This window comes from Yokenella regensburgei ATCC 49455, assembly GCF_000735455.1.
In the GTDB taxonomy this organism is placed as follows: domain Bacteria; phylum Pseudomonadota; class Gammaproteobacteria; order Enterobacterales; family Enterobacteriaceae; genus Yokenella; species Yokenella regensburgei.
On sequence record NZ_JMPS01000020.1, the window covers coordinates 226,543 to 318,549 of the forward strand.

At 56.4% G+C, this 92,007-nt stretch carries 76 protein-coding genes (1 of these 76 only partly in view); 47 read left to right on the forward strand and 29 right to left on the reverse strand.

Going from position 1 to position 92,007, the window contains the following annotated elements:
• Both dppF and GYRE_RS05740 read left to right on the forward strand, forming a co-directional pair.
• Positions 1-26 carry the final stretch of a dipeptide ABC transporter ATP-binding subunit DppF gene (gene dppF / locus GYRE_RS05735; RefSeq protein WP_006817683.1) on the forward strand. It extends 973 nt beyond the left edge of the window, so the window shows 26 of its 999 coding nt (coding positions 974-999); the start codon falls outside the window, past its left edge; the stop codon is at positions 24-26.
• Positions 27-218: 192 nt separating this feature from the next.
• Complete coding sequence (locus GYRE_RS05740) at positions 219-1,409, forward strand: sigma-54 interaction domain-containing protein (RefSeq protein ID WP_038253720.1); 1,191 nt, start codon at positions 219-221, stop codon at positions 1,407-1,409.
• A gap of 36 nt (positions 1,410-1,445) precedes the next feature.
• Here GYRE_RS05740 and GYRE_RS05745 read toward each other — a convergent pair whose 3' ends face one another.
• From GYRE_RS05745 to bcsE, 5 genes are all read right to left on the reverse strand, one after another.
• Positions 1,446-2,744: an aromatic amino acid transport family protein gene (locus tag GYRE_RS05745; RefSeq protein WP_006817681.1), complete on the reverse strand. Its 1,299-nt coding sequence runs from the start codon at positions 2,742-2,744 to the stop codon at positions 1,446-1,448.
• 122 nt (positions 2,745-2,866) lie between these two features.
• On the reverse strand, positions 2,867-4,063 hold the full coding sequence (megL, locus tag GYRE_RS05750; RefSeq protein ID WP_006817680.1) for a methionine gamma-lyase: 1,197 nt from the start codon (positions 4,061-4,063) through the stop codon (positions 2,867-2,869).
• 151 nt (positions 4,064-4,214) lie between these two features.
• Positions 4,215-5,891 carry a cellulose biosynthesis protein BcsG gene (gene bcsG / locus GYRE_RS05755; protein ID WP_038253722.1) on the reverse strand — a complete coding sequence of 559 codons (1,677 nt, stop codon included), beginning with the start codon at positions 5,889-5,891 and terminating at the stop codon, positions 4,215-4,217.
• A complete protein-coding gene (gene bcsF, locus GYRE_RS05760) occupies positions 5,884-6,081 on the reverse strand; it encodes a cellulose biosynthesis protein BcsF (protein WP_006817678.1) in 198 nt (65 codons plus the stop codon). The genes bcsG and bcsF overlap by 8 nt, the downstream gene beginning before the upstream one ends.
• Positions 6,078-7,631, reverse strand: coding sequence for a cellulose biosynthesis c-di-GMP-binding protein BcsE (gene bcsE / locus GYRE_RS05765; RefSeq protein WP_006817677.1), 1,554 nt, complete (start codon positions 7,629-7,631; stop codon positions 6,078-6,080). Before bcsE ends, bcsF begins: the two co-directional genes overlap by 4 nt.
• Before the next feature lie 171 nt (positions 7,632-7,802).
• Here bcsE and bcsR point away from each other — a divergent pair, with 171 nt between their 5' ends.
• The 9 genes from bcsR to GYRE_RS05810 all read left to right on the forward strand — a co-directional run bounded on the left by bcsR (position 7,803) and on the right by GYRE_RS05810 (position 23,443).
• On the forward strand, positions 7,803-7,991 hold the full coding sequence (gene bcsR, locus GYRE_RS05770; RefSeq protein WP_006817676.1) for a cellulose biosynthesis protein BcsR: 189 nt from the start codon (positions 7,803-7,805) through the stop codon (positions 7,989-7,991).
• A gap of 14 nt (positions 7,992-8,005) precedes the next feature.
• Complete coding sequence (gene bcsQ, locus GYRE_RS05775; RefSeq protein ID WP_006817675.1) at positions 8,006-8,758, forward strand: cellulose biosynthesis protein BcsQ; 753 nt, start codon at positions 8,006-8,008, stop codon at positions 8,756-8,758.
• Positions 8,755-11,376: a UDP-forming cellulose synthase catalytic subunit gene (gene bcsA, locus GYRE_RS05780; RefSeq protein ID WP_038253724.1), complete on the forward strand. Its 2,622-nt coding sequence runs from the start codon at positions 8,755-8,757 to the stop codon at positions 11,374-11,376. Before bcsQ ends, bcsA begins: the two co-directional genes overlap by 4 nt.
• Positions 11,377-11,386: 10 nt before the next feature.
• A complete protein-coding gene (gene bcsB, locus GYRE_RS05785; protein WP_006817673.1) occupies positions 11,387-13,705 on the forward strand; it encodes a cellulose biosynthesis cyclic di-GMP-binding regulatory protein BcsB in 2,319 nt (772 codons plus the stop codon).
• A 6-nt stretch (positions 13,706-13,711) separates the two neighbouring features.
• Positions 13,712-14,818 carry a cellulose synthase complex periplasmic endoglucanase BcsZ gene (bcsZ, locus tag GYRE_RS05790; protein ID WP_038253727.1) on the forward strand — a complete coding sequence of 369 codons (1,107 nt, stop codon included), beginning with the start codon at positions 13,712-13,714 and terminating at the stop codon, positions 14,816-14,818.
• Complete coding sequence (gene bcsC / locus GYRE_RS05795) at positions 14,800-18,117, forward strand: cellulose synthase complex outer membrane protein BcsC (protein WP_038253730.1); 3,318 nt, start codon at positions 14,800-14,802, stop codon at positions 18,115-18,117. Before bcsZ ends, bcsC begins: the two co-directional genes overlap by 19 nt.
• Before the next feature lie 160 nt (positions 18,118-18,277).
• On the forward strand, positions 18,278-20,281 hold the full coding sequence (hmsP, locus tag GYRE_RS05800) for a biofilm formation regulator HmsP (RefSeq protein WP_038253733.1): 2,004 nt from the start codon (positions 18,278-18,280) through the stop codon (positions 20,279-20,281).
• A 160-nt stretch (positions 20,282-20,441) separates the two neighbouring features.
• Positions 20,442-21,728 (forward strand): dicarboxylate/amino acid:cation symporter, encoded by a 1,287-nt coding sequence (locus tag GYRE_RS05805; RefSeq protein WP_006817669.1) that lies wholly within the window; start codon positions 20,442-20,444, stop codon positions 21,726-21,728.
• A gap of 221 nt (positions 21,729-21,949) precedes the next feature.
• Positions 21,950-23,443, forward strand: coding sequence for a M16 family metallopeptidase (locus tag GYRE_RS05810; RefSeq protein WP_038253735.1), 1,494 nt, complete (start codon positions 21,950-21,952; stop codon positions 23,441-23,443).
• A gap of 41 nt (positions 23,444-23,484) precedes the next feature.
• Here the strand turns inward: GYRE_RS05810 and kdgK are convergent, their stop codons facing one another.
• On the reverse strand, positions 23,485-24,414 hold the full coding sequence (kdgK, locus tag GYRE_RS05815) for a 2-dehydro-3-deoxygluconokinase (RefSeq protein ID WP_038253737.1): 930 nt from the start codon (positions 24,412-24,414) through the stop codon (positions 23,485-23,487).
• A 232-nt stretch (positions 24,415-24,646) separates the two neighbouring features.
• On the opposite strand from kdgK, the gene pdeH reads away from it, so the two are divergent.
• Together pdeH and GYRE_RS05825 are read left to right on the forward strand one after the other, a co-directional pair.
• Entirely contained in the window at positions 24,647-25,420 is a 774-nt protein-coding gene (gene pdeH, locus GYRE_RS05820; protein WP_006817666.1) for a cyclic-guanylate-specific phosphodiesterase, read from the forward strand.
• A gap of 68 nt (positions 25,421-25,488) precedes the next feature.
• Positions 25,489-27,531, forward strand: a complete 2,043-nt coding sequence (locus GYRE_RS05825) for an AsmA family protein (RefSeq protein ID WP_038253740.1) — start codon at positions 25,489-25,491, stop codon at positions 27,529-27,531.
• Positions 27,532-27,584: 53 nt separating this feature from the next.
• Here GYRE_RS05825 and GYRE_RS05830 read toward each other — a convergent pair whose 3' ends face one another.
• The 3 genes from GYRE_RS05830 to GYRE_RS05840 form a co-directional block, all read right to left on the reverse strand.
• A complete protein-coding gene (locus tag GYRE_RS05830) occupies positions 27,585-28,907 on the reverse strand; it encodes an MFS transporter (protein ID WP_006817664.1) in 1,323 nt (440 codons plus the stop codon).
• A gap of 272 nt (positions 28,908-29,179) precedes the next feature.
• Positions 29,180-30,124: an inner membrane protein YhjD gene (gene yhjD, locus GYRE_RS05835; protein WP_006817662.1), complete on the reverse strand. Its 945-nt coding sequence runs from the start codon at positions 30,122-30,124 to the stop codon at positions 29,180-29,182.
• Positions 30,125-30,150: 26 nt separating this feature from the next.
• Positions 30,151-31,056 (reverse strand): LysR family transcriptional regulator, encoded by a 906-nt coding sequence (locus GYRE_RS05840; protein WP_006817661.1) that lies wholly within the window; start codon positions 31,054-31,056, stop codon positions 30,151-30,153.
• A gap of 119 nt (positions 31,057-31,175) precedes the next feature.
• Between GYRE_RS05840 and GYRE_RS05845 the strand changes: the two genes are divergently transcribed.
• Both GYRE_RS05845 and GYRE_RS05850 read left to right on the forward strand, forming a co-directional pair.
• Positions 31,176-31,934 carry an SDR family NAD(P)-dependent oxidoreductase gene (locus GYRE_RS05845; protein WP_006817660.1) on the forward strand — a complete coding sequence of 253 codons (759 nt, stop codon included), beginning with the start codon at positions 31,176-31,178 and terminating at the stop codon, positions 31,932-31,934.
• 180 nt (positions 31,935-32,114) lie between these two features.
• Entirely contained in the window at positions 32,115-33,686 is a 1,572-nt protein-coding gene (locus tag GYRE_RS05850) for an STY4199 family HEPN domain-containing protein (protein WP_038253743.1), read from the forward strand.
• Here GYRE_RS05850 and GYRE_RS05855 read toward each other — a convergent pair.
• The gene (locus GYRE_RS05855) at positions 33,683-35,344 is read right to left on the reverse strand and encodes an alpha,alpha-trehalase (protein ID WP_038253744.1); all 1,662 of its coding nucleotides are present in this window, start codon (positions 35,342-35,344) and stop codon (positions 33,683-33,685) included. The two genes, GYRE_RS05850 and GYRE_RS05855, sit on opposite strands and share 4 nt — an antisense overlap.
• Positions 35,345-35,660: 316 nt before the next feature.
• On the opposite strand from GYRE_RS05855, the gene GYRE_RS05860 reads away from it, so the two are divergent.
• On the forward strand, positions 35,661-37,751 hold the full coding sequence (locus GYRE_RS05860) for a hypothetical protein (protein ID WP_038253747.1): 2,091 nt from the start codon (positions 35,661-35,663) through the stop codon (positions 37,749-37,751).
• A 4-nt stretch (positions 37,752-37,755) separates the two neighbouring features.
• On the opposite strand, the gene GYRE_RS05865 is transcribed toward GYRE_RS05860, so the two are convergent.
• The 3 genes from GYRE_RS05865 to GYRE_RS05875 all read right to left on the reverse strand — a co-directional run bounded on the left by GYRE_RS05865 (position 37,756) and on the right by GYRE_RS05875 (position 40,200).
• A complete protein-coding gene (locus tag GYRE_RS05865; RefSeq protein WP_038253750.1) occupies positions 37,756-37,980 on the reverse strand; it encodes a hypothetical protein in 225 nt (74 codons plus the stop codon).
• Between the two features lie 95 nt (positions 37,981-38,075).
• Entirely contained in the window at positions 38,076-39,527 is a 1,452-nt protein-coding gene (locus GYRE_RS05870) for a Cu(+)/Ag(+) sensor histidine kinase (protein ID WP_038253753.1), read from the reverse strand.
• Positions 39,517-40,200 (reverse strand): copper/silver response regulator transcription factor, encoded by a 684-nt coding sequence (locus GYRE_RS05875; RefSeq protein ID WP_006817652.1) that lies wholly within the window; start codon positions 40,198-40,200, stop codon positions 39,517-39,519. Before GYRE_RS05875 ends, GYRE_RS05870 begins: the two co-directional genes overlap by 11 nt.
• 173 nt (positions 40,201-40,373) lie before the next feature.
• Here GYRE_RS05875 and GYRE_RS05880 point away from each other — a divergent pair, with 173 nt between their 5' ends.
• From GYRE_RS05880 to GYRE_RS05895, 4 genes are read left to right on the forward strand one after another with little or no spacing between them, the layout of a single operon-like run.
• Positions 40,374-41,759, forward strand: a complete 1,386-nt coding sequence (locus GYRE_RS05880) for an efflux transporter outer membrane subunit (RefSeq protein WP_038253756.1) — start codon at positions 40,374-40,376, stop codon at positions 41,757-41,759.
• A gap of 27 nt (positions 41,760-41,786) precedes the next feature.
• On the forward strand, positions 41,787-42,131 hold the full coding sequence (cusF, locus tag GYRE_RS05885; RefSeq protein WP_038253833.1) for a cation efflux system protein CusF: 345 nt from the start codon (positions 41,787-41,789) through the stop codon (positions 42,129-42,131).
• Between the two features lie 15 nt (positions 42,132-42,146).
• Positions 42,147-43,415, forward strand: coding sequence for an efflux RND transporter periplasmic adaptor subunit (locus GYRE_RS05890; protein WP_006817649.1), 1,269 nt, complete (start codon positions 42,147-42,149; stop codon positions 43,413-43,415).
• A 10-nt stretch (positions 43,416-43,425) separates the two neighbouring features.
• Positions 43,426-46,593: a CusA/CzcA family heavy metal efflux RND transporter gene (locus GYRE_RS05895; RefSeq protein WP_038253759.1), complete on the forward strand. Its 3,168-nt coding sequence runs from the start codon at positions 43,426-43,428 to the stop codon at positions 46,591-46,593.
• On the opposite strand, the gene rclR is transcribed toward GYRE_RS05895, so the two are convergent.
• Complete coding sequence (gene rclR / locus GYRE_RS05900; protein WP_038253762.1) at positions 46,574-47,425, reverse strand: reactive chlorine-specific transcriptional regulator RclR; 852 nt, start codon at positions 47,423-47,425, stop codon at positions 46,574-46,576. The two genes, GYRE_RS05895 and rclR, sit on opposite strands and share 20 nt — an antisense overlap.
• 195 nt (positions 47,426-47,620) lie before the next feature.
• Between rclR and rclA the strand changes: the two genes are divergently transcribed.
• Positions 47,621-48,946 carry a reactive chlorine resistance oxidoreductase RclA gene (rclA, locus tag GYRE_RS05905; RefSeq protein WP_038253764.1) on the forward strand — a complete coding sequence of 442 codons (1,326 nt, stop codon included), beginning with the start codon at positions 47,621-47,623 and terminating at the stop codon, positions 48,944-48,946.
• Positions 48,947-49,000: 54 nt separating this feature from the next.
• Here rclA and GYRE_RS05910 read toward each other — a convergent pair whose 3' ends face one another.
• The 3 genes from GYRE_RS05910 to GYRE_RS05920 form a co-directional block, all read right to left on the reverse strand.
• Positions 49,001-49,609: a helix-turn-helix domain-containing protein gene (locus GYRE_RS05910; protein WP_038253767.1), complete on the reverse strand. Its 609-nt coding sequence runs from the start codon at positions 49,607-49,609 to the stop codon at positions 49,001-49,003.
• Positions 49,610-49,707: 98 nt separating this feature from the next.
• Positions 49,708-51,060, reverse strand: coding sequence for a glutathione-disulfide reductase (gene gorA / locus GYRE_RS05915; protein WP_006817644.1), 1,353 nt, complete (start codon positions 51,058-51,060; stop codon positions 49,708-49,710).
• A 71-nt stretch (positions 51,061-51,131) separates the two neighbouring features.
• Complete coding sequence (locus GYRE_RS05920; protein ID WP_038253770.1) at positions 51,132-51,974, reverse strand: 23S rRNA (adenine(2030)-N(6))-methyltransferase RlmJ; 843 nt, start codon at positions 51,972-51,974, stop codon at positions 51,132-51,134.
• A gap of 179 nt (positions 51,975-52,153) precedes the next feature.
• Here GYRE_RS05920 and prlC point away from each other — a divergent pair, with 179 nt between their 5' ends.
• Both prlC and rsmJ read left to right on the forward strand, forming a co-directional pair.
• Positions 52,154-54,196 (forward strand): oligopeptidase A, encoded by a 2,043-nt coding sequence (gene prlC / locus GYRE_RS05925; protein ID WP_038253772.1) that lies wholly within the window; start codon positions 52,154-52,156, stop codon positions 54,194-54,196.
• 7 nt (positions 54,197-54,203) lie between these two features.
• Positions 54,204-54,959, forward strand: a complete 756-nt coding sequence (rsmJ, locus tag GYRE_RS05930) for a 16S rRNA (guanine(1516)-N(2))-methyltransferase RsmJ (protein WP_038253774.1) — start codon at positions 54,204-54,206, stop codon at positions 54,957-54,959.
• 61 nt (positions 54,960-55,020) lie between these two features.
• Here rsmJ and dtpB read toward each other — a convergent pair whose 3' ends face one another.
• Together dtpB and uspA are read right to left on the reverse strand one after the other, a co-directional pair.
• Complete coding sequence (gene dtpB, locus GYRE_RS05935; protein ID WP_038253776.1) at positions 55,021-56,493, reverse strand: dipeptide/tripeptide permease DtpB; 1,473 nt, start codon at positions 56,491-56,493, stop codon at positions 55,021-55,023.
• A 255-nt stretch (positions 56,494-56,748) separates the two neighbouring features.
• Positions 56,749-57,186, reverse strand: a complete 438-nt coding sequence (gene uspA, locus GYRE_RS05940) for a universal stress protein UspA (RefSeq protein ID WP_003861223.1) — start codon at positions 57,184-57,186, stop codon at positions 56,749-56,751.
• A 319-nt stretch (positions 57,187-57,505) separates the two neighbouring features.
• On the opposite strand from uspA, the gene uspB reads away from it, so the two are divergent.
• Positions 57,506-57,841 carry a universal stress protein UspB gene (gene uspB, locus GYRE_RS05945; protein ID WP_038253780.1) on the forward strand — a complete coding sequence of 112 codons (336 nt, stop codon included), beginning with the start codon at positions 57,506-57,508 and terminating at the stop codon, positions 57,839-57,841.
• Between the two features lie 48 nt (positions 57,842-57,889).
• Here the strand turns inward: uspB and pitA are convergent, their stop codons facing one another.
• The gene (gene pitA / locus GYRE_RS05950; protein WP_006817638.1) at positions 57,890-59,389 is read right to left on the reverse strand and encodes an inorganic phosphate transporter PitA; all 1,500 of its coding nucleotides are present in this window, start codon (positions 59,387-59,389) and stop codon (positions 57,890-57,892) included.
• Positions 59,390-59,618: 229 nt separating this feature from the next.
• Here pitA and GYRE_RS05955 point away from each other — a divergent pair, with 229 nt between their 5' ends.
• Positions 59,619-60,803: a BaiN/RdsA family NAD(P)/FAD-dependent oxidoreductase gene (locus GYRE_RS05955; RefSeq protein WP_072009049.1), complete on the forward strand. Its 1,185-nt coding sequence runs from the start codon at positions 59,619-59,621 to the stop codon at positions 60,801-60,803.
• A 317-nt stretch (positions 60,804-61,120) separates the two neighbouring features.
• The gene (locus tag GYRE_RS05960; protein WP_006817635.1) at positions 61,121-61,582 is read left to right on the forward strand and encodes a hypothetical protein; all 462 of its coding nucleotides are present in this window, start codon (positions 61,121-61,123) and stop codon (positions 61,580-61,582) included.
• 66 nt (positions 61,583-61,648) lie between these two features.
• Here GYRE_RS05960 and GYRE_RS05965 read toward each other — a convergent pair whose 3' ends face one another.
• Positions 61,649-61,981 carry a hypothetical protein gene (locus tag GYRE_RS05965; RefSeq protein ID WP_006817634.1) on the reverse strand — a complete coding sequence of 111 codons (333 nt, stop codon included), beginning with the start codon at positions 61,979-61,981 and terminating at the stop codon, positions 61,649-61,651.
• Positions 61,982-62,339: 358 nt separating this feature from the next.
• Between GYRE_RS05965 and arnB the strand changes: the two genes are divergently transcribed.
• Genes arnB through arnF form a run of 7 tightly spaced genes read left to right on the forward strand, consistent with a single transcriptional unit; the run spans position 62,340 to position 69,730 of the window.
• On the forward strand, positions 62,340-63,479 hold the full coding sequence (arnB, locus tag GYRE_RS05970) for a UDP-4-amino-4-deoxy-L-arabinose aminotransferase (RefSeq protein ID WP_038253786.1): 1,140 nt from the start codon (positions 62,340-62,342) through the stop codon (positions 63,477-63,479).
• Between the two features lies 1 nt (position 63,480).
• Complete coding sequence (gene arnC / locus GYRE_RS05975; RefSeq protein ID WP_006817632.1) at positions 63,481-64,464, forward strand: undecaprenyl-phosphate 4-deoxy-4-formamido-L-arabinose transferase; 984 nt, start codon at positions 63,481-63,483, stop codon at positions 64,462-64,464.
• Positions 64,461-66,446: a bifunctional UDP-4-amino-4-deoxy-L-arabinose formyltransferase/UDP-glucuronic acid oxidase ArnA gene (arnA, locus tag GYRE_RS05980; protein ID WP_038253788.1), complete on the forward strand. Its 1,986-nt coding sequence runs from the start codon at positions 64,461-64,463 to the stop codon at positions 66,444-66,446. The genes arnC and arnA overlap by 4 nt, the downstream gene beginning before the upstream one ends.
• Positions 66,443-67,345 (forward strand): 4-deoxy-4-formamido-L-arabinose-phosphoundecaprenol deformylase, encoded by a 903-nt coding sequence (arnD, locus tag GYRE_RS05985; protein ID WP_006817630.1) that lies wholly within the window; start codon positions 66,443-66,445, stop codon positions 67,343-67,345. The genes arnA and arnD overlap by 4 nt, the downstream gene beginning before the upstream one ends.
• Entirely contained in the window at positions 67,342-68,997 is a 1,656-nt protein-coding gene (gene arnT / locus GYRE_RS05990) for a lipid IV(A) 4-amino-4-deoxy-L-arabinosyltransferase (protein ID WP_006817629.1), read from the forward strand. Before arnD ends, arnT begins: the two co-directional genes overlap by 4 nt.
• Positions 68,994-69,332, forward strand: a complete 339-nt coding sequence (arnE, locus tag GYRE_RS05995) for a 4-amino-4-deoxy-L-arabinose-phosphoundecaprenol flippase subunit ArnE (protein WP_006817628.1) — start codon at positions 68,994-68,996, stop codon at positions 69,330-69,332. Before arnT ends, arnE begins: the two co-directional genes overlap by 4 nt.
• Positions 69,332-69,730: a 4-amino-4-deoxy-L-arabinose-phosphoundecaprenol flippase subunit ArnF gene (arnF, locus tag GYRE_RS06000; protein WP_006817627.1), complete on the forward strand. Its 399-nt coding sequence runs from the start codon at positions 69,332-69,334 to the stop codon at positions 69,728-69,730. The genes arnE and arnF overlap by 1 nt, the downstream gene beginning before the upstream one ends.
• A gap of 51 nt (positions 69,731-69,781) precedes the next feature.
• Here the strand turns inward: arnF and GYRE_RS06005 are convergent, their stop codons facing one another.
• Together GYRE_RS06005 and GYRE_RS06010 are read right to left on the reverse strand one after the other, a co-directional pair.
• On the reverse strand, positions 69,782-70,339 hold the full coding sequence (locus GYRE_RS06005; protein WP_006817626.1) for a DcrB family lipoprotein: 558 nt from the start codon (positions 70,337-70,339) through the stop codon (positions 69,782-69,784).
• A 73-nt stretch (positions 70,340-70,412) separates the two neighbouring features.
• Positions 70,413-71,078 carry a 7-cyano-7-deazaguanine/7-aminomethyl-7-deazaguanine transporter gene (locus tag GYRE_RS06010; RefSeq protein WP_006817625.1) on the reverse strand — a complete coding sequence of 222 codons (666 nt, stop codon included), beginning with the start codon at positions 71,076-71,078 and terminating at the stop codon, positions 70,413-70,415.
• 199 nt (positions 71,079-71,277) lie between these two features.
• Here GYRE_RS06010 and tusA point away from each other — a divergent pair, with 199 nt between their 5' ends.
• Positions 71,278-71,523, forward strand: coding sequence for a sulfurtransferase TusA (gene tusA, locus GYRE_RS06015; protein WP_038253791.1), 246 nt, complete (start codon positions 71,278-71,280; stop codon positions 71,521-71,523).
• Between the two features lie 34 nt (positions 71,524-71,557).
• Here the strand turns inward: tusA and zntA are convergent, their stop codons facing one another.
• Together zntA and GYRE_RS06025 are read right to left on the reverse strand one after the other, a co-directional pair.
• Positions 71,558-73,756, reverse strand: a complete 2,199-nt coding sequence (gene zntA, locus GYRE_RS06020) for a Zn(II)/Cd(II)/Pb(II) translocating P-type ATPase ZntA (RefSeq protein WP_038253793.1) — start codon at positions 73,754-73,756, stop codon at positions 71,558-71,560.
• Positions 73,757-73,834: 78 nt separating this feature from the next.
• Positions 73,835-74,461, reverse strand: a complete 627-nt coding sequence (locus tag GYRE_RS06025; protein ID WP_038253795.1) for a lysoplasmalogenase — start codon at positions 74,459-74,461, stop codon at positions 73,835-73,837.
• A gap of 140 nt (positions 74,462-74,601) precedes the next feature.
• On the opposite strand from GYRE_RS06025, the gene GYRE_RS06030 reads away from it, so the two are divergent.
• Positions 74,602-74,961 (forward strand): DUF2500 domain-containing protein, encoded by a 360-nt coding sequence (locus GYRE_RS06030; RefSeq protein ID WP_006817621.1) that lies wholly within the window; start codon positions 74,602-74,604, stop codon positions 74,959-74,961.
• A gap of 35 nt (positions 74,962-74,996) precedes the next feature.
• Here the strand turns inward: GYRE_RS06030 and GYRE_RS06035 are convergent, their stop codons facing one another.
• Positions 74,997-75,266, reverse strand: coding sequence for a DUF1145 family protein (locus GYRE_RS06035; RefSeq protein ID WP_006817620.1), 270 nt, complete (start codon positions 75,264-75,266; stop codon positions 74,997-74,999).
• Positions 75,256-75,852 carry a 16S rRNA (guanine(966)-N(2))-methyltransferase gene (gene rsmD / locus GYRE_RS06040; protein WP_006817619.1) on the reverse strand — a complete coding sequence of 199 codons (597 nt, stop codon included), beginning with the start codon at positions 75,850-75,852 and terminating at the stop codon, positions 75,256-75,258. Before rsmD ends, GYRE_RS06035 begins: the two co-directional genes overlap by 11 nt.
• A 189-nt stretch (positions 75,853-76,041) precedes the next feature.
• Between rsmD and ftsY the strand changes: the two genes are divergently transcribed.
• The 4 genes from ftsY to rpoH all read left to right on the forward strand — a co-directional run bounded on the left by ftsY (position 76,042) and on the right by rpoH (position 80,374).
• Positions 76,042-77,520, forward strand: coding sequence for a signal recognition particle-docking protein FtsY (gene ftsY, locus GYRE_RS06045; RefSeq protein WP_038253797.1), 1,479 nt, complete (start codon positions 76,042-76,044; stop codon positions 77,518-77,520).
• 2 nt (positions 77,521-77,522) lie between these two features.
• Entirely contained in the window at positions 77,523-78,188 is a 666-nt protein-coding gene (gene ftsE / locus GYRE_RS06050) for a cell division ATP-binding protein FtsE (RefSeq protein WP_006817617.1), read from the forward strand.
• The gene (gene ftsX, locus GYRE_RS06055; protein WP_038253800.1) at positions 78,181-79,239 is read left to right on the forward strand and encodes a permease-like cell division protein FtsX; all 1,059 of its coding nucleotides are present in this window, start codon (positions 78,181-78,183) and stop codon (positions 79,237-79,239) included. Before ftsE ends, ftsX begins: the two co-directional genes overlap by 8 nt.
• Before the next feature lie 280 nt (positions 79,240-79,519).
• A complete protein-coding gene (rpoH, locus tag GYRE_RS06060) occupies positions 79,520-80,374 on the forward strand; it encodes an RNA polymerase sigma factor RpoH (protein ID WP_006817615.1) in 855 nt (284 codons plus the stop codon).
• A 44-nt stretch (positions 80,375-80,418) separates the two neighbouring features.
• Here rpoH and pdxR read toward each other — a convergent pair whose 3' ends face one another.
• Positions 80,419-81,900 carry a MocR-like pyridoxine biosynthesis transcription factor PdxR gene (pdxR, locus tag GYRE_RS06065; protein WP_038253802.1) on the reverse strand — a complete coding sequence of 494 codons (1,482 nt, stop codon included), beginning with the start codon at positions 81,898-81,900 and terminating at the stop codon, positions 80,419-80,421.
• Positions 81,901-82,016: 116 nt separating this feature from the next.
• Between pdxR and GYRE_RS06070 the strand changes: the two genes are divergently transcribed.
• Together GYRE_RS06070 and livJ are read left to right on the forward strand one after the other, a co-directional pair.
• Entirely contained in the window at positions 82,017-83,282 is a 1,266-nt protein-coding gene (locus tag GYRE_RS06070) for a 4-aminobutyrate--2-oxoglutarate transaminase (RefSeq protein WP_006817613.1), read from the forward strand.
• A gap of 208 nt (positions 83,283-83,490) precedes the next feature.
• Positions 83,491-84,594 (forward strand): branched chain amino acid ABC transporter substrate-binding protein LivJ, encoded by a 1,104-nt coding sequence (livJ, locus tag GYRE_RS06075; protein ID WP_146748703.1) that lies wholly within the window; start codon positions 83,491-83,493, stop codon positions 84,592-84,594.
• Between the two features lie 177 nt (positions 84,595-84,771).
• Here livJ and panM read toward each other — a convergent pair whose 3' ends face one another.
• Entirely contained in the window at positions 84,772-85,155 is a 384-nt protein-coding gene (gene panM, locus GYRE_RS06080) for an aspartate 1-decarboxylase autocleavage activator PanM (RefSeq protein ID WP_006817611.1), read from the reverse strand.
• 419 nt (positions 85,156-85,574) lie between these two features.
• Between panM and livK the strand changes: the two genes are divergently transcribed.
• The 6 genes from livK to ugpB all read left to right on the forward strand — a co-directional run bounded on the left by livK (position 85,575) and on the right by ugpB (position 91,940).
• Positions 85,575-86,684 (forward strand): high-affinity branched-chain amino acid ABC transporter substrate-binding protein LivK, encoded by a 1,110-nt coding sequence (gene livK, locus GYRE_RS06085; protein WP_038253835.1) that lies wholly within the window; start codon positions 85,575-85,577, stop codon positions 86,682-86,684.
• 46 nt (positions 86,685-86,730) lie between these two features.
• Positions 86,731-87,657, forward strand: a complete 927-nt coding sequence (gene livH / locus GYRE_RS06090) for a high-affinity branched-chain amino acid ABC transporter permease LivH (protein WP_006817606.1) — start codon at positions 86,731-86,733, stop codon at positions 87,655-87,657.
• The gene (gene livM, locus GYRE_RS06095) at positions 87,654-88,931 is read left to right on the forward strand and encodes a branched chain amino acid ABC transporter permease LivM (protein WP_006817605.1); all 1,278 of its coding nucleotides are present in this window, start codon (positions 87,654-87,656) and stop codon (positions 88,929-88,931) included. Before livH ends, livM begins: the two co-directional genes overlap by 4 nt.
• The gene (gene livG, locus GYRE_RS06100) at positions 88,928-89,695 is read left to right on the forward strand and encodes a high-affinity branched-chain amino acid ABC transporter ATP-binding protein LivG (protein WP_006817604.1); all 768 of its coding nucleotides are present in this window, start codon (positions 88,928-88,930) and stop codon (positions 89,693-89,695) included. The genes livM and livG overlap by 4 nt, the downstream gene beginning before the upstream one ends.
• Position 89,696: 1 nt before the next feature.
• A complete protein-coding gene (livF, locus tag GYRE_RS06105; RefSeq protein ID WP_006817603.1) occupies positions 89,697-90,410 on the forward strand; it encodes a high-affinity branched-chain amino acid ABC transporter ATP-binding protein LivF in 714 nt (237 codons plus the stop codon).
• A 213-nt stretch (positions 90,411-90,623) separates the two neighbouring features.
• On the forward strand, positions 90,624-91,940 hold the full coding sequence (ugpB, locus tag GYRE_RS06110; protein WP_038253807.1) for a sn-glycerol-3-phosphate ABC transporter substrate-binding protein UgpB: 1,317 nt from the start codon (positions 90,624-90,626) through the stop codon (positions 91,938-91,940).
• Positions 91,941-92,007 lie beyond the last annotated feature (67 nt).

The following is a 92,007-nucleotide window of genomic DNA, read 5'->3' on the forward strand; positions in this document are numbered from 1 at the left end:
ACCAGGATGAAAATCCGCAGCAGTAAAGGTGCTAAACCGTAAAAACCGGAGCCAGGAGCTCCGGTTTTTTTTCTCCAAAATGTTTAACCACACAATGTGAGGTTATTAGCAGAACATTAAGGGGTAAACGGTAGAATGCAGTGGCCCACTTTTTGCCGGGTAACTTAACGTCACAGAAAATCGCTTACCTTTCATTTGCCGGGTGCAATGGAGAAAACGTGGTCACGATACGCTGGGATATAACAACAATCGATCGCCTGTCTATGGTTGAGGATGTCCTCAAGGACTTTTCCTGCTGCGATATTAATATTATTTCGATGAAAGTCGCGCCAGGAAGGATCCTGATAAAATCATGGCTACGCGAACGGCAGGATATTTTTCGCGTGTTGACGCGTTTAAATCAGCACTGCGATATCATTAACATTGCTTATTATTCAGAAGATTTTGTTCATTTCTCATCGCCAGAATCCACTCGCCCGCGCGATTTCTCGGACATTGTCAGCTGTAGCCCAGAGATGCAACTCGTCATCTCCCAGGCGGTGAAAGTTGCTGACAGCAAATATACGGTGCTGATTCGCGGTGAAACCGGAACCGGCAAAGAACTTCTGGCCCGCGCGATTCATAATGCCGGGAAACGACGCTATTCGCCTTTTATTCCTCTTAACTGTTCAGCATTACCGGAAACGTTGATGGAAAGTGAGCTTTTTGGTTATGAAAAAGGCGCTTTCAGCGGTGCCGATAGTCATGGCAAAAAAGGGCTTTTCGAGACGGCGGATCAGGGCACGCTATTTCTCGATGAGTTTGGTGAAATGCCGCTAAATTTACAGGCGAAACTCCTGCGAGTGCTGCAGGATGGCGGTATTCGCCGGGTGGGGGGGACGAAAATTATTCCAGTTAATACCCGTATTATTGTGGCGACAAACGCCTGCCTTGAAGAGATGGTCGAGAATCGCCAGCTTCGCGCCGACCTCTATTACCGGGTTAACGTACTGTCGCTGACGATTCCACCTCTGCGTGAACGACCGCAGGATATCACGCTGCTGATGCGCTACTTTGTGCAGAAATATTCAAAGGAGTTTCAGCGGAGATTTATTCTGGATAAAGCCTGTTTTGAATCTTTGCACGCCCATCCGTGGCCGGGAAATGTCAGAGAACTGGAGAACACCATTATTCGCCTGATGCTGATGGCTGAGTCAGAAGTTGTGATGCTTGAGGATTTGGGAATGGCGCCTGCGGGAGAACTCGCGGCCGATCGACCATTTAAAGCGCAGGTTGAACATGAGGAGCGCAGGCTGATTGAACAGATGGTTGAAGAGAATGCTTCTTCACGACGCATCGCCAGGGCACTGGGGGTATCGCATACGACGGTACTGAATAAAATCCGGAGTTATCAACTGGAAAGCGTCTGAATGCCGCCAGCACGCGAGCGCTGACGGCATTGGCATTTACTCAATCAGCTTCAGCAATGGTGACAGGCATAACAGAATACCGTATAGCAGGATAAGCCAGGTTTTCACCCCGCGCAGGTTCTCAAGCTGTGTGACTTTATAGATAAGAAAGAACGGAATAATACAGGCCACAATACCGTACAGCGGGCTACCCAACTGGAAAAATACCAACACAGAAACCCGGAACGACACCCAGATCACCAGGGTAATCACGATAAACACACAAATACCCAGTGCCAGCACCAATGGGTTAATTTTATCGGCGTCTACCACGCGTCCCAGCAGGTTCAGGACAATGCCTTTAATCGCTTCATGGAAACCCAGATAAATACCGAAGAATGCGGTCAGGACGGCAAAGATATTCAGCACCGTAGAGGTGATGTGGATAATCTGCCCAGGAATGACCTGCGCTGCCAGCGCCAGCGCCGAGATGTTTTGCTCAAATGCCGACACCGCTTCTTCATGGCTAATGGAGAACGTGAACGAGAACGAGAAAAACAAAATGATCGCAATTAACGTGATGTAGCTAATACGGTGGGTGCGAATCGCCATACGGGTAGCGGTGACCTGGTCTGCTTCTCGCTTGCGATACGCAATATTCATCGGGTTCAGCACCTGAATAAAGACCGCTGAGAAGAAGCAGAACGGGATAGTGAGCAGAACATCGCGGAAGAAAGCGGGAGCTGCCGGAAACGCGGTGATGTTGCTGAAATTCCAGTGGGGGATCATCGCAAAGCCAAATACCAGAATGATGGCCACTTTCACTACCACCATCGGGCCGGAGATTTTGAACAGCAGTTTCTCTCCGCCAGAGGCGATAGCCACCAGTACTGAAAAAATAGCGATTTTATAAATAACCGACTGCGACAAATCCATGTCCGTCAGGCCGAATGTTTTGATATAAGAGGCGCTGTCGAAAACCACTGATAATGAATATATAAATATTCCGTGAATAATCATCAGGAAATAAATAACGCCAAGGAATACTCCCCAGTTTTTTCCTAAATAATGGCTGATTATATCGGTGTAATCGTTGCAGGTTTCGCTTTTTGATAATGTTTTTAAATAAATGTCCTGCACAATATAGGTCGCGGGATAGGCGATAATAAAGGCAGTTATAAATACCCAAATCCCTTTCAGACCGATTTGTACTGGCATCAGCACCGTGCCGGCACCAATCGCCATGCCAATACACAGCAGCACCCAGCCAAAGTCATAGCGGGTAAAAGGTAATTTTGTTGAAAATGCGGCGGCGGTTACTTCATTGTTGCGTAATTGTAATGTGTTGTCCTGCATAAAGCCCCCTGCCCAAAATACGCGCCATCCTGCGAATGTCGCAGGATGAGGCGTATAGCCAGGCCGTTGTGCCTTGATAATTCACATCGTGAACCCACAGTCGTCAGTTCACGATGGCGTGGTCAGAATGTCGCCTTTTTGATGGCGTTCTCAAGGTCGTTAATAATATCTTCGGGATCTTCAAGACCCACTGAAAGGCGGATAAGTCCATCGGTAATACCTGCTTTTAGCCGCTCCTCTGGCGCAACAGGCGAATGCGTCATTGACGCAGGATGCTGAATGAGGGTTTCGGTATCACCGAGACTGACCGCGAGGAGGCACAATTCTACAGAATTGATCATCCGTCTGCCAGCCTCCATCCCACCGGCAATTTCGAAGCTGATTATCCCACCCGGCAGGCTCATCTGGCGGCGTCCCAGCTCATACTGCGGGTGCGACGGCAGCCCTGGATAATAGACCCGGGTAATTGCCGGATGCTGCTCAAGAAAACGGGCAATTTTGAGCGCGTTTTCGCAGTGGCGTTCCATCCTCACGCCCAGCGTTTTCACTCCGCGCAGCGTCAGCCAGGCGTTGAATGGGCTCATGCAGCCGCCGGTAATGTCCTTGAGTCCGACGAAGCGTGCCTGATTGATAAATTCCTGCTTGCCAACAATCACGCCGCCAATGACATCGCCATGCCCGTTGATGTATTTGGTGACGCTGTGTACCACGATGTCTGCTCCCTGACGCAACGGCTGCTGGCAGTAAGGCGACATAAAGGTGTTATCCACCACGAGCAGCGCGCCGCGTTGATGGGCTATCCCGGCGGCGGTTTCAATATCAACCAGCGAAAGCGTCGGGTTTGCCGGGGTTTCGATGTACACCACCCTGGTTTCCGGGCGAATAGCTTCCCTTATCTGTTCAGGATCTGAGGCATCAACGAAGCTCACGTTAATACCAAATTTCGGCATGCTGTGTGACAAAAAGGCGTGAGTGCAGCCATAGATGGCGCTGGCAGAGACGATGTGATCTCCCTGCTGGCATAGCGTCAGCAGGGTAGTGGTGATGGCCGAGATCCCCGACGCTGTCGCGAGCGCCGCTTCACCGCACTCAAGCGTGGCGAGTTTCTTTTCCAGCGCGTCGGTGGTGGGGTTGCCAAGGCGCGTGTAAATATAGCCCTCTTCTTCGAGTGCGAAGCGAGCAGCACCCTGTTCAGCGCTGTCAAAGACGAAGGTAGAGGTCTGGAAAATCGGCGTGCTGAGCGCGCCCGTGGAAGGGTCCGGTTGCTGGCCTGCGTGAACGATCTGGGTGTTAAATCCGTAACGACGACAATCAGTCATGATATCTCCTTAGATTCGAAACAAAACAGCTCAGGCTGTAATAGCAAGCGCTGTGCCAGAAAAGGAGATGTTTAATATCAATATGTTAGTGTGAAGAGGCTGGAAAGAAAGTTGCCAGCTGGCAACTTTCTTTCCAGGACAGGACGTGGAATTATTGCGGGTACGGTACCCAGTCGCCGCCGTTCAGTCGAACGTAGGGTTTGCCCTGGTACTCAATAACAATCGCGTTTGAGTTCTCGGACACCGGTGCCGTTTGTGGCAGATTGCTGGTGTACTGCTGCCAGTTGACGCTGTCCTCGGTAAACATTTTGCCGTCTACCGCGCGGGCAACCAGCTCGGAAATCGCCAGGTAGCTGCTTGGCTTGGTGATTTCAATCGCCGGACCCTGATGCGGTGCTTTCATACCGAAGAATTTCACCGCCGCCGGGACGTTGGTAATCGCCGGGCTTGGGATGTCACGCAGACCAGAGACCTGCATTTTGTCGCCCTTCAGCGCGCCGCCGTGCTCAGGTACGACCACCACCATCACTTTACGACCTGACTTCTCAAGCTCGGTAAAGAACTGATCCAGCTCGTCAAACATCTTCTGCGCACGCGCTTTGTAATCCGCGGTTTTACTCTGACCCGGGAAGTGGTTGCCGTCGTGCAGCGGGAGAGTGTTAAAGAAGGTCGCGGTGCGTCCGTTTTCCTGTTTCTCTTTATCCAGCCAGCGGTTGAGGTTGGCCAGATCGTCATACACCGGCGAGCCGTCGAAGCCCAGCAGGCTGACCGGCAGCCCTTTCTGATCCATCAGCGGTGCCTGCATGCCGCCCTGATTACGCACTTCTTTCAGGAAGTCACCAAACTTGCCGTCATGACCCAGCATCAGCTGTTCGGTAAAGCCCAGCTTCGCCAGGTTATCGAACAGGTAGCACTGGTTCCCGCCCGGCTGATACAGATTGACGTGCGACTGCTGACCGCAGCTGGCGCGTAGCAGACGAATAGCTGCCGGGCCGCTGTAGGAGGTCGCGGAGTTGAAGTTTTTGAACAGGATGTCGAAGTGTGCCCATAGCGGATGCTGCATCAGACCTGCGGCTTCAATATCTGACCATGACAGAGAACAGATGTTGATGACCAGTAGTTCGAACGGCTGCGCATCTTCCGGCAGGGCCGCAGGGAAGGTGGTTTTGCGTTTATCTTCCGCCGCATAGAAGCTTGCCAGCCACGCGTTGAGGTTGGCGGAGGTTGGCGGTGCAGTCTGCGCCGGGATATCACCGACGACCGGATTATCTCCGGCGGTGGCCACAGTCGCGGCGGCAGATCCTCCGGTGGTGGTTACCGTCGAGGTTGGCTGACCGGCAGGCCACAGGGAGAAGACCGGGCCGGTTATCGTCAGCAGGTTAAGCCAGACCATAATCGCCACCACAAACACCGTAACCCGGATCCACTGCGATAAAAATAGCCAGGCGACCAGCAGGACGAAGAATGCGCCGACCATCTGCCAGTTAATAAAGCGAGTGACCAGGTCCCAGACGTAGTCGGCGCTGAAACCGGCAATCTGCGACCCCTGGCTCATGATGCTTTCAGGACCCGGCAGCCAGGTATCATGCCAGAACAGGGCGAAACCGATGGGAATGGCTATCCAGTTACGCAGTTTATGCAGTTTGATATTTGGCAGCGGCACCAGCAGAAAGGCCATGAAGACAAGGTTCTGCATGGCGTGGAAATTGAGATACCCGGCCCAAAGCAGGCCAAACTTCACCAGAAAGTAGAAGTTCCACCCGGAAAGACCACGCCAGTATTGCCAGAGTGGAGATGGCGCTGTGGCGGTTTTAATTGGTTTAGTCATCTTTTTGCGTTGCCTTGACGGTCGGGGTTCGGCGCAGGATGCCTGCTGGTTTTACGTAACGCGGTCTGAAGAAAATCAACCGTAACGCAGTTTCAATGCGACCAAAGAAGTGGCGCGCGATGTATCCCAATGGGAAGAAAATCAGCGCGCAGAGGATCACTAGCTGAATAATATCGCTAATCGACATCATGATGAGTGCTCCCCTGCGTTGAGGCTATGGGGCTCGGGTATGCGTCGCCAGCTTCGACCGTCATGCTCGACGTTGATAACATTGCTGCGCCCGGTAGTTAGCGGTAACGGGGTTGTCCAGCGCTCTGGCGTGACGACACGCATCTGCAAGATCTCTGAGGTTATCTGCTTATCTTCAAACCAAACCATTCGGTTGGAGAATATATCGCCGGTCGGTAACGGGAAGATGTGGTTCAGGGCGGTGTCCATATCGTTAATGCGGCAGAAAGAGAGGAACAGGACGAGGCGGTTATCCCCGATGGTCACAATATCACCGGTACGGTTGGGGCGACACAGCGTGAGCGCTTGCTCCACGCGCAACCCCGGAGCCGGGCGCAGCGCTACCATCACGCCACGGCCATCAGCGGGCAGCAGCGGGTTGGTCATCATGTTGTGGACCGCTTCGCAGAACACATCCCATTTCTGGTAACCACGCAGCTTCAGCGGCTGCGTCATCGTCAGCAGCGTTCCGATATCTTCTGGCACATGGCGGCTAAACTGCTGACGCTGCACGCTTTCAATCAGCGTCAGACAGCGGGAGAGCGGGGCGTTCCAGGGGATAACGATGTTGGCACCACAGCTCAGCAAAAGCCGTTCATCGGTGGCGCGCAGGCTGGCGAGCGTCTCACGGACAATAATTTTCAGCGCGCTGCCACGCTGGCGACGCAGGGTATGAATGTAGGTCGCGAGCTGCTCTATCTGCGCGTTCTGGGTCACCGCGAAAATAATCGTGGCGGCCTGAGCGGTGCGCGCGGCGTTAAAGACCGCATCGTTGGTGTCATACAGCGTCCAGTATTCAGAGAGCGGAGGAGCGCCTTCGAGCACCGCGAGGTTACAGAGCACACTCTTTTCATCGCTGCGTGGCTGAACGAAGGTCTCTTCTTCTTCTGCCAGATGCCATCCGTCTTCTTTTTCTATTACCGTAAGCTGCTGACGGGCGCTGACGCCTTTGTCATTACACCAAAAAGCAATATCGAAAAGATGACTGTCGCCCTGATAGCGCAGGCTGGCAAGTCCGGATAAAGACCGATACTCACTGAGTAACAGCGATAGTTGATTATCGGTACTATTACCAGGGTTAAGAATAAGCATTGAACAGTGGTGGTATTTCACCCAGCGCTGAATTTGCGCCAGCCAGGCGCGAAGTTTTTTCGCGTCAATATTCTGCCAGGTGTTTTCACGACACAGCAGGATAAATAAATTATTGACCGGATCAATTGAACAAAGTAAATCGCGGCCGAGCGAGTATAGACCATTTTCATGCTCTGGCATGGAAAATAGCCTTATTTTTTCTGGCCCGCGATCGCCGTATAACTTTACAACTTCTGTGGGCTTTTTCTCCATCACGATAGCGGCGAGTTTCGCATCCTTATCCTGAGTGGATAATGTATGGTTGAGCAGACTCACCGCGTCCTGATATCGGTCAGCATTAATCCACCACACGCCGCCCAGCGGCATCTGGCGGACTTCATCCCACAGCGATTGAATTCCAATAGAAAATATGGGCTCCACGGTGTCCCTCTTTTGTCTCGTATTTGCCTGTTAATCAGTTTACTAGCGAAAGCGAGAGAATAAACCTAACATTGAAATTAAAGAACATCAGAATTAGCATGTAAATGTATTATGAGTGATATCAGCAAATGAACGCGTGTTTTTCTGCCAGTCTGATCAGGATCATAAAAAATGTCGACAGATGAGCCCATTAAACCGGCGGATCCAACGCTCGGTTATACTTTTCAGAATGACTTTCTGGCACTGCGACGGGCCTTTTCATTGCCAGAGATTGACTACACCGATATATCCCAGCGCGACCAACTTGCCGCAGCATTAAAACGTTGGCCGCTGCTGGCAGAGTTAGCCGAGCAAAAATAAGAAGGAAGCTGTGGATGGCTATTCTGGGCTTACAAGGCATTCGTGGGGGTGTCGGAACCACGTCACTCACCGCAGCACTGGCCTGGTCATTACAATCACTCGGAGAAACCGTACTGGTTGTAGATACCTGTGCAGATAACATGCTGCGCATGTCGTTTAACGTTGACTTCCAGCACTCGGATGGCTGGATGCGCGCGCTGCTGGACGGAAAACCGTGGCAGGACAGCGGATTACGTTATACCCCGATGATAGACTTGCTGCCCTTTGGGCAGCTGACTCACGACGAAAAAATTAATCTGGCCGCAAAAGAGCCGCTGCTAAGACAAGCCGCCACGTTTATCCAGGAACTGCACCGGCAGGGGCATTATCAGTGGATTTTGCTCGATCTTCCGCACGGTTATGAACCCTGGGTGAGCACGCTTCTTGAAGCCTGCCATCACGTGATGACCATCGTCAACCCGGATACCAACTGCCATGTGCGTTTACACCAGCAGGCGCTTCCGGCAAATGCCCATATTTTGCTGAACGACCTGCGGCTGGCCAGCCAGTTGCAGGACGACCTGTATCAAATCTGGCTGCAAAGCCAGCGCCGTCTGCTGCCGATTGCGATTCATCGCGACGAAGCGATGGCCGAGAGCATGGCTTCCAAACAGCCGTTGGGAGAATATCGCAGCGATTCCCTGGCGGCAGAAGAGATGGTCACCCTGGCGAACTGGTGTCTGCTGCATTACGCCGGAACGCGCGAACCCGCCGGGAGTGAAGCATGATGCGCCTTTCGTCCCTGCTGCTTGCCCCTCCGGTGGCGGCGACGCTGAGCGCGCGTTACCGGGATTACCGCCAGCACGGTGCGTCCTGGATGGGAGCGACCCTGGCCTGCATTTGGGTGGCAATGGCCTGGACGTTTATCCCGCTTGAACACCCCCGCTGGCAGAAAATCCGCGAACACCAGCGCGAGTATTTCCCGCATATTAATCCGCATCGTCCGCGCCCGCTCGATCCGGCGCGCTATCTGCTGCAGGCGCTGTGGCTGATGGCGACTACCGGTACCGGCGAGCCGCGTAAAGAGATGAATTTTCGCTCGTTGAAGACCGTGAAACGTCTTCGCGCTCGCTATCATGAGTGGCTGGATACCCTGCCGGAAAGAATCAACGACCAGACCGGGCATCTTGACCACCAGAAAGAGCTGGGTCATATCCACCCAAGGCTGCGTAAAGTGGTGCTTGGGGTTATCGTCTTTTTCTCCTTCGTCCTGGCGCTTATCTGTATTACCCAACCCTTTAACCCGTTGTCGCAGTTCATTTTCCTCATTCTGCTCTGGGGCGTGGCGCTGCTGGTGAGAAGGATCCCAGGGCGCTTCTCGGCGCTGATGCTTATCGTGCTGTCGCTGACCGTTTCCTGTCGCTATATCTGGTGGCGTTATACCTCGACGCTCAACTGGAACGACCCGGTGAGCCTGGTGTGCGGTCTGGTGCTGCTGTTTGCAGAAACCTATGCGTGGATTGTGCTGGTGCTGGGCTATTTCCAGATTGTCTGGCCGCTCAACCGCCAGCCGGTACCGCTGCCGAAGGACACTTCAACGTGGCCGACCGTCGATATTTTTGTGCCGACCTACAACGAAGACCTCAGCGTTGTGCGCAATACGATTTACGCCTCGATGGGCATCGACTGGCCGAAAGATAAGCTCAATATCTGGATCCTTGATGATGGCGGGCGCGAAGAGTTTCGTCAGTTTGCCAGAAATCTGGGCGTGCATTACGTCGCCCGAACCAGCCATGAACACGCTAAAGCCGGTAACATCAATAATGCACTGAAGCAGGCGAAAGGGGAGTTTGTCGCCATCTTCGACTGCGACCACGTGCCGACGCGTTCATTCCTGCAAATGACCATGGGCTGGTTCCTGAAAGACCCGAAACTGGCGATGATGCAGACGCCGCATCACTTCTTCTCACCTGACCCGTTTGAACGTAACCTCGGGCGTTTTCGTAAAACGCCTAACGAAGGCACACTGTTCTACGGGCTGGTGCAGGACGGTAACGACATGTGGGATGCCACCTTCTTCTGCGGCTCCTGTGCGGTTATCCGTCGTGAACCCCTGGATCAGATTGGCGGCATTGCCGTGGAAACCGTGACCGAAGATGCGCACACGTCGCTGCGGCTGCACCGCCTGGGGTACACCTCTGCCTACATGCGTATTCCACAGGCGGCAGGGCTGGCAACCGAGAGTCTGTCGGCGCACATCGGCCAGCGTATCCGTTGGGCGCGAGGCATGGTGCAGATATTCCGCCTTGATAACCCGCTATTTGGTAAAGGGCTGAAACTGCCACAGCGGCTTTGCTACCTCAACGCCATGTTCCACTTCCTGTCCGGGATCCCGCGGCTCATCTTCCTGACCGCACCGCTGGCGTTCCTGCTGCTGCACGCCTATATCATTTATGCCCCGGCTATCATGATTGCGCTGTTCGTCCTGCCGCACATGGTGCACGCCAGCCTGACTAACTCGAAGATTCAGGGGAAATATCGCCACTCGTTCTGGAGTGAGATCTACGAAACCGTGCTCGCGTGGTATATCGCCCCGCCGACGTTGGTGGCGCTGATTAACCCGCACAAAGGTAAGTTCAACGTCACCGCGAAGGGCGGGCTGGTGGAAGAAGAGTACGTCGACTGGGTTATCTCGCGTCCGTACATCTACCTGGTATTGTTGAACTTGCTGGGCGTGGCGTTTGGTATCTGGCGCTACTTCTACGGGCCGCAGCACGAAGTATTGACCGTGTGGGTGAGCCTGCTGTGGGTGTTCTACAACCTGATTATCCTCGGTGGCGCGGTGGCGGTATCGGTGGAGAGCAAACAGGTTCGTCGCTCGCACCGTGTTGAGATGTCGATGCCCGCGGCGCTTGCCCGTGAGGATGGTCATCTCTTCTCCTGTACCGTACATGACTTCTCTGACGGCGGTCTTGGCGTTCGCATCAATGGCGATGCCCGGGTGCTGGAAGGACAAAAGGTGCAACTGCTGCTTAAGCGTGGTCAGCAGGAGTATGTCTTCCCGACGCAGGTGGTTCGCGTGATTGGTAGCGAAGTGGGTCTGAAACTGCTGCCGATGACCAACAAACAGCATATCGATTTTGTGCAGTGCACCTTTGCTCGTGCTGACACATGGGCGCTTTGGCAGGACAGCTTCCCGGAGGACAAACCGCTGGAAAGTCTGCTCGACATCCTGAAACTCGGGTTCCGCGGATATCGCCATCTTGCGGAGTTTTCACCCCCGTCAGTTAAATATATTTTCCGGTCACTGACTTCACTGGTTGCATGGATAGTGTCGTTTATTCCACGCCGCCCTGAGCGAGGCGTGACAGAACGTCAACCGGAACCGGCTATGGCTCAACAATGATGATTACGCGATGAAAAGAAAACTTTCCTGGATGTATGCAGTGGCCGTGGGGATGAGCAGTTTTGTCCCATTTACCACAAATGCGGAGCCTGAAACGGGCGCTACCGCTGTTGCGCTTACTCAGCCAGCCGAACCGGTGAGCCCGGATCCTGGCACCGCCACCGCTGCACCAGCCGTGGTGCTGGAAAACAGCCCGTCGCGTGAGGTGAAGCTGACCTTTGCCCAGATTGCGCCCGCGCCTGGCAGCATGGTGCTGCGTGGCTCAAACCCGGACGGTGCGATTGAGTTCGGCACCCGGAGTGACGAAGTGGTCACGAAGGCGCTGCTGAATCTCGATTACACCCCATCGCCAGCGCTGTTGCCGGTACAGTCTCAGTTGAAGGTCTATCTTAACGACGAGCTGATGGGCGTTCTGCCGGTCACCAAAGAACAGCTGGGTAAAAAAGTCAGTGCTCAGTTGCCGGTAGATCCGCTGTACATCACCGATCTTAACCGCGTCCGCCTGGAATTTGTCGGCCATTACCGTGATGTGTGTGAAAACCCGTCCAGCTCCACGCTGTGGCTGGATGTCGGACGCAACAGCTCGCTGAATTTGACCGTGCAGGGACTGGAGGTTCAAAACGACCTCTCGCACTTCCCGGTACCGTTCTTCGACCCACGTGATAACCGCGCGCTGAATCTGCCGATGGTGTTTGCCGGTTCGCCGGATATCGTGCAGCAGCAGGCGGCGGGGATTGTGGCCTCATGGTTTGGCTCCCGTGCTGCCTGGCGTGGGCAGACCTTCCCGGTGCTGTATAACCAGCTGCCGGATAAAAACGCCATTGTTTTTGCCACCAATGACAAACGTCCGGACTTCCTGCGCGATCACCCGGAGGTGAAAGCGCCGACGGTCGAGATGATGAGTCATCCGGATAACCCGTACGTGAAGCTGCTGGTGGTGTTTGGTCGTGACGATAAAGACCTGCTGATGGCGGCGAAAGGGATTGCTCAGGGTAACATTCTGTTCCGTGGCAACAGCGTCACGGTTGATGACGTTAAACCGCTGCTGGCGCGTAAACCTTACGATGCGCCGAACTGGGTGCGTACCGACAGCCCGGTTACCTTTGGTGAACTGAAAACGTATGACCAGCAGCTGCAGTCGACCGGTATCGATCCGGCCGCGATTTCGCTGGCGCTGAATTTGCCGCCAGATCTGTATCTGATGCGTAGCAACGGTATTGATATGAACCTCAACTACCGTTACACCATGCCGCCGGTGAAAGACAGCTCGCGGATGGATATCAGCCTCAACGATCAGTTCCTGCAGTCGTTTAACCTGAACAGTACTCAGGAAGCTAACAAGTTGCTGTTGCGCCTGCCGGTGCTGCAGGGGCTGCTGGATGGTAAAGGTGCCGTGACCATCCCGGCGCTGCGCCTCGGTGCAATGAACCAGCTGCGCTTTAATTTCCAGTATATGAACCCGATGCCTGGCGGGACCATTGAGAACTGCATTACCTTCCAGCCGGTGTTGAACCACGTGGTTATCGATGATGATTCCACCATCGATTTCTCCAACTACTATCACTTCCTGGCAATGCCTGATTTGCGCGCATTTGCCAATGCGGGCTTCCCGTATAGCCGAATGGCGGATCTCTCCGATTCGATGGTGGTGATGCCGAAGACCCCGAATGAAAGCCAGATCAGCACGCTGCTGGATACCGTAGGTACCATTGGGGCGCAGACCGGCTTCCCGGCGGTTAACGTTACGATCACCGACGATCCTGCACAGATTCAGAATAAGGACGCCGATCTCCTGCTGATTGGGGCGATCCCGGACAAGCTGAAAGACGACAAACGCATCGATTTGCTGGTTGACGCCACGAAGAGCTGGGTGAAGACGCCGCTGCGTCATAACTCGCTGGCGTCGGTGGTAATGGATGAAAACTCCCGCCAGCCAGACGTTCAGACCAGCGTAACCTCAAACGGCGCGATGGCGGCGATTGTCGGCTTTGAATCTCCGTATAACGATCAGCGTAGCGTGGTCGCGCTGCTGGCAGACAGCCCGCGTGGCTACGAGCTGCTTAATCAGGCGATGAGCGATACCGGTAAACGCTCTGCCATCTTCGGTTCGGTGTCGGTCATTCGTGAGTCGGGCGTGAACAGCCTGCGCGTGGGGGATGTTTACTACGTCGGTCACCTGCCATGGTTCGAGCGCGTCTGGTTTGCGCTCTCTAACCATCCTGTTCTGCTCGCGATCCTGGCGGCGGTAAGCGTAGTGTTGCTGGCGTGGGTGCTGTGGCGTCTGCTGCGCATCATCAGCCGTCGTCGCCTTGACCCGCATGACGAGTAACTGAAGATGAACGCCGTGCGTGGGATTGTGCTGATGCTGGCGATGATGGTCACGGTACAGGTGCAGGCCGCCTGTACCTGGCCTGCCTGGGATCAGTTCAAAAAGGACTACCTCAGCGACGGCGGGCGGATTATCGACCCGAGCGACGCGCGGAAAATTACCACCTCTGAAGGCCAGAGCTATGCGCTGTTTTTCGCCCTGGTGGCGAATGATCGTTCAACCTTCTCTTCGCTGTTTGACTGGACGCAAAACAACCTTGCGCAGGGCGACCTGCGCACCCATCTGCCTGCCTGGCTGTGGGGGCAAAAAGGGGGCGACCAGTGGACCGTAATCGACCCTAACTCCGCGTCTGACGCTGATATCTGGATAGCCTGGACGCTAATGGAAGCGGGAAGACTCTGGAAGGAGCCGCGGTACAGTGAGGCCGGGAAGGGGCTGCTGTCGCGGATTGCCAAAGAAGAAGTCGTGACCATCCCTGGCCTTGGCTCCACGCTGCTGCCGGGAAAAATCGGTTTTGCCGATGACAAAGGCTGGCGCCTGAATCCAAGCTATCTGCCACCGCAGATCGCCAGCTATTTTGCCCATGGCGGAGGACCATGGCGCGCGGTGCAACAGTCTAACCTGCGTCTGTTATTAGAAACCGCACCGAAGGGTTTTTCACCGGACTGGGTGCGTTATGAGAAGAACAAAGGCTGGCAGCTGAAGCCAGAAAAACCGCTGGTGGGCAGCTACGATGCCATCCGCGTCTATCTGTGGGCTGGCATGCTCCACGATAGCGACCCGCAAAAAGCGCGGCTGCTGAAGCGCTTTGCACCCATGGCGGCAGAAACGCGTAAAGCAGGTGTACCGCCGGAAAAAGTGGATATCGCCACCGGTAAAGTGACCGGCATTGGCCCGGTCGGTTTTTCCTCTGCTCTACTACCCTTTTTACAAGAACGCGATGCCCAGGCGCTTCAGCGCCAGCGCGTCGCCGATAACTTCCCCGGCACTGACGCCTATTACAGTTTCGTTTTAACCTTATTCGGCCAGGGATGGGATCAGCACCGTTTTCGTTTCACCGCTCGCGGTGAATTACTACCTGACTGGGGCCAGGAATGCGCAAGTTCACATTAAGTTTACTGAGTTTATCGCTTGGCATCTCGTTGATGCCGATAGCCTCGGCGGAGACCTCGCCGCAGCAACAGCTGCTGGAGCAGGTTCGTCTGGGGGAGGCCAGTCATCGGGAAGACCTGGTCCGCCAGTCGCTGTACCGCCTGGAGCTGATTGACCCGAATAACCCGGAAGTCGTTGCCGCGCGCATGCGCTACCTGATGCGTCAGGGGGATACCGCGGGCGCACAGAAACAGCTCGACCGTCTGTCGCAGCTGGCACCCAGCTCAAATGCCTATCGCGCCTCGCGCAGCGAAATGGAGCTCTCCACCCCGGAAGGGCGTCAGGCGTTGCAGCAGGCGCGTTTGCTGAGCAGTACCGGTCACGTACCGGAGGGCGTCGCGGCATACGATAAAATTTTCAAAGGTGCACCGCCGGACGGTGACCTGGCCGTGGAATACTGGAGCGTCGTGTCGCGTATTCCGGCACGCCATGGTGAAGCGGTAAACGCCCTTAAAACCCTGAACCAGCGCATGCCGGGCAACGTGCAGTTGCAGACGACGCTTGCCAAAACTCTGCTGGCCGACGGTAAACGTGATGAAGCTTACGCGGTGCTGGAGCAGATGGCGAAGTCTAACGCCGGACGCAATACGGCAGCGGACATCTGGTACGATCAAATCAAGAATATGCCGGTTAGCAGCGGCAGCGTGCAGGCGTTGCAGCGCTTCCTCGGTGTATTTAGCACGGGGGATATCGCCGCGACCGCGAAATCCCAGCTGGCAGACCAGCAAAAGCAGCTTGCCGATCCTAATTTCCGCGTGAAGGCCGACCAGCAGGCGAAAGCCGCCGCGGCCGAAGAGAGTAAACCGCAGACCTGGCAGATTTACTGGCCGCTTATTCGTAAGGGAGATGCCGCGCTGAAAGCGGGCGATCTCAACCAGGCCGAGAGTATTTATCAGCAGGCGCGTCGCGTTGACGGCACTAACGGTTATGCCGTGCAGGGCCTGGGCGATGTAGCCATGGCGCGGAAAGATACCGCAGCGGCGGAGCGCTATTACCAGCAAACGCTGCGCCTCGACAGCAGCAACAGCGGCGCCGTGCGCGGGCTGGCCAATATCTATCGCGCCCAGTCGCCGGAAAAGGCGACCGCGTACATTAACAGCCTCACGCCTCGTCAGCGTAAGAGCATTGATGATATCGAGCGTAGCCTGACGAACGATCGGCTGTCGCAGCAGGCTGAAGCGCTTGAGAACCAGGGGAAATGGGCACAGGCCGCCGAAATCCAACGCCAGCGGCTGGCGCTGGATCCGGGCAGCGTCTGGGTCACCTATCGTCTGGCGAAAGATTTATCCAGCGCGGGCAAACGCAGCGAAGCTGACGCGTTGATGCGTAATCTGGCGCAGCAGAAGCCAAACGATCCGGATCAGGTTTATGCCTGGGCGCTGTACTTCTCTGGTAACGATCAGGATCAGGCCGCGTTGGCCCACCTTAATGCGCTACCGAAAAATCAGTGGAACGACAATATTCGCGAGCTTTCCGAGCGCCTGCAAACCAATCAGGTCATGGAAACGGCGAACCGTCTGCGTGATAGTGGCCAGGAGGCGCAGGCCATCGCGCTACTGAAGCAACAGCCGCCGTCCACGCGCATTGATTCAACCTTGGCAGACTGGGCGCAACAGCGTGGTGATACGCAAACCGCAATCGATCAGTACAACGCGGTGCTGGCTAAAGAGCCGGACAACGCCGACGCGCGTCTGGGGCTGGCTGAGGTGTATATCGCCGCCGGTGATAAAGCCAGCGCCCGTGAACAGCTGGCTAAACTGCCGCCGATCAAAAGTGATACCTCGCTGAATACGCAGCGCCGCATGGCGCTGGCGCAGTCAGCGCTCGGGGATACCGCCAGCGCCGAACAGATTTTCAGTAACATTATCCCGAAAGCGAAATCCCAGCCGCCGTCGATGGACAGCGCGCTGGTGCTGCGTGACGCCGCACGCGTTCAGGCCGCTAACGGCAACCCGCAGCAGGCGCTGGAAAGCTACAAAGACGCGATGGTGTCTTCGGGCATTACCACCACGCGGCCGCAGGATAACGACACCTTTACGCGTCTGACCCGCAACGATGTTAACGACGACTGGCTGAAGCGTGGACTGCGCAGCGATGCCGGGGATCTCTACCGTCAGCAGGATGTGAACGTGACGCTGGAGCACGATTACTGGGGCTCCAGCGGTACCGGCGGGTATTCGGATTTGAAAGCGCACACCACCATGCTGCAGGCAGATGCGCCGCTGGCGGATGGGCGTATGTTCTTCCGCTCCGATTTCGTCAACATGAATGCCGGGAACTTCTCCACCAACGGCGATGGCACCTACGATCCGAACTGGGGAACCTGCACCCTCGGTAAGGACGGTTGTAGCGGTAGCCGCTCGCAGTCGAGCAACGGCGCAAGCGTGGCGGTAGGCTGGCGTAACGCAACCTGGGATATGGACATCGGGACCACGCCTATCGGTTTCGACGTTGTCGATGTGGTGGGTGGCCTTAGCTATAGCAACGATCTCGGGCCGTTCGGTTATACCCTCAACGTCCACCGTCGTCCTATCACCAGCTCGTTGCTGGCGTTCGGCGGGCAGAAAGACAACGACAGCAACGGCCATACCGGCACCACCTGGGGCGGCGTGCGCGCTACCGGTGGGCTGGTCAGCATGAGCTACGACAAAGGCGATGCGAACGGGGTCTGGGCGAACCTGGGCGCCGATACGCTGACCGGTAAGAACGTCGAGGATAACTGGCGTGTGCGCTGGATGGCGGGCTACTACTACAAGGTCATCAACGAAAATAACCGCCGCGTGACCATCGGCCTTAACAACATGCTCTGGCACTACGACAAAGACCTGAGTGGTTATACCCTTGGCCAGGGCGGCTACTACAGCCCGCAGGAGTATGTCTCTTTTGCGGTGCCCGTTCTGTGGCGCGAGCGTACGGAAAACTGGTCCTGGGAACTGGGGGCTTCCGGCTCGTGGTCGCACTCACGGACCAAAACGATGCCGCGTTACCCGCTGCTTAACCTGATACCCAGCGACTGGCAGGCCGATGCGGCAAGCCAGACCAACGACGGCAGCTCAAGTAATGGCTTTGGTTATACCGCCCGCGCGCTGATTGAACGTCGTGTCACCTCTAACTGGTTTATCGGTGCGGCGGTGGATATTCAGCAGGCGAAGGATTATACCCCAAGCCATGCGCTGCTTTACGTGCGTTATTCTGCAGCCGGCTGGCAGGGGGATATGGACATGCCGCCGCGGCCGCTGGTTCCGTACGCGGACTGGTAATCCGGAATAGTCCGTATTTCTGGGGTTTTTCCCATCGGTATCTCTGCTCAATCGAGTATAATCAGCCGACGTTCTGGTAACATTCAGTTACCGGAACGTCGCTATCTTCTGATTTCTTTCCGGCATCTTGTTTCTACGTTCGTCCCAGTGGAGAGTTCTTTTGCGCGTTAGTCGTTCTCTGACAATCAAGCAGATGGCAATGGTATCCGCCGTTGTTATGGTTTTTACGTTTATTTTTTGCTCCATTCTGCTTTTCCACTTCGTGCAACAGAACCGTTACTACACGGCGACGCATCTGGAAACCGTCGCACGCTCGGTGCGTGAACCGCTTTCGGCCGCCATTCTTAAAGGTGATATTCCCGAAGCAGAGAGCATCCTTAAACGTATTCAGCCTGCCGGGATAGTGAGCCGCGCCGACGTGGTGTTGCCCAATCAGTTCCAGGCGCTGCGGATGGGCTTTATCCCCGAGCGTCCGGTGCCAATGATGGTTGCTCGCGTATTTGAGCTGCCGGTACAGATTTCGCTCCCGCTTTACGCCCTTGGACGTCCGGCCAACCCGCAGCCGCTGGCATATCTGGTCCTTCAGGCAGACTCGTGGCAGATGTATCGCTTTGTAATGAGCGCCATCTCTACGTTAGTGACCGCTTACTTACTTTTGTCGCTCATGCTGAGTGTGGCAATCACCTGGTGTATCAATCGGCTGGTGGTGCGCCCGCTGCGCAGCATCGCCCGCGAACTGGACGATGTGCCGGCTGATGCCCGCCTTGGGCACCAGCTGGCGCTGCCGAACCTGCACCATGATGATGAGATTGGCATGCTGGTGCGCAGCTATAACCGTAACCAGCAGGGGCTGGTGCGTCAGCATGAAGAGATGAACAACCTCTCCACGCGTTTCCCGGTCTCCGAGCTGCCGAATAAGGCCTTCCTGCTGGCGCTGCTTGAGCAGACCGTCGCCAGAAACCAGACCACGGCGCTGATGATTGTGGCCTGTGAAACCCTGCAGGATACCGCTGGCGTGCTCAAAGAGGCACAGCGCGAAATCTTGTTACTGACGCTGGTGGAAAAACTGAAGTCGGTTATTCCGCCGCGCATGGTGTTAAGCCAGGTCAGCGGCTACGACTTCGCCATTCTCGCTCACGGTGTGAAAGAGCCGTGGCACGCGGTGACATTAGGTCAGCAAGTACTCACTATCATTAATGAGCGATTGCCGCTGCAGGGCATTCAGCTACGTCCAACTGCCAGTATCGGCATTGCCATGTTCCATGGCGAAGTCACGGCGGAACAGCTCTATCGCCGGGCTATCTCCGCGGCCTTCACCGCCCGTCGCAAAGGCAAAAACAAGATAGAGTTCTTCGAACCGGAGCAGATGATTGCTGCTCAGCGCCGCCTGAGCGAAGAAAGTGACCTCATCTCCGCGCTTGAAAACCACAATTTCGCTATCTGGCTGCAGCCGCAGGTGGATACCGCCACGGATAAAGTGTGCAGCGCCGAAGTGCTGCTGCGTCAGAAGCAGCAGGACGGTGAGTGGGAGCTGCCGGCCGATCTCATCGAGCGTATCGAGTCCTGCGGGCTGATGGTAACGGTGGGCTACTGGGTGCTGGAAGAGTCCTGCCGTCTGCTATCGGCGTGGCAAAGCCGGGGTGTGATGATGCCGCTTTCGGTTAATCTGTCGGCGCTACAGCTGCTGCACCACAACATGGTCCCGGACCTGCTGATGCTGCTTGAGCGCTATCGTATTGCGCCGGGTACGCTGGTGCTTGAAGTGACGGAAAGCCGACGCATCGACGATCCGAAAGCCGCGGTGGAGATCCTGCGCCCGCTGCGCGACGCCGGAGTACAGGTGGCGCTCGATGATTTTGGGATGGGTTATGCCGGGCTGCTCCAGCTGCAACACATGAAATCGCTGCCGGTCGATATCCTCAAAATCGACAAGCTGTTTATCGACACGCTGCCGGAAGACAGCAGCATGGTCTCGGCTATCATTCATCTGGCGCAAACGCTTGAGCTTGAGATTGTCGCAGAAGGCGTTGAGAACGAAGCGCAGTACCGCTGGCTGAAGAATGCCGGGGTAGGTGCGGTGCAGGGATTCCTCTTCGCCCGCGCTGTGCCGCCAGATGTTTTTGAACAGGATTATCTTTCTGCGGATACGAAGAATGTAAAATGATACGCGCTGGACACTGCTGTCGCGGTTCAGCTCAAATATTTTAACATTTCTGTTGCAGATGTTACTGGATATATTTCTGTTATGTTTCTTGGGTGTTATTTTAAAGCCGCAGGCGCAACAAAACCTTACATAGCCTGTGGTTTTATTCAAAGGACACCCTATGAAAGCCTCTCTGTTTAAAAGCCTGTACTTCCAGGTCCTGACAGCCATTGCAATCGGTATCTTGCTTGGTCACTACTACCCTGAGTTAGGCGCACAAATGAAACCGCTTGGCGATGCCTTCGTTAAGCTCATCAAAATGGTTATCGCCCCGGTTATCTTCTGTACGGTGGTGACCGGTATCGCTGGCATGGAAAGCATGAAAGCGGTCGGTCGTACCGGTGCGGTGGCGCTGCTCTATTTCGAGGTGGTCAGTACGATTGCACTGATCATCGGTCTGATTATCGTCAACGTGGTACAACCGGGCGCCGGAATGAACGTTGACCCGGCAACCCTCGATGCCAAAGCCGTCGCTATCTACGCTGAACAGGCGAAAGATCAGGGGATTGTTGGCTTCCTGATGGATATTATCCCAGGCAGCGTGATTGGCGCCTTTGCCAGCGGCAACATTCTGCAGGTGCTGCTGTTTGCGGTGATGTTTGGCTTCGCGCTGCACCGCCTTGGCAACAAAGGTCAGCTGATTTTCAACGTCATTGAAAGCTTCTCGCAGGTCATCTTCGGCATCATCAATATGATCATGCGTCTGGCGCCTATTGGCGCTTTCGGGGCCATGGCGTTTACCATCGGTAAATACGGCGTTGGCACCCTGGTGCAGCTTGGTCAGCTCATCATCTGCTTCTATATCACCTGTATTCTGTTTGTGGTGGTGGTGCTGGGCTCTATCGCGCGCGCAACCGGCTTTAGCATCTTCAAGTTTATCCGCTACATCAGAGAAGAACTGCTGATCGTGCTCGGTACCTCGTCGTCGGAGTCTGCGCTGCCGCGTATGCTCGATAAGATGGAGAAACTGGGCTGTCGTAAATCGGTGGTTGGGCTGGTTATTCCCACCGGTTACTCGTTTAACCTCGACGGAACCTCGATTTACCTGACGATGGCGGCGGTGTTTATCGCCCAGGCCACTAACAGCCATATGGATATCTTCCATCAAATAACGCTGCTGGTGGTGTTGTTGCTCTCTTCCAAAGGGGCGGCAGGGGTTACCGGTAGCGGCTTCATCGTGCTGGCGGCAACCATTTCTGCGGTAGGCCATCTGCCGGTGGCTGGCCTCGCGCTTATCCTCGGGATCGACCGCTTCATGTCCGAAGCGCGTGCGCTGACCAACCTGGTCGGTAACGGCGTGGCCACCGTGGTCGTCGCCAAGTGGGTGAAAGAGCTGGACCACAAAAAGCTGGATGACACGCTTAACAGACGTGTCTCAGACAGCGATTCACAACAAATTTCTTCTTAATCCCGCCACTTATGCCCGTAGTCTCCTTTGATGGACTGCGGGCCTACTCGCTTGCCGCCTTCCTGCAACTCGAATTATTTAGGGTATAATGGATGAATTATTTACGCTGACGTGTGACGTTTCGTCTTTTTTACGGTCTAACCGACGTATTTAACTCATTTTTTAGGCTGTCCGCCGCGGCGGATGGCCTTTGTATTCAGGATAGTTCATCAGGGGTTCACATGCAGGGCACGAAAATTCGACTCTTAGCTGGCGGTTTGCTTATCATGGCGTCGGCCGGTTATGTGCAGGCGGAAGCGCTCCAGCCGGATCCAGCCTGGCAACAGGGAACACTGGCGAATGGGTTACGCTGGCAGATGCTGGCAACCCCGCAGCGCCCGAGCGACCGCGTAGAAGTTCGTTTGAATATTAACGTCGGATCGCTGGCCGAGAGCGCACAACAGAGCGGCTACAGCCACTTCATTCCCCGTCTGGCGCTGACGCAAAGCGGCAGCTTAGAAACCATGCAGGCGCGCTCGCTGTGGCAGCAGGGCATTGACCCGTCGCGTCCGATGCCGCCAGCCATCGTCTCTTATGATTACTCTCTTTTTAGCCTCAGCCTGCCGAACAGCCGCAACGATCTGCTGAAAGAATCGCTGACCTGGCTTGCCGATGCGAGCGGTAAGCTGAACATCACCCAGGAATCGGTCAATAAAGCGCTGCACGCCGAAGACATGGTGGCGACCTGGCCGGTGAATGCTAAAGAGGGCTGGTGGCGTTATCGCCTGAAGGGCTCCACGATGCTCGGACACGATCCGGCAGAGGCGATGAAAGAGCCTGTAGATATTCAGCAACTGAAGGCGTTCTACGATAAATGGTACACCCCGGACGCAATGACCCTGATTATCGTCGGGAACGTGGAAAGCCGTTCGGTGATTGAACAAATCAACAAGATCTTTGGCGAGCTGAAAGGCAAACGTGAAACGCCGATGCCGGTGCCAACGCTGTCACCGCTGCCGGCGAAGCCGGTCAGCATCATGACCGACGCGGTGCGCCAGGACAGACTCTCTATCATGTGGGACAGCCCGTGGCAGCCCATCCGCGACTCTGCAGCCATGCAGCGCTACTGGCGTGCCGACCTCGCGCGTGAAGCGCTGTACTGGCATGTTCAGCAGTACCTCAACAAAAACAACACCAAAGATATCGGCCTTGGCTTCGACTGCCGGGTGCTGTACCAGCGTGCCCAGTGCTCCATTAACGTTGATTCGCCGAACGACAAGCTCAACGCCAGCCTGACTACTATCGCCCGTGAACTGGCGAAGGTGCGTGACAATGGTCTGCCGGAAGAAGAGTTTAACGCGCTGATTGGACAAAAGAGCCTTGAGCTGCAGAAGCTGTTCGCGACCTACGCGCGTACCGATACCGATATCCTGATGGGCCAGCGGATGCGTGCGCTGCAAAATCAGGTTGTGGATATCGCGCCAGAACAGTATCAGAAACTGCGTCAGGAGTTCTTAAGCACGCTGACGGTGGATATGCTGAATCAGGATCTGCGCCAGCAGCTGTCGCAGGATATGGGACTGGTACTGTTGCAGCCGAAAGGCGAGCCGGAGTACAACATGAAAGACCTGCAGGCGACCTGGGAGCAGCTGATGACACCGGCCGCGGCCACAGCTGCACCAGCGGTTACTGAGGATCCTCACGAGGCGACGGATATTCCATCCACCGCCCAGTAAGTTCCAGATAGTGCAAACCCTCTCCCCGTCGGGGAGAGGCGTTATTCCGGCATCGCCTCGCGAGGGATGATGGCCCCGCGATACTGAATCACCGTGCTGGCGGTCAGGTGCCCGCGTTTAGCGGCGGCGGCGGCATCGCCACCGGTCAGGCGAACGGCGAGATAACCCGCGCTGAAGGAATCCCCGGCGGCAGTGGTATCCACAACGCTCTCTTTCGGCAGCTTCACGGCCGCAACGTCGATAATATCTTCACCGGCAATCGCCACCAGGCAGGAGTCTGCCCCGCGTTTTACCACAACTTCGCCAACGCCTGCGGCATGAGTTCGGGCAATGACTTCTGCTACTGGTTTTTCACCCCACAGGGCGTCTTCGTCATCCAGCGTCAGGAAGGCGATGTCGGTACATTCAAGCATTTGCTGATAAACCTGACGGGTCTCCTCGCGGCTTGCCCACAGGCGAGGGCGGTAGTTGTTATCGAAGATAACTTTACCGCCGTTAGCGCGGCACTCGCACAGCAGCGACAGCAGCTTTTCACGACTCGCAGGGCTTAAAATGGCAAGGCTGATGCCGCTTAAGTACAGATAATCAAACGTCGCCAGCTCTTCGCAGATGGCCGCAGACTGGGCGCTCTCCAGCCAGAATTTTGCCGCGGCTTCATTACGCCAGTAGGAGAAGGTACGCTCGCCGGTATCGTCCGTTTCGATGTAGTACAGACCCGGCAGGCGGTTATCCATTCGCTGCACCAGTGCGGTACCGACGTGCTCTTCACGCCAGGCGTCGAGCATCTGCTGACTGAAGCTGTCAGTACCCAGCGCCGTAACGTAATCCACGGTCAGCGCGGCAGCGTCGACCTGACGGGCGATATAGACGGCGGTGTTCAGCGTGTCGCCGCCGAAACCACGGCTGACGTCTGCACCTTTCTCAGACAGCTCAATCATACATTCGCCGATCACGGCAATTTTTTTAGACATAGTCGCGAACCTGAATCTGGATAATGAGCGCTAGTTTGCGCTGTGGGTTTTGCATGGTCAACTATATTAAAACATCGTTCCAATATTTTTTTGAGCTGGCGCGTGTTCCTGTGGGATTGTTCGTCCACAGAATATGAAATCTCCAGGCGTTGAACATAAAGTTCTCACTTCTCCCGCCGATAACCCTGTGACAAGTTCCGACAGTTTCTCACCTTGCAACAGGACAGCTGAGATGAAGTTAAAGCAGGTTATCCAGCAGCTAAGCATTCCGGATGCGGGCATTGCAAGCCTGCAGGAGCGCCGCTATTGGCTGGAGTGTGAGCGTGCTTATACTTACCAGCCCATTTACAGAACCGATGGCCGCCTGATGGCTATCGAGCTACTGACCGTCGTCACCCATCCCGCGCATCCCACGCAGCGGGTCGCTCCCGACCGTTATTTTGCGGAAGTCGCCGTCAGGCAGCGCATTGACGTAGTGAAAGAGCAACTGCAGATCCTGGCAGAGAAAAAAGCATTTTTTGCCGCGAATCAGGTTCTGGCGTCGGTAAATGTTGATGGCCCAACCCTGCTGGCGATGCGCCAGGACAAAGCGCTGCTGCAGATGATTGAATCGCTACCGTGGCTGCGCTTTGAGCTGGTAGAGCACATTCGTCTGCCGAAGGATTCCAGTTTTGCCTCGCTGTGCGAGTTTGGCCCGCTGTGGCTTGATGATTTCGGCACCGGGATGGCCAATTTCTCGGCGCTGAGCGAAGTGCGCTACGACTACATCAAAGTGGCTCGTGACCTGTTCATCATGCTGCGCAAAACACCGGAAGGGCGCAATCTTTTCACCCTGCTGTTGCAGCTGATGAATCGCTATTGCCAGGGCGTGATTGTTGAAGGCGTAGAGACGCTGGAAGAGTGGCGCGACGTGCAGAACTCCCCGGCATTTGCCGCACAGGGCTATTTCCTTTCACGCCCGGTGCCAATGGCTTCGCTTGAGAACGTTATGCTTAATTTAGACTGATTTGCCGCAGGTTCTGCTCGCCTCAACTATAGTCAGACAAGGTGAGGCCAGAAAGGAGTGGATCCTGCATGACGAGAACGCGTAAAGCCATTGCCCTGATTTCCGGTGCGATTTTGCTACTCATCGTACTGTTCTGCATCGCCCTTGCGACCTTTGACTGGAACCGGCTGAAGCCCACCATCAATCAGAAAGTGTCTGCCGAATTAAACCGTCCCTTCGCCATTCGCGGCGATTTGGGTGTGGTCTGGGAACGTCAGACGGGGGAAACCGGGTGGCGCAGTTGGGTTCCCTGGCCACATGTGCACGCCGACGACATTATGCTCGGCAACCCGCCGGACCTCCCGCCACTCACAATGGTGCACCTGCCGCGCGTTGAGGCGACCCTCGCGCCATTATCGCTGCTAAGCAAAACGCTGTATCTGCCGTGGATCAAACTGGTTCAGCCCGATGTACGACTGATTCGACTCTCTGAGAAGCGTAATAACTGGACCTTCCAGCTGGCCTCTGCAGACAACCACGACACCAATGCGCAACCCTCTGCATGGTCATTTCGGCTTGATGAAGTGTTGTTCGATCGTGGCAAGATAACCATCGACGACAAAGTGACCCGCGCCGACGTGGAGATCCTGGTCGATCCCCTTGGCAAACCGCTACCTTTCAGCGAAGTGACGGGCAGTAAAGAGAAGGGCGATGGCGCGAAAGCCGGCGACTACGTGTTTGGCCTGAAAGCAAAAGGGCGCTACAAGGGCCAGCCGCTCAGCGGTAGCGGTAAAATTGGCGGTATGCTGGCGCTGCGTAGCGACGGTACGCCGTTCCCGTTGCAGATAGATTTCCGCTCCGGCAATACTCAGGTCGCGCTGACCGGCACCGTCAATGACCCGCTGAACCTCGGCGCGATCAATCTGCGGCTCAAGTTTTCTGGCGATTCGCTGGGACAGCTGTATGACCTGACCGGCGTGCTGCTTCCGGAAACCCCACCGTTCGCCACCGATGGCCATCTGGTGGCGAAGCTTGATCCTGAAAAGGGGTCGACCTTCCACTACCGCGACTTTAATGGCCGTATTGGCGACAGCGATATTCACGGCTCGCTGACTTATACCACCGGTAAGCCACGGCCAAAACTGGAAGGCGATCTCGAGTCGCGCCAGCTGCGGCTTGTGGACCTAGGCCCACTCATCGGGGTGAACTCCGGCAAAGGCACGAAGGTGTCTGCGGTGAACAAAGAGCCACAGCCAGCCGGAAGAGTGCTGCCGCATGAGCGCTTTGAAACCGATAAGTGGAACGTGATGGATGCTGATGTGCGCTTCAAAGGGCGGCGCATCGAGCACGGCAGCACGCTGCCCATCAGCGATCTCTCAACCCATCTTATCCTCAGCAACGGCGATCTGCGCCTGCAGCCGCTGAAGTTTGGCCTCGCGGGTGGGACGATTTCGTCAAATATTCATCTTGAAGGCGACAAAAAACCGATGCAGGGGCGCGCGGAGATTCAGGCGCGGCGGCTGAAGCTCAAAGAACTGATGCCAGACGTGGAGCTGATGCAAAAAACGCTGGGTGAAATGAACGGTGACGCCACCTTGCGCGGCAGCGGCAACTCGGTCGCCGCACTGCTTGGTTCCAGCAACGGTAACCTGAAACTGCTGATGAACGATGGGCTGGTGAGCCGCAACCTGATGGAGATTCTGGGGCTTAACGTTGGTAACTTTATCATCGGGCAGATCTTTGGCGATGACGAAATACGGGTGAACTGCGCGGCGGCGAATCTCGATATCGCCAACGGCGTCGCGCGACCGCAGATTTTCGCCTTCGACACCGAAAATGCCATCATCAACGTTACCGGCACCGCCAGCTTCGCCAGCGAGCAGCTGGATCTGACTATCGATCCGGAGAGCAAAGGGATCCGCGTGATCACCCTGCGATCGCCGCTGTACGTGCGGGGAAGTTTCAAATATCCACAGGCTGGTGTGAAGGTGGGGCCGCTGATTGCCCGCGGTGCGGTTGCCGCTGCGCTGGCCACGTTGGTTACGCCTGCGGCGGCGCTGCTGGCGCTGATCTCGCCTTCAGAGAGCGACACCAATCAGTGCCAGAGCATTTTGTCGCAGATGAAGAAGTGATTGGGGGGTACGCAGGCCGGATAAGGTGTATACACCGTATCCGGCACTCGTGATTACAGCGACTGGTGGCGCGTCTCGTGGGTCATCAGCAGCGCAATCAGCGTCAGCACCGCCATCGCCGCCAGATACACGCCAACGTAGAGCAGGCCATAAGTCCCCTGCAGCCAGGCGGCGATGTAGGGTGCCACGGAGGCCCCGAGGATAGACGCCACGTTGTAGGAGAACGACGCGCCGGTATAGCGCACTTCGGTCGGGAACAGCTCCGGCAACAGCGCGCCCATCGGCCCGAAGGTGAGACCCATCAGGCTAAGACCCACCAGCAGGAAGACGAAAATCAGCGCCGGATTGCCCGAGCCCAGCAGCGGCTGGAACAGGAACAGGGCAAACAGGATAATAAGCGTGGTGATGGTGATCATGCTGGCCCGGCGGCCAAATTTATCAGCAAGGACGCCCGCAATCGGCACCATCACGCCAAAACCAATCACCGCCATCATCAGCATCCACAGCACTTCATTACGCGGGAGGCCCAGCCCGTGCGGTACTGCCGCAGTGCTGTAGGTCATTGAATAAACGGTCATGATATAGAACAGCGTATAGGTCGCAAGCATGATGAAGGTACCGAGAATGGTCACCCGCAGATGTTTGCTGAGCAGCGTACCCAGCGGGACTTTCACCTGTTTTTTCGCTGCCGCCACTTTGGCAAATACCGGGGTCTCATGCAGCGACACGCGCACGTAAAGCCCGATGATGACCAGCACGGCGGAGAAGATAAACGGCACGCGCCAGCCCCAGGTCATGAACTGCTCGTCGGTGAGCAGCCACGAGAGCAGCAGGAAAGTCCCGTTGGCAAAGAAGAAGCCGATCGGCGCGCCCAGCTGCGGGAATGAGCCATACAATGCACGTTTGCGCGGCGGCGCGTTTTCGGTAGCCAGCAGCGCCGCACCACCCCACTCACCACCGAGTCCCAGGCCCTGCCCGAAGCGCGCCAGCGCCAGCAGCATCGGTGCCAGCAGACCAATCGTCTCATAGCTCGGCAGCAGACCGATGACCACCGTTGAAATCCCCATCGTCAGGAGTGAGGCGACCAGGGTTACTTTGCGCCCCACGCGGTCACCGAAGTGGCCGAACAGCGCGGAGCCGATAGGGCGCGCGACGAAGGCGATGGCGAAGGTGGCAAGCGACTGCAGCGTGGCCGCCGCCGGATCACCCTGCGGGAAGAAGATGTGAGGAAACACGATAACCGCGGCGGTGGCGTAAATATAGAAATCGAAGAACTCAATGGCGGTGCCAATGAGTGAAGCAACGACGACTTTATTGCGCGAGTTAACCGGGGCGATGTCGTGTTCGTTATCGAGCGTTGTGGCGGTAGCTTGCATAAATTTTTCTTATTTTTTAGCGAACGAACGGCCATATTACGCACAGCAAAAGCGACATTTCAATCTGTAACAAGGTGGCGATCTGGTCATAAAATCAGCAAAAAGCGGATAATTTTTACACCTGCGATTTCACTTCTATGAAATGCTTCACATAAATTCAAATCTGGATGATAAAACCAGTTATCGGTTAAATAAAAGTTACAGGCTGGATTTATATGCTGAAATGATGAGTCGGGCTGAAGTTTTCCGTTTCCCCAGCCCGAATGATGCAGTTAGTCGTGGGTTTTCCCCGGCATGCGGCGATCGTCTTTATATTCGGCAGTCGCTATCCACGCCGCGCAGAACAGGGTCAGGCGGGCGAAGAAGTAGAAGAAGGCCATCAGACCCAGCACCGAGCCAAAGGCCGCGCCGGAAGGCGATTTCACCAACGCAGGCAGCGTCCAGGTCATGATAATTTTAATCACCTCAAAACCAATTGCCGCAATGAAGGTGCCGCGAATAAGCGCCTTACGGCGCGGGCGGTGGCGTGGCAGGCGCCAGAAAATCCAGAAGAACAGCAAGTAGTTAGCGAAAATAGAGATGGCAAGCCCCACCAGTCGCCACGCGGGTTTCAGCCACTCAATCCCGTCGAGATACAGCGCTGAAATAATCATATGCTGGGCGGCCCCCGACACCGAAGTGATAGAGAGGGTAACAATCAGCGCCACCAGCAACCCGATGAGCGAGATAAAATCGCGGAAGTACTTAACCCAGAGTTTTTCCTGGTCCTGCGGCGTACGCTCCCAGACGTCGCGCGACTGAGCACGGATCGCCTCACGCAGATTTCCCATCCAGTTAATGCCGGAATAGAGCGCAATCAGCAGCCCGACGAGGCCGACGGTGGTGCGCTGCTGTACGGCGGTGTTAATGGTGTTCTTCAGCGTGGAGGCAAGGGTTGGGTCGCTGACGTTCTGCAGAATCTTGTCGAAGATGTCCTGCAAAAGCGTCGGATGCGAGGCAAGAATAAAACCACCGGCGGCAAACGAGACCATCAGAATGGGGATCATCGACAGGAACGAGAAGTAGGTAATTGCCGCACCAAACTGATTGCCAAGGCGGTCGTTAAAGCGTTCGGCGGCACGCAACAGGTGAGCTATCACCGGCTGGCGCTGAACTTTTCCGGCAATTCCGGTGACTTTTTTCAGCGTCATCATATTGTTATTCCTTACTTTGTACATCAGACACAGAGTATAGCCTGTTAGCTTTACCCTTTGTCGACATACTCCTTCATCACCTCGGTCAGCCACTCCATAAACAGGTGTACCCGGCGGGAGAGGTTGCGGCGATGAGGATAAATAATAGAAACCGGCATCGGCGCGGCGCGGTACTGCGGCAGGATCTCGACCAGCGTGCCGTTACGCAGCGCATCGCGTACCCCGATGCGCGGCACCTGAATAATCCCCACTCCGGCGAGGCAGGCGGCCTGATAGGTCTCGGTGCTGTTCACCGTCAGTACGCCGCCGGTGTTGATCCACTGCGTCGCGCCGTTGATGAGCACTTCAAATCCCGGCGGGCGAACGCCGATATTCACCGCGTAATGCACTAAGGCGTGGCCGGTGAGATCGTCGAGGGTTTCCGGATAACCAAATCGTTCCAGATACTGCGGGCTGGCGCAGTTAATCACCGAAAGTTTCCCCAGCGGGCGGGCGATAAGGCCGGAGTCTTTCAGGGTGCCGACGCGCACTACGCAGTCGAAGCCTTCTCGAATGACGTCGACCAGCCGATCGCTGCTGCTGAGTTCAAGCTCAATCCCGGGATATTGCTGCAGGAAGGCGGGCAGGCGGGGGATCACCAGATTCTTTGCTACCCCAACCGGCATATCCACGCGCAGCCTGCCGCTGATGCTGGTTGGGTCGTGCTGGAACATGCCGTCCAGCTCCTCAAGGTTACTGAGCAGGTCCTTTGCCCGTTCGTAATACACCATGCCGTCCTGCGTCAGCTGCACCCGGCGGGTGGTGCGGTGCAGCAGTCGTACTCCAAGCTGGTTTTCCAGCGCCTGGATCTGGCGCGATACGCTACCTTTAGGAAGGCCCAGGGTATCGGCGGCGCGGGAAAAGCTCTCCAGTTCTGCCACGCGCAGAAACAATTGCATTGCGTGAATTTTATCCATCGCCAGCCCTGATTATTGATGTATTTGAAACAGTGATACGTAAATTACTACATTTATTGTTTTATTCGCACCTAATAAGCTCTTTCTCATTGTACTTTATTGCAGAGACGAGGTTTCTTATGACTGAACGTATTGCATTAGTGACGGGTGGCAGCCGGGGACTAGGGAAAAACGCGGTGCTGAAGCTGGCAGCGAAAGGAATTCATATTATTTTCACCTGGCACAGCAACGCCCAGGCCGCCCAGGAAGTGGTACGCGATATTGAGCGTAATGGCGTGAAAGCGGTGGCATTAGCGCTGAATGTCGCGGATACCGCAAGCTTCGACGGCTTCGCTCAGGAAGTGAAACAGCAGCTGAAGCATACCTGGGGACGTGACACCTTTGATTATTTAGTGAACAACGCCGGGATCGGCATTAATGCACCCTTCGCCGAAACCACCGAAGCGCAGTTTGATGAGCTGCTGGGTATTCAGTTCAAGGGGCCGTTCTTCCTGACCCAGCGTCTGCTGCCCTTGCTGAACGACGGGGGGCGTATCCTCAATGTTTCGTCCGGACTTGCCCGCTTTGCGCTGCCGGGTTACGCCGCCTATGCGGCGATGAAAGGTGCGATGGAGGTGCTGACGCGCTACCAGGCAAAAGAGCTGGGCGCGCGTAAGATTTCGGTCAATATCATTGCCCCCGGGGCGATTGAAACCGACTTTGGCGGCGGGCAGGTACGTGATAACGAACAGGTGAATCATTTTATTGCCTCCCAGACCGCGCTTGGTCGCGTTGGGCTGCCGGACGACATTGGCGACGCGATTGCGGCACTGCTCAGCGACGAGCTCGGCTGGATGAACGCCCAGCGCATTGAGGTCTCCGGTGGTATGTTCCTCTAAATCTCGCGAACTGGCCTTCATATGAAGGCCAGCCTCACCGTTTTTTCCTCGTTTTTCCTTCCTGCTTCATATCGCGATCACGGTTAGCCGGCATAATCTGGTATAACCTGTAAGTATCCAGAATTTAAAAGAAAACTTAACTAAAACTGGCTCCTTTTTTGTCGTACGGTAAGGGAATGGATGATGCAAACAGCCTCGCATCAAATGGTCGAACAATTTGAACACAGCCTGACGATTACCCGCCTTGCGTCGGCTGACATCCTCCAGTTGCTGAAGATCCACGTGGCGGAGGGAAAAGATCCGCGCTGGTTCCTGCAACAGCTTGAACAGGCCAGGCTGAACCTTGGCGATTGGGCCCAGGTAGCGAAGCGCCTGAACCTCAACGACGGCGAATTGAGTGAGTTCACGTTGCGCCTTCGTCATCTGCAGCAGCGGGTGCCGGAGTATGAGCGCGGGCAGAATGTGAATGAAAACCAGCATATTGCTGCGCTACGTTTTCTGGCAACTCTGGAAATGCTGCGCGAGAAACAGCCGCTGCTGACGTATGACACCCGCCTTAATGAAGACAGCGATGAGCAACAGCAGCAGGCGCAGCGGCAGCTCAGGGCACTGGAGTGCACCATGAAAGCGCTGGTGGCGCAGGCATGGCCTGATGCGCTGGGGCTGAACAACCATCTCAAGCTCCAGTTTGGTGCTGACAAAGTGCGACGCTGGCTGGCCGAAAGCCAGTCCGGCGATATTCTGAGCGGTATGCCGTTCAGCGAGCTTGCACTGCTGCTTATTGATAAAAAAGAGTTCTCCCGCCATTACGCCACCCTGTTTAATGCAGGCTCCTCGCTCACCTATATGGTGGATCCGCGTATCACCCTGCAGACGTTCCTGGAGCACTGTCGCCAGCTACATAACACGCTCGCCAATGGCGGACGGCTAACGCCCGCGGGCATGGCGCTGCTCTCGGCCTACGGTCAGCAAATCAGTGCTCCGGTACAGCGGGCCTTTGAGCAGGGACGCGCGCGGGTGAACCCGGCCAGTTTCCTGACGGTGGACAACGACGAGCTGGCGCAATACTGGCAGCAGGCAACGGAAGATCCGTCGCCGCTGCGTGACAATATCGAGCAGCCGCGCCGCCAGCCGAAACGCACTCCTGAGCAGCGTGATCAGCTGATCTCAAGCCTGCTGTGGGGCGTGGTTGGCGCGGTAGTACTGGTGATGATGGGCGTGGCGGTATGGCTATTCAGCACGCTGCCCGATGCGCCGCCGCCGGAGCGGGTGCAGGTCGCCGAGGCGCCTGCCGCGCCGGAACGCGATACACCGTCGCCGCGTGAGAAGCTCAGCCAGATGGGCGTGACCTGGGATCCGCTGAGTCTGCGAGCCGCCATCGACCGCAACGACGGCAAAGTCACCCAGCTTTTTTTACAAGGGGGCATGAACTGGCAGCTGGCGTGGACCGAACAGGCGCTGGCGGCCAACAGCGAAACGGTGCTGGGCCTGCTGCTTAACTACAGCCTGCAAATGGATGAACCCAAACCCTGCCGCCGTTTTATCACCACCGTGAGCCATGCGCTTTCCAGCGGTGAAGCCATGACCTCGCTGCGCAAAAGCTATCTGCAGCGTTTCTGTACTTCGCCGGTAGTGGTGGAGCATCAGCAACACTCCCTGGAGCAGGCTCAGCAGCGCTATCAGGCGGAACCGAATGCGCAGAATAAGAAATGGCTGCGCATTCAGCAGGATATCGGGGCGGCGCTGCGTTAATCCGCTGACTTCGGCTCGCCGTATAAACCAATCAGCCGCCTGACGACGCCGTTGGTCCAGCCGAAGCCATCCTGCAGAGGATACTCACCACCGCCGCCCTCGCGCGGCGTGTTGGTGGCAATGTGGTATTTTTCGACAATTTTGTGCTGCGTCTGGTAGACCTGATTCACGGTTTGCAGCCAGCTCACGGCAATCTCGTCGGCGAGGGCGTCGTGACCGTACATTTTGAAACCCTGCACCGCCATCCACTGCAGCGGCGCCCAGCCGTTTGGCGCATCCCACTGCTCTCCGCTTTCGTATTCGGTCGCCAGGATCCCCCCCGGCGTCAGCAGCCGGGCACGTACCGCATCGGCGAGGCTGTCTGCCTGCTCATGTGAAGCCATGCCGACGTACAATGCGGCAATACTGGCGGCTGAGAAGAGCGCCATTTCCTCGCGGCGCCAGTCGTAATCGCGAAAACAGCCTGCCTCATCGTCCCACAAATAGCGCGTCACCGCCGCCCAGCGCTGGCTGGCCTTCTGGCGGAACAGGGTTTCGCTCTGCCGGTCACCGTTGAGGGCGGAGATATTGGCAATCGTGTTTTCCAGTTTGAACAGAAAGGCATTCAAATCGATGGGAATAAACTGGGTAGTGCGGATGCTGGCAAGCCGGGTGATATCCCGTAGCCAGCGGGAGGAGTAATCCCAGCCCGAGGCCGCTCCGGCGCGCAGATCGCGATACACCTCGTTAGGCGGCCGCCCGGAATGGCGGGCAGTCTCCACATCCTCGCGCCAGGACTCATCGCGTGGGGTATCGCGATCGTCCCAGTAGCGGTTAAGCAGGGAACCGTCGGGCAGGCGTACCACGTGGCGGTATGCCTGGTTGGGGATAAGTGATTCGGCGCCGTCCATCCAGAAGCTGTATTCAAGCTTCAGATGCTCAAGATAGCGCCGCGCACCGCGTACGCCATCCTCTTCAAAAAGCTCCACCATCAGGGCAAACACCGGTGGCTGCGAGCGGCTCAGGTAGTAGGTGCGGTTGCCATTAGGAATATGACCGTAGCGCTCAATCATCCACGCGAAGTTATCCGCCATGCATTTCAGCAGGTCCTCGCGCCCGCTTTCTGCCAGCCCCAGCATGGTGAAATAGGAATCCCAGTAGTAGGCTTCGCCAAAGCGCCCTCCCGGAACGATATAGGATTGCGGCAGCGCCAGCAGCGACGACCATGCAATGTGGTCCTGCGGTTCGCGGGTCAGCACCGGCCACAGGTTATCGATATGTTCTTTCAGCGAATTATTCGGGTCGGTCAGATACTCGTTGGCATGGGTTTCCGGTAGCCAGAAGTGGTTTTCCACGAACTGCTGCAGGTTAAAGTTGGGGTGCCGTTTGATTTTGCGATAGCGGATGAGAATATCGAGCGGATCCATTTTTGGCGCGCAGTCAGGGAAGGTTTTGCTGTCGGGGAACAGCTGTGACGACTGTACGTGCTCGAACAGCTCAAGGTAGCGATCGGCGGGTGTCAGGGCGTCCGAAGCGGGAAGCCCTTCAATAGTTTCCGGCTCCGGCTCGGCCTCGATCATCTCTTCCAGTTTTAGTTCATAAGGGTCGGCCTCGTAGCGGACCTCCACCTCAATGGAAATGGGCTCGACGTCTTCGCTGCGTATATTCTGTCGGGACATCACGATTCAGACCTCCGCGCTATCGTTGTCACAAAAATGAGCATCCTTTAAGCGTAGACACTCGCTTCGGTGTTGCGCAGAACAGACTAATGATTCGCGGAAATTCAGAACATTCGGCGGTAAAACACCTGGCGGCTCCGCAGAGGCTGGTTTATTTCGCGGTGCGATATTCTCAGTTCTCATTACCTCAACTACGATCATTTCAATATCGCCGTTCCGCTTTATCCTCGCTTTTTTCTGTTAATACAATTGGTAAACAGGAAAGACTATGCCCGTGAGAATGCGCTGGTCCCAGAGATGTTGTAAACGGTGCGGCATGGTACTGCTGCTGTGTGGCGTCATCGGTCTGCTGGTGTTTGTTGTGGGCTGCCACACCATGGTGGGAGGGTTGGCGCAGAAGGTCTATCCGGATCTGGCCCAGCCTGAAGAGACCGAGGCCCCGGTGACGTTCACCACCTATCCCTCCTCTGCTGCAACGGAGGCCATTCTGGGCGGTCAGGCGGCGGGGTTGAATTGCTCCATTCCTTCTCTTGCGGACAAACTTGCCTTCAAGCACAGCGCAGGAAGTTCTGATATTTCGCTGCGCTTTCGCCAGGCCTGCGTGATGCATGACCTCTGCTATCGCCATGGTTATGCCACCTACGGTTATACCCAGGCGGACTGCGATACCCAGTTGCAGCAGTCGGCGTTTCGCCTGTGTCGCCAGTTGAATAACCAGAAAGGGGGTCCGCTGACGGATGTGCGGACGATGTATCAGGGCTGCGAAAAAGAGGCGAAAGCGGTGCTGCTGGGCGTTTCGCTGGGAGGCGCTGGCTCGTACCATGACCGCAGCCGCTCAATCTATTTTGAATACGACCCCATGCCGGTCAGGGCGAACGACTACGTGGTTGGGCGGGCGATACCGGAGGGGATCGTTGCTTCTCCGAATGATGACTACGGGGTACGTGCTTTTCATTTCAACCGCAATCTTGTGCGGATGCGGCCGCTGGCGACAAACAGACGACCCTCGTCAGAATATGTCCCGATCCCAGACGCCAGACTTGCGACTCCGCCGGTGCTAACCGGTATGGCCGATGATGAGAGTAAACTCCCGACTTCTCCAGGTTCGCTGGTGGCGCTCGCTCGCGACGGGTTTGGTGATACCAGCGTCGAACTGGTGCGTTTTGGCTGGAGATCTGGTGCCGATCGCTCAGCGCTTACCCTGACGCCCTGTTCCGGAGATTGTGGCTCTGGTACTGACGCCTCGGTGAATAAACTGGCCATCGTGGAAGGAAAACCGGTGATGGTATCGTTGACGCATCGTGGAACGACGGGGGAAAAGAAAGACATCGTAGCGACCAAAATCGTTCAGAAGGCGTTGTTGAATCCTAAGATGACGATGACCGACTACCCGCTCAACGGCCCGGCGGTAAGTATTCGTAATTCCTACCGTTTCCTGTCCCATGACATGCTACTGGAGAAAGATGCCACGGGGCAGGCGACCTGGGCGTGGGTATTTGCTCGCGGAGTACCGCTAAACAAAAATGGAACCTTTGGCGATGATGACAGCGGCGATAACTATCAAAACTACGTTACCGTCGCTCGTCAGCGGTTGGGGAATAATCATAGCGAGGACATACAGCGATTTGCGTTAAATGTAAAAGAGACCGATGAACCGCTTTCGCTGGTGCGCACCGACAACGCGGGGCACAGCGTGCTGATGGCAATGGCGTGGTCTGAGGCAGACCTTAAGCGGGTGGAGAGCGATAAACCGGCGAAGCAGCCGCCAATACTGAAGCTCTGGCGCCGAAACGCGGCAGCACCGCAGCCAGAAACGCGAGCGCTACCCGTACAGATGACGGCAGACACGACGATGCTGACCCCGCTGATTGTTCGCCTGAGCAGCCAGTCGTCGCCGCTGATTGTCATTCCTCAGGTGCAAAATAACCGCTGGCAGCATGTTGAAACCCAGGAGCAGGCTAACGATGATGTGCTGAAAATAGACTTCACCGTCGCGACGATAAGAACAGGTGCGTCGCTTAATTTCTCCCCGCCTGTTCTGCTGCATTGTGCGCTGAGCCTGAACTCGCAGCTGCAGTCTGATAGCGCTTCTGTCTTACGCGATCGTACCTACCGTATCCTCTATGGCTACAAGAAAGAGGATATACCCGCAGAGACCATCAGCGCCCTTAAATCCGATCTGGCACAGCGCTGGCGAATGAGTCAGGTGATTGCTTCTGAAAGGGTGGTAGTGACAGATAAACAAAAAGGGACCACCGCACCTGCACTGGCGTTAACGGTGGTTTTTCACGGCTTTCCAGGGATGTCATTCCAGGTGCTGCTGACCCCCGAGGGTGACACGCTGAAGTATGATAAAACCAGCAACACCCCCGAGTTCCTTAGCTACTGCTATCAGGATAAAACGTAATGCACTACTGCTTTGCCGCCTGTTTCATATGATTCGCCATCTGCGACTCGTGGGCAAACGCCTGGCCGTTTTTGCTGAATGAATGGGCGACGGCTGCCTGTTCGTGCTCGTTCATCTGTGAGAAGGGTTCAGCGATCGTTTTCTGCGTGGCTTGATCGTGGCTGGCAGCGTTAGCGGTGCCGGCGATGAAAGCGGAAGCGAGCGTTAAAGCGAGAATGGTTTTTTTCATAAGGTGATGCTCCAGTGGTTAATAACGACTTACTGGAGCCAATGATAAAAGCCCGGCAGGGTCTGCAGCGTGACGGCATCATGACGATGATGTCATTATTCCCCACGCCCCGGCAGCGCCAGGGTGAAACGGGTGGAGAGGCTGTCAGAGGCGACGTTCACGCTGCCGTGGTGGGCGGTCATAATGGATTTCACAATCGCCAGACCAATACCGCTGCCCTCGCTTTTACGCTGGCGGGAAGGGTCCACGCGGTAGAAACGATCGAACAGGCGCGGCAGATGTTCTTTAGCGATAGGCGTACCCGGGTTCTCGACCACGATTTTCACCTGCGTACCGACCTCTTTTACGTAAACGCACACCGTTTGCCCGCGCGGCGTGTAGCGAATGGCGTTGGATACCAGGTTACTCACCGCCCGCCGCAGCATACCGGCATCACCATTCACGTAGCACTCGCGGCCTTCCAGGTGCAACGCCACCTCGTTCTCTTCCGCCCAGGCTTCAAAGTAATCAAAGACTTTGCGGACTTCTTCGTTGAGGTTCAGCTCCCGCTTCTCGGGCACCAGCAGATTGTTGTCGGCCTGAGCCAGGAACAGCATATCGCTGACCATTTTCGACAGCCGGGAAAACTCTTCGAGATTGGAATAGAGCACATCTTCGAGCTCTTTCTGGCTGCGCGGCGCGCTGAGGGCAATCTCGGTTTGCGTCACCAGGTTGGTGATAGGGGTGCGAATTTCATGGGCAATATCGGAGGAGAAGTTGGACTGGCGGGTAAAGACATCCTCCATCCGGCTAATCATCTGATTAAACGACATCACCAGCCGCTCGAGCTCAATCGGCACATCGTGCGGGTTCAGGCGCACGTCGAGATTTTTAAAGGTGATGTTCTGGATGCGTCGGCTGACGCTACGAATCGGTTTATGTCCCTGGAACACCGCCAGCAGAACGATGAGAATGATGATGATGCTGATGGCTGAAGCGGTGAGTAACAGGTTCTTTTTCAGATCATTGAGATAGTGCAGGTGAAAATCGATAGAAAGCGCCATCAGCAGGCAGTACGCAGGCCCGCCGTCGGCGGCTTTACCCACCGGCAGCATGATCACCCGCCAGGAGTTGCTGCTGACTTCCCCGTTGTGATGCATAATTTTCTGCGGCGCGGGATCTTTCCACACCATCACCCCACCTTTGCGCATAGCGTCGGCATCCGGGGCGGTTGCCAGAATATGACTCAGGTCCGGCCCGCCGGGGGTGTGAAACACCTCTTTATGCTCGCCATCTTCAAGATAAATAAAGACGTTGTCGTAGCCCGCCATGATCTTCTTGATGGTATCGAGGCGGCTGGACTCCGGTTCATCGGTGTTTTTCAGAACGTTATCGAGCGCGGCGCTAAGCTGCTTTAAATCGATAATATCGCGTTCGGCGAAGTGGGTTTTCACCGACTCTATCATCACCGAAGCGAAGACGAAGAAGGCGGCAATGGTGGCAAGACTGATGAAAAAGGTCAGGCGCGTCGCCAACGAAAAGGGGCGGCGGGGCTGATTAGTCTCCATCCGGCACCTCAAGCACGTAGCCGACGCCACGTACGGTTTGCAGCAGCTTCGGCTCAAAATCGTTATCGATCTTGCCGCGCAGACGCTTTACCGCCACGTCGATAACGTTGGTGTCGCTGTCGAAATTCATATCCCACACCTGTGAGGCGATCAGCGAGCGCGGCAGCACTTCTCCCTGGTGGCGGAGGAAAAACTCCAGCAGGGTAAACTCTTTGCTGGTCAGGGTAATGCGGGTGCCGCTGCGGGTGACCCGGCGGCTCACCAGATCGAGAGTGAGATCGGCTACCTGGAACTGGCTCTCGGCAATCACCGGGGTGCCGCGACGCAGCAGGGTGCGCACCCGGGCCAGTAGTTCGGCAAAGGCGAAGGGTTTTACCAGGTAATCGTCAGCGCCAAGCTCCAGCCCCTTTACGCGCTGCTCGATGGTGCCGAGCGCGGTTAGCAGCAGGATCGGCATGCTTTTTTTCGCCGCACGCAGCATTCTGACAATGTCCCAGCCGTTGACGTCGGGCAGCATGATGTCGAGGATGATGAGGTCATATTCGGCGGTCATCGCCTGGTGATAGCCGTTCAGACCATTGTCTGTCAGATCCACCACAAAACCCGCTTCAGTGAGCCCTTTTGCGAGATATTCGCCGGTTTTCACCTCATCTTCGACTACCAGAATTTTCATCTGCGCCTCCTCATTGTCAGGCCTTCAATTCTAATTAAGCCCGCTAACAGCGCAATCGCTTATTGGTTAAATGACAACTTTGTCATTTTCCTGTCACCCGAGAAACAGGCACGGCTGGTTAAGGTACAGGGCATATTAATTCCTTTTTTCCGTCTTACCGGACGAAAATTATTATGCCGAATCTGAAGCTTGCCCCTCTCAGCGCTGTGTTTTTACTGACCGGATGCCTCTCGCTGGCGCCGGACTATCAGCGCCCGAATTTACCGGTTCCCCAACAGTTTTCTCTGAGCCAGAACAAAATGGTGCCGGCGACGTCGGGCTACCAGGACACCGGCTGGCGGACGTTTTTTGTCGATCCGCAGGTGAAAATGCTCATCGGTAAGGCGCTTTTGACCAACCGTGACCTGCAAATGGCGACGCTCAAGGTGCAGGAGGCGCGGGCGCAGTACAACGTGACCGATGCCGATCGCTATCCGCAGCTGAACGCCGAAACCAGCGGTACCTGGAGCGGCAAGTTAAAAGGGGATACCTCCACCTCGAAGGAGTATGACGCCGGGCTGAACCTGAGCTTTGATCTCGATTTCTTTGGCCGCCTGAAAAACATGAGCGAATCGGACCGGCAGAAATTCTTTGCCAGCGAAGAGGCGCGCCGTGCGGTGCATATCCTGCTGGTTTCTAACGTCTCGCAAAGCTATTTCAACCAGCGCCTTGCCGCCAGCCAGCTCGCCATTGCTCAAGAGACGCTGGCGAACTACCAGCGCTCCTACGCGTTTGTTGAAAAGCAGCTGCTGACCGGCAGCACGACCGTGCTGGCACTGGAGCAGGCTCGCGGGGTGATTGAAAGTACCCGCAGTGATATTGCGAAGCGGGAAGGTGAGCTGGCGCAGGCCAACAATGCGCTGCAGCTGCTGCTTGGCACCTATGAAACGCTGCCAAACGATGCAGTGCGCAGCGATGGCGATATCGCAAGCGTCACGCTACCGCCTGCGCTGCCCTCGCAAATTCTGCTCCAGCGCCCGGACATCATGGAAGCGGAGCACGGCCTGATGGCAGCAAATGCTGATATCGGCGCGGCCCGGGCGGCGTTTTTCCCCTCTATCACTCTGACCAGTTCGCTCTCCAGCAGCAGTACCGATCTTTCGAGTCTGTTCAGCGCCGGTAGCGGGATGTGGAATTTTATTCCTAAGGTCGAGCTGCCGATTTTCAACGCCGGACGGAATCAGAGCAATTTAGATTTAGCAGAGATCCGCCAGCAGCAGTCGGTGGTGACCTACGAGCAAAAAATTCAGACCGCGTTTAAAGAAGTGGCCGATGCGCTGGCGTTGCGCAGCAGCATTGCCGACCAGATTAGCGCCCAGCAGCGTTACCTCACGTCGTTACAAATCACCCTGCAGCGTGCGCAGGCGCTCTATCAGCACGGAGCTGTCAGCTATATCGAAGTCCTCGATGCCGAACGTTCGCTGTTTTCTACCCGACAAACCCTCCTCGACCTCAACTACGCCCGCCAGGTGAACGAAATCAAATTGTTCACCGCACTGGGCGGCGGTTGGATTGAGTAACTCATTGCAATTACAGGAGTCACCATGATGAAAAACATCGCAACAGCCGCCCTTTTTTCCCTGTTATCCCTCGGTGCCTTCAGCGCCCAGGCCAATGAGCAGCAGGGGGAGATGATGCACGACATGCCCGGCATGCAGCAGGAGCAGGTGATTAGCGGCATTGGCGTAGTGAAAGGTATCGACCTTGCCGAAAAGAAAATGACTATCGCCCATGAAGCGATCCCGGCGGTGAACTGGCCGCCGATGACCATGCGCTTCACCATCACTGACCCGAACCAGCCCGGCGACATTAAGGTGGGCGACAAAGTAGCTTTTGATTTTGTTCAGCAGGGAAGCCTCTCTCTGCTGCGGGATATCCGTATCAGCCAGTAATCATTGGGAAATAATATGGCGTCTTTCACTCTCAAAAATTCGGCTCTTATCGTTGGCGCAATGCTGGTAGGGGGCGTCGTGGCGGTCGGGGGGTATCGTTATTTCACCCCAGCCGAAGCTTCGACGGATACGGCGAAACCGGCCGGGGAGAACGCGCGTAAAGTGCTGTTCTGGTACGACCCGATGTACCCCAATACCCGCTTTGACAAGCCGGGGAAATCGCCGTTTATGGATATGGACCTGGTGCCGAAGTATGCCGATGACAGCGCCGGTGGAGAGTCTGCTCCCGGCGTGCGCATCGACCCGACGCAAACCCAGAACCTCGGCGTCAAAACCGAGGCGGTAAGCCGCGGCGAACTGAAATGGTCCCAGACTTTCCCGGCAAACGTCAGCTTTAACGAGTACCAGTTTGTGATTGTGCAGGCGCGTGCCGATGGTTTTATCAATAAGGTCTATCCGCTGACGGTGGGCGATAAGGTGAAGAAAGGCACGCCGCTTATCGATCTCACCATTCCGGACTGGGTTGAAGCGCAGAGCGAATATCTGCTGCTGCAGGAAACCGGCGGGACGGCGACGCAGGTCGAGGGGATCCTTGAGCGTCTGCGGCTGGCGGGTATGCCGGAAGAGGACATCCAGCGGATGAAATCAACACGCAAAATCCAGACCCGCTTCACCCTCAAGGCGCCTATCGACGGGGTGATCACCGCGTTCGATCTGCGTACCGGCATGAACGTCGCGAAGGACAACGTGGTTGCCAAAATTCAGGGGATGGATCCGGTATGGATAAGCGCGGCGGTGCCGGAATCTATCGCCTGGTTGATTAAAGATGCCTCGCAGCTCGGTGTTAGCGTTCCGGCCTGGCCGGGGAAAAAACTAGCCCTCGGGAAATGGCAGGTGCTGCCAAGTGCTGATGCGGCAACCCGCACTCTGCAGGTTCGCGTGCAGGTGGCGAACCCGGATGAATCCCTGAAACCCGGGATGAACGCGTGGCTGAGCCTTAACGCCAGCAGCGAACCGATGTTGCTTATCCCGTCGAAGGCGCTGATTGATACCGGCAGCGAGCAGCGAGTCATTACCGTGGATGCGAACGGGCGCTTCGTGCCGAAAGCCGTCTCTGTGTTCCAGGAATCCCAGGGCCTGACGGCAATCAGTCACGGCCTTGCTGAGGGAGAGAAAGTGGTCTCCAGCGGCCTGTTCCTGATTGATTCTGAAGCCAATATCTCCGGCGCGCTGGACAGAATGCGCCAGCAGGAGAAAGCGGCCCCAACGGCGCACGCGCACTGAGGCGACGACGATGATTGAATGGATTATTCGCCGCTCGGTGGCCAACCGTTTTCTGGTGCTGATAGGCGCGCTGTTCTTGAGCGTCTGGGGTACCTGGACCATTGTGAATACGCCGGTTGATGCCCTGCCGGATCTCTCGGATGTGCAGGTGATTATCAAAACCAGCTATCCGGGCCAGGCTCCGCAAATTGTTGAAAACCAGGTCACTTACCCTATCACCACCACCATGCTGTCGGTGCCGGGCGCGAAAACCGTGCGCGGATTTTCCCAGTTTGGTGATTCCTATGTGTACGTGATTTTTGAAGACGGTACCGACCTGTACTGGGCGCGTTCTCGTGTGCTGGAGTACCTCAATCAGGTGCAGAGCAAGCTGCCGGCGGGCGTCAGCGCTGAGATGGGGCCAGACGCCACCGGCGTGGGCTGGATTTTCGAATACGCGCTGGTCGATAAAAGCGGTAAGCACGACCTGGCGGAGCTGCGTTCGTTGCAGGACTGGTTCTTAAAATATGAGCTGAAAACTATCCCGAACGTGGCGGAAGTTGCCTCGGTGGGTGGGGTCGTGAAAGAGTACCAGGTGGTGATAGATCCCAAGCGTCTCACCCAGTACGGCATTACCCTTGCTGAGGTGAAATCTGCGCTTAATGCCTCAAACCAGGAGGCCGGTGGTTCCTCCGTTGAGCTTTCCGAGGCGGAGTATATGGTGCGCGGCAGCGGCTATCTGCAAACCCTCGACGACTTTAACAACATTGTGCTGAAAACCGAAGCCAACGGCGTACCGGTGTATCTGCGCAACGTCGCCCGCGTGCAGCTGGGCCCGGAGATGCGCCGGGGGATCGCAGAGCTCAACGGCGAAGGTGAAGTGGCGGGCGGGGTGGTTATCCTGCGCTCCGGAAAAAACGCGCGCGAAGTCATTTCGGCGGTAAAAGCCAAACTCGACACCCTGAAAGGCAGCCTGCCGCAAGGGGTGGAAGTGGTCACCACCTATGACCGCAGCCAGCTGATTGACCGGGCGATAGATAACCTCAGCTACAAACTGCTGGAAGAATTTATCGTGGTGGCGCTGGTCTGTGCGCTGTTTCTCTGGCACGTGCGCTCGGCGCTGGTGGCGATTATCTCGCTGCCGCTCGGGCTCTGTTTCGCCTTTATCGTGATGCATTTTCAGGGGCTTAACGCCAACATTATGTCCCTTGGCGGTATTGCGATTGCCGTGGGGGCGATGGTCGATGCCGCCATTGTAATGATAGAGAACGCCCACAAGCGGATCGAAGAGTGGGAGCATCAGCACCCGGATGAAAAGTTGGATAACAACACCCGCTGGCAGGTCATTACCCAGGCCTCGGTAGAAGTCGGTCCGGCGTTGTTTATCAGTCTGCTGATTATCACGCTGTCGTTTATTCCGATCTTCACCCTCGAGGGGCAGGAAGGGCGGCTGTTTGGCCCGCTGGCCTTCACCAAAACCTGGTCGATGGCGGGGGCGGCGCTGCTGGCGATCGTGGTGATCCCTATTCTGATGGGCTACTGGATCCGTGGCAAAATTCCGCCGGAAAATCGCAATCCGCTCAACCGCTTCCTGATCCGTATTTATCATCCACTGCTGCTGAAAGTGCTGCACTGGCCGAAAACCACTCTGCTGGTGGCGGCGCTGTCGATTCTGACCATCGCCTGGCCGGTAAGCAAGGTCGGCGGCGAGTTTCTCCCGCAGATTAACGAGGGCGATCTGCTGTATATGCCTTCGACGCTGCCGGGAATTTCCGCGGCGCAGGCGGCGGATATGCTGCAGAAAACCGACAAGCTGATTATGACGGTGCCGGAAGTGGCGCGGGTGTTCGGTAAAACCGGTAAAGCGGAAACGGCGACCGATTCGGCGCCGCTGGAAATGGTGGAAACTACCATCCAGCTCAAGCCGCAGAACCAGTGGCGACCGGGCATGACGATGGACAAAATCATCGCCGAGCTCGACAAAACCGTGCGCCTGCCGGGGCTGGCGAACCTGTGGGTGCCGCCCATTCGTAACCGTATCGACATGCTCTCGACCGGGATCAAAAGCCCCATCGGTATTAAAGTTATCGGCACCAATCTGGCGGATATCGACAACATCGCTGAGCAGATTGAAGGGGTGGCAAGAACCGTACCGGGCGTGGCCTCGGCGCTTGCCGAACGTCTGATCGGTGGACGCTATCTGAATATCGATATCAGCCGCGAGAAGGCGGCGCGCTACGGCATGACGGTGGGCGACGTGCAGTTGTTCATCACTTCCGCCATCGGTGGGGCGATGGTTGGCGAAACGGTAGAAGGCATTGAACGCTACCCTATCAATATTCGCTATCCGCAAAGCTATCGCGACAGTCCACAGGCGCTGCGCCAGCTGCCGATCCTGACGCCGATGAAGCAGCAGATAACGCTGGGTGACGTGGCGGAGATTAAGGTGGTGACCGGTCCATCGATGCTGAAAACCGAAAGTGCGCGCCCGACCAGCTGGATTTACATCGACTCCCGCGATCGTGACATGGTCTCGGTGGTGAACGACCTGAAAACGGCGATTGCTGAGAAGGTACAGATGAAGCCAGGTACCAGCGTCGCGTTCTCCGGTCAGTTTGAACTGCTGGAGCGGGCTAACCAGAAGCTGAAACTGATGGTGCCGATGACGCTGATGATTATCTTCGTCCTGCTGTATCTGGCGTTCCGCCGGGTGGGTGAGGCGCTGCTTATCATCACCAGCGTCCCCTTTGCCCTGGTGGGCGGGATCTGGTTCCTCTACTGGATGGGGTTCCACCTGTCGGTGGCGACCGGCACCGGTTTTATCGCCCTGGCGGGGGTGGCGGCGGAGTTTGGCGTGGTGATGCTGATGTATTTACGTCATGCCATTGAAGCCGAGCCGTCCCTGGAAAACCCGCAGACTTTCAGCGTTGAAAAGCTTGATGAAGCGCTGTACCACGGTGCGGTGCTGCGTGTACGACCAAAGGCGATGACCGTGGCGGTGATTATCGCCGGTCTGCTGCCGATCCTGCTGGGTACCGGCGCGGGTTCAGAAGTGATGAGCCGCATTGCCGCACCGATGATTGGCGGGATGATCACCGCGCCGCTGCTGTCGCTGTTTATCATTCCGGCGGCCTATAAGCTGATGTGGTTGTACCGCCACCGCCAGGCAAAACAGGTCGTTACTGCGCCAGAGCATTAACCCGCCTGCGGTATTCGCCCGGCGAGCAGCCAAACTCCCGGGCGAAGGCCTTATGGAAGGAGGATTCGCTGGCGTAACCCGCCGCTTCGGCGATGCTCGCCACCGCCGCCCGCTCGCGAGCCAGCGACTGGGCGGCCATTTGTAAACGCAACGCTGCCAGCACCGCCAGCGGCGTGGTACCGGAGACTTCCCGGAACAGCCGCGCAAAGCTGGCGCGCGACATGTGCACCTCCTGCGCGAGGCTTTCCACCGTCCAGGGCAACGCCGGTGACGCCAGCATCGTTTGTATCACTTTCCCAAGACGCGGGTGCAGCAGCAGGTTCAGCAGGTGTTGCTGTTGCGTATGTCGCAGCCAGTCCCGCAGCGCCAGCGTCATCATGGTGGCGCACTGCTGGCTGCAAAGTGCGGAAAGACCGGGCAAACCGCTTAGCGCATCATCCTGTAACAGAGCAATGGCGCTCAGCAACCAGTGGAACGGCGGACTATTGTGCTGCGGTACCAGCATCAGCACTTCCGGTAATGCTGTCAGAAAATAGCGGGCCGACGTTGGAAAACGCAGGCTGCCGCAGACGATGTGGGTATCAATATCTCCCTGCTGGCGCAGGCGGTGTGCTGAGTTGTGCGGCAAAAAAATTACCGTTGCCGGGTGCAGCGCCAGGGCGTCGCCGGAGGGCATATCGAGCCATGCTGCCCCCTGCGTCACGGTGTGCCAGCGAACCACCGAAAGCTCACCCGCCGCATGCGGTAAATGCCAGTCGCCGTTGAGCAGACAATTCTTATCAATCGACCCCTGCGGGGCATTAAGCATGATCAGGTGGCTGAGTGTATCCATAAAAGATTCCAGAGCAGTATTGTGCGTTCAGTTTACCTCATAGTGTCATTAATAGAGCCAATCTGAAAACTCCCTCTATGTCATGGTGAGACGATAAGACAGAAAATGAAGTGTTGCGGATAACAACGGGTGCACGATTTCGACCCATACTTAAGCCCATGACAGAAGCCGAACACTGACGGGCGGAGAACGAACATGAATCACTATCAGGCAATCATTATTGGTTTTGGTAAAGCGGGTAAAACCCTGGCGGCGACGCTGGCGAAAGCGGGCTGGAAGGTGGCGATGATTGAACAGTCGGACACCATGTATGGCGGTACCTGTATCAACATCGGCTGTATTCCTACCAAAACGCTGGTGCACGACGCCGAAGAACAGCGCGATTTCGCCAGCGCGATGCAGCGGAAATCGGCGGTGGTCGGTTTCCTGCGCGATAAAAACTTCCACAACCTGGCCGATCTCGACAACGTGGATGTGATTAACGGTCGGGCGGAGTTTGTTGATGCGCATACCGTGAGGGTCGTGCAGGCGCAAGACGAGCGGGAGCTGTATGGCGAGAAGATTTTTATCAATACCGGCGCCCGGTCGGTGTTCCCGAATATTCCCGGTCTGAAAACCACTCCGGGCGTGTTCGACAGCACCGGCCTGCTGAACCTGACCGGGCTGCCAGCGCGGCTGGGGATCCTTGGCGGCGGTTATATCGGCGTTGAATTTGCCGCCATGTTTGCCCGCTTTGGTAGCAAAGTGACTATTTTTGAAGCCGCAGGAGAGTTCCTGCCGCGCGAAGACCGCGATATCGCGGGAGCCGTTGCGACCATTCTGAAAGATGAAGGCGTGGAGCTTATCCTTAACGCTCAGGTTTCGGCGGTATCGTCTGCCGATGGCGCCGTCGTGCTGCATACCGCAGAGGGCGAGCACACGGCGGATGCGCTGCTGGTGGCCTCCGGGCGTAAACCGGCGACCGAATCGCTGCAGCTGCAAAAGGCCGGCGTTGAGGTGAACGAACGTGGCGCCATCGTGGTGAACCGCTACCTGCGCACCTCGGCGGAAAACATCTGGGCAATGGGGGATGTGACCGGCGGGCTGCAGTTCACCTATATGTCGCTCGACGACTATCGCATTGTCCGTGACAACCTGCTGGGCGAAGGTTTACGCCACACCGGGGATCGGCAGAACGTGCCGTACTCGGTCTTCATGACGCCGCCGCTTTCCCGCATCGGGATGAGCGAAGCGCAGGCGCGTGCCAGCGGGGCGGAGATTCAGGTGGTGACGATGCCGGTGGCGGCTATCCCACGCGCCAGGGTTATCAACGATACTCGCGGCGTCCTGAAAGCTATCGTGGACAGCAATACCCGGAAAATTCTTGGCGTGACGCTGCTGTGCGCCGAGTCGCATGAAATGATTAATATCGTGAAAACGGTGATGGACGCGGGGCTCCCGTACACGGTGCTACGTGACCAGATCTTCACTCACCCGACGATGAGTGAATCGCTGAATGACCTGTTTACCCTCATAAAATAACGATAGTTTGCCTTTTGTCACTTTTGCCCTGCCCGTGCAGGGCTTTTTTATGCGCTAACGCGGGTCGTTATAACGAATAAGGCGTGCCCGCTGAACCTCAATTTTCCCCGCCTCGCTCAGCGTTTTGACCGCAATATGAATTGCCGATCGGGATATCTGCACCCGCTTAAGAATAAACGAATAAATAGACACCGTTTTTCTGACTTCCGGCGGCATTTCCCAGATATAACGCAGATGCTTATCCACCACCTCGGTGGTATTTGGTGTTGCAATGCGGCTGTCGCGCAAAAACGAGTTATACATATGGCGGGCAATAACGATGAACAGTAATTTCCACAGGTTCTTTTCATCAAATAGCGCCAGCGCATCTTCGGTATTGATTATCCAGAACTCACACGGCGCATTGCAGCGCATATAATGGGTCTGCTCCTCAATTAACATCATCGGGAGTCCCAGAATAGACGGCGCTTCAATATCCACGTTCAGAATATCGTCGCACTCACGATACAGCGACACGCTGCCGGAGACAAAAAAGGCAACGCTGTTCAGCTTTTTGAGCCCCAGGCGGTCGTGTTTTTTAAACTGATAAAAGCGGGAATGGGGAGAGGCCATAATGGCATCTCCGATGGTCAGCACGGCCTGTTCAACGGTCATTGAACTCATGGGATTCTCCGGTGCGCCGATATATTCTCAGAAAATAGTTCACAAAAACGAATAAGGCCAGCAGATGTGCTGGCCTTTGGTCATGCGGGAAATAACCCTTAGCGCATGGTCACAAACTCTTCTGCCGCCGTCGGGTGAATCGCCACGGTGTTGTCGAAGTCTTTCTTGGTAGCGCCCATCTTCAGTGCCACCGCAAAGCCCTGCAGGATCTCGTCCATGCCGAAGCCAATGCCGTGGATACCGACGATTTTCTCTTCCGGGCCAACGCAGACCAGCTTCATCCGGCACGGCTGACGGTGAGAGGTGACGGCGGTGTACATAGCGGTGAAGGAGGATTTGTATACTTTCACGGCGTCATCGCCATACTGCTCACGCGCCTGCGGTTCGCTCAGGCCGATGGTGCCAATCGGCGGATGGCTGAAGACCACGGTCGGGATGTTGCTGTAGTCCAGATGCTCTTCCGGCTTGTTGTTAAACAGACGCTCGGAGAGGCGACGGCCAGCGGCAACGGCGACCGGCGTCAGTTCAACGGCACCGGTGTTATCGCCCACGGCGTAGATACCCGGTACGCTGGTGTTCTGGAACTTATCAACGACGATATAGCCTTTATCGTTGGTTTTCACCCCGGTAGCGGCCAGGTTGATGTTGTCGTTCGCAGGTTCACGGCCGATCGCCCAGATGAGACTATCAACGGTCTGGCTGCGGCCATCTTCAAGCTCAAGCGTCAGGCTGCCGTCGGCGTTCTTAACCACCGCTTTCGGGATCGCGTGGGTGTGAAGCGTCGGGCCTTCAGCGGCCATGACTTCCACCAGCGTTTCGATAATCATCGGGTCGAACGAGCGCAGCGGCGCGTGTTTACGCACGAACAGGTGCGTTTCAGCGCCCAGGCCGTTAATCACGCCCGCCAGTTCAACGGCGATGTAACCTGCACCCACCACCGCAACGCGTTTCGGCAGCGCCGGCAGCGCGAAGAAACCGTCGGAATCAATACCGTATTCCACGCCCGGAATGTTCGGGTGGCTCGGACGACCGCCGGTGGCAATCAGGATATGGTCAGCGGTCAGGGTTTCGCCGTTCACTTCGATGGTTTTAGCATCGATAAAGCGGGCGAAGCCTTTGATGACATCAACCTTGTTCTTACCCAGCACGTTGTCATAAGAGGTGTGGATACGGTCGATATAGGCGCTACGGCTGCTGACCAGTTTGTTCCAGTCAAAGTGATTAATGGTGGTATCGAAGCCGTAATCCGGGCCATACATATGAATAGCTTCGCGGATCTGCGCAGCGTGCCACATCACTTTCTTCGGCACACAGCCGACGTTGACGCAGGTGCCGCCCAGCTCTTTGGCTTCAATCAGCGCGCATTTCTGACCGTACATTGCTGCACGGTTGATTGAGGCAATGCCGCCGCTGCCGCCGCCAATGGCGATGTAATCATAATGCTTAGTCATACCATTTTTCCTTAATCGTTGATTGCCGCGATTGTAGCGCGTGACTTAAAAGGTTCCACCTATGACTGCGATTACTCAGGCACGACCCAGTTGACCAGAGTGTGCCCGGTGCCTGCCGGTACCAGGGTGCGGTGCAGCCACGGCAGGACGTTGTTCATCTGTTGTTCGAGCTTCCACGGCGGGTTGATAACAATCATCCCGGAGGCAGTCATACCGCGCTGGTCGCTGTCCGGACGTACCGCCAGCTCAATCTGCAGAATTTTACGAATACCGGTGGCTTCGAGCTCTTTCAGCATGCGCTTAATCTGCGCGCGCATCACCACCGGATACCACAGGGCGTAGGTGCCGGTCGCAAAGCGCTTGTAGCCTTCGCTGATGCCGGTGACCACGGCCTGATAGTCGGTTTTAATTTCGTACGGTGGATCGATGAGGATAAGCCCACGGCGCGACACCGGCGGCAGTTTAGCTTTCAGCTGCTGATAGCCATCGGCTTTCTGTACGCGCGCCCGTTCGTCTTTCTGGAACTCGGAGCGCAGCAGCGGGAAGTCGCTTGGGTGCAGCTCGGTGAGCTGCAGGCTGTCCTGCTCGCGCAGCAGCTGGCGGGCGATAAGCGGAGAGCCCGGGTAGTAGCGCAGCTGGCCGCTACGGTTGAAGTGCTGCACCACGCCGATGTACGGCTCGAGCTCTGTCGGCAGGTCATCCTGCTGCCAGACGCGGGCGATACCTTCAAGGTATTCACCGGTGCGTTCTGCATGCTCGCCGCTCAGCTGATAGCGTCCGGCGCCTGCGTGGGTGTCGAGATAGAGGAACGGTTTCTCTTTCTCTTTCAGCGCTTCGATGATCAGGCTCTGAACGGTATGTTTAAGGACGTCGGCGTGGTTGCCGGCGTGGAAGCTGTGGCGATAACTGAGCATGGATTAAGGCGTTCCGGTGAACTGAATAAAAAGTGATGCCACAGTATACCGAAAAGTCGCGCTGGCCGCGAAAAGGCTTTGCCCGACATTGAAATCCTCTACACTTAACCCCATACCAGAACGTATCTGCAAAGCGCGGGATCGCGCGCTTCATTTCTACATTTTACAGGACAGCGCTTATGACCAACCCTTTATTGACGCCTTTCGCTTTGCCGCCGTTTTCCCGCATTCTGCCTGAGTATGTCGTTCCTGCGGTGACCAAAGCGCTGGAAGATTGCCGTGCAGCGGTTGAAGGCGTGGTTGCGCACGGCGCACCGTACACCTGGGATAATCTGTGCCAGCCGCTGGCGGAAACTGACGATCGTCTCAGCCGTATTTTCTCGCCGGTGAGCCACCTTAACTCGGTGAAAAACAGTCCTGAGCTGCGTGAAGCCTATGAACAAACCCTGCCGCTGCTCTCTGAGTACAGCACCTGGGTAGGCCAGCACGAAGGGCTGTACAACGCGTATCGCGACCTGCGCGATGGCGAACACTATGCCGCACTGGATACCGCGAAGAAAAAAGCGGTGGATAACGCACTGCGCGACTTTGAGCTGTCCGGCATCGGTCTGCCGAAAGAGAAGCAGAAGCGCTACGGCGAAATCGCTGCCCGCTTGTCAGAGCTTGGCAACCAGTACAGCAACAACGTGCTTGATGCCACCATGGGCTGGAACAAGCTGATTACCGATGAAAGCGAACTGGCCGGGATGCCGGAAAGCGCGCTGGCGGCCGCTAAGGCGCAGGCGGAAGCCAAAGAGCAGGAAGGTTATCTGCTGACGCTGGATATCCCAAGCTACCTGCCGGTGATGACCTACTGCGACAACCAGGCGCTTCGCGAAGAGATGTATCGCGCCTACAGCACCCGCGCCTCTGACCAGGGGCCGAACGCGGGCAAGTGGGACAACAGCCCGGTGATGGAAGAAATTCTCGCCCTGCGCCATGAGCTGGCTCAGCTGCTGGGCTTTGAAAGCTACGCCTTTAAATCTCTCGCCACCAAGATGGCCGAGAATCCACAGCAGGTGCTCGACTTCCTGACCGATCTGGCGAAACGCGCCCGTCCGCAGGGAGAAAAAGAGCTGGCTCAGCTGCGCGCCTACGCGAAAGCGGAGTTCGGCGTTGATGACCTGCAGCCGTGGGATATCGCTTACTACAGCGAAAAACAGAAACAGCATCTGTACAGCATCAGCGACGAGCAGCTGCGTCCGTACTTCCCGGAAAACAAAGCGGTTAACGGCCTGTTTGAAGTGGTGAAACGCATTTACGGCATCACCGCCAAAGAGCGTACCGACGTTGACGTATGGCATCCGGAAGTGCGCTTCTTCGAGCTGTATGACGAAAGCAACGAGCTGCGCGGTAGTTTCTACCTTGACCTGTACGCGCGTGAACACAAACGCGGCGGGGCGTGGATGGACGACTGCGTGGGCCAGATGCGTAAAGCCAACGGCACGCTGCAAAAACCGGTGGCCTACCTGACCTGTAACTTCAACCGCCCGGTGAACGGCAAACCGGCGCTGTTTACTCACGACGAAGTGATCACCCTGTTCCATGAGTTCGGCCACGGTCTGCACCACATGCTGACCCGCATCGATACCGCCGGGGTTTCCGGCATCAGCGGAGTGCCGTGGGATGCGGTCGAACTGCCGAGCCAGTTTATGGAAAACTGGTGCTGGGAGCCGGAAGCGCTGGCGTTTATCTCCGGCCACTTCGAAACCGGCGAGCCGCTGCCGAAAGAGCTGCTGGATAAAATGCTGGCGGCGAAAAACTACCAGGCGGCGCTGTTCATCCTGCGCCAGCTGGAGTTTGGTCTGTTCGACTTCCGTCTGCATGCCGAATTCAACCCGCAGCAGGGGGCGAAAATCCTCGAGACGCTGGCCGAAATCAAGAAACAGGTTGCCGTGGTGCCGGGGCCGTCGTGGGGCCGTTTCCCACATGCCTTCAGTCACATCTTTGCCGGTGGCTACGCCGCGGGCTACTACAGCTATCTGTGGGCCGACGTGCTGGCGGCGGATGCGTTCTCCCGCTTCGAAGAAGAGGGCATCTTCAACCGCGAAACCGGCCTGTCGTTCCTCGACAACATCCTGTCACGCGGCGGCTCTGAAGAGCCGATGACGCTGTTCAAACGCTTCCGTGGCCGCGAACCGCAGCTCGACGCGATGCTTGAGCATTACGGCATCAAAGGTTAAGCGTGACGTGAAGATCTGCTTAATTGATGAAACAGGCGCCGGAGACGGCGCCTTATCTGTTCTTGCGGCCCGTTGGGGTCTGGAACACGATGCCGATAACCTGATGGCGCTGGTGTTAACGTCCGAACATCTCGAACTACGCAAGCTTGACGAGCCTAAGCTCGGTGGTATTTACGTCGATTTTGTTGGCGGCGCGATGGCGCACCGGCGCAAGTTTGGCGGTGGGCGAGGCGAAGCGGTCGCGAAAGCGGTGGGCGTGAAAGGTGATTACCTGCCGGAGGTGGTGGATGCTACCGCAGGCCTCGGGCGCGATGCGTTCGTGCTGGCGTCCGTCGGGTGCCGCGTGCGGATGCTGGAGCGTAACCCGGTGGTGGCGGCGCTGCTCGACGATGGCCTGGCGCGCGGCTACGCCGATCCGGAGATTGGCGGCTGGCTGCAGGAGCGCCTGCAGCTGATCCACGCCTCCAGCCTGACGGCGCTGACCGATATTAACCCGCGCCCGCAGGTGGTGTATCTCGACCCGATGTTCCCGCATAAACAGAAAAGCGCGCTGGTGAAAAAAGAGATGCGGGTGTTTCAGTCGCTGGTGGGGCCGGATCTCGACGCCGATGGTCTGCTGGCGCCGGCACGGCAGTTGGCCATCAAACGGGTGGTGGTAAAACGTCCTGACTATGCGCCGCCGCTGGCGGACGTGGCAACAACCAATGCGGTGACCACCAAAGGCCACCGGTTTGATATTTATGCGGGGAGCGGCGCGGACTGACCCCGTCGCCCTTCACATTAACTCAACCCTCTCCCCGTCGGGAAGAGGGTACTGACTACGCTTACGCCTGTTCTGACGGCGTATTAATCATCTTGTTCAGCCACGGCACCAGGATGGCCATCACCACGGTCACCGCCAGCGTCACCAGACCAATTTTACTGAACACGTTGGTATAGATTGGCAGCGTCTGCAGCGGATCGGTAATGTTCTCCGGCACGGCGGTAAAGGTCGCAACATAGCCCCCCAGCAGGAAGGCGGCGGCCTGCGTCAGGAACCACATCCCCAGAATAAAGCCCATCAGACGTTGCGGTACCAGGGCGGCGACCATCGCCAGCCCCAGGGCGCTAATCAGCAGCTCACCCAGGCTCTGGAACAGATACACCAGCACGATAAACCACGGTGAGGTTAACCCCTGCGGATCGGCAAACCACAGGCCAGCCGCGGCGGCGGTGAGGAAGCCGAGCGAGCAGAGGAACATGCCGAGGGTGAATTTCATCGGCATGGTCAGGTCTTTGCCACGGCTCCCGAGGCGGGTGTAGATAGCGGCAAGCACCGGGCTCGCGACCACCACCCAGAACGGGTTCAGCGCCTGGAAGCTCACCGGGTTGATGGCAAAGCCGAGGATCTCATGGTGTACGTTGTTAATCGCAAAGAAGTTCAGCGACGTTGGCATCTGCGCATACAGGATGTAAAACAGCACCGCTTCAATCATCAGAATGAAGGCGACGATCATCTTGTTGCGGCCGGTTTTGTCGAGGCGGAACGCTTCACGGAAGAAGAAAATCGTCACCACGATGGAGAGGAATATCAGCACCATGTTGGCGACTTTGACGTTGTGCATCAGCCAGGCGCAGACATACACCATCACGACCGTACCGACCAGCACCAGCAGCAGGTTTTTCATTTTCAGCGGCTGGTGGTCCGGTTCGGAGCCAATCTCTTTCACCATCCCACGGCAGGCGAAGTACACCAGCAGCGCGACAATCAGCCCGGCGCCGCACAGGTTGTAGGTCACCGTATAGCCATACTTATCGGCAATCACCGGTGCCAGCGACAGCGACAGCAGCGAGCCGATGTTGATAGACATGTAGAACAGGGTGAAGGCGCCGTCGAGACGGGCGTCCTTCGGCGGATAACATTTGGAGAGCAGGCTCGCCGGGTTGGCCTTGAACAGCCCATTACCGACCGCGATAGTACCGAGAGCGATAAAAATCAGGTCAGGCTTCATCAGCGACATACCGGTCATGAAATAACCGATGGCGAGCACGATAGCCCCAAGCACCAGCGTGCGTTTGGTGCCCAGCAGGTGGTCACCCACGTAGCCACCGATAGAGATGAGGCCATACACCAGTGCGGCGAAGGCGCCGAAGGTGATAAATGCCTGCTCCTGCGAAAAGCCTAATTGCTTAACGAAGAAGACCGCCAGGATCCCTTGTACGCCGTAGTAGCCAAACCGTTCCCATAGCTCGACAAAGAAGATCATAAAGAACGGACGTGGCTGCTGCATTAATCCCATGGAGGGAGCTTTGTTCATGTTCTATCGTCCTTATTAACCAACCCAAAAAAAGTATGTACGTGCGAATAAAAATTCGCGAAGTTTATGCACATTGAAACACAATGCTGTTATATATCGCGAGCGTAGGGTATTCGATTGGCTGAAAAGGAAACAATCGGCGGATCACACTACTAATCTTTTGTTCATCAAAAGATTGTATAAATTATTGTGGGATTCAGAAAAGAAAAACGCCCGCATAAGCGGGCGTCTGGTGTGCTGGAAGGAGTACGAGCGTTACTCGTCTTCTTCGTCACGCAGCGGAACGATCAGCATGTCAACGTGGACGGTGTTGATGAGCTGGCGCGCGGAAGACATCAGCTTGCTCCAGAAGTCCTGATGGTGACCACATACCACCAGATCCATGTCGTATTTCTTAATGGCATCAACCAGCACCTGGCCGAGATCGCCGCTACCGCTCAGGGTTTCCGTAATCGGATAACCGGCGTTGGTAGACAGTTCGCTCAGCGCGTGGTGAGTTTCTTCAGAAATGCGTTTCTGCATGTCGCCAAGATTAACGTCAATCAGGCCAGTGTAGAGATCGGAGTAATTAACATCTACATGAATCAGGGACACTTTCGCATTATAGGGACGAGCCATCGAAACGGCTTTATCAACCAGCACCTTGCTTTCCGGTGACAGGTCTACCGCGATAAGAATATGTTTGTAAGCCATAGTGTTACTCCTTCCTTAAGTTTGTTAATGACCAAGTGTAGTTGTTACCCAACCTTAAAACGACCAACAAGTTACGTCAATGTGACCTGTTCACGATTTCTTCACCCTTAAGTGAAACAAATTTTTCCGTTCTCTGTATTGATAACGATTAACCTTGTGGCAAAAAATTTAACGGATCTCCTACACTATTAAATGAGGCGAACGGCGGAAAAATTGTGATACCGATCGGCTTTTGTCATTTTTTTGCACTGAACTGAGTTGGGTATTGGGTGCGATAGTCCTGGAGCGCGTGCTCCGGGTAGGTCGCCGGGGAGGATGTATGATCAGCACTGTTGCGCTGTTTTGGGCCCTGTGTATTGTGTGTGTAGTGAATATGGCGCGATATTTTTCGTCTTTACGCGCGCTGTTAGTGGTTCTGCGTGGTTGCGACCCTTTGCTCTATCAGTATGTGGATGGTGGGGGCTTTTTTACCTCCCATGGACAGCCCAGCAAGCAGATGCGTCTGGTGTGGTACATCTATGCCCAGCGTTATCGCGATCATCATGATGATGAATTTATTCGCCGCTGCGAGCGTTTACGCCGCCAGTTCATTTTGACCAGCGCGCTGTGTGGCCTGGTAGTGGTGAGTCTGCTGGGGTTAGTGATATGGCACTAAAAAAAAGGCGGGTCAGTTTCCTGGCCCGCCTTTTCTTCATTTCTTCGCTTAGATAATCTTCAACGCAATCCAGTACAGACCGCCCGACAGAATAATCGAGGCCGGCAGGGTGAACACCCACGCCATCAGAATGTTGGTCACCGTTTTACGCTGCAGACCGCCACCGTCGACGATCATCGTCCCCGCCACGGAGGAGGAGAGGACGTGAGTGGTGGATACCGGCATCCCGGTATAGCTGGCAAGACCGATAGACACCGCAGCCGTCATCTGAGCAGACATGCCCTGAGCGTAGGTCATGCCTTTCTTACCAATCTTCTCACCGATAGTGGTCGCGACGCGGCGCCAGCCGATCATCGTACCAATACCCAGCGCTAACGCCACCGCCATGATAATCCAGACCGGTGCGTACTCGATGGTGTTCAGCATATCGGTTTTCAGCTTCTTCAGCAGACGCTGATCGTCAGAGCTCACTTCCGGCAGCTTCGCCACTTTATCGGTGGTATCGGAGATGCACAGCATGATGCGGCGCAGCTGACCGCGCTGCTCAACGGAGAGCTTGTCGTAGCTTTCGATATTCGCCAGCATACCTTTCGCGCGGTTCAGCGCGTTGATGGTATTCGCCGGGTGGCAGTGGAACTCAGCCGGTTGCGTCGCGCCAGCTTCTGGCGTTGGGAGCAGCTGATCAACACCACCGATAGCTTTTTTCAAAAGCTCCGGGCGCTGTTCGAAGTACTGTTCGACGTTATTGACCGCGTCACGGGTACGGGTGATTTCGTAGCCGGAAGCGTTCATGTTAACCACGAACCCTGCCGGAGCGACACCAATCAATACCAGCATCACCAGGCCAATGCCTTTCTGACCGTCGTTTGCGCCGTGGGAGAATGCCACGCCGATAGCCGACAGGATCAGAGCAATCCGGGTCCAGAATGGCGGCTTTTTCTTTCCGTCTTTCTTCTCACGTTCTGCAGGCGTCAGGTGGATACGAGCACGTTTTTTCGTACCGTTCCAGTAGCGACGCAGCAGGAAGATCAGTCCACCTGCAAACACCAGGCCGACAATCGGAGATAAAATCAGGGAGCCGAAGATATTGATGACTTTTGGAATGTTCAGCGCATCCACCACGGAGGTACCGGTCATCATCGCGTTGGTTAAACCAATACCGATGATAGCGCCGATAAGCGTGTGGGAGCTTGACGCCGGCAGGCCGAAATACCAGGTTCCGAGGTTCCAGATAATCGCCGCCAGCAGCATGGAGAACACCATGGCCAGACCATGAGCAGAGCCCATGTTCAACAGGAGATCGGTCGGCAGCATATGCACAATCGCATAAGCCACGCTTAATCCACCCAGCAGTACACCAAAGAAGTTAAAAATCGCAGCCATCGCAACCGCAACCTGCGATCGCATTGCGCGAGTATAAATCACCGTCGCCACTGCGTTTGCGGTGTCGTGGAAGCCGTTAATGGCTTCGTAGAACAATACAAAACCCAGTGCAAGCAACAGTAAAAGCCCGGTATGAAGATCCAGGCCAGCAAACAAATGTAGCATAGACGTTACGCCATCTTGGGGACATGAACGCGCCGCATTATCAGGGACATTAGCGGCATGGGCAAAGTGAAATATAGACTTTTTTTGATTTCCTTTCAGTTTCGGAAAATGCCCTCCAGGAATTATCCTATAAATTTCAATATACTACTTGTTAATGCGAGTTTTTACGCTGGTGCGACCAGCGCATAATCTTTACAATTCCCGACATTCAAAACGTGAGGATTGTTGTGTGGAAAGGTTTGATGCCATTGTCGTAGGCGCCGGAGCGGCGGGGATGTTTTGCGCAGCACAGGCCGGGCAGGCCGGTCGCCGCGTGCTGTTGCTGGATAATGGTAAGAAGCCAGGCCGCAAGATTTTGATGTCTGGCGGCGGTCGCTGCAACTTCACCAATATGTACGTCGAACCGGCGGCATATCTCAGCCAGAATCCCCATTTTTGTAAATCGGCGCTGGCGCGCTACACCCAGTGGGACTTTATCGACCTGGTGGGCAAATACGGTATCGCATGGCATGAGAAGACCCTCGGCCAGCTGTTTTGCGATGATTCCGCCGAACAGATTGTGGCGATGCTGGTCTCTGAGTGTGAGAAAGGCAACGTGACCACCCGCCTGCGCACCGAGATCCTGAGCGTTGAGCGCGACGACGAGGGCTTTACGCTGCAGCTGAATGGCGAAACGGTGGCGGCAACGTCGCTGGTGATTGCCAGCGGCGGTCTGTCGATGCCGGGGCTTGGTGCATCGCCGTTCGGTTATAAGGTGGCGGAGCAGTTCGGCCTGAAGGTGCTGCCAACGCGCGCGGGCCTCGTACCCTTCACCCTGCATAAACCGCTCCTCGAGCAGCTGCAGGTGCTCTCCGGCGTGTCGGTGCCATCGGTTATTACCGCCGAAGACGGTACGGTGTTCCGCGAAAATCTGCTCTTTACCCACCGTGGGCTGTCCGGTCCGGCGGTGCTGCAAATTTCCAGCTACTGGCAGTCCGGTGAGTTTGTCAGCATCAACCTGCTGCCGGAATGCAGTCTTGATGAATTCCTCAACGAGCAGCGCGCCGCGCACCCGAATCAAAGCCTGAAAAATACGCTGGCGATGCAGCTGCCGAAACGGCTGGTGGAGTGCCTGCAGCAGCTCGGGCAGATCCCGGACGTGACGCTGAAACAGCTCAATCTGCGCGACCAGCAGCAGCTGGTAGAAACGCTGGCCGCCTGGCGCGTGCAGCCGAACGGTACCGAAGGCTATCGCACCGCCGAGGTCACCTTAGGCGGTGTCGACACTCATGAACTCTCTTCCCGGACGATGGAAGCGAAGAAGGTACCGGGCCTGTACTTCATCGGCGAAGTGATGGACGTCACCGGCTGGCTGGGGGGTTATAACTTCCAGTGGGCCTGGGCTTCCGCCTGGGCGTGCGCGCAGGCACTGTAATAAAAGTTAATGTCATTTTTGCGAGGCGGATTCCGGGAAAGTGGTTTGCCGCCTCTTGTTGCTCCTCATGAATCGCCGTATCTTCTTGCCACGCCTGCAAAATCAGGCGTCGGGATTGACCTCCTGGTATAGTTACAGGCGACATGGGGTACTATGTCGTGCGCACGGTCACACCTCTATGGCAGGCCGGGCGGGGGCGTCGTAAGACGCGCCGGTTTCCTGTAACGCCGGTAAGGTCAACCTCGTCTGGTTCTGCCACCCGCGAGATTGACCTCTCCGGTGGCAGAAATTAACACTGCTTACAGGAGGCTGCCATCATGGCGACAACCCCAACCTTTGATCACACCTTATTGACCGCGCCCTTTTCTTACCGCACCGATTTCACCGAGCTGGCAGACTGCTGCGAACGTTTCGCGTCTACGCTGGTGGAGTGCGATGACCCTGCTGAAAAACTGGCGCTGTACGGGCGGCTTTCCGCCTGCCTTGCGCTGTTGCAGCCCACGCTTAATGAGCCGGTGCCCCCGCATCTGGTGGCGCAGCTCACGGCAGATGATTTACCTGCCCGTTTACCTGCGTTTGCGCCGGAAAGCGATGAACTTGGTGCGTATTGCCAGTCATTAACCCGGCTGTTGGTGAGCCAGGTATTACCGCCGGAAATGGCGAGAGTGCTGGAAGGATTATTGTGCAGTCTGGTGGTTTTTTATGCCGAGAAGCTCAATGCACCACGCTGGCTGCATACCGCGCAGGGGCGGGTGCTGATTGACGACCTGATTCACTGATACTGCGGGACCGCAGGCTCCCCCTCACCCCAGCCCTCTCCCTCAAGGGAGAGGGGGTGTGTAGCCTTAGTGCGTCGCCTGGCCCACCAGGCCGCCGGTGCCTGCACCGACTGCGGCACCTTTCAGTACGCTGTTGCCGGTCATCGCGGCGGCTCCGGCACCGACGACGGCACCGACTGCGCCCGCTTTACGCGCGGCTTTGCCGGTATCACCGCTTTTCATCATGGCGCCTGCGCCACCGCCAACTACCGCGCCACCCACCGTAGATTTCACGCTCTTCCCGGTCATAGCACCTACGGTAGCACCGACAATGGCACCAGTCCCGGATTTATCGATAGCCATCCCGGAGGCGGAGAACATCAGAGCGGTGAGTACCAGCGTGGTTTTCATCAATTTCATAACAGATCCTTTGTGGTGAGAACGTTCACGGGGATTTTGCCAGCAGAATTCGGCCCGGTATTAGGCCGTTGATGCCAAAATTTTGCGGTCTTCCCTGGCAGAATCTGCGCTTTTCTTAATGTTGGTCAATGTTTAACTAATTGAATATAAAGAATTACTAATTTTTTATACCCCGGCGCACACTTTTCTTAATCTTGTCCTAACCTTACGCTGATATTTTTCTAAAATTGTTTGATGTAATGTAGCAATTCGTGCGATTACATTGATTTCATTTTTATTTTGTTTAACTCGCCAGGCGCAGGATGGTCTGTTTAGTCAAACCGGAAACGCTCAGATTCTTAACAGGTAAGGAATAATGATGAGTGACTTTTTGCCGTTCTCGCGTCCCTCAATGGGTGACGCGGAATTTGCCGCGCTGAAAGAAGTGCTGCAGTCCGGTTGGATTACCACCGGGCCGAAAAATCAGGCGCTGGAAGAGGCATTTTGCACACTGACGGGTAACCGTCATGCTATCGCGGTGAGTTCCGCAACGGGCGGGATGCATGTCACCCTGATGGCGCTGGATATCGGTCCTGGCGATGAGGTGATCACCCCTTCCCAGACCTGGGTATCAACGCTCAATATGATTGTCCTGCTGGGGGCTACCCCGGTGATGATCGACGTTGACCGCGACAATCTGATGGTCACACCAGAAGCCATCGAGGCTGCCATCACCCCGCGCACTAAAGCGATTATCCCGGTTCACTACGCGGGCGCTCCGGCGGATATCGACGGTATTCGTGCGGTCGCCGAGCGTCATGGCATTCCGATGATTGAAGATGCGGCTCATGCGGCAGGCACCTATTATAAAGGTCGTCACGTCGGCTGGCAGGGCACGGCGATTTTCTCCTTCCACGCTATCAAGAATATGACCTGCGCCGAAGGTGGCCTTATCGTCACCGACGATGAAAAACTGGCGAACCGCATTCGTAGCCTGAAGTTCCACGGCCTGGGTGTCGACGCCTATGACCGTCAGACTCACGGTCGTGCGCCGCAGGCGGAGGTGATTTCTCCGGGCTTTAAATACAACCTGGCGGATATCAACGCCGCGCTGGCGCTGGTGCAGTTAGACAAACTGAAACAGGCCAATCAGCGCCGCCACGACATTGCTCAGCGTTACCTGACCGAACTGGCCGATACGCCGTTCCAGCCGCTGGCGGTCCCCGAGTGGTCGCATGTCCACGCCTGGCATCTGTTTATTATCCGCGTGGATGAGACCCGCTGTGGCCTGACCCGCGATGCCTTAATGGAGCAACTGAAAGCCCAGGGCATTGGCACCGGTCTGCACTTCCGCGCCGCTCACACGCAAAAGTATTACCGCGAACGTTTCCCGGATCTTTCTTTACCGAATACCGAATGGAATAGCGCCCGTATTTGTTCTTTACCTTTATTCCCGGACATGACTCATGACGACTCAACCCGCGTCATTGCCGCACTCCATCAGCTTGCAGGGCATTGATATGTTTACTTATCCGCCAGTTAAAAAAGTGTCGGTGGTTATCCCCGTCTATAACGAGCAGGAAAGTCTGCCGGAGCTTATCCGTCGTACCGATACCGCCTGTGCCACGCTTGGCCGCGACTATGAGATCCTGCTGGTCGATGACGGCAGCAGCGACGATTCTGCACAGATGCTGGTAGAAGCCGCGGAAGTGGAAGGCAGCCACGTGGTGGCCGTTCTGTTGAACCGTAACTACGGCCAGCACTCCGCCATTATGGCGGGCTTCAGCCACGTGACCGGTGACCTTATCATCACCCTGGATGCTGACCTGCAGAACCCACCGGAAGAGATCCCGCGCCTGGTGGAAAAAGCCGATGAAGGCTACGACGTGGTTGGCACCGTGCGCCAGAACCGTCAGGACTCGGTGTTCCGTAAGTCCGCGTCGAAGATGATCAACCGCCTTATCCAGCGTACCACCGGTAAAGCGATGGGCGACTACGGCTGTATGCTGCGTGCCTATCGCCGCCACATTATCGATGCGATGCTGAACTGCCACGAGCGCAGTACTTTTATTCCGATTCTGGCGAACACTTTCGCCCGCCGCGCTGTCGAAATCCCGGTACTGCACGCTGAGCGTGAGTTCGGTGACTCCAAGTACAGCTTCATGCGGTTGATTAACCTGATGTATGACCTGGTAACCTGCCTCACCACAACCCCGCTGCGTATGTTAAGCGTGGTGGGAAGCGTGATTGCGGTTGTCGGTTTTGCCTTCTCCATTCTGCTGATTGTACTGCGTCTGGCCCTGGGGCCGGAGTGGTCCGGAGACGGTGTGTTCATGCTGTTTGCGATTTTATTCATGTTTATAGGTGCCCAGTTCGTAGGCATGGGCCTGCTGGGTGAGTACATCGGACGTATTTACAACGATGTACGTGCTCGTCCACGTTATTTTATTCAACGCGTCGTCCGTCAGGGCGAGACGGTATCTCAAGAGGAAGATCGTTCATGAGAGCAGTAGTATTCGCTTATCACGATATGGGTTGTGCTGGCGTTCAGTCGCTGCTGGAAGCCGGGTATGACATTACGGCTATTTTTACTCACCCGGACAACGCTAACGAAAATCATTTTTTCGGTTCCGTAGCACGCCTGGCCGCTGAGCAGGGGATCCCGGTTTATGCGCCAGACGACGTTAACCACCCGCTGTGGATCGAACGTATCCGCGAGATGGCCCCGGATGTTATTTTCTCGTTCTACTACCGCAACCTGCTGTGCAACGACATCATCTCTATCGCGCGCGCCGGTGCCTTTAACCTGCACGGCTCTCTGCTGCCTAAATACCGTGGCCGCGCGCCGCTGAACTGGGTGCTGGTGAACGGTGAGAAAGAAACCGGCGTTACTCTGCACCGCATGGTAGATCGCGCCGACGCGGGCAACATCATCGCTCAGCGTACCGTGGCTATCGACGATGCCGATGCCGCAATGAGCCTGCACTACAAACTGCGTGATACCGCGCAGGCGCTGCTGCGTGATGCGCTGCCGGCCATCAGCAAAGGCGACTTCAAAGAAACCGCACAGGACGAAAGCAAAGCCACTTACGTTGGTCGTCGTACTCCGGAAGACGGTCGTCTCGACTGGGATCGTCCGGCCGCTGAGCTGCACAACCTGGTGCGCGCGGTGTCCGATCCGTGGCCGGGTGCGTTCGGCTACGTGGGCGCGAACAAATTCATCGTCTGGAAATCCCGTCTGCATAACGACAACCAGGGCGCGAAGCCGGGTACCGTGCTGTCCGTGACTCCGCTGACCATCGCCTGCCAGCAGGGCGCGCTGGAAGTGGTTACCGGCCAGAGCGAGCAGGGCGTTTACATGCAGGGGACGCAGCTGGCACAGGCCCTGGGCCTGGTTCCGCGTGCGATCATCAGCAGCAAACCGGTTGTGGCGATTAAGCGCCGTACTCGCGTGCTGATCCTCGGCGTGAACGGCTTCATCGGTAACCACCTGACCGAACGCCTGCTGAAAGACGACAACTTCGAAATCTTCGGCCTGGATATCGGTTCTGATGCCATCAGCCGTTTCCTCGACAACCCGCGCTTCCACTTCGTGGAAGGCGACATCAGCATTCACTCTGAGTGGATCGAGTACCACATTAAGAAATGTGACGTGGTGCTGCCGCTGGTCGCTATCGCAACGCCTATCGAGTACACCCGTAACCCGCTGCGCGTGTTCGAGCTGGACTTCGAAGAGAACCTGAAGATCATCCGCGACTGCGTGAAATACGACAAGCGCATCATCTTCCCGTCTACCTCTGAAGTGTACGGTATGTGTACCGACGCGAACTTCGACGAAGACAACTCTAACCTGGTCGTGGGTCCTATCAACAAACAACGCTGGATCTACTCGGTTTCCAAGCAGCTGCTGGACCGCGTGATTTGGGCTTACGGCGATAAGAACAACCTTAAGTTCACCCTGTTCCGTCCGTTCAACTGGATGGGCCCGCGTCTGGACAGCCTCAACGCCGCGCGTATCGGTAGCTCCCGTGCTATCACTCAGCTGATCCTGAACCTGGTTGAAGGTTCTCCGATCAAGCTCATTGAAGGCGGTAGCCAGAAGCGTTGCTTCACCGACATCAGCGACGGTATCGAAGCGCTGTTCCGCATCATCGAAAACAAAGATGGCCGTTGCGATGGGCAGATCATCAACATCGGTAACCCGGACAACGAAGCGAGCATCAAGGAGCTGGCCGAAATGCTGCTGGCCTGCTTCGAACGTCACCCGCTGCGCGACCGCTTCCCGCCGTTTGCTGGCTTCCGCGATGTGGAAAGCAGCAACTACTACGGTAAAGGCTATCAGGACGTTGAGCACCGTAAGCCAAGCATCCGCAACGCGAAACGCTGCCTGAACTGGGAGCCGACCGTGGACATGGAGAAAACCGTCGAAGAGACGCTGGACTTCTTCCTGCGCACCGTTGAGCTGTCGGACGACTCAGCATCATGAGAAAAGTCGGCTTACGCATCGACGTGGACACCTTTCGCGGTACTCGCGAAGGGGTTCCTTGCTTGCTGGAGACGCTGAAGAAGCATGACGTCCGTGCAAGCATTTTCTTCAGCGTTGGGCCGGACAATATGGGGCGCCACCTGTGGCGCCTGATGAAACCGAAGTTTCTGTGGAAGATGCTGCGCTCGCGCGCAGCATCGCTGTACGGCTGGGATATTCTCCTGGCCGGTACCGCCTGGCCTGGCCGTCTTATCGGCGCCGGGAACGAAGCGATTATTCGCGAGGCGGCGCAGGAACATGAGATTGGGCTTCATGCCTGGGATCATCACGGCTGGCAAATGTGGGCCGGCGTCTGGGAGCAGCAGCGACTGACGCAGGAGATTGAACGTGGTCTGCAGGCGCTGGAAGCGATTACCGGCTCACCGGTGACCTGTTCCGCCGTGGCGGGATGGCGTGCCGATCAGCGGGTCGTCAAAGCCAAAGAGTCGTTCGGTTTCCTCTACAACAGCGACTGTCGCGGTACGCGACCGTTTCGCCCCGAGCTCAGCAACGGTGAATTTGGCACAGTGCAAATTCCGGTGACGTTGCCGACGTGGGATGAAGTGGTAGGCAGTGCCGTCAGCGCAGAAGATTTCAATCGTTATCTCCTTGACCAGATCCATCAGGACAAGGGCGTACCGGTATACACCATCCATGCCGAAGTGGAAGGCGGGATTGGTGCGGCGCAGTTTGCCGACCTCCTCGTTCAGGCTGAACGAGAAGGGATCACTTTCTGCCCACTCAGCCAACTGCTGCCGGACGACTTTAGTACGTTGCCGGTGGGTAAAGTGGTGCGTGGGGAAATCGCTGGCCGGGAAGGCTGGCTTGGGCGTGAACAATTATTGGGTTCCGGTTTATGAAATCACTTCGTTATGGCGTGCCGCTGATTATTCTCTACGCGCTGTACTACCTGATTCCCCTCAATTTCCGTCTGCTCTGGCAGCCGGATGAAACCCGTTATGCCGAGATCAGCCGTGAAATGCTGGCCTCCGGTGACTGGATTGTGCCCCATTTCCTTGGGCTGCGTTACTTTGAAAAACCGATAGCTGGGTACTGGATTAACAGCATTGGTCAGTGGCTGTTTGGCCACGACAACTTTGCGGTGCGCTTTGGCTCCGTGTTTGCGGTTACCATGACTGCGGTGATGGTGGCGTGGCTGTCGTGGAAGCTGTGGCGCGATAAACGCACCACCGTGCTCTCCGTGGTCATCTTCCTGACGGCGTTCCTGGTTTACGGTATTGGCACCTATGCGGTGCTGGACCCGATGATTGCCATGTGGCTGATGCTGGCCCTGTGCAGCTTCTGGGGAGCCTCACAGTCCACCACGCGTGGCGGTAAGATTGGCGGTTACGTGCTGCTGGGCATTGCCTGCGGTATGGGCGTCATGACCAAAGGCTTCCTCGCGCTGGCGGTGCCGGTCATCGGGGTTCTGCCGTGGGTGATTGTGCAGAAACGCTGGCGTGAAGTGCTTATCTACGGCTGGCTGGCGGTTGTGGTATGTGTCCTGACCGTGCTGCCGTGGGGGCTGGCGATTGCCCAGCGTGAGCCGGACTTCTGGCGCTACTTCTTCTGGGTTGAGCATATTCAGCGTTTTGCGCAGAGTGACGCTCAGCACAAGGCCCCGTTCTGGTACTACATTCCGTTTATGATTGCCGGTAGCCTGCCGTGGCTTGGCCTGCTGCCAGGTGCGCTCAAGCGCGGATGGCGTGACAGCGAAGGTCTGCGTCCGGAGTTTTATCTGCTGGGTTGGGTGGTGATGCCGCTGCTGTTCTTCAGCATCGCGAAAGGCAAGCTGCCGACCTACATCCTGCCGTGCTTCGCCCCGTTGGCCATCCTGATGGCGCGTTATGCGCTGGATATTGCCGCCCGTGGCGGACGTGCGCTGCGCATTAACGGTCTTATCAACATTGCCTTTGGCGTTATCGGCCTGATTGCGGTGCTGGTGGTGTCGCCATGGGGGATGCTGAAGCATCCTGTCTGGACCACTATCGAGCTCTACAAATGCCTGCTGGCGGCGATTGCCTTCGGCGTCTGGGCGGTGATGGGCTGGGTGGCGGTGAAAGACGGCGTGAAGCGCTGGGCGCTGGCGGCTTGTTGTCCGTTAGGGCTGGCGCTGCTGGTGGGCTTTGCTATCCCGGATAAGGTGATTGATGGCAAACAGCCGCAGTTCCTGATTGATATCGTTAACGAGTCGCTGACCCCAAGCCGCTACGTGCTGACCAACGAAGTTGGGATTGCCGCCGGTCTTGCCTGGGAGCTGAAGCGTAACGATATCACCATGTTCGGCCAGCGCGGTGAACTGGAGTACGGCCTGGCGTATCCGGATGCGAAAGAGCGTTTTGTTCGCACCGACGATTTCAACGCCTGGCTGGAACAGCATCGTCAGGAAGGCCCAATCTCTCTGGTGCTTAAGCTGCAGCGAGATGAAACCATTGCAGATTTACCCCTGCCGAAACCTGACAGCGTGTACGTGATGGGCCGGATGGCGTTTATCCAGTACCTGCCACAATGACCGCCTGGCTGTGTCTGGCGATTGCCAGTCTGTTGAGCTGCTTTGGGCAGCTCTGTCAGAAACAAGCTACGCGCCCGGCGAAAGCCGGGCAGCGTGGAAAGCACATTCTGTTATGGCTGGGGCTGGCACTGCTGGCGCTCGGTTTCAGTATGCTGCTGTGGCTGCTGGTGCTGCAGCGTATCCCGGTAGGGATTGCCTATCCGATGCTGAGTCTGAATTTCGTCTGGGTAACGCTTGCCGCACGTCTTATCTGGCGTGAGCCGGTTGCCGGACGCCACTGGGCAGGCGTTGCGCTCATCATTATCGGTATTGCGATTCTCGGGAGCTCTTTCTGATGGGCGTTATCTGGGCATTAATGAGCGTACTGTTGGTCAGCACGGCGCAGCTGCTGTTGCGCCACGCGATGTTGCAGCTGCCTCCCGCTACTTCTCTGCTTCCTTTGTTGAACCACCTGCTCCATTTCGCGCCGGGTACCTTCGGCCTGCTCGCCGGTTTGTTGTGCTACATGCTGTCGATGGTGTGCTGGTACTTCGCGCTGCATCGCCTGGCGCTCTCCCGGGCCTATGCGTTGCTGAGCCTGAGCTACATTCTGGTGTGGGCCGCCGCCATTATGCTGCCCGGCTGGCATGAGCCTTTTACCTGGCAGGCGCTGTTTGGTGTGCTGGTGATTGTCGTGGGAGTGATGGTGATTTTTATGCCGACCAAAAACCGCCATTCTGAGAACGAAGAATAAAAAAATGGCCTCCGGTGCTGCCACCGGAGGCCATTTTCTTTCGCGAAACCGTTATTTGATTTCGAGCGTATTAATGATGCTTTCTGCGGCAGTCTGCGCCTGCTGCTGGTTGTCTGCTGGCAGAGTGACCTGCAGGGTCAGCAGTTTGTTATCCAGCTTGCCCAGCACCACGGAAGAGTAAGCCGTCTGGCCTTTCGCGGAGATGATGGTATCAAGCTGCTGCAGCTGATGGCCTTTCACATCCAGGGTTTTGTTGGTCACGACCTGCAGCTGCGGGTCACGGCTGCGCTGCTGATCTTCCAGACGTTTTGCCAGCACCGTTAAATCTTCGGTCGTGTCATCACCCACAATAACGATAACCGCTTTCTGACCGGTAGCGTCAGAGTACACGTGCATGTTGTTTGCCTGGGTACCAAGCTTACCGCTCTGATCGGTCATATCCGCTGGCAGCGTGAAGCTGAGCTTACCGTCAAGCAGGTTGACCGGCTGGCCTTTAGCGTTGCTCTCGGCGGACGCACCCTGAACAGGCGTTTTGCTATCGCTATTGTCACAGGCTGCAAGTCCCATCACCAGCAGGCCAATACCGACATATTTAACCAGATTGCGCATTGACTTCTTCCTTTCGATAAACGGCCATGAACGGCACATCGGCCTATCTTATCACAACCGTTTCGTCGAGCCTTTAACCTGGTTGAAATGTCGGGTTTTCAGATTTATCTGCGAGTTTTTTCAACAGCATATTCAGCAATACGCCGTACATCGGCAGGAAGAAGACCAGGCTGATAAGCACCTTGAAGGCGTAATCCACGAGGGCGATTTCCACCCAGTGGGTCGCCATGAACGGGTCGGTGCTGCGCCAGAAGGCGATAAAGAAGAAGGCCAGCGTATCGCTGACGTTACCAAACAGCGTGGAGGCGGTTGGCGCCAGCCACCAGCGGCGGTTCTGTCGCAGGCGGTTAAAGACGTGGACGTCGAGGATCTGACCCAGGGCATATGCCATAAAGCTTGCTGCCGCGATGCGCGCAACAAACAGGTTGAAGCTGCCGAGGGCGGCAAAGCCCTGCCACTCGCCCATAAAGAACAGCGACGAGATGATATAGGAAGCAATCAACGCGGGAGCCATCACGGCGAGGATAATACGTCGTGCCAGCGGTGCGCCAAAAATTCGCACGGTCAGGTCGGTGGCGAGAAAGATAAACGGAAAGCTGAACGCACCCCAGGTGGTATGGAATCCAAACACCGAGACCGGCAGCTGGACCAGGTAGTTACTGGAGATGATCACCAGAAGGTGAAATAGCGATAGCCAGACGAGCGCGCTCTTGCGCTGCGCGAGGGTAAAAGTTTTCATGTTGTGGCCTTTTTTTATCGAACCGAGCCCTTTTTGCGCTGGTTCTGAACGGTTGGGGTGAGGGAACCCAATAAAACGGCCGCATGATACTGCGTTCTGCGCGCAATGCAATGGCTAATTTTCACGCAATCGTTAACCTGGTTTGCTTTGTGACGGGTGCGGCGTAAACTACTGCCGTTTTTAGATGAATGAGATGACCATGAGCGATCTGTTTTCAAGCCCAGACCACACCCTTGATGCCCAGGGCCTCCGCTGCCCGGAGCCGGTGATGATGGTGCGTAAAACCGTACGTAACATGCAAACCGGTGAAACGCTGCTGATTATTGCCGACGATCCGGCGACCACCCGTGATATTCCGGGGTTCTGCCGTTTTATGGAGCATGAACTGGTGGCGGCGCAGACCGAAACCTTACCGTATCGCTATCTGCTGCGAAAAGGTCACTGATTTTCCCTCTCCCGGGCGGGAGAGGGAAGATGTTTTACTTCTTACGTAACAGTCGCAGGGCGTTTGCTGTTACCAGCACCGTGGCCCCCGTATCTGCCAGTACCGCCAGCCACAGTCCGGTTATCCCCAGAAGCGTCGTCACCAGGAATACCCCTTTCAGACCCAGCGCGATAGTAATGTTCTGGCGAATATTGGCGTGGGTGGCGCGGGCGAGACTTATCATCTGCGCAAGGCCGGTCAGACGGTTGTGAGTCAGCGCCGCATCGGCGGTCTCCAGCGCAACGTCGGTGCCGCTGCCCATCGCAATCCCAATTGTGGACGCCTTCATCGCTGGCGCATCGTTGATGCCATCACCGACCATCGCCAGCGGTGCGCGGGCGTTGAGCGCTGTCACTTCGCTGACCTTATCGGCAGGCAGCAGACCTGCGCGGAAATCGAGCCCCAGTTCACCGGCAATGGCGGCCGCAGCGCGCGGGTTGTCGCCGGTGAGGATAACGCCCTGTACACCCAGCTGATGCAGCGCATCCACCGCTTCACGCGCATCTTCACGCAGCGTATCGCGCATCGCCAGCACCCCGAGCAGCGCGCTGTCGCGGGAGACCAGCACCACCGTCTGTCCGGCGCTTTCCATCTGCTGAATGTTCTCTTCGTATTCCCCTGCCGGGAACTTACCGGCGGCGCAGATAAGTACTCGCTGACCATCAACTTCAGCTTCAATCCCGGAGCCTGCCAGCGCCCGCTGGGAGGTGGCGACCGGCAGCGTCAGCTGACGCTCTGCGGCTTCGTTGATAATCGCCTGCGCCAGCGGGTGGCTGGATCCCTGTTCCACCGCGGCAGCCAGCGCCAGCAGTGAATCTTCGGAGACATTACCGACGGTGATGATTTCCGTAACCCGTGGTTTACCCACCGTCAGGGTGCCGGTTTTATCGAACGCGACATGGCGTACCTGGCCGAGCTGCTCCAGCGCCGCGCCGCCTTTAATCAACGCCCCGCGACGTGCCGCTGCCGCAAGGCCAGAGGTGATCGCCGCCGGGGTCGAGATAACCAGCGCACACGGGCAGCCAATCAGCAGCAGGGTTAAGCCTTTATAGATCCACGGCATCCAGGCGGCGGCGAAGAACAGCGGTGGCACGACGGCGACCAGCAGCGCGACGACCATGATGGCGGGCGTGTAGATGCGACTGAAACGGTCGATGAAGCGCTCGATAGGCGCGCGTTTGTCTTCAGCCTCTTCAATCAGACGCAGAATGCGGTCGATGGCGCTGTCGCCTGGTTCTGAAATCACTTCCAGGGTTATCAGGCGATCGACGCTGGTGGCACCGGCGGCGACGGTATCGCCCACCGAGCGCTCTACGGGTACCGACTCACCGGTTAAGGCGCTTTCGTCAAAACTTGCAAACGGTGACAGCAGTTTACCGTCGGCAGGCAGACGTCCACCGGCGGCGACCTCAATCACATCGCCCGGGCGCAGCGCGCTTTGTGGCACGGTTTCACGCTCGCCGTCGCGCAGGCGAATGGCGGTTTCTGGCTTCAGCGCCATCAGTGCGCTGACTCCCTGACGTGCACGACTGGCTGCCCAGCCTTCAAGGCGTTCCCCGATCAAGAACAGCAGCAGCACCATCGCCGCTTCTGCGGTAGCGCCGATAAACAGGGCGCCGATAGCCGCCACGCTCATCAGGGTTTCGATAGCGAACCAGCTGCCGCTTTTCATCAACCGCAGCGCCTGACGAGCAATCGGGAACAGGCCAACCAGGGTGGTGGCAACGAATGCAAGGCTCCCCAGCGGGTGGTTGAACTGCTCCAGCCCCCAGCTCAGCGCCATCATAATAATCAGGGTGATAAGCGGCAGGTTCTCGCGAAAGCGGGAAGGTGCCGGCGCCTGCGGGGCGTTTTCATCGCGCAGTGAATAGCCCGCGGCGGTCACCGCCTTTTCTACCTGCCCGCGCACGTCGCGTTCGGCATCGACCAGCAGTTTTTCAGTCGCAAACAGCACCTGAACCTGGTTTACGCCGCTGACCTGACGTACGGCGGTTTCGACTTTACGCGCACAGGCGGCGCAGTCCATACCGTTGACGACCCAGCTGTAGCGGGTGCCGGTGGCGCTGGCGATTTCAGCGGTTTCACTGGCACAGCCGGAGTCGCAGCAGCACTCGTCTGCCTTCTCAACGGCAGGGGTGAGCTTGAATGAAGAGAACTTTGGTATTTTTTGGCCATTAGCTTCTGGAATCGACATGGCTGCCTCCGGTTAACGATAACTTTCTCATTAACCGGAAGCATACACTCTGGAGTCGACTCCAGAGTCAAGCGCAGATTATAAATACAGCGAACGGACGATCAGGAAGTGCCCGGCGAAGTAGCAGGCAGAGGAGATAGCGTTGTCCGCGCGGAAGCGGCGGCGGTAGTGGCTGACCATCCAGACGATGTTGCCAGTCAGCAGCAGGGCGGCGCCGAGGAACCCCGACAGCGCGGTGCTGGTTGGACGCAGGAACCACTGCTCACCGGCGAGCCAGACCATCACCAGCGTCATGCCGATAAAGGTCAGGACAGGCATCCGCAGCTCTTCCAGGCGGCTCCAGATAACCGCAATCAACAGCGCGCCAATCACCAGCAGCACCAGCGGCAGTGGCCAGAAGAAGGAGAGCGTCATCTGCGTTGCGAAGTAAATGGTGTACAGCAGATGCGACAGGAAGAATGCACCCACGGCGTAGAGAATGCGCTGGCGCGGCAGCAGCGTAAGCGCATCGCCAATCATCGACGCGCACAGGCCCGCAATCACCAGATAGCTGATGGAATTAAAAATAGGTGCCTGCAGCGCCAGCAGAAGCAGCAGGATAATCGTGACGGGTTTGAACACCCAGCGTTGCCAGACCGGGCCGCGATATGATGCATCGACATACAGCCAGGCGGAGAAGCAGACAGCAATAAACGACCAAAGCATAGTAAGTCCCTGTCTCTGTTATGGTTGAGTAAGCAGGTTGCTTACGCGTCAGGTTCCAGTGTAGTGCTGAGAGCACCGGGATGACAATGCAAGCCTTACCGCGTTATGCTGATTTCCGCCGATTCTGACAGGACTGATGGATGAACAAGATGCCGCTTTTTTTCGTCGTCGTGGTCGCGATTATCGTGATTGCCGCCTCGTACCGTTACGTGCAACAGCGCCGTGAAAAAATGGATAACGACGCCGCCCCGCTGATGCAAAAACGGGTGGCGGTAAGCAACAAACGTGAAAAACTGCTCGATGACCGTCGTTCGCGCCAGCAAATTGTCGCCCCTGCCGGGAGCAGCATGCGCTATGACGTCAGCTTTAAACCGGAGAACGGCGGGCTGGAGATGTCGTTTCGTCTGGATGAGAAGCAGTACAACCAGTTGACCGTGGGCGATAAAGGCACGTTGAGCTACAAAGGGACGCGGTTCGTGGATTTTGTGGCGGATAAATAACGCGAATGCGCCGGGCGGAGCGCCCGGCAGCGGCATTACTTCTTCGGCGTTATTTTCTTCTGCCACACCAGCAGTTCAAAGACCCCGAACAGGAAGATGCGAATTTTCTCCGCCGTGGTCATCTGCGGGCCGTCTTTCGGCAGCGTGGTTTTCAGCAGCGCCATCTGCATGCCGTGCATCAGCACCATAAATACCAGCGCCACGTTAACAAAGATATTGAGTGGACGCGGGTATGGCTGAATAAGGTTCCACACCAGGAAGGCCCAGACGAACAGCATCAACACCCGTCCAATATTAATCAGCATCGTTTTCTCCTTGCGTGTCGCGATGGTACAGGCGGTACGCCACCTGTCCGGCCACTTTCTCGCGGTGTAGCGTCCAGCTAGCGGGCACGACAGGAAGGCCGTTTTCCACTTCGCTTTCAACGTAAATCATCGCCTCGTCGGCGAGCCAGCCGTTGCGCTCCAGTAAGTCTAGCGTCTCTTCCAGCATGCCTTTACGGAACGGTGGGTCGATAAACACCACGTCGTGCGGGGTGCCGGACTCTGCCAGAAACGCCAGGGTGTTGGTGTTGACGACACGGGCGTTGCCAGCTTTCAGCGTGGCGAGATTTTTCTGCAGCTGTTGCGCGACGTGGCGCTCCATCTCCAGCAGCGTTGCGCTCGCGGCGTAGCGGGAAAGGGCTTCAAGCCCCAGCGCGCCGCTGCCGGAGAAGCAATCAAGACAACGGGCGTCAACCATATAGGGTGCCAGCCAGTTAAACAGGGTTTCGCGCACCCGGTCGGTGGTCGGGCGCAGGCCCGGGCTGTCCGGGACCGGTAATTTCCGTCCGCGCCATTGGCCGCCGATGATACGGATCTGGCCGCTGCCCGCGTGATTAGGTTTCTTCATTTTTTACTCAGGTGACTTTCTCTCCCTGCTATTCTAGCGATGAGCGGCGGTCTACGAAACCTTATTCAGCAGGCGGTGATGCGCGTTAAGTTAAGTGATAGACTACGGCGCTAATTTACTAATTTTTTCAGCCCCCTGTTTGCGATAAGGCGGCTGTGCCATAAATAACAGCGAGGAGTGTGGTCGCCAATGGCAAAAGAGAAGAAACGTGGCCTGTTTTCCTGGCTGGGATTTGGTCAAAAAGAGCAGGCGCCAGAGCCGGAAGCTGAACAGCAGGTAAACGAACAGCCGGTTGCGGCAGAAGAACATAAAGAAGAAGCGCCTGCTGAAGCGGTAGCGGAAACGGTTGTTGAACCCGTCGTTGAGCCTGAAGCGGAAGCACCAGCGCACAGCAAAGCTGAGATCGACGCTTTTGCGGAAGAGATTGTCGACGTCACCGAAGAGGTGATTGAGCACGAAAAACCGCAGCCGGTCGAAGCGCCTGTTGTAGAAACGGCCGCCGTGGAAAAAACGGTTGTCGAAGAAGCGATTGTCGAAGAAGCGGCTGTTGAAGTCGTTGCACAACCAGAGCCAGAAGTGCCCGAAGAGCCTGAAATCAGCGACGAAGAGCTCGAAGCTCAGGCGCTGGCCGCCGTTGAAACCCCTGAAGAAGCGGTGATAGCCGAAGCGGAAGAAGAACCTGTTCCAGAGGAAGAGGTTGAGCCAGAAGCTGAAGCGGCCCCGCAGCAGGAGCAGGAAAAACCGACCAAAGAAGGTTTCTTCGCGCGCCTGAAACGCAGCCTGGTGAAGACCAAAGAGAACCTCGGTTCCGGATTTATCAGTCTGTTCCGTGGGAAAAAAATCGACGATGATCTCTTTGAAGAGCTGGAAGAACAGCTGCTGATTGCCGACGTTGGCGTCGACACTACGCGCAAAATTATCGCTAATCTGACCGAAGGGGCCAGCCGCAAACAGCTTCGCGATGCCGAAGCGCTGTACGGCCTGCTGAAAGAAGAGATGGGCGAAATTCTCGCAAAAGTGGATGAACCGCTTAATATTGAAGGCAAAACCCCATTTGTTATTCTGATGGTCGGGGTGAACGGTGTGGGTAAAACCACCACCATCGGTAAGCTGGCGCGCCAGTTCGAGCAGCAGGGTAAATCGGTGATGCTGGCGGCGGGTGATACCTTCCGTGCGGCGGCGGTTGAGCAGCTGCAGGTGTGGGGCCAGCGCAATAATATTCCGGTGGTGGCGCAGCATACCGGGGCGGATTCCGCATCGGTGATTTTTGATGCCATCCAGGCGGCAAAAGCCCGTAACATCGACGTGCTGATTGCCGATACCGCAGGGCGTTTGCAGAACAAATCGCACCTGATGGAAGAGCTGAAGAAAATTGTCCGGGTGATGAAAAAGCTGGACGTTGACGCGCCGCATGAGGTGATGTTGACGATTGACGCCAGCACCGGGCAGAACGCCATTAGCCAGGCGAAACTGTTTGATGAAGCGGTGGGCTTAACCGGTATCACGCTCACCAAGCTTGATGGCACCGCCAAGGGCGGGGTGATCTTCTCGGTAGCGGATCAGTTCAACATCCCGATTCGTTATATCGGCGTGGGTGAGCGCATCGAGGACTTACGTCCGTTTAATGCGGGCGATTTTATAGAGGCACTTTTTGCCCGAGAGGATTAACAATGATTCGCTTTGAACATGTCAGCAAGGCCTATCTCGGTGGGAGACAAGCGCTGCAGGGAGTGACCTTCCATATGCAGCCAGGCGAGATGGCGTTCCTGACCGGCCACTCTGGCGCCGGGAAAAGTACTCTGCTCAAGCTTATCTGCGGGATCGAGCGTCCGAGCGCCGGAAAAATTCTGTTCAGCGGGCATGACATCAGCCGCCTGAAAAACCGTGAGGTGCCGTTTTTACGGCGCCAGATCGGCATGATCTTCCAGGATCACCATCTGCTGATGGACCGGACCGTCTATGACAACGTGGCTATCCCGCTGATTATCGCCGGTGCCAGCGGTGATGACATTCGTCGTCGCGTGTCGGCGGCGCTGGATAAGGTCGGGCTACTCGACAAAGCGAAAAACTTCCCGATCCAGCTGTCCGGGGGTGAACAGCAGCGTGTGGGCATTGCCCGTGCGGTGGTGAACAAACCTGCGGTACTGCTGGCGGATGAACCGACCGGTAACCTGGACGAGGCGCTGTCTGAAGGCATTCTGCGCCTGTTCGAAGAATTTAACCGCGTTGGGGTCACGGTGCTGATGGCAACCCACGACCTGGGGCTTATCTCCAGTCGCTCCTACCGCATGATGACCCTGAGTGACGGCCATTTGCATGGAGGCCACGGTGAATAAACGTGAGGCAATGAACCAGATCCGCCAGTTCGGCAATCGCTTCGATCGCCTGCGCAAATCGGCGGGCGGCTCCGGCGACGGCAACCGTAATGCGCCGAAGCGTGCGAAGCCGGCGCCAAAGCCCAACTCTCGTAAAACCAACGTGTTTAACGAGCAGGTGCGCTACGCCTGGCAGGGCGCGCTGCAGGATCTGAAAAGTAAACCTTTAGCCACTTTCCTGACGGTAATGGTTATCGCCATTTCCCTGACGCTGCCAAGCGTCTGCTACATGGTCTACAAGAACGTAAACAGCGCGTCGGCACAGTATTACCCCTCGCCGCAGATAACGGTTTACCTGCAGAAAACTCTCGACGATGACGCGGCGGCGAAGGTGGTCGGTCAGCTGCAGGCGGAACAGGGCGTTGAGAAGGTGAACTACCTGTCCCGCGAAGAAGCGTTGGGTGAGTTCCGCAACTGGTCCGGCTTCGGCGGGGCGCTGGATATGCTGGAAGAGAACCCGCTGCCCGCCGTGGCGGTGGTGATCCCGAAACTGGATTTCCAGAATACCGATTCGCTCAATACCCTCCGTGACCGCGTGTCGCGCATTCAGGGCGTTGATGAAGTGCGCATGGACGACAGCTGGTTCGCGCGGCTGGCGTCGCTGACCGGGCTCGTAGGGCGCGTCTCAGCAATGATTGGTGTACTGATGGTCGCGGCCGTGTTCCTGGTTATCGGCAACAGCGTGCGTCTGAGTATCTTCGCCCGCCGCGATACCATTAACGTGCAGAAGCTGATTGGTGCCACCGACGGCTTTATCCTGCGTCCGTTCCTCTATGGCGGTGCGTTGCTCGGCTTCTCCGGCGCGTTCCTGTCGCTGATTTTGTCAGAAATTCTGGTTATGCGACTTTCTTCGGCGGTGACTGAGGTCGCGAAGGTATTCGGAACCCAGTTTGAACTCAGTGGCTTATCGTTCGACGAGTGCCTGCTGCTGCTGCTGGTCAGCGCCATGATCGGCTGGATAGCCGCGTGGCTTGCCACAGTGCAACATTTACGCCACTTTACGCCGGACTAATACCCGACCGACAAAAGTCTGATATACTCTCTCCCTGCTGCAATGAGTTCCTGTCCGCAGGGAGAGAGTTTGCAAACCCATCCGCTTTTCCTGCCTTCAAGTGTTCATAGTGATGTCACATTTTGTGCGTAATTTATTCACAGCGTTGCATTGAACTTGTGGATAAAATCACTGTCTGATAAAAATGTGAATGATATTCTCGTTGCTCAAATGTTCTGGCATGTTTGTTGCCTCTTAGAGGGACGGCGGAACCAGGATACAAAGAATTGAGAGGATTTGAATGACCAAAGAAATGCAAACTTTAGCTTTAGCCCCCGTTGGTAATCTGGAATCTTATATCCGGGCTGCAAACGCATGGCCGATGTTGTCGGCTGATGAAGAGCGGGCGCTTGCTGAAAAGCTGCATTACCAGGGCGATCTGGAAGCAGCTAAGACGCTGATCCTGTCTCACCTGCGCTTTGTTGTTCACGTTGCTCGTAATTACTCGGGCTACGGCCTGCCGCAGGCGGACCTGATCCAGGAAGGTAACATCGGTCTGATGAAGGCCGTCCGTCGATTCAATCCGGAAGTGGGTGTCCGTCTGGTTTCCTTCGCGGTGCACTGGATCAAAGCTGAAATTCACGAGTACGTGCTGCGCAACTGGCGCATCGTGAAAGTCGCGACCACCAAGGCACAGCGTAAGCTGTTCTTTAATCTGCGTAAAACCAAGCAGCGTCTGGGCTGGTTTAACCAGGATGAAGTCGATATGGTGGCACGTGAGCTGGGCGTTACCAGCAAAGATGTGCTCGAGATGGAGTCGCGCATGGCGGCGCAGGACATGACCTTTGATATGTCCTCGGACGACGAGTCCGACAGTCAGCCGATGGCACCGGTGCTCTATCTGCAGGATAAATCGTCTAACTTTGCCGACAGCATTGAAGATGATAACTGGGAAGAGCAGGCGGCGAATAAGCTGACCGACGCGATGCAGGGCCTGGACGAGCGTAGCCAGGACATCATCCGCGCCCGCTGGCTGGACGAAGACAACAAGTCCACGCTGCAGGAGCTGGCCGACCGCTACGGCGTTTCCGCTGAACGTGTACGTCAGCTGGAAAAGAACGCGATGAAAAAACTGCGCGCCGCTATCGAAGCGTAACGCAGAACGTCACCCTCTCTTTCGGGAGGGTCGAAAAAAGGACATCATTTATTGATGTCCTTTTTTGTTATACAGCCCAGCAATACCTTAAACGCGCCTTCCATCTCTTCTTCTTTCATCGCCGCAAAGCCCATCAGCAGCCCCCGCTGCGGTTTTCCGCCCATGTAATAGCGCGAAAGGGGGCGCACCAGAACCCCTTTTTCGTTCGCGTTTCTGGCAATGGCGATATCGTCGTGATGGTCCTCGAGCTTCAGGACCAGGTGCAGCCCCGCGTTGTCATTAAATTCGCTCAGAGCGGCTTTCCCCAGATACTGGGTGATCAGCGTGGTTAATCGCTGACGACGACGCGCGTACAGCAGACGCATGCGGCGGATGTGGGCGGTGTAGTGCCCTTCGCGAATAAACTGCGCCAGCGCGGCCTGGTCGAGCAAACGCCCGCTGCGATAGAGCTCTGCGTGGGCGGTTTTTAGCGTTTGTGCCAGCGCCTGCGGCAGCACGACGTAGCCCAGCCGCAGCCCCGGCCACATGGTTTTGCTGAAGGTGCCGGTGTAAATCACCGGTGCATCGTCAATCAACCCCTGCAATGCCGGGATTGGCTGCCCGGAGAAGCGGAACTCACTGTCGTAATCATCTTCCACTATCCAGCCGCCGGTCTGGCGGGCGATTGCCAGCAGCCGCCTGCGCCGCTCCATGCTCATTACGCAGCCGAGCGGGTACTGGTGTGAGGGTGTGACAAAGATAAGGCGCGGCGGTGTGTGTATTTCTTCCGGTGGATCCATACCGCTCAGGTCAACATCGATCGGCTGTAGCGCTACGCCGTTCATCTGCAGCACGTTGCGAATGCCCCAGTAGGCAGGTTCCTCAATCCACGCGGTATCGCCGGGGTTACACAGCATGCGTGAGACGAGGTCGATAGCCTGGTGGATCCCTTCGGTTATCAGAATTTGTTCCGGCGTGCAGCGCACGGAGCGGGCCACGCGTAAATATTCCATGAGTGCCTGCTGCAGGTCGCAGCTCCCGCCAAACGGGCTGTAGGAGAACTGCATCGCCTGCGGCTTGCGGCTGACCCGGTTGTGGATTTTGCGCAGCAGCGCATGGGGAAACTCGCCGACATCCGGTACCCCTGGCAGAAAAGCACCCCACTGGCGCGGGCTGGCGCTGCTGTGTGCCAGCAACGCTTCGCCGCGATGGGAAAGTGAAATAGCACGCACATCGTGGCGGGTTTCGCTCGCCGTTTCTGCGGTGAATAGCAGGCTGTCCGGTACCGTGCGGGCAACAAACGTCCCGCTGCCCGAGCGCGACACGATATAGCCTTCCGCCAGCAGCTGTTCGTAGACGGTAAGCACGGTGTTGCGGGAGTGTCGAAGCTGGGTGGCGAGATCGCGCGAGGGGGGTAAACGGCTCTGCGGCGGCAGGCTGCCGTCGAGGATAGACAGGCGTATCGCGTTATAGAGACGCTTATGCAGTTTACCTTCGGGTTGCTCGTCCAGACGCAGCTGCAGGAGATCGCACACTAAAGAACGCAATTGGATCCCTCAAGTAATCAAAACTGGTACTCGATTATAGAACCACTCACGAGGTAAAACCGTGACATTGTTTCAAAGTTGTTAATGCAAACCGAATCAATGATGGGGAAGGCCTGATGAATAACAATGAACTGAATCAACGCCGCCTGCAGGCGACGCCTCGTGGAATTGGTGTGATGTGCGGCTTCTATGCCGAGAAAGCCGAGAACGCCACCCTGTGGGATACCGACGGCAACGAAGTTATCGACTTCGCCGCCGGCATCGCCGTGCTGAACACCGGCCACCGTCACCCGAAAGTGGTGGCTGCGGTAGAAAAACAGCTGCAGGCATTTACCCACACTGCGTACCAGATTGTTCCTTACGAAAGCTATGTTTCACTGGCTGAGCGTATTAATGCGCTGGTGCCGGTGAACGGCCCGGCGAAAACAGCCTTCTTCACTACCGGTGCAGAAGCGGTAGAAAACGCGGTGAAAATCGCCCGCGCCTGGACCAAACGCCCGGGACTGATTACCTTTGGCGGTGCCTTCCACGGCCGTACCTTTATGACCATGGCGCTGACCGGCAAAGTGGCGCCGTACAAAATCGGCTTTGGCCCGTTCCCGGGTTCTGTGTTCCACGGCCTGTACCCGAATGCGGCGCACGGTGTCAGCACCGCAGACGCGCTGAAGAGCCTGGACCGCATTTTCAAATATGATATTGCCGCAGACCAGGTCGCGGCGATTATTCTCGAGCCTGTGCAGGGCGAGGGTGGTTTCAACGTCGCGCCGGAAGATTTCATGGTGGGCCTGCGTAAGCTGTGCGATACCCACGGTATTCTGCTGATTGCCGACGAAGTGCAGACCGGTTTTGCCCGTACCGGCAAAGTGTTTGCGATGGAGCATTACAGCGTGAAGCCAGACCTGATGACCATGGCGAAGAGTCTGGCAGGCGGGATGCCGCTGTCGGCGGTTGCCGGTCGCGCTGAAGTGATGGATGCACCAGCTCCGGGCGGACTGGGCGGTACCTATGCCGGTAACCCACTGGCGGTGGCGTCTGCACATGCGGTGCTGGACGTGATTGCCGAAGAAGACCTGTGCGCCCGCGCCGGTAAGCTGGGTCATCACCTGGTTGAAGTGCTGAACAACGCGAAAGCGGATTGCCCGTACATCGCCGATGTTCGTGCTCAGGGCTCGATGGTGGCGGTAGAGTTCAACGACCCGCAGAGCGGCCAGCCGTCGCCGGAGTTCACCAAACAGGTACAGGAAAAAGCACTGAAAGAAGGCCTGCTGCTGCTGAGCTGCGGCGTGTATGGCAACGTCATTCGTTTCCTCTACCCGCTGACCATTCCGGAAACCCAGTTCCGCAAAGCGCTGGATATCATCTCCCGCTCGCTGACTCGATAAACCTCCAGGCCGCTACTTCGTAGCGGCTTTTTTTTCGTCACTTCTTCGTTACAAATCCGTCAAAATTCTCGTTCCAATTTGCAAAAAATGGGTTATGTTTTAGCAGAGTATGCTGCAAAAGCGCGGGCGGTAGACCAAAAATTGAAATAAAGCGCTAAAAAACAACATCACAACAAATGCAATCACCATAACAATGGGGAATCTCAGGATGAATATGAAGGGTAAAGCGTTGCTGGCAGGATGTATCGCGTTGGCATTCAGCCAGATGGCGCTGGCGGAAGATATTAAAGTGGCGGTGGTCGGGGCAATGTCTGGCCCGGTAGCACAGTATGGCGACCAGGAATTCACCGGCGCCGAGCAGGCGGTAGCGGATATTAACGCTAAAGGCGGTATCAAGGGCAATAAGCTGGTTATCAGCAAATACGACGATGCCTGCGACCCGAAACAAGCGGTGGCGGTAGCCAACAAAGTGGTCAATGACGGGGTAAAATACGTTATTGGTCACCTGTGCTCCTCCTCTACTCAGCCAGCGTCCGATATTTATGAAGATGAAGGCATCCTGATGATCACCCCGGCGGCAACGGCACCGGAGCTGACCGCACGCGGCTACAAGCTGACGCTGCGTACTACCGGTCTTGACTCTGACCAGGGCCCGACTGCGGCGAAATATATTCTGAACACCGTGAAGCCAAAGCGTATCGCGATTGTTCACGACAAACAGCAGTATGGTGAAGGTCTGGCGCGTTCCGTGCAGGATGCGCTGAAGAAAGGTAACGCCAACGTGGTGTTCTTTGATGGGATCACCGCCGGTGAGAAAGACTTCTCAACGCTGGTGGCGCGCCTGAAGAAAGAGAATATCGACTTTGTCTACTACGGCGGTTATCACCCGGAAATGGGCCAGATCCTGCGTCAGGCCCGTGCGGCTGGCCTGAAAACTCAGTTCATGGGGCCGGAAGGGGTAGCGAACGTATCGCTGTCTAACATCGCCGGTGATTCTGCAGAAGGCCTGCTGGTTACCAAGCCGAAGAACTACGATCAGGTTCCGGCGAACAAACCGATTGTGGACGCTATCAAAGCCAAGAAACAGGATCCGAGCGGTGCTTTCGTCTGGACCACCTACGCCGCGCTGCAATCGCTGGCGGCTGGTCTGAACCAGTCTGAAGATCCGGCGAAGATTGCCGACTGGCTGAAGGCGAACAGCGTTGAAACCGTGATGGGCCCGCTGTCCTGGGATCAGAAAGGCGATCTGAAGGGCTTTGAGTTCGGCGTGTTCACCTGGCATGCTAACGGTACGGCGACCGACGCCAAATAATTTTCCCGGCGTCTTTCGCGCTGCAGTTGCGTTGGCAGCGTTATTCAACCTCGGTCACTTACTTATGTAAGCTCCCGGGGATTTCATAACTTGCCGCCTTTCTGCAACACGAAATTCTTGGGAAAAGGCAGCAGAGAATGTAGGCCGGGTAAGGTATCGCCGCCACCCGGCTTTTTTTTAGTGCTTCTCCCACCCATTCTGCTGCGCCCTGAAGTCCAGCGCCTGCATGAAGGCGGCCATCACCGCGCGGTCTTCTACTCCGACATCGGCAATCCACCAGCTGGTGATATCCGGGTTACTGCTCATCACCTCTTCAACCAGATATTGCCCAACGCCACGGCGGCGGGTCACTTCGCGTACGCGCAGTGAATCCAGTGCGCCTTCGGTACCGCGCAGCGTCACCCGGACGGCTGCCAGCAGCCTTTCGTTAAAGCGCGCGGCGTAGATTCGATGATTTTCATCAACCGTTAACGAGGCCGCCGAATACTCCGGCCAGATTTTGCCAAGATCGATAAGGTCCTGCTCGCTAAAGGCGTGAAGGCGGACGATGGTCAGTTTCATTCAAAAGCATTCCTGTCATTTCGAAGTAGAAAGTGTACTCAATTTCACATTCCTGAGGGTTCTGTTTTTTTGTCATTCATCAGGCGATAAATTTTTTCTGTGAACCTGGTGTAGTTTTATCCATTAGGGAATGAAAAATAGCCAGCATTTTAGCCTGATCACTAGTGAATTATTCGGTCTTATATGCCGTTATATTATGCTGAAATCTGGATTTCATCTGTTTATTTCTCGATTATTTCAGAATATTATCTTTCCATAATCTACTGAAAAATAGAGATTTTGATCTGATTTTTCGCGAAATATAACTCTAAATCATTAAAGAAACTGGTAAAAATAGCATTGTTCAATAAAAGTACAGAATGCTTTTTAACCAATTCAGGACAAAACAATAAAGCACATCACGAACGGGGTTTGAAATGATGAAACGGAACGCGAAGACGTTGATCGCGGGGATCGTTGCACTGACGATGTCGCACACCGCCATGGCGGAAGACATCAAGGTGGCGGTCGTGGGCGCGATGTCTGGCCCGGTTGCCCAGTGGGGCGACATGGAATTTAACGGTGCACGCCAGGCTATCAAAGATATCAACGCCAAAGGCGGTATCAAGGGCGACAAACTGGTTGGGGTCGAATACGACGACGCCTGCGACCCGAAACAGGCCGTCGCGGTGGCGAACAAAATCGTCAACGACGGCATTCAGTATGTGATTGGTCACCTTTGCTCCTCCTCCACTCAGCCAGCGTCCGACATTTATGAAGACGAAGGCATTCTGATGATAACGCCGGGGGCTACCAACCCGGAGCTGACCCAGCGTGGCTACCAGTACATCATGCGTACCGCGGGCCTCGACTCTTCCCAGGGGCCGACCGCCGCGAAGTACATCCTCGAGAAAGTGAAGCCACAGCGCATCGCAATCATTCATGACAAGCAGCAGTACGGTGAAGGCCTGGCGCGCTCCGTGCAGGACGGGCTGAAGCAGGGCGGTGCGAACGTCGTGTTCTTCGACAGTATCACCGCCGGGGATAAAGACTTTTCCGCGCTGATTGCTCGTCTGAAGAAAGAGAACATCGACTTCGTCTACTTCGGCGGTTACTACCCGGAGATGGGCCAGATGCTGCGCCAGGCGCGTTCCGTCGGTCTGAAAACCCAGTTCATGGGCCCGGAAGGCGTCGGCAATACCTCGCTGTCTAATATCGCTGGTAATGCGGCGGAGGGCATGCTGGTCACTATGCCGAAACGCTATGACCAGGATCCGGCAAACAAGGCCATTGTTGATGCGCTGAAAGCCGACAAAAAAGATCCGAGCGGCCCGTACGTGTGGATCACCTATGCCGCCGTGCAGTCGCTGGCGACCTCACTCGAGCGCACCGGCAGTAAAACCCCGCTCGATTTAATTAAAGATTTGAAAGCTCACGGTGCCAATACCGTGATTGGGCCGCTGAACTGGGACGAGAAAGGCGATCTGAAGGGATTTGAATTTGGTGTCTTCCAGTGGCACGCCGATGGGTCATCCTCGGTCGCCAAATAATTATCCCACCGCCCGGACCACCGGGCGGGTTTAAGAAGGTTACGTTATGTCCGAGCAGTTTCTCTATTTTTTGCAGCAGATGTTTAACGGCGTGACGCTGGGAAGCACCTACGCGCTGATCGCCATCGGCTACACCATGGTTTACGGCATTATCGGCATGATTAACTTCGCCCACGGCGAGGTCTACATGATCGGTAGCTATGTCTCCTTTATGATCATTGCTGCACTGATGATGCTCGGTATCGACACCAGCTGGCTGCTGGTGGCCGCCGGTTTTGTCGGGGCGATTATTATCGCCAGCGCCTACGGCTGGAGTATTGAACGGGTGGCCTATCGCCCGGTGCGTAATTCCAAGCGCCTGATTGCCCTGATTTCGGCAATCGGTATGTCCATCTTCCTGCAAAACTACGTCAGCCTGACGGAAGGCTCGCGCGATGTGGCGCTACCAAGCCTGTTCAACGGCCAGTGGATTATCGGCAGCAGCGAGAGCTTCTCCGCGTCTATCACCACCATGCAGCTGGTGATCTGGATTGTCACCTTCGTCGCCATGCTGGCACTGACGCTGTTTATCCGCTATTCGCGCATGGGCCGCGCCTGTCGTGCCTGTGCGGAAGACCTGAAAATGGCGAGCCTGCTCGGCATTAACACCGACCGCGTGATTGCTCTGACGTTCGTCATAGGTGCCGCGATGGCCGCGGTGGCGGGCGTGCTGCTCGGTCAGTTCTACGGCGTGATCAATCCCTACATCGGTTTTATGGCGGGGATGAAAGCCTTTACCGCGGCGGTGCTTGGCGGTATCGGTAGTATTCCTGGCGCCATGATTGGTGGGCTTATCCTCGGCGTGGCGGAAGCGCTCTCTTCGGCGTATCTCAGTACGGAATATAAAGACGTGGTCTCCTTCGCGCTGCTGATCGTGGTGCTGTTGGTGATGCCTACCGGCATTCTGGGTCGTCCGGAGGTAGAGAAAGTATGAAACCGATGCATTTTGCGATGGCGTTGCTTTCCGCTGCCATGTTCTTCGTGCTGGCTGGCGTATTCATGGGCGTACAGTTAGAGCTTGATGGCACCAAACTTGTGGTAGACAAAGCCGCCGACATCCGCTGGCAGTGGATTTTCATCGGTACGGCGGTGGTCTTTTTCTTCCAGATGCTGCGCCCGCTGTTCCAGAAAGCGGTGAAGGGCGTCTGTGGGCCGAAGTTTATTCTGCCGGCAATTGACGGCTCTACCGGCAAACAAAAGCTGTTCCTGGTCGCTCTGCTGGTGATTGCGGTGGCGTGGCCGTTTATGGTTTCGCGCGGTACCGTTGATATCGCCACCCTGACGATGATCTACATTATCCTCGGCCTGGGGCTTAACGTGGTGGTCGGGCTTTCTGGCCTGCTGGTGCTGGGCTACGGTGGTTTCTATGCCATCGGCGCGTACACCTTTGCGCTGCTCAACCACTATTACGGGCTGGGATTCTGGACCTGCCTGCCGTTGGCAGGGCTGGTTTCAGCGGCGGCCGGTTTCCTGCTCGGTTTCCCGGTGCTGCGCCTGCGTGGTGACTATCTGGCGATTGTGACGCTGGGCTTCGGCGAAATCGTCCGTATCCTGCTGCTGAACAACACCGAAGTGACCGGCGGTCCGAACGGCATCAGCCAGATCCCGAAACCGACCTTCTTCGGCCTTGAGTTCAGCCGCAGCGCCCGTGAAGGCGGCTGGGACACCTTCAGCAATTTCTTTGGCGTGAAATACGACCCGTCGGACCGGGTGATTTTCCTCTACCTGGTCGCGCTGCTGCTGGTCGTGCTGAGTCTCTTCGTGATTAACCGCCTGCTGCGTATGCCGCTTGGCCGCGCGTGGGAAGCGCTGCGTGAAGATGAAATCGCCTGCCGCTCGTTGGGCTTAAGCCCAACGCGCATTAAGCTGACGGCGTTCACTATCAGCGCCGCGTTTGCCGGTTTCGCCGGAACGCTGTTTGCCGCGCGCCAGGGCTTTGTCAGCCCGGAATCCTTCACCTTCGCTGAATCTGCCTTCGTGCTGGCGATTGTGGTACTGGGCGGTATGGGCTCGCAGTTCGCGGTGATCCTCGCGGCGATTCTGCTGGTGGTATCGCGTGAGCTGATGCGTGACTTCAATGAATACAGCATGCTGATGCTGGGTGGTTTGATGGTGCTGATGATGATCTGGCGTCCGCAGGGGCTGTTGCCGATGACCCGTGTGCAGCTGAAGCTGAAAAACGGGAAAGCCAAAGGAGAGCAGGCATGAGTCAGCCTATTTTATCCGTTAACGGTCTGATGATGCGCTTTGGCGGCCTGCTGGCGGTCAACAACGTCTCACTGGAGCTTAAGGCGCAGGAAATCGTCTCGCTGATTGGCCCAAACGGCGCGGGCAAAACCACCGTGTTTAACTGCCTGACCGGGTTCTACAAACCGACCGGCGGCAGCATTATGCTGCGCGACCAGCATCTCGAAGGGCTGCCGGGTCAGCAGATTGCCCGCATGGGCGTGGTGCGTACCTTCCAGCATGTGCGCCTGTTCCGCGAAATGACGGTGATTGAGAATCTGCTGGTGGCGCAACATCAGCAGCTCAAGAGCGGTGTCTTCTCCGGCCTGCTGAAAACCCCGGCGTTTCGCCGTGCGCAAAGCGAAGCCCTCGATCGCGCTGCCACCTGGCTTGAGCGTATTGGCCTGCTGGAGCACGCTAACCGTCAGGCGAGCAACCTCGCCTATGGCGATCAGCGCCGCCTTGAGATTGCCCGCTGCATGGTAACGCAGCCAGAAATCCTGATGCTCGACGAACCGGCCGCCGGTCTTAACCCGAAAGAGACCAAAGAGCTGGATGAGCTTATCGTTGAGCTTCGTAGCCATCACAACACCACCATTCTGCTGATTGAGCACGACATGAAGCTGGTGATGGGGATCTCCGATCGCATCTACGTGGTGAATCAGGGCACCCCGCTGGCTAACGGTACTCCAGAGGAAATTCGTCATAACCCGGATGTGATCCGCGCTTATTTAGGTGAAGCATAAGATGGAAAAAGTCATGTTGTCCTTTGACGGCGTCAGCGCTCACTACGGTAAGATTCAGGCGCTGCACAACGTCAGCCTGCATATCAATCAGGGCGAAATCGTCACTCTTATCGGCGCCAACGGCGCCGGGAAAACCACGCTGCTCGGTACGCTTTGCGGCGACCCGCGAGCCACCAGCGGGAAAATCGTCTTCGACGGTAAAGACATTACCGACTGGCAGACGGCGAAAATCATGCGTGAGGCGGTGGCGATTGTCCCTGAAGGGCGTCGCGTGTTCTCGCGGATGACGGTCGAAGAGAACCTGGCGATGGGCGGATTTTTTGCCGATCGCGAGCAGTATCATGAACGCATTAAGTGGGTGTATGAGCTGTTCCCGCGTCTGCACGAACGCCGTATTCAACGGGCGGGCACTATGTCCGGCGGGGAGCAGCAGATGCTGGCGATTGGCCGTGCGTTGATGAGCCAGCCGCGCCTGCTGCTGCTTGATGAGCCGTCGCTGGGGCTGGCACCGATCATCATCCAGCAGATTTTCGACACCATCGAACAACTGCGTAAGCAGGGGATGACGATTTTCCTCGTTGAGCAGAACGCCAACCAGGCGCTGAAGCTCGCCGACCGTGGCTACGTGCTGGAGAATGGTCATGTGGTGCTGGAAGACACCGGTGATGCATTGCTGGCGAACGAAGCGGTGCGGAGCGCTTATTTAGGCGGATAAATTTTTTACCAGCCCTCTTCCTGTGGGAGAGGGCTGGAGACCGCACCCGGCATTTTTAACAACTCCCTTCACATTACCATCATCCCTCTGACGTATTGTTGTCATGATTCTGTAAACAAACAGTTATTTTTCTGTCATTCGAGCATGTCATGTTACCTCGCGAGCATAAAACGCGTGATTTCGCGCATCCGGCACAACAAGAGAGATAACCGAATGACATCGTTACGACACACAGCTTTAGGACTGGCACTGAGCCTGGCATTTGCTGGTCAGGCGCTGGCGGCAACCACCATTCCATTCTGGCATTCTATGGAGGGCGAGCTCGGGAAAGAGGTCGACTCCCTGGCGCAACGTTTCAACCAGGAAAATCCGGATTACAAAATTGTGCCGGTTTATAAAGGCAACTACGAGCAGAGCCTGAGCGCAGGTATCGCTGCCTTCCGTACCGGTAACGCCCCGGCGCTGTTGCAGGTGTACGAAGTGGGCACTGCAACCATGATGGCGTCGAAAGCCATCAAACCGGTGTACGAAGTCTTCAGCGACGCCAACATCAAATTTGACGAGTCGCAGTTTGTCCCGACCGTTGCCGGTTACTACACCGACTCCAAAACCGGGCACCTGCTGTCCCAGCCGTTCAACAGCTCCACCCCGGTGCTGTACTACAACAAAGATGCCTTCAGGAAAGCCGGTTTAGATCCGGAGCAGCCGCCGAAAACCTGGCAGGATCTGGCGGCTTATACCGAGAAGCTGAAAGCGGCAGGGATGAAGTGCGGCTACGCCAGCGGCTGGCAGGGCTGGATCCAGATTGAAAACTTCAGCGCCTGGAATGGGCTGCCGGTAGCAACCAAAAATAACGGCTTTGACGGTACCGACGCGGTGCTGGAGTTCAACAAGCCGGAGCAGGTGAAGCATATCGCCCTGCTGGAGGCGATGAACAAGAAGGGCGATTTCAGCTACTTCGGTCGTAAAGACGAATCGACCGAGAAGTTCTACAACGGCGACTGCGCCATTACCACCGCTTCCTCAGGTTCGCTGGCGGACATTCGTCAGTACGCCAAATTCAACTACGGTGTGGGCATGATGCCCTACGATGCTGACGTGAAGGGTGCGCCGCAGAACGCCATCATCGGCGGTGCCAGCCTGTGGGTGATGCAGGGGAAAGACAAAGCCACCTATAACGGTGTCGCGAAGTTCCTCGAATTCCTGGCGAAACCGGAAATTGCCGCTGAATGGCACCAGAAAACCGGCTATCTGCCTATCACTAAAGCCGCTTATGACCTGACCCGTCAGCAGGGCTTCTACGATAAAAATCCGGGTGCGGATATCGCGACCCGTCAGATGCTGAACAAGCCGCCGTTGCCGTTCACCAAAGGTCTGCGTCTGGGCAACATGCCGCAGATCCGTACCGTGGTGGATGAAGAGCTGGAAAGCGTCTGGACCGGGAAGAAAACCCCTCAGCAGGCGCTGGATGCGGCGGTTGAACGCGGTAATCAGCTGCTGCGGCGTTTCGAGCAGTCGACTAAATCGTAATCATTGGCTGACCCCTCACCCTAACCCTCTCCCCATAGGGGAAAGGGGACTGTTCGGAGCCGTCTTT

Coding starts and splice junctions, on each gene's coding strand:
- GYRE_RS05745 (WP_006817681.1), bottom strand. CDS start 2,744: ATGCAGGACAACACATTACAATTACGCAACAATGAAGTAACCGCCGCC.
- megL (WP_006817680.1), bottom strand. CDS start 4,063: ATGACTGATTGTCGTCGTTACGGATTTAACACCCAGATCGTTCACGCA.
- bcsG (WP_038253722.1), bottom strand. CDS start 5,891: ATGACTAAACCAATTAAAACCGCCACAGCGCCATCTCCACTCTGGCAA.
- bcsF (WP_006817678.1), bottom strand. CDS start 6,081: ATGATGTCGATTAGCGATATTATTCAGCTAGTGATCCTCTGCGCGCTG.
- bcsR (WP_006817676.1), top strand. CDS start 7,803: ATGTCGACAGATGAGCCCATTAAACCGGCGGATCCAACGCTCGGTTAT.
- bcsQ (WP_006817675.1), top strand. CDS start 8,006: ATGGCTATTCTGGGCTTACAAGGCATTCGTGGGGGTGTCGGAACCACG.
- bcsA (WP_038253724.1), top strand. CDS start 8,755: ATGATGCGCCTTTCGTCCCTGCTGCTTGCCCCTCCGGTGGCGGCGACG.
- bcsB (WP_006817673.1), top strand. CDS start 11,387: ATGAAAAGAAAACTTTCCTGGATGTATGCAGTGGCCGTGGGGATGAGC.
- bcsZ (WP_038253727.1), top strand. CDS start 13,712: ATGAACGCCGTGCGTGGGATTGTGCTGATGCTGGCGATGATGGTCACG.
- bcsC (WP_038253730.1), top strand. CDS start 14,800: ATGCGCAAGTTCACATTAAGTTTACTGAGTTTATCGCTTGGCATCTCG.
- GYRE_RS05805 (WP_006817669.1), top strand. CDS start 20,442: ATGAAAGCCTCTCTGTTTAAAAGCCTGTACTTCCAGGTCCTGACAGCC.
- GYRE_RS05810 (WP_038253735.1), top strand. CDS start 21,950: ATGCAGGGCACGAAAATTCGACTCTTAGCTGGCGGTTTGCTTATCATG.
- kdgK (WP_038253737.1), bottom strand. CDS start 24,414: ATGTCTAAAAAAATTGCCGTGATCGGCGAATGTATGATTGAGCTGTCT.
- pdeH (WP_006817666.1), top strand. CDS start 24,647: ATGAAGTTAAAGCAGGTTATCCAGCAGCTAAGCATTCCGGATGCGGGC.
- GYRE_RS05825 (WP_038253740.1), top strand. CDS start 25,489: ATGACGAGAACGCGTAAAGCCATTGCCCTGATTTCCGGTGCGATTTTG.
- GYRE_RS05830 (WP_006817664.1), bottom strand. CDS start 28,907: ATGCAAGCTACCGCCACAACGCTCGATAACGAACACGACATCGCCCCG.
- yhjD (WP_006817662.1), bottom strand. CDS start 30,124: ATGTACAAAGTAAGGAATAACAATATGATGACGCTGAAAAAAGTCACC.
- GYRE_RS05840 (WP_006817661.1), bottom strand. CDS start 31,056: ATGGATAAAATTCACGCAATGCAATTGTTTCTGCGCGTGGCAGAACTG.
- GYRE_RS05845 (WP_006817660.1), top strand. CDS start 31,176: ATGACTGAACGTATTGCATTAGTGACGGGTGGCAGCCGGGGACTAGGG.
- GYRE_RS05850 (WP_038253743.1), top strand. CDS start 32,115: ATGATGCAAACAGCCTCGCATCAAATGGTCGAACAATTTGAACACAGC.
- GYRE_RS05855 (WP_038253744.1), bottom strand. CDS start 35,344: ATGTCCCGACAGAATATACGCAGCGAAGACGTCGAGCCCATTTCCATT.
- GYRE_RS05860 (WP_038253747.1), top strand. CDS start 35,661: ATGGTACTGCTGCTGTGTGGCGTCATCGGTCTGCTGGTGTTTGTTGTG.
- GYRE_RS05865 (WP_038253750.1), bottom strand. CDS start 37,980: ATGAAAAAAACCATTCTCGCTTTAACGCTCGCTTCCGCTTTCATCGCC.
- GYRE_RS05870 (WP_038253753.1), bottom strand. CDS start 39,527: ATGGAGACTAATCAGCCCCGCCGCCCCTTTTCGTTGGCGACGCGCCTG.
- GYRE_RS05875 (WP_006817652.1), bottom strand. CDS start 40,200: ATGAAAATTCTGGTAGTCGAAGATGAGGTGAAAACCGGCGAATATCTC.
- GYRE_RS05880 (WP_038253756.1), top strand. CDS start 40,374: ATGCCGAATCTGAAGCTTGCCCCTCTCAGCGCTGTGTTTTTACTGACC.
- cusF (WP_038253833.1), top strand. CDS start 41,787: ATGAAAAACATCGCAACAGCCGCCCTTTTTTCCCTGTTATCCCTCGGT.
- GYRE_RS05890 (WP_006817649.1), top strand. CDS start 42,147: ATGGCGTCTTTCACTCTCAAAAATTCGGCTCTTATCGTTGGCGCAATG.
- GYRE_RS05895 (WP_038253759.1), top strand. CDS start 43,426: ATGATTGAATGGATTATTCGCCGCTCGGTGGCCAACCGTTTTCTGGTG.
- rclR (WP_038253762.1), bottom strand. CDS start 47,425: ATGGATACACTCAGCCACCTGATCATGCTTAATGCCCCGCAGGGGTCG.
- rclA (WP_038253764.1), top strand. CDS start 47,621: ATGAATCACTATCAGGCAATCATTATTGGTTTTGGTAAAGCGGGTAAA.
- GYRE_RS05910 (WP_038253767.1), bottom strand. CDS start 49,609: ATGAGTTCAATGACCGTTGAACAGGCCGTGCTGACCATCGGAGATGCC.
- gorA (WP_006817644.1), bottom strand. CDS start 51,060: ATGACTAAGCATTATGATTACATCGCCATTGGCGGCGGCAGCGGCGGC.
- GYRE_RS05920 (WP_038253770.1), bottom strand. CDS start 51,974: ATGCTCAGTTATCGCCACAGCTTCCACGCCGGCAACCACGCCGACGTC.
- prlC (WP_038253772.1), top strand. CDS start 52,154: ATGACCAACCCTTTATTGACGCCTTTCGCTTTGCCGCCGTTTTCCCGC.
- dtpB (WP_038253776.1), bottom strand. CDS start 56,493: ATGAACAAAGCTCCCTCCATGGGATTAATGCAGCAGCCACGTCCGTTC.
- uspA (WP_003861223.1), bottom strand. CDS start 57,186: ATGGCTTACAAACATATTCTTATCGCGGTAGACCTGTCACCGGAAAGC.
- uspB (WP_038253780.1), top strand. CDS start 57,506: ATGATCAGCACTGTTGCGCTGTTTTGGGCCCTGTGTATTGTGTGTGTA.
- pitA (WP_006817638.1), bottom strand. CDS start 59,389: ATGCTACATTTGTTTGCTGGCCTGGATCTTCATACCGGGCTTTTACTG.
- GYRE_RS05960 (WP_006817635.1), top strand. CDS start 61,121: ATGGCGACAACCCCAACCTTTGATCACACCTTATTGACCGCGCCCTTT.
- GYRE_RS05965 (WP_006817634.1), bottom strand. CDS start 61,981: ATGAAATTGATGAAAACCACGCTGGTACTCACCGCTCTGATGTTCTCC.
- arnB (WP_038253786.1), top strand. CDS start 62,340: ATGAGTGACTTTTTGCCGTTCTCGCGTCCCTCAATGGGTGACGCGGAA.
- arnC (WP_006817632.1), top strand. CDS start 63,481: ATGTTTACTTATCCGCCAGTTAAAAAAGTGTCGGTGGTTATCCCCGTC.
- arnA (WP_038253788.1), top strand. CDS start 64,461: ATGAGAGCAGTAGTATTCGCTTATCACGATATGGGTTGTGCTGGCGTT.
- arnD (WP_006817630.1), top strand. CDS start 66,443: ATGAGAAAAGTCGGCTTACGCATCGACGTGGACACCTTTCGCGGTACT.
- arnT (WP_006817629.1), top strand. CDS start 67,342: ATGAAATCACTTCGTTATGGCGTGCCGCTGATTATTCTCTACGCGCTG.
- arnE (WP_006817628.1), top strand. CDS start 68,994: ATGACCGCCTGGCTGTGTCTGGCGATTGCCAGTCTGTTGAGCTGCTTT.
- arnF (WP_006817627.1), top strand. CDS start 69,332: ATGGGCGTTATCTGGGCATTAATGAGCGTACTGTTGGTCAGCACGGCG.
- GYRE_RS06005 (WP_006817626.1), bottom strand. CDS start 70,339: ATGCGCAATCTGGTTAAATATGTCGGTATTGGCCTGCTGGTGATGGGA.
- GYRE_RS06010 (WP_006817625.1), bottom strand. CDS start 71,078: ATGAAAACTTTTACCCTCGCGCAGCGCAAGAGCGCGCTCGTCTGGCTA.
- tusA (WP_038253791.1), top strand. CDS start 71,278: ATGAGCGATCTGTTTTCAAGCCCAGACCACACCCTTGATGCCCAGGGC.
- zntA (WP_038253793.1), bottom strand. CDS start 73,756: ATGTCGATTCCAGAAGCTAATGGCCAAAAAATACCAAAGTTCTCTTCA.
- GYRE_RS06025 (WP_038253795.1), bottom strand. CDS start 74,461: ATGCTTTGGTCGTTTATTGCTGTCTGCTTCTCCGCCTGGCTGTATGTC.
- GYRE_RS06030 (WP_006817621.1), top strand. CDS start 74,602: ATGAACAAGATGCCGCTTTTTTTCGTCGTCGTGGTCGCGATTATCGTG.
- GYRE_RS06035 (WP_006817620.1), bottom strand. CDS start 75,266: ATGCTGATTAATATTGGACGGGTGTTGATGCTGTTCGTCTGGGCCTTC.
- rsmD (WP_006817619.1), bottom strand. CDS start 75,852: ATGAAGAAACCTAATCACGCGGGCAGCGGCCAGATCCGTATCATCGGC.
- ftsY (WP_038253797.1), top strand. CDS start 76,042: ATGGCAAAAGAGAAGAAACGTGGCCTGTTTTCCTGGCTGGGATTTGGT.
- ftsE (WP_006817617.1), top strand. CDS start 77,523: ATGATTCGCTTTGAACATGTCAGCAAGGCCTATCTCGGTGGGAGACAA.
- rpoH (WP_006817615.1), top strand. CDS start 79,520: ATGACCAAAGAAATGCAAACTTTAGCTTTAGCCCCCGTTGGTAATCTG.
- GYRE_RS06070 (WP_006817613.1), top strand. CDS start 82,017: ATGAATAACAATGAACTGAATCAACGCCGCCTGCAGGCGACGCCTCGT.
- livJ (WP_146748703.1), top strand. CDS start 83,491: ATGAATATGAAGGGTAAAGCGTTGCTGGCAGGATGTATCGCGTTGGCA.
- panM (WP_006817611.1), bottom strand. CDS start 85,155: ATGAAACTGACCATCGTCCGCCTTCACGCCTTTAGCGAGCAGGACCTT.
- livK (WP_038253835.1), top strand. CDS start 85,575: ATGAAACGGAACGCGAAGACGTTGATCGCGGGGATCGTTGCACTGACG.
- livH (WP_006817606.1), top strand. CDS start 86,731: ATGTCCGAGCAGTTTCTCTATTTTTTGCAGCAGATGTTTAACGGCGTG.
- livM (WP_006817605.1), top strand. CDS start 87,654: ATGAAACCGATGCATTTTGCGATGGCGTTGCTTTCCGCTGCCATGTTC.
- livG (WP_006817604.1), top strand. CDS start 88,928: ATGAGTCAGCCTATTTTATCCGTTAACGGTCTGATGATGCGCTTTGGC.
- livF (WP_006817603.1), top strand. CDS start 89,697: ATGGAAAAAGTCATGTTGTCCTTTGACGGCGTCAGCGCTCACTACGGT.
- ugpB (WP_038253807.1), top strand. CDS start 90,624: ATGACATCGTTACGACACACAGCTTTAGGACTGGCACTGAGCCTGGCA.